The organism is Fibrobacter sp. UWH9 (assembly GCF_900129715.1).
Taxonomy (GTDB): Bacteria; Fibrobacterota; Fibrobacteria; order Fibrobacterales; family Fibrobacteraceae; genus Fibrobacter.
In genome coordinates, this window is sequence record NZ_FQWP01000003.1 from 57,672 (window position 1) to 173,014 (window position 115,343).

The 115,343-nt window shown below is 50.6% G+C and carries 100 protein-coding genes and 4 tRNA genes (2 of these 104 cut by a window edge); 81 read left to right on the plus strand and 23 right to left on the minus strand.

Features of this window, described 5'->3' with window-relative positions:
- Both BUB94_RS03555 and BUB94_RS03560 read left to right on the plus strand, forming a co-directional pair.
- Positions 1–698, plus strand: partial view of a beta-galactosidase, LacZ type gene (locus tag BUB94_RS03555; RefSeq protein WP_254793653.1) — the 3' end only. 3,202 nt of this gene lie to the left of the window's left edge; the window shows 698 of its 3,900 coding nt (coding positions 3,203–3,900); its start codon lies off the left edge, out of view; it ends in the stop codon at positions 696–698.
- Positions 699–871: 173 nt separating this feature from the next.
- Positions 872–3,871 carry a glycosyl hydrolase family 95 catalytic domain-containing protein gene (locus tag BUB94_RS03560; protein ID WP_073234325.1) on the plus strand — a complete coding sequence of 1,000 codons (3,000 nt, stop codon included), beginning with the start codon at positions 872–874 and terminating at the stop codon, positions 3,869–3,871.
- Between the two features lie 152 nt (positions 3,872–4,023).
- Here the strand turns inward: BUB94_RS03560 and BUB94_RS03565 are convergent, their stop codons facing one another.
- Positions 4,024–5,562 carry a PHB depolymerase family esterase gene (locus BUB94_RS03565; RefSeq protein ID WP_083538084.1) on the minus strand — a complete coding sequence of 513 codons (1,539 nt, stop codon included), beginning with the start codon at positions 5,560–5,562 and terminating at the stop codon, positions 4,024–4,026.
- A gap of 272 nt (positions 5,563–5,834) precedes the next feature.
- On the opposite strand from BUB94_RS03565, the gene BUB94_RS03570 reads away from it, so the two are divergent.
- The 11 genes from BUB94_RS03570 (at position 5,835) to BUB94_RS03620 (ending at position 17,292) form a co-directional block, all read left to right on the plus strand.
- Complete coding sequence (locus tag BUB94_RS03570) at positions 5,835–7,679, plus strand: cellulase family glycosylhydrolase (protein ID WP_073161112.1); 1,845 nt, start codon at positions 5,835–5,837, stop codon at positions 7,677–7,679.
- Between the two features lie 243 nt (positions 7,680–7,922).
- Complete coding sequence (locus tag BUB94_RS03575; RefSeq protein ID WP_073161111.1) at positions 7,923–9,851, plus strand: endo-1,4-beta-xylanase; 1,929 nt, start codon at positions 7,923–7,925, stop codon at positions 9,849–9,851.
- 336 nt (positions 9,852–10,187) lie between these two features.
- Positions 10,188–10,616, plus strand: coding sequence for a 50S ribosomal protein L13 (rplM, locus tag BUB94_RS03580; protein ID WP_073161110.1), 429 nt, complete (start codon positions 10,188–10,190; stop codon positions 10,614–10,616).
- A gap of 22 nt (positions 10,617–10,638) precedes the next feature.
- A complete protein-coding gene (gene rpsI / locus BUB94_RS03585; protein ID WP_073161109.1) occupies positions 10,639–11,043 on the plus strand; it encodes a 30S ribosomal protein S9 in 405 nt (134 codons plus the stop codon).
- 302 nt (positions 11,044–11,345) lie between these two features.
- Positions 11,346–12,080: a 30S ribosomal protein S2 gene (gene rpsB / locus BUB94_RS03590; protein ID WP_073161108.1), complete on the plus strand. Its 735-nt coding sequence runs from the start codon at positions 11,346–11,348 to the stop codon at positions 12,078–12,080.
- Between the two features lie 2 nt (positions 12,081–12,082).
- The gene (gene tsf, locus BUB94_RS03595) at positions 12,083–12,979 is read left to right on the plus strand and encodes a translation elongation factor Ts (RefSeq protein WP_073161107.1); all 897 of its coding nucleotides are present in this window, start codon (positions 12,083–12,085) and stop codon (positions 12,977–12,979) included.
- A gap of 131 nt (positions 12,980–13,110) precedes the next feature.
- Complete coding sequence (gene pyrH, locus BUB94_RS03600) at positions 13,111–13,818, plus strand: UMP kinase (protein ID WP_073161106.1); 708 nt, start codon at positions 13,111–13,113, stop codon at positions 13,816–13,818.
- A gap of 144 nt (positions 13,819–13,962) precedes the next feature.
- Positions 13,963–14,496, plus strand: coding sequence for a ribosome recycling factor (gene frr / locus BUB94_RS03605; protein ID WP_073161105.1), 534 nt, complete (start codon positions 13,963–13,965; stop codon positions 14,494–14,496).
- A gap of 21 nt (positions 14,497–14,517) precedes the next feature.
- Entirely contained in the window at positions 14,518–15,228 is a 711-nt protein-coding gene (locus tag BUB94_RS03610; protein ID WP_073161104.1) for an isoprenyl transferase, read from the plus strand.
- Positions 15,221–16,102, plus strand: a complete 882-nt coding sequence (locus BUB94_RS03615) for a phosphatidate cytidylyltransferase (RefSeq protein WP_073161103.1) — start codon at positions 15,221–15,223, stop codon at positions 16,100–16,102. Before BUB94_RS03610 ends, BUB94_RS03615 begins: the two co-directional genes overlap by 8 nt.
- 56 nt (positions 16,103–16,158) lie before the next feature.
- Complete coding sequence (locus BUB94_RS03620; RefSeq protein WP_139258445.1) at positions 16,159–17,292, plus strand: GGDEF domain-containing protein; 1,134 nt, start codon at positions 16,159–16,161, stop codon at positions 17,290–17,292.
- Positions 17,293–17,381: 89 nt separating this feature from the next.
- Here BUB94_RS03620 and BUB94_RS03625 read toward each other — a convergent pair whose 3' ends face one another.
- Positions 17,382–17,921 carry a nitroreductase gene (locus tag BUB94_RS03625; protein ID WP_073161144.1) on the minus strand — a complete coding sequence of 180 codons (540 nt, stop codon included), beginning with the start codon at positions 17,919–17,921 and terminating at the stop codon, positions 17,382–17,384.
- Positions 17,922–18,090: 169 nt separating this feature from the next.
- Between BUB94_RS03625 and BUB94_RS03630 the strand changes: the two genes are divergently transcribed.
- The 7 genes from BUB94_RS03630 to BUB94_RS03660 all read left to right on the plus strand — a co-directional run bounded on the left by BUB94_RS03630 (position 18,091) and on the right by BUB94_RS03660 (position 29,189).
- Positions 18,091–18,651: a flavodoxin gene (locus BUB94_RS03630; RefSeq protein ID WP_249505647.1), complete on the plus strand. Its 561-nt coding sequence runs from the start codon at positions 18,091–18,093 to the stop codon at positions 18,649–18,651.
- Positions 18,652–18,737: 86 nt separating this feature from the next.
- Positions 18,738–19,607, plus strand: coding sequence for a phosphatase PAP2 family protein (locus BUB94_RS03635; RefSeq protein ID WP_083538085.1), 870 nt, complete (start codon positions 18,738–18,740; stop codon positions 19,605–19,607).
- 74 nt (positions 19,608–19,681) lie between these two features.
- Positions 19,682–20,692, plus strand: a complete 1,011-nt coding sequence (gene galE, locus BUB94_RS03640) for a UDP-glucose 4-epimerase GalE (RefSeq protein WP_073234327.1) — start codon at positions 19,682–19,684, stop codon at positions 20,690–20,692.
- 144 nt (positions 20,693–20,836) lie between these two features.
- Positions 20,837–21,982, plus strand: a complete 1,146-nt coding sequence (locus BUB94_RS03645) for a 1-deoxy-D-xylulose-5-phosphate reductoisomerase (protein ID WP_073161099.1) — start codon at positions 20,837–20,839, stop codon at positions 21,980–21,982.
- A gap of 164 nt (positions 21,983–22,146) precedes the next feature.
- Positions 22,147–23,979: a glycoside hydrolase family 9 protein gene (locus tag BUB94_RS03650; protein ID WP_073161098.1), complete on the plus strand. Its 1,833-nt coding sequence runs from the start codon at positions 22,147–22,149 to the stop codon at positions 23,977–23,979.
- Positions 23,980–24,115: 136 nt separating this feature from the next.
- Complete coding sequence (gene rseP / locus BUB94_RS03655; RefSeq protein ID WP_073234330.1) at positions 24,116–25,495, plus strand: RIP metalloprotease RseP; 1,380 nt, start codon at positions 24,116–24,118, stop codon at positions 25,493–25,495.
- Between the two features lie 94 nt (positions 25,496–25,589).
- Entirely contained in the window at positions 25,590–29,189 is a 3,600-nt protein-coding gene (locus tag BUB94_RS03660; protein WP_073234331.1) for an InlB B-repeat-containing protein, read from the plus strand.
- A 74-nt stretch (positions 29,190–29,263) separates the two neighbouring features.
- On the opposite strand, the gene BUB94_RS16660 is transcribed toward BUB94_RS03660, so the two are convergent.
- Positions 29,264–29,437: a hypothetical protein gene (locus tag BUB94_RS16660; protein ID WP_175549676.1), complete on the minus strand. Its 174-nt coding sequence runs from the start codon at positions 29,435–29,437 to the stop codon at positions 29,264–29,266.
- Positions 29,438–29,863: 426 nt separating this feature from the next.
- Here BUB94_RS16660 and BUB94_RS03665 point away from each other — a divergent pair, with 426 nt between their 5' ends.
- The 6 genes from BUB94_RS03665 to BUB94_RS03690 all read left to right on the plus strand — a co-directional run bounded on the left by BUB94_RS03665 (position 29,864) and on the right by BUB94_RS03690 (position 34,879).
- Positions 29,864–30,814: a PD-(D/E)XK nuclease family transposase gene (locus tag BUB94_RS03665; RefSeq protein WP_083538086.1), complete on the plus strand. Its 951-nt coding sequence runs from the start codon at positions 29,864–29,866 to the stop codon at positions 30,812–30,814.
- Positions 30,815–30,949: 135 nt separating this feature from the next.
- Entirely contained in the window at positions 30,950–32,227 is a 1,278-nt protein-coding gene (purD, locus tag BUB94_RS03670) for a phosphoribosylamine--glycine ligase (RefSeq protein ID WP_073234334.1), read from the plus strand.
- On the plus strand, positions 32,221–32,691 hold the full coding sequence (purE, locus tag BUB94_RS03675) for a 5-(carboxyamino)imidazole ribonucleotide mutase (protein WP_073158501.1): 471 nt from the start codon (positions 32,221–32,223) through the stop codon (positions 32,689–32,691). The genes purD and purE overlap by 7 nt, the downstream gene beginning before the upstream one ends.
- A 69-nt stretch (positions 32,692–32,760) precedes the next feature.
- The gene (locus tag BUB94_RS03680; protein ID WP_249269425.1) at positions 32,761–33,534 is read left to right on the plus strand and encodes a DUF3108 domain-containing protein; all 774 of its coding nucleotides are present in this window, start codon (positions 32,761–32,763) and stop codon (positions 33,532–33,534) included.
- 135 nt (positions 33,535–33,669) lie between these two features.
- Positions 33,670–34,689 carry a hypothetical protein gene (locus BUB94_RS03685; protein WP_073234337.1) on the plus strand — a complete coding sequence of 340 codons (1,020 nt, stop codon included), beginning with the start codon at positions 33,670–33,672 and terminating at the stop codon, positions 34,687–34,689.
- A gap of 115 nt (positions 34,690–34,804) precedes the next feature.
- Positions 34,805–34,879: transfer RNA gene (locus BUB94_RS03690), tRNA-Arg, on the plus strand.
- A 252-nt stretch (positions 34,880–35,131) separates the two neighbouring features.
- Here BUB94_RS03690 and rimO read toward each other — a convergent pair.
- Positions 35,132–36,448, minus strand: coding sequence for a 30S ribosomal protein S12 methylthiotransferase RimO (gene rimO / locus BUB94_RS03695; RefSeq protein WP_254793655.1), 1,317 nt, complete (start codon positions 36,446–36,448; stop codon positions 35,132–35,134).
- 125 nt (positions 36,449–36,573) lie between these two features.
- On the opposite strand from rimO, the gene BUB94_RS03700 reads away from it, so the two are divergent.
- Positions 36,574–36,969, plus strand: a complete 396-nt coding sequence (locus BUB94_RS03700; protein ID WP_073234340.1) for a hypothetical protein — start codon at positions 36,574–36,576, stop codon at positions 36,967–36,969.
- A 77-nt stretch (positions 36,970–37,046) separates the two neighbouring features.
- On the opposite strand, the gene BUB94_RS03705 is transcribed toward BUB94_RS03700, so the two are convergent.
- Positions 37,047–37,781: an SPOR domain-containing protein gene (locus BUB94_RS03705; protein ID WP_254793656.1), complete on the minus strand. Its 735-nt coding sequence runs from the start codon at positions 37,779–37,781 to the stop codon at positions 37,047–37,049.
- Between the two features lie 198 nt (positions 37,782–37,979).
- On the opposite strand from BUB94_RS03705, the gene rpsU reads away from it, so the two are divergent.
- The 24 genes from rpsU to BUB94_RS03825 all read left to right on the plus strand — a co-directional run bounded on the left by rpsU (position 37,980) and on the right by BUB94_RS03825 (position 65,791).
- On the plus strand, positions 37,980–38,189 hold the full coding sequence (rpsU, locus tag BUB94_RS03710) for a 30S ribosomal protein S21 (RefSeq protein ID WP_014546541.1): 210 nt from the start codon (positions 37,980–37,982) through the stop codon (positions 38,187–38,189).
- A 159-nt stretch (positions 38,190–38,348) separates the two neighbouring features.
- Positions 38,349–38,819: a GatB/YqeY domain-containing protein gene (locus BUB94_RS03715; RefSeq protein WP_073158515.1), complete on the plus strand. Its 471-nt coding sequence runs from the start codon at positions 38,349–38,351 to the stop codon at positions 38,817–38,819.
- Positions 38,820–38,893: 74 nt separating this feature from the next.
- Complete coding sequence (locus BUB94_RS03720; RefSeq protein WP_073234346.1) at positions 38,894–40,426, plus strand: sigma-54 interaction domain-containing protein; 1,533 nt, start codon at positions 38,894–38,896, stop codon at positions 40,424–40,426.
- A gap of 112 nt (positions 40,427–40,538) precedes the next feature.
- Complete coding sequence (locus BUB94_RS16355; RefSeq protein WP_139260117.1) at positions 40,539–42,170, plus strand: AAA family ATPase; 1,632 nt, start codon at positions 40,539–40,541, stop codon at positions 42,168–42,170.
- A gap of 128 nt (positions 42,171–42,298) precedes the next feature.
- The gene (gene tyrS, locus BUB94_RS03730; RefSeq protein ID WP_073158523.1) at positions 42,299–43,516 is read left to right on the plus strand and encodes a tyrosine--tRNA ligase; all 1,218 of its coding nucleotides are present in this window, start codon (positions 42,299–42,301) and stop codon (positions 43,514–43,516) included.
- A 21-nt stretch (positions 43,517–43,537) separates the two neighbouring features.
- Positions 43,538–44,494, plus strand: a complete 957-nt coding sequence (locus BUB94_RS03735) for a 1-phosphofructokinase family hexose kinase (protein WP_073158526.1) — start codon at positions 43,538–43,540, stop codon at positions 44,492–44,494.
- 2 nt (positions 44,495–44,496) lie between these two features.
- Positions 44,497–45,180, plus strand: coding sequence for a phosphorylase family protein (locus tag BUB94_RS03740; RefSeq protein ID WP_073234349.1), 684 nt, complete (start codon positions 44,497–44,499; stop codon positions 45,178–45,180).
- Between the two features lie 108 nt (positions 45,181–45,288).
- The gene (locus BUB94_RS03745) at positions 45,289–46,083 is read left to right on the plus strand and encodes a 1,4-dihydroxy-6-naphthoate synthase (RefSeq protein ID WP_073234352.1); all 795 of its coding nucleotides are present in this window, start codon (positions 45,289–45,291) and stop codon (positions 46,081–46,083) included.
- Between the two features lie 124 nt (positions 46,084–46,207).
- Positions 46,208–46,408 (plus strand): hypothetical protein, encoded by a 201-nt coding sequence (locus tag BUB94_RS03750; protein ID WP_073158531.1) that lies wholly within the window; start codon positions 46,208–46,210, stop codon positions 46,406–46,408.
- 187 nt (positions 46,409–46,595) lie between these two features.
- Positions 46,596–48,113, plus strand: coding sequence for an OmpA family protein (locus BUB94_RS03755; protein WP_249269423.1), 1,518 nt, complete (start codon positions 46,596–46,598; stop codon positions 48,111–48,113).
- 11 nt (positions 48,114–48,124) lie between these two features.
- Positions 48,125–50,365, plus strand: coding sequence for a tetratricopeptide repeat protein (locus BUB94_RS03760; protein ID WP_249269422.1), 2,241 nt, complete (start codon positions 48,125–48,127; stop codon positions 50,363–50,365).
- Positions 50,366–50,415: 50 nt separating this feature from the next.
- Positions 50,416–54,237: a tetratricopeptide repeat protein gene (locus BUB94_RS03765; protein ID WP_249269421.1), complete on the plus strand. Its 3,822-nt coding sequence runs from the start codon at positions 50,416–50,418 to the stop codon at positions 54,235–54,237.
- A gap of 185 nt (positions 54,238–54,422) precedes the next feature.
- On the plus strand, positions 54,423–55,043 hold the full coding sequence (locus tag BUB94_RS03770) for a MotA/TolQ/ExbB proton channel family protein (protein ID WP_073158584.1): 621 nt from the start codon (positions 54,423–54,425) through the stop codon (positions 55,041–55,043).
- A 35-nt stretch (positions 55,044–55,078) separates the two neighbouring features.
- The gene (locus tag BUB94_RS03775; protein WP_073158587.1) at positions 55,079–55,975 is read left to right on the plus strand and encodes an ExbD/TolR family protein; all 897 of its coding nucleotides are present in this window, start codon (positions 55,079–55,081) and stop codon (positions 55,973–55,975) included.
- 2 nt (positions 55,976–55,977) lie between these two features.
- The gene (locus BUB94_RS03780) at positions 55,978–56,472 is read left to right on the plus strand and encodes an ExbD/TolR family protein (protein WP_073158597.1); all 495 of its coding nucleotides are present in this window, start codon (positions 55,978–55,980) and stop codon (positions 56,470–56,472) included.
- 3 nt (positions 56,473–56,475) lie between these two features.
- Positions 56,476–57,420 (plus strand): AgmX/PglI C-terminal domain-containing protein, encoded by a 945-nt coding sequence (locus BUB94_RS03785; RefSeq protein ID WP_073158600.1) that lies wholly within the window; start codon positions 56,476–56,478, stop codon positions 57,418–57,420.
- Positions 57,421–57,611: 191 nt separating this feature from the next.
- Positions 57,612–58,907, plus strand: a complete 1,296-nt coding sequence (locus BUB94_RS03790) for a S1 domain-containing protein (RefSeq protein ID WP_073234355.1) — start codon at positions 57,612–57,614, stop codon at positions 58,905–58,907.
- A gap of 158 nt (positions 58,908–59,065) precedes the next feature.
- Positions 59,066–59,440, plus strand: coding sequence for a hypothetical protein (locus BUB94_RS03795; protein WP_073234358.1), 375 nt, complete (start codon positions 59,066–59,068; stop codon positions 59,438–59,440).
- Between the two features lie 69 nt (positions 59,441–59,509).
- Complete coding sequence (locus tag BUB94_RS03800; RefSeq protein WP_073158607.1) at positions 59,510–60,532, plus strand: rod shape-determining protein; 1,023 nt, start codon at positions 59,510–59,512, stop codon at positions 60,530–60,532.
- A 17-nt stretch (positions 60,533–60,549) separates the two neighbouring features.
- The gene (gene mreC / locus BUB94_RS03805) at positions 60,550–61,383 is read left to right on the plus strand and encodes a rod shape-determining protein MreC (protein WP_073234361.1); all 834 of its coding nucleotides are present in this window, start codon (positions 60,550–60,552) and stop codon (positions 61,381–61,383) included.
- Positions 61,370–61,858 (plus strand): rod shape-determining protein MreD, encoded by a 489-nt coding sequence (mreD, locus tag BUB94_RS03810; protein WP_073158611.1) that lies wholly within the window; start codon positions 61,370–61,372, stop codon positions 61,856–61,858. Before mreC ends, mreD begins: the two co-directional genes overlap by 14 nt.
- Positions 61,851–63,719: a penicillin-binding protein 2 gene (gene mrdA / locus BUB94_RS03815; RefSeq protein ID WP_073158614.1), complete on the plus strand. Its 1,869-nt coding sequence runs from the start codon at positions 61,851–61,853 to the stop codon at positions 63,717–63,719. The genes mreD and mrdA overlap by 8 nt, the downstream gene beginning before the upstream one ends.
- On the plus strand, positions 63,716–64,969 hold the full coding sequence (gene rodA, locus BUB94_RS03820; protein WP_073234364.1) for a rod shape-determining protein RodA: 1,254 nt from the start codon (positions 63,716–63,718) through the stop codon (positions 64,967–64,969). The genes mrdA and rodA overlap by 4 nt, the downstream gene beginning before the upstream one ends.
- A gap of 105 nt (positions 64,970–65,074) precedes the next feature.
- A complete protein-coding gene (locus BUB94_RS03825) occupies positions 65,075–65,791 on the plus strand; it encodes a phosphoribosyltransferase family protein (protein WP_073158923.1) in 717 nt (238 codons plus the stop codon).
- 68 nt (positions 65,792–65,859) lie between these two features.
- Here BUB94_RS03825 and BUB94_RS03830 read toward each other — a convergent pair.
- Positions 65,860–65,940, minus strand: a tRNA-Ser gene (locus tag BUB94_RS03830).
- A gap of 87 nt (positions 65,941–66,027) precedes the next feature.
- On the opposite strand from BUB94_RS03830, the gene BUB94_RS03835 reads away from it, so the two are divergent.
- On the plus strand, positions 66,028–67,185 hold the full coding sequence (locus BUB94_RS03835; RefSeq protein ID WP_073234366.1) for an HD domain-containing phosphohydrolase: 1,158 nt from the start codon (positions 66,028–66,030) through the stop codon (positions 67,183–67,185).
- 133 nt (positions 67,186–67,318) lie between these two features.
- On the opposite strand, the gene BUB94_RS03840 is transcribed toward BUB94_RS03835, so the two are convergent.
- Positions 67,319–67,391 (minus strand) — tRNA-Phe (locus BUB94_RS03840).
- A gap of 178 nt (positions 67,392–67,569) precedes the next feature.
- On the opposite strand from BUB94_RS03840, the gene BUB94_RS03845 reads away from it, so the two are divergent.
- The 5 genes from BUB94_RS03845 (at position 67,570) to BUB94_RS03865 (ending at position 72,529) form a co-directional block, all read left to right on the plus strand.
- Positions 67,570–70,053: a CotH kinase family protein gene (locus tag BUB94_RS03845; RefSeq protein ID WP_175549677.1), complete on the plus strand. Its 2,484-nt coding sequence runs from the start codon at positions 67,570–67,572 to the stop codon at positions 70,051–70,053.
- Between the two features lie 90 nt (positions 70,054–70,143).
- Positions 70,144–70,869: a ubiquinone/menaquinone biosynthesis methyltransferase gene (locus BUB94_RS03850; RefSeq protein WP_073234372.1), complete on the plus strand. Its 726-nt coding sequence runs from the start codon at positions 70,144–70,146 to the stop codon at positions 70,867–70,869.
- The gene (locus BUB94_RS03855; RefSeq protein ID WP_073234374.1) at positions 70,866–71,426 is read left to right on the plus strand and encodes a UbiX family flavin prenyltransferase; all 561 of its coding nucleotides are present in this window, start codon (positions 70,866–70,868) and stop codon (positions 71,424–71,426) included. The genes BUB94_RS03850 and BUB94_RS03855 overlap by 4 nt, the downstream gene beginning before the upstream one ends.
- Positions 71,416–72,309, plus strand: a complete 894-nt coding sequence (locus tag BUB94_RS03860; RefSeq protein ID WP_073158631.1) for a UbiA-like polyprenyltransferase — start codon at positions 71,416–71,418, stop codon at positions 72,307–72,309. Before BUB94_RS03855 ends, BUB94_RS03860 begins: the two co-directional genes overlap by 11 nt.
- A complete protein-coding gene (locus BUB94_RS03865; protein WP_073234377.1) occupies positions 72,296–72,529 on the plus strand; it encodes a hypothetical protein in 234 nt (77 codons plus the stop codon). The genes BUB94_RS03860 and BUB94_RS03865 overlap by 14 nt, the downstream gene beginning before the upstream one ends.
- 1 nt (position 72,530) lies before the next feature.
- Here the strand turns inward: BUB94_RS03865 and BUB94_RS03870 are convergent, their stop codons facing one another.
- The 4 genes from BUB94_RS03870 to BUB94_RS03885 form a co-directional block, all read right to left on the minus strand.
- Complete coding sequence (locus BUB94_RS03870; RefSeq protein ID WP_073234380.1) at positions 72,531–73,409, minus strand: biotin--[acetyl-CoA-carboxylase] ligase; 879 nt, start codon at positions 73,407–73,409, stop codon at positions 72,531–72,533.
- Between the two features lie 2 nt (positions 73,410–73,411).
- Entirely contained in the window at positions 73,412–73,891 is a 480-nt protein-coding gene (locus tag BUB94_RS03875; protein ID WP_254793659.1) for a hypothetical protein, read from the minus strand.
- Positions 73,892–74,035: 144 nt separating this feature from the next.
- Positions 74,036–75,043 (minus strand): tRNA (adenosine(37)-N6)-threonylcarbamoyltransferase complex transferase subunit TsaD, encoded by a 1,008-nt coding sequence (tsaD, locus tag BUB94_RS03880; RefSeq protein ID WP_073158652.1) that lies wholly within the window; start codon positions 75,041–75,043, stop codon positions 74,036–74,038.
- Positions 75,040–76,056, minus strand: coding sequence for a CdaR family protein (locus BUB94_RS03885; protein ID WP_073158655.1), 1,017 nt, complete (start codon positions 76,054–76,056; stop codon positions 75,040–75,042). The genes tsaD and BUB94_RS03885 overlap by 4 nt, the downstream gene beginning before the upstream one ends.
- Before the next feature lie 124 nt (positions 76,057–76,180).
- Here BUB94_RS03885 and BUB94_RS03890 point away from each other — a divergent pair, with 124 nt between their 5' ends.
- The 5 genes from BUB94_RS03890 to BUB94_RS03910 are packed head-to-tail and all read left to right on the plus strand — an operon-like array spanning position 76,181 to position 81,849.
- Positions 76,181–76,990, plus strand: coding sequence for a cell division protein FtsX (locus tag BUB94_RS03890; protein ID WP_249269417.1), 810 nt, complete (start codon positions 76,181–76,183; stop codon positions 76,988–76,990).
- Between the two features lie 6 nt (positions 76,991–76,996).
- Entirely contained in the window at positions 76,997–78,370 is a 1,374-nt protein-coding gene (locus tag BUB94_RS03895; RefSeq protein WP_083538089.1) for a murein hydrolase activator EnvC family protein, read from the plus strand.
- A gap of 12 nt (positions 78,371–78,382) precedes the next feature.
- On the plus strand, positions 78,383–79,540 hold the full coding sequence (locus tag BUB94_RS03900) for a DNA polymerase III subunit (protein WP_073234383.1): 1,158 nt from the start codon (positions 78,383–78,385) through the stop codon (positions 79,538–79,540).
- On the plus strand, positions 79,537–81,291 hold the full coding sequence (recJ, locus tag BUB94_RS03905) for a single-stranded-DNA-specific exonuclease RecJ (protein WP_073234386.1): 1,755 nt from the start codon (positions 79,537–79,539) through the stop codon (positions 81,289–81,291). The genes BUB94_RS03900 and recJ overlap by 4 nt, the downstream gene beginning before the upstream one ends.
- Positions 81,292–81,300: 9 nt before the next feature.
- Positions 81,301–81,849 (plus strand): hypothetical protein, encoded by a 549-nt coding sequence (locus BUB94_RS03910; RefSeq protein ID WP_073158667.1) that lies wholly within the window; start codon positions 81,301–81,303, stop codon positions 81,847–81,849.
- A gap of 65 nt (positions 81,850–81,914) precedes the next feature.
- On the opposite strand, the gene BUB94_RS03915 is transcribed toward BUB94_RS03910, so the two are convergent.
- Positions 81,915–82,355: a hypothetical protein gene (locus BUB94_RS03915; RefSeq protein WP_073158670.1), complete on the minus strand. Its 441-nt coding sequence runs from the start codon at positions 82,353–82,355 to the stop codon at positions 81,915–81,917.
- A gap of 36 nt (positions 82,356–82,391) precedes the next feature.
- Positions 82,392–82,474: transfer RNA gene (locus tag BUB94_RS03920), tRNA-Leu, on the minus strand.
- 72 nt (positions 82,475–82,546) lie between these two features.
- Between BUB94_RS03920 and BUB94_RS03925 the strand changes: the two genes are divergently transcribed.
- Entirely contained in the window at positions 82,547–82,954 is a 408-nt protein-coding gene (locus tag BUB94_RS03925) for a hypothetical protein (RefSeq protein WP_139259164.1), read from the plus strand.
- Positions 82,955–83,076: 122 nt separating this feature from the next.
- On the opposite strand, the gene gpmI is transcribed toward BUB94_RS03925, so the two are convergent.
- From gpmI to BUB94_RS03960, 7 genes are all read right to left on the minus strand, one after another.
- Complete coding sequence (gene gpmI, locus BUB94_RS03930) at positions 83,077–84,711, minus strand: 2,3-bisphosphoglycerate-independent phosphoglycerate mutase (RefSeq protein WP_073158676.1); 1,635 nt, start codon at positions 84,709–84,711, stop codon at positions 83,077–83,079.
- Positions 84,712–84,840: 129 nt separating this feature from the next.
- Positions 84,841–85,884 carry a hypothetical protein gene (locus BUB94_RS03935; protein WP_073234392.1) on the minus strand — a complete coding sequence of 348 codons (1,044 nt, stop codon included), beginning with the start codon at positions 85,882–85,884 and terminating at the stop codon, positions 84,841–84,843.
- A 157-nt stretch (positions 85,885–86,041) separates the two neighbouring features.
- Complete coding sequence (uvrB, locus tag BUB94_RS03940) at positions 86,042–88,252, minus strand: excinuclease ABC subunit UvrB (protein WP_073234395.1); 2,211 nt, start codon at positions 88,250–88,252, stop codon at positions 86,042–86,044.
- Positions 88,253–88,325: 73 nt separating this feature from the next.
- Entirely contained in the window at positions 88,326–89,030 is a 705-nt protein-coding gene (locus BUB94_RS03945) for an FISUMP domain-containing protein (protein WP_073234398.1), read from the minus strand.
- A gap of 257 nt (positions 89,031–89,287) precedes the next feature.
- Positions 89,288–89,734, minus strand: coding sequence for an FISUMP domain-containing protein (locus BUB94_RS03950; RefSeq protein WP_073234401.1), 447 nt, complete (start codon positions 89,732–89,734; stop codon positions 89,288–89,290).
- A gap of 7 nt (positions 89,735–89,741) precedes the next feature.
- Entirely contained in the window at positions 89,742–90,425 is a 684-nt protein-coding gene (locus BUB94_RS03955) for an FISUMP domain-containing protein (protein WP_073234404.1), read from the minus strand.
- A gap of 7 nt (positions 90,426–90,432) precedes the next feature.
- Positions 90,433–91,116, minus strand: a complete 684-nt coding sequence (locus BUB94_RS03960; protein ID WP_073234407.1) for an FISUMP domain-containing protein — start codon at positions 91,114–91,116, stop codon at positions 90,433–90,435.
- Positions 91,117–91,294: 178 nt separating this feature from the next.
- Between BUB94_RS03960 and BUB94_RS03965 the strand changes: the two genes are divergently transcribed.
- Entirely contained in the window at positions 91,295–91,669 is a 375-nt protein-coding gene (locus tag BUB94_RS03965; RefSeq protein WP_073234410.1) for a hypothetical protein, read from the plus strand.
- 606 nt (positions 91,670–92,275) lie between these two features.
- Positions 92,276–92,908 carry a hypothetical protein gene (locus BUB94_RS03970; RefSeq protein WP_073158694.1) on the plus strand — a complete coding sequence of 211 codons (633 nt, stop codon included), beginning with the start codon at positions 92,276–92,278 and terminating at the stop codon, positions 92,906–92,908.
- 29 nt (positions 92,909–92,937) lie between these two features.
- On the opposite strand, the gene BUB94_RS03975 is transcribed toward BUB94_RS03970, so the two are convergent.
- Entirely contained in the window at positions 92,938–94,071 is a 1,134-nt protein-coding gene (locus BUB94_RS03975; protein WP_073234422.1) for an acyltransferase, read from the minus strand.
- A gap of 45 nt (positions 94,072–94,116) precedes the next feature.
- Between BUB94_RS03975 and BUB94_RS03980 the strand changes: the two genes are divergently transcribed.
- Positions 94,117–95,442, plus strand: a complete 1,326-nt coding sequence (locus BUB94_RS03980) for a GntR family transcriptional regulator (protein WP_073158700.1) — start codon at positions 94,117–94,119, stop codon at positions 95,440–95,442.
- Between the two features lie 197 nt (positions 95,443–95,639).
- On the opposite strand, the gene BUB94_RS03985 is transcribed toward BUB94_RS03980, so the two are convergent.
- Positions 95,640–96,305 (minus strand): MBL fold metallo-hydrolase, encoded by a 666-nt coding sequence (locus BUB94_RS03985; RefSeq protein ID WP_073234425.1) that lies wholly within the window; start codon positions 96,303–96,305, stop codon positions 95,640–95,642.
- Between the two features lie 66 nt (positions 96,306–96,371).
- On the opposite strand from BUB94_RS03985, the gene BUB94_RS03990 reads away from it, so the two are divergent.
- The 14 genes from BUB94_RS03990 to BUB94_RS04055 all read left to right on the plus strand — a co-directional run bounded on the left by BUB94_RS03990 (position 96,372) and on the right by BUB94_RS04055 (position 113,114).
- Positions 96,372–97,178, plus strand: a complete 807-nt coding sequence (locus tag BUB94_RS03990) for an alpha/beta fold hydrolase (RefSeq protein ID WP_073234428.1) — start codon at positions 96,372–96,374, stop codon at positions 97,176–97,178.
- Between the two features lie 98 nt (positions 97,179–97,276).
- Positions 97,277–98,608 carry a fibronectin type III domain-containing protein gene (locus BUB94_RS03995; protein ID WP_073158717.1) on the plus strand — a complete coding sequence of 444 codons (1,332 nt, stop codon included), beginning with the start codon at positions 97,277–97,279 and terminating at the stop codon, positions 98,606–98,608.
- 111 nt (positions 98,609–98,719) lie between these two features.
- Positions 98,720–99,823 (plus strand): vWA domain-containing protein, encoded by a 1,104-nt coding sequence (locus BUB94_RS04000; protein ID WP_073158720.1) that lies wholly within the window; start codon positions 98,720–98,722, stop codon positions 99,821–99,823.
- Positions 99,824–99,990: 167 nt separating this feature from the next.
- The gene (locus BUB94_RS04005) at positions 99,991–101,019 is read left to right on the plus strand and encodes a VWA domain-containing protein (RefSeq protein ID WP_073158723.1); all 1,029 of its coding nucleotides are present in this window, start codon (positions 99,991–99,993) and stop codon (positions 101,017–101,019) included.
- A gap of 178 nt (positions 101,020–101,197) precedes the next feature.
- A complete protein-coding gene (locus tag BUB94_RS04010; protein WP_073158725.1) occupies positions 101,198–101,881 on the plus strand; it encodes a DUF4956 domain-containing protein in 684 nt (227 codons plus the stop codon).
- Between the two features lie 10 nt (positions 101,882–101,891).
- Positions 101,892–102,956 carry an HlyD family secretion protein gene (locus tag BUB94_RS04015; protein WP_073158728.1) on the plus strand — a complete coding sequence of 355 codons (1,065 nt, stop codon included), beginning with the start codon at positions 101,892–101,894 and terminating at the stop codon, positions 102,954–102,956.
- Positions 102,957–102,998: 42 nt separating this feature from the next.
- Positions 102,999–104,378: a hypothetical protein gene (locus BUB94_RS04020; protein ID WP_073158730.1), complete on the plus strand. Its 1,380-nt coding sequence runs from the start codon at positions 102,999–103,001 to the stop codon at positions 104,376–104,378.
- A gap of 1 nt (position 104,379) precedes the next feature.
- Positions 104,380–105,210 carry a polyphosphate polymerase domain-containing protein gene (locus tag BUB94_RS04025; RefSeq protein ID WP_073158733.1) on the plus strand — a complete coding sequence of 277 codons (831 nt, stop codon included), beginning with the start codon at positions 104,380–104,382 and terminating at the stop codon, positions 105,208–105,210.
- A gap of 38 nt (positions 105,211–105,248) precedes the next feature.
- Positions 105,249–106,898: a lamin tail domain-containing protein gene (locus BUB94_RS04030; RefSeq protein ID WP_073234430.1), complete on the plus strand. Its 1,650-nt coding sequence runs from the start codon at positions 105,249–105,251 to the stop codon at positions 106,896–106,898.
- A gap of 174 nt (positions 106,899–107,072) precedes the next feature.
- Positions 107,073–108,896: a TolC family protein gene (locus tag BUB94_RS04035; protein ID WP_083538109.1), complete on the plus strand. Its 1,824-nt coding sequence runs from the start codon at positions 107,073–107,075 to the stop codon at positions 108,894–108,896.
- 37 nt (positions 108,897–108,933) lie between these two features.
- A complete protein-coding gene (locus BUB94_RS04040; protein WP_073234436.1) occupies positions 108,934–109,932 on the plus strand; it encodes an HlyD family secretion protein in 999 nt (332 codons plus the stop codon).
- Between the two features lie 18 nt (positions 109,933–109,950).
- On the plus strand, positions 109,951–111,129 hold the full coding sequence (locus tag BUB94_RS04045) for an ABC transporter permease (protein WP_139258299.1): 1,179 nt from the start codon (positions 109,951–109,953) through the stop codon (positions 111,127–111,129).
- Positions 111,130–112,320 carry an ABC transporter permease gene (locus BUB94_RS04050; RefSeq protein WP_254793661.1) on the plus strand — a complete coding sequence of 397 codons (1,191 nt, stop codon included), beginning with the start codon at positions 111,130–111,132 and terminating at the stop codon, positions 112,318–112,320.
- A 77-nt stretch (positions 112,321–112,397) separates the two neighbouring features.
- Positions 112,398–113,114 carry a zinc metallopeptidase gene (locus BUB94_RS04055; RefSeq protein ID WP_073234439.1) on the plus strand — a complete coding sequence of 239 codons (717 nt, stop codon included), beginning with the start codon at positions 112,398–112,400 and terminating at the stop codon, positions 113,112–113,114.
- A 320-nt stretch (positions 113,115–113,434) separates the two neighbouring features.
- Here BUB94_RS04055 and BUB94_RS04060 read toward each other — a convergent pair whose 3' ends face one another.
- Complete coding sequence (locus BUB94_RS04060) at positions 113,435–115,195, minus strand: segregation/condensation protein A (protein ID WP_073234443.1); 1,761 nt, start codon at positions 115,193–115,195, stop codon at positions 113,435–113,437.
- 90 nt (positions 115,196–115,285) lie between these two features.
- Here BUB94_RS04060 and BUB94_RS04065 point away from each other — a divergent pair, with 90 nt between their 5' ends.
- On the plus strand, positions 115,286–115,343 hold the 5' end (the start) of the coding sequence (locus BUB94_RS04065) for an FISUMP domain-containing protein (protein WP_083538092.1). 515 nt of this gene lie beyond the right edge of the window; the window shows 58 of its 573 coding nt (coding positions 1–58); the start codon lies at positions 115,286–115,288; its stop codon lies beyond the right edge, outside the window.

The window sequence follows — 115,343 nt, forward strand, 5'->3', positions numbered from 1 at the left end:
AGCAGGAAGCATTCGTTGAACATGTCTTCCCCTGCACCATCCAGATGGAAAATTACGACAAGGGTGGTGAAGACCTGAGCTTCCATGATGTGGATATGGAAAACGAAGGCGGCCTCTATCGCGAAGATGGAGTGGATATTGTTGGTGTCGGTTGCGATGCGAAGGGCTCGAACTGCACTGGTTATGCCGTGGGCTATACTCAGCCTGGCGAATGGCTGGAATTTACCGTAGACGTGAAGACTGCAGATGATTATCTGTTCCGTGCTAACGTGGCTAGCGGCCTTGAAGGAAGTGGCTTCAAGCTGTACGTTGACGGTAAGGCTGTAACGGATACGGTCAAGGTCCCCAAGGGCAATGACTGGGATACTTACGGAACTATCGATGGAAAGATTGGCAAGGTATCCGCAGGTAAGCATGTGATCAAGGTTGAAATTACTGGCGCCTACGCAAACATTGACTGGATCCGCTTTGATACGACTGAAGAAGGCCTGCCCATTCGCAACCCGCTGAAGTTGGACGTGGCAGAATCCCAGGACTTCTACGTGTTCAGTGCCAAGGGCCGAATGTTGACGAAGGTGAATGCGGCTGACTTGAACCAGGTCCGTGAGGAATTGCAGGTTCGCGGCATGCAACCCGGAGCCTACATTATTCGCAGTGCGGATGGTAACGTAAAGCAGTTGATCAAGATTATGAAATAAAATTAGCGGAATCTGTATACGCCACACCCATAGCACTTCGAGAGAAATTTCGAAGTGCTTTTTGTTGTTAATGGGCTTTGACAATCTATCCATGAGACTTTGTAAATGACGTGGGTAAAATGCGTCATACAGGAATATTTTTACAGAGAAAAATTAAAGGGAAAGAGGTCCATATGTTTTCTAAAAATTTGTTGTTTGGTTTGGGTTTGAGTCTTGCCGCTCTTTCCTCACCGATGTTCGTGGCATCTGCAAATGCTGCGCCCGAAACCTCTCACGTTCTTTGGTACAACCGTGATGCCGGCGATGTGTTCACCGATGCGCTCCCCATTGGTAACGGCTACATGGGCGGCATGGTCTATGGCGGAGCCGGCAAGGATATCATCGGACTGAATGAAGGTACCGTATGGAATAGCGGTCCCGGTAGCAACAATAAGAGTGGCTCTGCAAGCAAACTGGGTCAGATCCGTAACGCCCTTTTCTCTGGCGACTACAAGACTGCTGAAGATGTAACTGGCAGTTTTGCCACCTATGACATTGCTGCATTCCAGCCTGTTGGTGACTTGGTGATCAATACTGGCCACACCGCTTCTGACTATCGTCGTGAACTGGATCTTGAGACCGCAACGGCAAAGACTACCTATACGGCAGGCGGCGTAAAGTACACCCGTGAATATTTTGCCAGCTATCCCGACAATGTGATTGTGGTCCGCCTGACCGCAAGCGAAAAGGGTAGGGTTGGTTTTAGTGCAGGTCTAACTACGCCTCACAAAAATAATAGTGTGAAGAATGTGGGCTCCAACACCCTCACCATGGATGCGACCGTCAACTCCATCAAGTTCCAGACCCGCTTTGTGGTGCAGACTGATGGCGGTACCGTTTCTGCAGGCAATGGAACCGTCAACGTTTCCGGTGCAAATTCCGCAACCATCATTTTGAATACGGGTACGAATTTCGTTTCTTTCGATAATGTGACCGCAGACCCCGCTGCCCGCGCCGAGGCCACCATCAAGGCTGCTAGCGCCAAGACCTACGATCAGCTGCGTTCCGCTCATCTTAAGGACTATCAGGAATTGTACAATCGTGTGCGTCTGAACTTGGGCGCTGCCGCTTCTAACGCAGGTGATATTACTACCAGCCGCGTCAAGGCTTTCAACACTACCGATGACCCTTCCTTTGTGGAACTTTACTACCAGTTTGGTCGTTACCTCATGATTTCCAGCTCCCGTAAGGGCGGCCAGCCCGCAAACCTTCAGGGCATCTGGAACAAGGATACTTCTCCTATGTGGGGTTCTAAGTACACCACCAACATCAACCTTGAAATGAACTACTGGATGGTTGAATCCGCCAACCTTCAGGAATGCGGTATACCTCTGTTCGACAAAATCAAGGCTCTCGTCACTCAGGGCTCCAAGAGCGCCAAGGAAATCTGGGGAACGGACCGCGGCTGGGTTGTCCATCATAATACTGACCTCTGGAACCGTACCGGTCCCGTAGATGGCTCCTGGGGCGTATGGCCTTCTGGCGCAGGCTGGCTTAGCACCCACCTGTGGGAACATTACCTCTATACCGGTGATAAGCAGTTCCTGAAGGACGCCTACGAAACTATGAAGGGCGCCGCAGAATTCTACCTCACCACTATGGTTGAAGAACCGAAGAGTGGCCATAAGTATCTGGTAACCGCACCTAGCGATTCTCCCGAAAATACACACGGTGGTTACAATGTCTGCTTTGGCCCTACCATGGATATTCAGATCGCCCGCGATGCCTTCAACAATGCCATCGAAGCTTCCAAGATTTTGGGCGTTGACGCAGATCTTCGCGCCGATTTTGAAGCGGCCGTGAAGAAGCTTCCGCCTAATCAGATCGGTAAGTATGGCCAGCTTATGGAATGGTTTGAAGATTGGGATGATCCTAAGAGCGATCACCGCCATGTTTCTCACCTTTACGGCCTTTTCCCCAGTGCCCAGATTTCTGTAGACGGCACCAAGGAAGAAGCGGAAGCTGCAAAGACTACTTTGACCCAGCGCGGCGACAATGCCACCGGCTGGTCTCTGGCCTGGAAGATTAACTTGTGGGCTCGTTTGCAGGATGGCGATCATGCCTACAAGCTGGTCCGCAACCTCCTTACACCGGACCGTACCTACAATAACCTTTTTGACGCACATCCGCCTTTCCAGATTGATGGTAACTTCGGTGCCGTTTCCGGCATTAACGAAATGTTCATCCAGAGTCAGGGCGGCAAGATCCGCGTTCTGCCCGCACTTCCTTCCAAGTGGTCTAGCGGCAGCATCGCAGGTCTCAAGGCCCGCGGCGGAATCACTGTGGATTCCCTGGCCTGGAATAACGGCAAGTTGACTTATCTTGGCCTTAGCTCCACCAACAAGGATAATCTGACCATCGAATATAACGGCAATATCGCCAGCACCACCACCATGGCGGGCGGCAAGTACGAATTCGACGGTAACTTGAAACTGACCAACGAACCTTTCGAAGCCGTGGCCATTCCCGCGACCATCGAAGCGGAAGATTACGTGGCTATGGACGGTGTGGTTATTGAACCCGATGAATCCGGCGAACCCAATATCGGCTGGATCGAAGACGGCGACTGGTCCGAATACTTCGTCAAGGCCCCTGTTGCTGGAACCTACACTTTGAAGGTCCGCGTGGCTTCCGGTTCCGAAGACGAAAGCACCATTACGGTGACCGACGAGGCTGGCAAGAAGCTGGGTGTTATTACCGTTGATCCTGCAAAGACTAGCGGGTGGAATGATTGGTACGAAGAATCCACTTCTATCGAACTCCCTGCCGGCGAACAGACTTTGCGCTTTACCTACAACGGCGAAGGCTTCCTCATGAACGTGGATAAGTTCTCCCTGGAAGGCGATCCCACCGCTATCGGCACCGTTGCCTCCCAGCGCTTCAACTCCCTGGAAGTGTCCCGCGTGCCTATGTCCAACGCCTCTATTGCTCTCATGGTAAAGGCCCCTGCTGGCGAAAGCTACACCGTGCGCCTCCTGGATGTGGATGGCCGTCAGGTGGGAATCTCCCGCGGCATTGGCGGTTCCTCCAACCTGGTGGAATTCGGTGTGAGCGAGGCCCTGGCACAGGGAAATTATGTCGCCATTGTCCGCTGCGGGTCCCGCCAGAAAGTCCTTCGCCTTTCCGCCTTTTAAACGCCAATTCCGTAATCGGTTGGAAAAGCAGGAAAAATAATGTCGAAAAGAAAATTCCCAGGTCAAGGACCTGGGAATTTTTAAATGCACCTTTTATTGCGCTTCGCGCCGTACCTAAGGCCGACTAGGGCTGGTTACGGCCGATGCTCTAGTTACGGCATGGTGAATTGCTTCAGGAAGGCCCAGCCGATGCGGGCGCAGCCTGCTTCGTGACCGTTGCCAGTGCAGGTTCCTCCTAGCTTGTCTATACAGAGTCCCACCTTTACGCCACTGGCGCAGTTCTCGTACATCTGGCAGCCGTTTTCGGGAGTGGAGCCCTTTGGGGAACCGGTGCACTGGTTCATGGAGGCCCATTCCTTAAAGTTGTTTTCGGCGCCAAGGAAGGTGATGGGCTTGCCCGGTACTACGCTGGAGTAGCCGCCATTGTAGCTTACGACATTGTCTCTTGTTCCGCGGAAGTTCAGCACGGGAATGGGACGGCTAGGCTTGCAACCTCCGTTCATGCCGTTCTTGACGACTTCTTCGGAAAGGTCCATGGAGGCGGGGGCCACTGCGGCGTAAATATCGGCCATCTTGCAGGCTGCATAGTTGGACATGCCGCCGCCCATGGAGAAGCCCACGGCGTAAATGCGCTTGGAGTCGATATAGACTTCCTTCTTGGCTTCCTCAATAAACTTGCGGCTGAAGGTGACATCGTCTGCATCGTTGCAGCAGGGGCCGACGTTCCAGGCATGTCCCATGAATCCGCCGGCGCTTGCTTCACCGTCGGGGTAGATGATGATTACCTGGTCTGCCTGGGTTTCGCTTTCATAAGTCTTGCTTCCTGCCCACTGGTCAGCGTTTCCGCCAATGGGGTGGTAGTCCACAATCAAGGGAACCGGCTTGTCGCCCTTGTAAGTGCTGGGAACGTGAATAATGTATTTGCGTGAACCGATCGTCCTGTCGTAATTTCCCGGGGCGAGCACCTTGGAGGGCTTCACGTCTACAGCGGCGCTGCTTGACGATACGACCGGGGTAACATTGCTGGAGCTGGAAGCAGGCGGGACAACCCCGGCGCTGGAGGTGGGGATGGGGTCCGCCTTTTTCAGTACGATCTTCACGCCGGTTTCTTCATCCGATGTCATTTCGTGATAAGTCAGGCCGTATCCGTCCAAGGTAAAGGTAAGGGTAGGCAAGGTTTCGCCGTCCTTTTTCAGAACCTGCCTTGCGCCATCCTTGTTCAGCACATAATTGCTGCTGGTTCCATTGGAGGAAACCTTTAGGATCATCATTTTCTGGTTGGAGAACTTCTGCAGGTCTATTTGGGCGTTCGGGGCGTTAAATTCCTGCTGGAAGGCCATCTTTCCCAGGGCGTCCATTAGGGAAACCTTGAAATTTGTGCCACTTTTGTTTGAGATATTCAGTACAGAACCCTGATAACGCACGGCAAGCTTGGCCTCCTTGAGGCCGAAGTCCGCAATTCCCGTCTGCCCGTCGCTGGAAAGTCTGAATTCCCCTTCCGCGTTGGTGACTGCGGACACCCCTGCCACGTTAAAGGAGGATATTGATACCCCCGGCAGACGTGCTTCGCTTTCGTTGACGACGTAACCGTCAATGCTCCAGGCAAAGGCCATGCTTGCCAGAGAGCTAAAAAACAAACCCAGTGCGCCCTTTCGGGCTACACTGCCTAAATCCATCTTGTGGATATGCATAGCTACTCCTTGATAAGGGAGATCTCCCCAAAAAAAGGAACTTTCTCTCCCAGTATACAATAATACGATGTGGAATAGTAAAAAGCAACAACATTATGGGGGAATCGGGTGAATTCGTTGTATGTTTTAACAACAGGTTTTTGGTGTAAAAGTTCCCGAAATGTTTTTTTTCGCTTAAATGTGGACTATTCGTCCACGCTGCCTATTTTTTTTGAATGTGTTTTTACGTCAGAACTAGGTAGTTTAATAGAAAAAAGAAAAGGATTTGGTTTATGAAAAAGTACATCACTATTGCAATTGCTGGCCTTGCGGCAGCTACCATTTCCCATGCAGCCCTTGCCGATGGCGGTGCCAAGTTTCTTGGCAATATCACCACTAAAGGCGATATTCGCAGTGACATGGGTACCTACTGGAATCAGATTACGGCTGAAAACGGCTGTAAGTGGGGCTCTATCCATTCTCTTGACGCACAAGGGAAAAGTCAGTTTGCATGGGATAACTACGACAAGTGTGAAGGAGCCTATAATTGGGCCAAGGAAAAACCGGGTGAACGTTTCTTCAAGTTCCATGCCCTGGTTTGGGGTTCCCAGTATCCCAGCTTCCTTTGCAAGGCCAAGAACTCCAGCATCACCGTAGAAAAGACCAAGCAGTACATCACTGAATGGTTCGATGCTGTTGCTGCCAAGTTCCCGGACCTGGAATATATCGATGTGGTGAACGAAGCTATTTGGTCTGGTAACAATTATCATTCCGGCTATAAGCTCCCTGCTACGGGCGCCGAAGGCGTCAGCACCGACGATGCTGCTTGCGGTGGCTCCTATATTATCGAAGCTCTTGGTGGTGATGATGTTGTCAATGGCAAGCATCAGTATAACTTCATTACAACGGCCTTCAAGATGGCCCGTGAACGTTGGCCCAAGGCTGTTCTGATTTACAATGACTACAACACCTTGCATTGGCAGAAGGATGAAGGTATTGAACTGGTGCAGACCATTCTTAAGAATGGTGCTCCTGTAGATGCCTATGGTCAGCAGGCTCACGATGCCGGCGACTTCCCCGATGCAGAAAGCTTCAAGAATGTCCTGACCGAAGTTTACAATGGTGTTAAGATTCCTCTGTTCATCACCGAATATGACATCGGTGAGGCTGATGATAACAAACAGAAAAACATTATTGCAAACCAGATTCCTTTCCTGTGGGAAACCGAATGGATTGCCGGCATTACCATCTGGGGTTACATCAATGGTTCTACCTGGCGTCAGAATACTGGTATCATGAATTCCGACGGATCGGATCGTGCATCCATGAAGTGGCTCAAGGAATACTTTGCCGCAAATCTGGACAAGGGCCAGAACACCACCGGAATGGGTGGCGGAGTGCCTGTGGACCCCGTGGCCCAGCAGCCGTTCCATGAAGTTGCCATGACCGTGCCTGGCAAGGTGGAAGTGGAAGACTTCGACATTTCCGGCAAGGGCAAGGATCCGGAGACTGGCGCAAGCAACGCTTCCTACTCAGACAAGTCTTCCGAAAACGCAGGCAAGTCCACCTACCGTAGCAATGACGCCCCCTCTGTAGACCTTTACGACGAAGGTACCGGCGTTGTTCTTGGCATGACCCAGGCCGGTGAATACCTGGAATACACCCTGGACTTTGCTGAAGGCGACTATGAAGTGGTTGTAAACGCTTCTTCCGGTAACGCCACCTCCGCTTTCCAGCTCTACATCGACGACAAGAAAGTCGGTGATGAAGTGAAGATGGAACAGACCGGCGAGGGCGACTGGAGTAACTACGTTGACGTCGCTGTGAAAATCGGCAAGGTTTCTGCAGGCAAGCATGTGTTCAAGCTGGAAATTACCGGCGACTACGTGAACATCGACTACTTCAATTTCAAGGCGGATGGCGTCGATGCCGTGCTTGCTAGACCGGCGATGAAAAAGGTCCGTGCCGATTACGATGTATTCGACATGCAGGGCGTTTTCGTTGGCCGCCTCAGCGCCTACTCCATCGGTGAGGCCGTGTCTATCGTAAAGAACAGCAAGACTATCAAGGCGAACGGCATTTTCCACGTTCGTGCAGTAAAGTCTAACGTTTCCCGGACGGTTCGTATTACCAGGTAGCTGGTCCTACCCTCTGTTCACAATCCTATTAAGGCGACCCCTTGTTGACAAGGGGCCGTTTTTTTTGTTGGCTTTTTACACGCTTTAGCCCCCTTTTTACACGAAAAACGGCGTTTTTGAGCGAATTTCGCCATGGATAAAATGTCCATGGCATTTGATTTTCGGGGTGGAATGTTCCATCCTGGACGATATAGTTTTATGGACATCGGGGGGATTAACCTCTGACAATATAGGATGTGGATTATGAATAAAATTTTCTCTCTCGTTGCCGCCGGTCTTACCGCTGCATCGATCTCCTATGCAGGCCCGGGTATTGCCGATGGCGCTGCAAAGTTCGTGGGTAACATTACCCAGTCTAACACCGCTCCCGGTCCCAACGATGAATTTACCAAGCTCTGGAACCAGGCCACAGCCGAAAACGGCTGTAAGTGGGGTTCTATCGAAGGCCAACGTGGTAAGTATAACTGGGCTGGCTGCGACGCCGCCTACGATTGGGCAAAGAATAACGGTGGCCACTTCAAGTTCCACGCTCTTCTCTGGGGGTCCCAGTATCCCAGTTGGCTCGAATCCCTGAGTGTTGACGATACCAAGAAAGCTATTACCGCATGGTTCGATGCTGTCAAGGCTCATTACCCCGATATCGAAATGATCGATGTTGCCAACGAAGCTATCCGTACCGGTAACGGCCAGTACCATTCCAACTATACCAAGACCAAGATTATTCAGGCTCTGGGTGGCGACAACAACGGCGATTACCAGTTCTTGACTACCGCTTTCAAGATGGCTCGCGAACGCTGGCCCAAGGCAATCCTGATCTATAACGACTATAACACCATCCAGTGGAATGTGGACCAGGGCATTGACCTGATCAATACCATCCGTAAGAATGGCGCACCTGTTGACGCATACGGCCTTCAGGCTCATGACTTGATGAGCACTGGTGGTGGCTACAACGGCACCGGTGGTGGTGGCAACTGCCTCAACTACAACACCTTTAAGTCCACTATGGAAAAAATCCATAGCAAGACAAACAACTTCCCGATTCTCATTTCTGAATACGACGTTCCTTCTACCGATGACAACATCCAGGAACAGTGCTATAAGGAACAGTTTGCATACTGGATGGAAGATCCCAATGTCGCAGGCATCACCATCTGGGGTTACATCTATGGTCGTACATGGCTCGACTGTAACGGTCAGGCAAGCGGTTGTTCCGGCTTGATCAAGAACGGCCAGGATCGTAAGGCCATGACCTGGATGAGAAACTACTTGAAGTCCAACAAGGGCGTGAACACCACTGGCCTTGCAACAGGTCTTGTGGCAGAACCGGAACCGCAGACTCCGTTTGGCGGCAAGGCTGCAACCATTCCTGGCAAGATCGAAGCTGAAAACTTTGATGAACCGGGTATTGGCGCAGGCAATGATTCCTACTACGATACCGACAGCGGCAACAACGCCTGCGCAGAAAACAATCCTGCACTGGCTTCCGACTGCAAGTCGAATTATCGTAAGGATGCTTCCGTTGATATCAAGACTTCTGGCTCTGGCTACGTAATCGGTTGGGGCGCAACTGACGAATGGCTGGAATACACCGTGGACGTTGTCGAAGTTGGTACATATTCCCTGTTCGTTGCAGCTTCTTCTGGTAACGGCGGCAGCTACAAGCTTTCTGTCAAGAATTCCGATGGTACTTTCTCTGACCTTACCGAAACCATCAAGGTCGCTGCAGGTGCCAATGAAGATGACTACAATAGCTTTGCAAAGAATGCTGTCAATGTGAATTTCAAGAAGGCTGGCAAGCAGATCGTTCGCTTCACCATCGTTGAAGGCTACGTAGACTTTGACTATATGACCTTCGTTGCTGGCGCCGACGCAACTGACCCGGAACCGATTTCTTCCTCTGCTGTAGAAGCTCCTGCCTCTAGTGATTCTAAGACTCCTGAAGTTGGCGACAAGGAAAGCTTCGTGCAGAACCTCAAGATGGAATTTGAAACCCTCCAGAAGTTCGACGTATTCGATATGCAGGGTTCCTTCATGGGCCGTCTCAATGCCTACAGCTTTGACCAGGCAATCAATACCGTCAAGGAAAGCGATGTCAAGTTTGCAAAGGGTGTCTACTATATCCGCAACAAGGATACCAAGCAGATGACTTCCTTCACCATCGCTCAGTAAAGTTTGGGACTTCGGTCCTCAAGAATCCTAATCCAAAACACCAAACAAAGGGCCCCGTGGCGTATGTCATGGGGTTCCTTTTTTTAAGATCTCTGAGCTTGCAGAAGTGGATTCATCACTTTATACAAACAGATCGCTATAAAAATCATCAAATTTTATATATTAATTATAAGGATTGATATAATTGATAGAGCAAAAATCCTTTAAACTACGGACTTTTTTCAAAAAATGCAACTTTTTTACCTTGAAACAGTCTCGATTTTCTTCTAAATTTTGCCTCGCATTGTCCGGGACGGAGCTGTTTCGGAACATTAACGAAAAACACAAAGGATTTACATGAAGACCATTACGGTAAACCCGAAGAACGTCGAACGCAAGTGGAAGCTTGTGGACGCCGCCGAAAAGCCGATGGGCCGCGTAGCAAGCGAAGTTGCTCGCCTCCTCATGGGTAAGCATAAGGCCATCTTCTCCCCGAACGTCGACACTGGCGACTTCGTGGTTGTGATCAACGCTGAAAAGGTTGCAGTTACTGGCAACAAGAACCTGAAGAAGGAATACTTCCACCACACCGGTCACATCGCTGGTGAACGTTGGATCAACTTTGCCGATCTCCAGGCTAAGCACCCGACCGCTCCGCTGGAAGCTGCCATTTGGGGCATGCTGCCGCACAGCGCTCTCGGTCACAAGATGATCAAGAAACTCAAAATCTATGCTGGCGCCGAACATCCGCACGCTGCACAGAATCCCGAAGTCGTAGACTTGTAATTTTAGAACGGAGGATACCTCTATCGCTACCGCAAAGAATAAGAAGATCTACCGCGGCACTGGCCGTCGCAAGAACGCTATCGCCGCTGTGATTTTGAAGCCGGGTACCGGCAAGCGCACCATCAATGGTCGTGATTTTAAGGATTACTTCCATTCTGAAGTGCAGAACATGATTGCAAATCTTCCGTTCGCCATCCTCGGCAACGCTGAAGAATGGGACGTCGAAGTTACCGCTCGTGGCGGTGGCATCGCTGGCCAGATGGGCGCTGTCCGTCTCGGCATCTCCCGCGCACTGGTTGCTAACGACGCAGAATGCAAGCCTGCCCTCAAGAAGGAAGGCCTCATGACTCGCGACTCTCGTGCTGTTGAACGTAAGAAGTTCGGCCGCAAGAAGGCTCGTAAGCACTTCCAGTTCTCCAAGCGCTAATCGTTACGATTTTGCTTGGAAATTGCAAAGGCAATTTCAGGAAGCTCCCGCTCGGCGGGGGCTTTCTTTTTTTTCTCATGGGAAAATGAAAATCGCCCCTATTTTCTACCCTTTTAGCCTTTCCTCTTTAACCTCTAACCTTTAATCTTTCCCCTCTTTTTGCTATCTTTACGCCCACTCGGGCAATTACGCCTGGGGAAATAAACAATCACTGGTCTCGTAAGAGCCGCTTCGGTGGTACCAAGGTACTTTGCGGCTTAATTACCGACCGGGTAGAAATAACCGAAAAAAGGAATACTACTATGGCAAATCTGCCTTCTGTTGAAGACCTGCTCGCTGCAGGTTCCCACTTTGGCCACCAGACTCAGCGTTGGAATCCGAAGATGAAGCCCTACATCTTGGCTGAAAAGAACGGCATCTACGTTCTCAACCTGTCCAAGACCCGCGACCTCCTCGAAGCCGCTGCTGCAGCTGCTAAGAAGATTTCTGAATCTGGCAAGACCGTGCTCTTCGTTGGTACCAAGCCGACTGCTCGTCAGTGCGTGCTGGATGCTGCTGGTTCCTGCAACCAGTTCTCCGTTACCAACCGCTGGCTCGGTGGTATGCTGACCAACTTCCAGACCGTTCGTAAGTCCATCAAGAAGATCGACAAGATCGACACCATGGAACAGGATGGTACTTTCCAGGTTCTTTCCAAGAAGGAAGTTCTGGACAAGACCCGCGAACGCGCTAAGCTCCTGGACGTCTTCGGTGGCATCCGCGAAATGGTGAACCTTCCTGGCCTCATGGTCGTGACCGACCTCGCTCACGAAAAGATCGCCGTTGCAGAAGCTCGCCGTCTTCACATTCCTATCATCGGCATTTGCGATACCAACGTTGACCCGACTCTCGTCGACTTCCCGATTCCGGCAAACGACGACGCAGTGAAGTCCATCAAGCTCATCGTTGACTACATCGCTGCTAACGTTGCAAAGCGTTCTGTCGATAAGAAGGACAAGGAAGAAGCTAAGAAGTTTGACAACGGTGAGGACAAGTAATCATGGCAACTATTACCGCCTCTCTCGTTAACGAACTCCGCCAGAAGACTGGCGTGGGCATGATGCAGTGCAAGAAGGCCCTCACCGAAACTGACGGCGATCTGGACAAGGCTGTTGAACTCCTCCGTAAGCAGGGTGCTGCTGTTGCTGCAAAGCGCGCAGACAAGGCTGCCAAGGAAGGCCGCATCTACCTCATCGAAACTGCTGACAAGGCTGCTGCATTCGAACTGTCTTGCGAAACCGAACCGGTTTCTAACAACGACGACTTCGTTGCTCTCGCTAACCTCGCTGTCAAGGCTGTCGAAACTCAGGCTATCTCCTCTGTGGAAGACCTGAAGAACGCTGTCGTCGATGGCAAGAAGGTGAACGACATCCTCCAGGACGTTCTCGTTAAGATCCAGGAAAACATCGACTTCCGCAAGTTCGCAGAAATCAAGAAGTCTGCAAACTCCGTCTTCGGTGTTTACAGCCACATGAAGGGCAAGATCGGCGTTATTACCGAACTCGCTTATGAAGGCTCTGCCGACGAAGCCGCTCTCAAGGCTGCTGCTAAGGACATCGCTATGCAGGCCGCTGCTTTCGCTCCGGTTGCATTGAACGACGCTGCAGTTCCTGCTGAAACTATCGAAAAGGAACGCGAAATCGCTCGCGCCCAGATCGAAGCTCAGGCTCAGGCAACTGGTAAGGCTACCAAGCCGGAATTCGTTGAACGTCAGCTTGAAGGCCGCGTTGCTAAGGTCCTCAAGGAAATCGTTCTCGAAGACCAGGAATTCTTCATGTCTGAAAAGAACCCCAAGAAGCTCAATGTCAAGGACTACCTCCAGGAAGTCGTTGCAAAGCAGCTTGGCCTCTCTTCCCTGAAGGTCGTAAACTTCATCCGCTTCGAACGCGGTAACTAATTCGCTTTTTGTCATCCCGAGCGTAGTCGAGGGATCTTGCGAAATAGAAAATGGCCGTCCCTTTGGGGGCGGCTATTTTTTATACCCTTCTTTTTACTACATTAGCCATGATTAAGTAATTGGAGCTTATTATGGCAAAGTTTAAGCGAGTTTTGTTGAAGCTTAGTGGCGAAGCCCTCGCAGGCGAAAAGGGCCATGGCATCGACAACGGAATTTTGACAGAAATGGCAAGCGAAATTGCTTCTGTCGTTAAGCAGGGTGTTCAGGTCGCTCTCGTGATCGGTGGCGGCAATATGATCCGCGGCGTGTCCGCATCAGCCGGTGGCATGAACCGTGCCCAGGGCGATGCCATGGGCATGCTGGGTACCGTGATGAATGGACTGGCTATGCAGGACGCCCTTGATAAGCAGGGCATCGACAGTGTGGTCATGAGCGCCATCCGTATGGAACCCATCTGCGAATTTTTTGATCGCCGTAAGGCTATCAAACTTTTGAATGCTGGTTCCGTGGTGATCTTCTCCGCAGGAACCGGCAATCCCTTCTTCACTACCGACAGCTGCGCCGCTCTTCGCGCCATTGAAAGCGAATGCGACGTGATCATGAAGGTGACCAAGGTGGACGGCATCTACTCCGCCGACCCCATGAAGGATCCTACTGCAACCCGCTTCGATGACATTACCTACCAGGAAGTTATCGCCCGCGGTCTTAAGGTGATGGATACCGCCGCTGTGGCCCTGTGCATGGAACACAACATGCCCATTTTCGTGTTCAAGATGGAAAAGGGCTGCTTGACTCAGGCCGCCGTTGAAGGTAATTTAGGTACACTGGTTCATTGTTAATGGAGTAAGAAGTGGTTAGTGTTTAGTGGTTAGTTTTGAGGAAAGATGAAACCTCCTGAACCACTGTTTACTAACCACTGTTTACTAACCACTGTTTACTAACCACTAACTGCATTTCATATCTTTATTCTAAAAGGTTTTATTATGGCAGATTATCAAGTTAAGATGGACAAGGCTATTGAAGCTACTGAACGTGAATTCACCAAGATCCGCGCTGGACAGGCTTCTCCCGCTATCCTGAACGACATTCGTATCGACTATTATGGCACTCCCACTCCTATCTCCCAGGTGGCTAAGGTTTCCGTTCCGGAACCCCGTATGCTTCTGGTTGCTCCGTGGGAAAAGGCACTGGTGGACCTGATCGAAAAGGCTATCTACGCAGCAAACATCGGTCTGACTCCCATGAAGGATGGCAACTCCATTCGCGTTAGCCTCCCGATCCTCACTACCGAACGTCGTCAGGAACTGGCTAAGGTCGCTCGCAAGCACGCTGAAGATGGTCGCGTTGCTATCCGCAACATCCGCCGCGATGCAAACGATGCCATCAAGAAGGACAAGGAAATGCCCGAAGACGAAGCCAAGAAGCAGCAGGACGAAATCCAGAAGGCTACTGACAAGGCTATCGCAAAGATTGACGCTCTCCTTGCTGCCAAGGAAGCAGACATCCTCAAGGTGTAATTGTCCTTTGTAAGGTAACGCGTGGCAAATCAGCTTAGACATGTAGCCATCATTATGGACGGCAATGGCCGCTGGGCCAAGAGCCGCGGCATGGAACGTTTCTTCGGTCATCGCAAGGGGACCGAGTCTACTATCGATGCCGTTGAAATGGGTGTGAACCTCAAACTGGAACACATGACTTTGTATGTCTTCAGTTCCGAAAACTGGGGTCGCCCCTCCAAGGAAGTGGATTATCTGATGAACCTTCTCATTGAGATGGTCGTTAAAGAAATCCCCGACCTGATGGAAAAGAACGTGAAGCTTACGGTCATTGGAAACATGGACCGTATTCCTGAGAAGCCTCGCGCGAGCTTGCAATCTGCAATTGATATTACTGCAAACAATACCGGCATGCAGTTGAACCTGGCTATCTCCTATGGCGGTCGTCAGGAAATCGTCGGTGCCGTAAAGTCCATTGCCGCCCAGGTTGCCGCAGGCTCCCTGTCCGTGGATGATATCGACGAAACCCTGTTTGCAAAAAATCTGTATCTGAAAGGCGCTCCCGACCCGGATCTGATTATCCGTACCGGTGGCGAATTCAGACTTTCCAATTATCTCCTCTGGCAGGCCGCTTATAGCGAATTCTACGTTACCGATACGCTCTGGCCCGACTTCACCAAGGATGAATTTATGCAAGCGGTCGAGTTCTTCAATACTCGCGAACGCCGCTTTGGGAAGGTTCTTCATGAGTAATTTGGCTCAACGTCTGATTACCGCGGTGATTGCAATCCCGCTGGTATTTTTCCTTTTGTGGTTTAACGATTTTTCCCGTGTCGGCCTGATGTGCTTCCTGGCCGGTGTTGGCGCCTGGGAATGGGCTGGCATGGCCACCAAGATGTACAAGGGGCCTAACGTACGTTATCTCTCCTTTGCTTCTAGCCTTGCGTTGACTCTTGCCTGGGCCCTTTCCAAGGGTGGGTACTTTGGTCTTTCTGCCGTGCCCTATGTGGTGGGCATGACCGCCATGGTCATCTTTGCCGTCTACATCGGTGTGGCTTACGCCAAGGTTGAAATTGAAAACCTCTTCCCCTGGCTGGTAATGCAGCTGGCCGCACCTCTGTATGTGGGCCTCTGGGGTGGTATGAATGTCTTGATGATGGGCAATGGCCAGGGCTTTGAACATTGCTATGGATTTATCCTGGTCATGACCAGCGTGTGGCTCTGCGATACTGTCGCTTACTTCTTTGGAAAGTTTGCTGCAGGCAAGGGCCCCTTCGGTCGTCATCTCTTTGCTCCCAGCATCAGCCCCAAGAAAACCTGGGAAGGTTCCATTGCGGGTTCTGTTGCAACCATTGCATGGGTGGCCTACTGGGCAAACTGCAGTTCCGCCCTTGGCGCCTTCAATGTAAACATGGATTGGTGCAAGGCCATTATTCTTGGCGTCATGGTGACCGTGGCTGGTCAGGCTGGCGATCTTCTCATGAGTGCTCTCAAGCGCTGGAGCGGTACCAAGGATTCCGGCAACTTGTTTGTGGGGCATGGCGGAGTCCTGGATCGCTGCGATTCCTTCTTCCTGGCAGCGCCGATGCTCTGGCTGTTGCTTGATTTCATGAAGAATCTTGCTTAAAAAATTGGAGGTGCAAACCTCCTTTTTTTATTATTGTTAGGTATAAAGGAGGATTTGTGGATACACCTATTGACATCAGGATGGCACTAGGTACCGACGTTGTCGGTATGATTCTTGTCGTCGTGATGATTGTGGGTAATGTCTGGAGATTGCGTCTAAAAACCAAGGAAAGCAAGCTGCTCATTGCGATGCTGCTATTCTGCTTTTTCAGTTGCCTTTCTGACCTTTTTGCTTATGCCGCCGATGGTTGTTCCTGCGTCTATGCTAAGCAGTTAGTGTATATCACGAACTCGTGGGTCTATGCCTCCAACTTCCTCTGTGCATACAGCTGGATGTCCTTCCTAAAGGAACATTTCCGTATGGAGTTGAATGGCTTCCTGAAATGTATCCTGCGGATTTCCATGGTCGTCTTGCCCCTGATGCTGTTGACGAATCTTTTTGTGCCGTTACTCTTTAGCGTTAACGAACATAACCGCTACGTTCGCTGTTTCGGCTACTGGATTTATATCTTTTTCAACTACAGCATCGTGGTTACATCCCTTACGCTCTACTATAAGAATTACAGGCAGGATGGCCTAATCCGATTTTTCCCCATTTGGTTTTACGCGATTCCGACTGTTGTGGCCATCGTGCTGCAGAGTATCTTCTACGGTGTGTCGTTGATGGCGCCTAGTTTTGCCGTCGCTATTGCGGGCGCGTTCTGTAGCCTGCAGAACGAACGCGTTTTCAGGGATTATCTGACCGGTCTTTTCAATCGCCCCTTCCTTGACTATGTGCTGTACCTGTACAATAACAAAAAGCGTCAGTCCAGCGGGATCATGGTCAGCCTTTGCGATTTTTCAAAAATCAATGACGAGTTAGGCCATAAGGTCGGTGACCGTGCCTTGTGCAATGCGGCCGATATCCTCCGTGAGTCTACGGGGCAGTGGGGTTCAATCCTGCGCTACTCAGGTGACGAGTTCATTATCATGGTCGATACGCATCACGATAACAGTATTGCCAACTGCGTAGAAAAAATCAGGATGAATGTGGAAAAGTTCAATCGCAATAGCGGTGAACCGTATAAGTTGACTGTCGCTATTGGCGTCAAGAAATATGCGGGAAGTTCCGAAAGCGTGGATTACTTCCAGGACTGTCTGTTGGCGGATATGAAAAAAGACAAGCGGCGTATAAAGGGGCTTGCCTTGTAGATATTGGGTTTCGCGGACAGGAAACGCAAACTATTAAAGAGTAATTAGGCCGTGTCAGGGAATCCTTGACGCGGCCATTTAAGTTTTCGCTACTTGATGTAATAGATGTAGTTTTCTTTGCGGGCCAAAGCCTGGGGAACAGGTGTCTGACGGTAACCTAGGGCCACGTGGCCGATGCCTTCGTAGTTGCCCTTGATGCCCAGCTTTTCTAGAATAGACTTTCCGAATTCGCTTTCGAATTCCTGTTTGGCGCGGTGGATCCAGACGCTGCCGAGGCCAAGGCTTGCGGCGGCATTCATCAGGTTTCCCATGACAAGACTGCCGTCGTTGATATAGGTTCCGGAGCCGTTGTTGGCATCCTTGTCTGCAATGACAATCAGGATTACAGGTGCGCCGTAGAAGGGGTCGAAACCTTCGTCCCAACCGCCGATCTTGCGGTTCTCTTCGGCAATCTGGTCGCGGACTTCCTTGTTGGTTACGGCGATGATGATGGAAGACTGCTGATTTTTTCCGGAGGGGGCGAAGGTTCCTGCGCGAAGCACGGCTTCCAATTCCTCGTCGGTAATCATGTCGGGCTTGAACTTGCGGCAGCTGCGGCGAGTTTCCAGAGTTTTCAGGGTTTCGTTCATCATTGTCTTACCTATGGCGAAAAAGTTTTGCCGAGGGCCATTTGGCACCACGTTCATTATAAAAATAGCATTTTCAAATAACTGACTTTATAAAAAAAGAAATTTATTTAAACAAGGTCTTGACCTAGAGTCAACTCTAGATGATATATTATAACAAAAAGAGGTTTCAATGAAAAAGATCATCCTCATCCTTTTAACAATCCTTATGGGGGCTGCCATGGCTGCTGAATCCAAGAAACTGGTCATCTATTATTCCCGTGCCGACGAAAACTATAGCGTGGGCTATATCAAGAAGGGCAATACCGAAATCGTTGCCGAAATCATTGCCGCAAAAACAGGTGCAACGCTTTTGAAGGTGGAACCCGTCAAGGAATATCCGAAAGAATACGACGACTGTATCGCTGTGGCCAAGAAGGAATTGGCAAACGACGCCCGTCCCGAAATTAAACCGGTTAGTGTCAATCCGGAAGAATACGACGAAATCTATGTCGGATATCCCGTGTGGTGGGGCGAAATGCCTATGCCCATGGTAACCTTCTTCGAAAAGTACAATCTGAAGGGTAAAACTATTCATCCTTTTGTCACTCACGAAGGTAGCGGCCTCAGCGGTGTAGCCCGACTTAAGAAGTTGACCGGCGCCAATGTTACTATGGGTCTCGCCATTTATGGTCACGTTGCCCAGAACGAAAAGTCCAAGGCCGAAAAAGACGTGGAAAAGTGGATAAGGTAAAAGGACATTTTTCCTTGAAAAATGCAGCTGTGTCCGTTTTGTAATGGATATGGCTTTTTTATTTTATTCTAAATTTACTGTTAAAAATGAATCGAATTCTTTCCATAATTTTGATTTTTCTTTTTACTGTTCTTGCTCACGGGCAGGAACCGGTTTCGGATACAACGGTGGTTCGTCAGTCAACGGACCATAAAAGTAATTCAGCCTCCGTTACTTTGTCGCCTTTCGATCACCTGGGTCAAAACATGCTGTGGAGTGCCTTTGGCTGGCCTCTCGCTTTTCACCTAGTTGGCGGTGGCGCAACCTACCTGCTTTCTACCAATGATGTGGATTTGAAGGTGGCCCGGTTTGCCGCTCGTCAGAATGAGCTGGCCTTCGGTATCGCCTTTATGCCGGGAATGATGGCGGGAACGTTTTTCCCGTTTCTTGTTCCTGGCTATATGTACTTCTTTAGCGACAATAAAACCTTGAACAATACCGGTGCGGTGGCGGCCCAGGCTACGGCGGTGGCGTTTTTGTACAACAATATCCTGAAGGCAATTTCGGGGCGTGCCCACCCGGTGGCGGATAGCAATAGCGGAAGCCTTTCCCGGGATTTTAAGTGGGGCTTTTTTAAGCGAGGTGTTTTTTATGGCTGGCCTTCGGGGCACTCCATGACCAACGCAGCCCTTGCCATGAGCATCGCCAGCTATCATCGTGACAATCCCTTCGTGGTTGCGGGCTGTGGCCTCTTTGCGGGCTATGTGGCGACCAGCATGGTCCTTGGTGCCAAGGGGGAGGCGCACTGGTTTTCCGATGCGGTGGCCGGTGTTCTGATGGGAGCCTCTATCGGGTGGTACATCGGAAATGCGTTCTATCGTGAAAAAAACGGCGCACCCGAAAAAGGGATGCGGGTTACCGTTGCGCCCCTATTTTATGATGACCAGAAAGGGCTTGTGGCCTCCTTGTATTTCTAGTCTTTAGACATGGGCGGTTTACTCTCGGTGGTGTGAATTATCTACATTATTTGTGGAAAAACATAAGGTCTTAGATGAATATTCTTCTTACAGGTGGCGCAGGTTATATTGGCAGCCACACCATCATTGAACTTGATAAGGCTGGCCACTCCGTGGTTGTGGTCGATAATCTGGTGAACTCCAGCGAGGAATCCCTTCGCCGGGTGGCTCAGATTATTGGAAAGCCGGTTCCCTTTGTAAAGGCTGACGCCCGTGATGCAGCCGCCATGAACGAAGTTTTTGAAAAGTATTCCTTTGATGCCTGCATTCATTTTGCGGGTCTCAAGGCGGTGGGCGAATCTGTTGCCAAGCCTCTGGAGTATTACGAGAACAACATGAACGCCACCTTCGTTCTGTTGGACGTCATGCGCAAGCATAACTGCAAGAACTTTATTTTTTCTTCTTCTGCAACGGTGTATGGCGATCCGGCCATCATCCCCATTACTGAAGAATGCCCCAAGGGTCAGTGCACCAATCCCTATGGCAAGACCAAGTCCATGCTTGAAGAAGTACTGATGGATTTGCAGAAGGCCGACCCTGAGTGGAACGTAGTGCTCCTCCGTTATTTCAATCCCATTGGCGCTCACCAGAGCGGTCTCATTGGCGAGAACCCCAACGGAATTCCCAACAATTTGATGCCTTATATTACGCAGACCGCCGTGGGCTTACGTCAGGAACTGGGCGTGTTCGGCAACGATTACGATACCCCCGACGGAACTGGTGTCCGCGACTATATTCACGTTTGCGATTTGGCTGCGGGCCATGTGTGCGCCTTGCAGGCCATTGAACGTAAGTGTGGCCTTGCCATCTACAACCTGGGTACAGGTCATGGCTATTCTGTATTGGATGTGGTTCACGCATTCGAAAAAGCAAACGGATTGAAGGTCCCGTATAGTATCAAGCCTCGCCGTGCCGGCGACATCGCTACCTGTTACTGCAACCCTGCAAAGGCCAAGGCTGAATTGGGTTGGGAAGCGAAGTACGGTATCGAGGATATGTGCCGCGATTCCTGGAACTTCCAGAAGAATAATCCCAAGGGATATTAAGAAGTGGTTAGTAAACAGTGGCTAGTAAACAGGGATCACTAACCACTAACCACCAACCACTAACCACTAACCACCAACCACTAACCACTAACCACCAACCACTAATCACTAACCACTAACCACTAACCACTAATCACTATCATTATGAAAAATGTCGTTCTTCTCGGTGCTACCGGTTCTATCGGAACTTCTACTGTAGATGTTTGCCTTCAGCATTCCGACCTGTTCAAGGTCTATGCCGTGGCTGCAAATTCCAGCGTTGAAAAAGTTGCTGAAATTGTTCGCAAGTTCAAGGTGGAACGTGTTTGCATGTTCAAGCCCGAAGCCGCCAAGGAACTGAGTGCCATGCTCAATATGCCGGTGCTCTCCGGTATGGAAGGCCTCTGCGAACTGGCTGCCGACCCCAAGGCCGACATCATCATTAACGCCCTGATGGGTGCCGTTGGCTGCCTTCCCACCATTACCGCCATCGAACACGGCAAGCATGTGGCTCTCGCCAACAAGGAAACCATGGTCATGGCCGGCCCCGTCATCTGGGACAAGCTTGCTGAAAATCCCAAGGCGTTCATCACTCCCATCGATTCTGAACACAGCGCTATTTTCCAGTGCCTGGCCGACCGCCCCAACAAGGAAGTGGAATGCCTGGAAATCACCGCTTCCGGTGGCCCTTTCCGTACCTGGGATATCGAACGTTTTGAAAACATCACTGTTGCCGATGCTTTGAATCATCCGGTGTGGAGCATGGGCCGCAAGATCACCATCGACTCCGCTTCCATGATGAACAAGGGCCTTGAAGTTCTGGAAGCCCACTTCCTATTCCACATTCCTTATGAACAGATCAAGGTTGTGGTTCACCCCCAGTCTATGGTGCATTCCCTGGTGCAGTTCCGCGACGGTTCCCTGATGGCTCAGCTGGGTGCTCCCGACATGCGCATTCCTATTCAGGTGGCCCTCACTTGGCCGGAACGCCTGCCCCTGGAAACCAAGCGCCTCGACCTGCCGACCTTGGGTCAGCTCACCTTCTTCGAACCGGACTTCAACAAGTTCCGCTGCCTGGCTCTCGCCTTCGAAGCTGGCCGCCGCGGCGGTGTAGTTCCCGCCATGATGAACGCCGCCAACGAAGTTCTGGTGGATCGCTTCCTGGATGGCAAGCTGAAGTTCACCGATATTCCTCGCCATGTGGAAACTATCATCAACGGCGCTCCCAACCTTACCGGTCATCTGACTCTGGAACAGGTTCTGGAAGCCGACGCAGAAGCTCGCCGCCTGACTCTTGACTTGATTAAGTAAATTCTGGCAGATTGTTGAAAAAGGGTTCGCTTTGCGGGCCCTTTTTTGATGTGGAACACATTTTGGAAACAGCTGTTACACTTGTAAACAGAATTAATGATGTTTTTTAGCTTTGTTCTAAAAAAACTCCTATATTGATTTTGAATAAGTGTAAGGAGATGTGTATGTTTTCAAAATTCGGTCTCAAACAGTTTGCGCCGTTGGCCATTTCTGCATTGACTCTGGCTTCTACAGCTTTTGGTGCCAATGCCTACATCAACCAGATTGGTTATCGTTCAAATGATGCCAAGGAATTCACCGTTCAGGATGTTAGCGGCCCTGTCGAAATCGTGGATGCTGCGGGCAGTATCGTCATGACAGCCACCCCGTCTGCCTCCGCCCTGTGGGTTCCCAGCAACCAGAATGTGTCTCTGGTGGATTTCTCCGATTTGAAGACTCCTGGTGTTTACTCTATCCGAGTGGGCGGCCAGGTTCTCCGCAATGATCTTAAGATTGCCGACAATACATTTGAAGATGTAACTAAGGCCGCCTTGAAGTGGTTCTACTATCAGCGTGCCTCCATGGCGTTGGAACAGACCTATGCTGGTCAGTGGGCTCGTGCCGCTGGCCATAACGCAGGCACTTACCAGCTTCACAATTCCGCAGGTTCGGGCTCCATTTCTTCCGGTAAGGGCTGGTACGATGCTGGCGACTATGGTCGTTATATCGTGAACTCCGGCATCACTACTTATACACTCCTTTCTCTGTTTGAACACTATCCGGATTACTTCAGGACCCTCAAGTGGAACATTCCTGCCGAAGGTACTCTGCCTGATCTGTTGGCAGAAATCAAGTACAATCTGGATTGGATGCTCACCATGCAGGATACCGATGGTGGCGTATTCCATAAGTTGACCTCCCTTGGTTTCCCTGGCGATGACATGCCCGCTGCAGACAAACTTACTCTTTATGTTATCGGTAAGGGTACTGCTGCCACCTTTGATTTTGCAGGCGTCATGGCAACCGCTTCCCGAGTCTACAAGGCCTACGATGCAACTTTTGCTGCCCAGTGTCTTGAAGCCGCCAAGAAGGCTTACGCATGGGGTGCCCAGAATCCCAATGTAACCTATTCCAATCCCCAGGGCGTTTCTACTGGGGAATATGGTGACCAGTGGCTCGACGATGAAAAGCTGTTCGCAGGTACCGAACTGTTCATTGCCACAGGGGATGCTTCCTACAAGCAGAATGTTTCTAAAGCCAATGTTCCCAACTGGGGCGATGTCTCTGGTCTTGCCGCCTATGGTGCTGCCACATACGGTACCGATGATGGTAGCAAGAACATTTTGATCAAGACCGCCGATGAATTTGTGAAACGTTCCGAAACAGGCTTTGGTGTTGTTATGGCCAAAGATGATTTTGTCTGGGGATCCAACGCAGTGGCCGCTAATCAGGGTATCTGGCTGTTGCATGCCTATTACCTGACTGGTGAAGATAAGTACTACAAGGCTGCCCGCAAGGTCCTGGATTATCTGTTGGGCAAGAATCCTCTGGACATGTCCTTTATGACAGGTTTTGGAACCAAGTCCCCGAAGAAGCCTCATCATCGTCCCAGTACCGCTGACAAGGTGACTGACCCTGTGCCCGGTATGTTGGTGGGTGGTCCTCAGCCCGGCGGTGAAGACATCGGTTCTGAAAGTTGGGAATGTAAGGACTACCGCACTGGCGTTCCTGCAACTTCCTATATCGACCACAACTGCAGCTACGCTTCTAACGAAGTGGCCATTAACTGGAATGCTCCGCTGGCTTATTTGGCTGGTGCAATCGAAGCCCTTAATGCTGGCCATGCTCCTAGCTTTGCTGTGGGTGGTGTGGCCAAGGGCGAAGCTACATCAATTAAACCCTCTGTGACAAGGCACTCCTCTTCAGAAGGCGCTCTCCGTATGCGATTTGTGGATCAGCAGGTCTTCATTGAACGCAATGGAAAACGTTTTGATTTGAAGGGTATGCAGATAAAGTAGTTCTAACCTTTTGAAAACCGGCCCTTGGCCGGTAAATAAAAAACTGCGGATGGGCGAGCCTTGCGGCTCGCCTTTCTGCTATAAAGCCCATAGTGTTACTCGTCGTTGCTCTCGCCTTTTGCTATATTGAAAAACGATGGAAAATGTCCTTGATAATGTTTTGATGTTTGTTTTGGGCCTGATTGGCCTGAGTTTTTTGGTGACTATCCATGAGCTGGGTCATTTCCTGGTGGCAAAGTGGAATAACGTCAAGGTGAACACCTTTAGTGTTGGCTTTGGCAAGAAACTTCTGAAGTACAAGGTTGGCGAAACCGAATACTGTATTTCCGCCATTCCCTTTGGTGGCTATGTGGCCATGGCCGGTGAAAATCCCGACAAGATCCAGGAAGGCGAAGCTCTGGATGAACGTGATTTTATGGCTAAGTCCGTTGGCGCCCGCGCAGCCATCGCCTTTGCCGGACCTTTCATCAACATTGTGTTTGCATTTGTCCTTTTGATGATTCTTTACATGGTGGGCGTTCAGGAACCCGCTAACAAGGAATTGATTATTGGCTTTGTAGGTAAGAATTCTCCCGCCGAAGTTTCAGGCATTATTCCCGGCGACACCATCACCGCCATTAACGGTAAGCCCACTCAGGGCTGGGATGATTTCCGCGAACAGATCGGCGTAAGCCTTGGCGCCAATGTGGAATTGGAAGTCCATCGCGAGGGTTCTGTGCAGACCATTGTTGTGGTGCCCGAAGAACTGGTAATTCCCGCACAGGACTCCACCGATTCCGAAACCAAGATGGGTATCGGCGATATTGGCATTTACCCTCAGAATCGCGTGATTGTCCGTTTGCCGCCGGTGGCAGGTTCCGCTGCAGAAAAGGCTGGAATTCTTCAGAACGATACCGTTCTTGAAATTAACGGCAAGCATATTGGCCGCTACGAAGATGTGGTCCGTCAGATTGATGGTTCCAAGGGCGAAGAAGTCCGCGTAACCGTTACACGCAATGGCGACACTCTTACTCTCCCCATGACTCCGGTCTATAACGAAGAATACAAGCGCTATATGGTGGGTGTGCAGATGGGCTATGTCCTCTTCCGCGAAACAAAGTTTGTTCGTCGCGGTCCCATCGAGGCTCTTGAAAAGACTTGCGCTACCAGCTGGAAAATGACCACCAGCATCTTCCGTTATTTTGGCCGCCTCTTCAAGGGTCAAGTCAAGATGGACGCATTCTCCGGCCCCGTTTCCATCGTGGCGGTCATGGGTAACGTATGGATGAGCGGCTTCCAGGAATTCCTTATGCTCCTGGCACTCATCAGCATCAACCTTGGCGTTATGAACTTGCTTCCGCTGGCCATTACCGATGGCGGCCTCCTCATGTTCCTCGGCATCGAAAAGCTCCGCGGAAAGCCCCTTTCCACAAAGACTCAGACTATTATTCAGAACGTGGCCGCTGCCTTCTTCATTTCATTCTTTGTGTTCATCACAATCCTTGACTTTGGAAAGCTGAGCCTGTTCTTGAAGTGACGCATGGCATCATCCTGAGTCCCGTATCAGATTTAGCTGAGTCAATTCACTGCGATGGTGGAAGAAATCAGTTTAGCCATAGGATGGTTTACGTATGAAATTCGTATCTCTCGTTGGATTATGCCTCCTTTTAAGTGAATCAGTTCTTGCTGCATACTCAGGAACCCCGCAGGTTCCTATGAAAATTGACAATTGCTACCAAATTTCTTCTGCAGAAGAATTGTATGGTTTCGCAAAAATCATGAATGAGATGGATGCTGGGGGGCAATCGAAGGAGTCGGTTTGCGCGAAGCTTGTTGCGGATATTGTAGTCAACAACAATGTTTTAGAAGGTGACTCCCTGAATGGGGATGGAAGTGATTTTATTCCCTGGACTCCTATTGCCAATTTTACGGGAGTTTTTGACGGGCAAAATCATACGATATCAGGACTTTACTACAAAAATACGGAAACCTTTGCTTCTGCGGGATTTATCCTGACTGTTACGGGAACGTCCGAAAAAGATTACTCGATTGTGAGGAATGTCGGAATTGTTGATTCTTATTTCTATGGAGATCTGTATGTAGGAGGAATTGTTGCTCTTGCGAGAAATCTCACTTTGGAAAATGTTTTTCACAAGGGTACTGTGGTTGGCTCTACGGGGGTAGGTGGACTTGTTGGACTTTCCAGCATGAATGGAACGTTCCTTAATTCGTACAACGAGGGCGTTGTTAAAGGATATGAACGACCCAATAGTATTTATCCGGCTATGTACATTGGTGGTGTTGCCGGCTATATTCATACGGGTAAGAACCTGGTGAGAAATTGTTACAACATCGCGCAAATTGATCCATCGGGAAGTTATGTTGGGGGAATTGTCGGAATTGTTGGTAAAGAAACTGATCTCACGATTGAAAATTCTTTTAATACAGTAAAACTGTATAACGCACTGTTGTCAGGTTTGGTTGGATATGTAGATGCTACCGCAAACTTGACAACGAATAATTCGTTCAATAAAGGGACGAATTCGGGTGAATTTGAGAGAACGGATGCGTCCTTCTCTAATGGCGAATTAGCAGTTATGCTTCACTATGGCTTTAAAGGTGAGGTTTGGGGTCAAAACGTTGGTACAGATCCGTATCCGATTCTGAGTGGGTTTGTAAAAGGGTATTCGGGAGAAGTAACTCTTTATGATGTCAAACTGCATACCTTTGATGGCGACACTGCTGAATATGTCCAACAGTATTTGAAAGGTGTTGGCACTACATTACAGGTCCCTTTACGGCAGAATTATCTTTTTGGAGGATGGTATTCCGATAGTGACTTTTCGGGGAATGCTGTAACGAAAATTTTGGCGAGTGATGCTGGCTCAAAAGAGTTCTTTGCGAAGTGGTTAAAGACACTTGAAAAGAAAGACGGTTGTTATGAAATTTCGTCAGGTGAAGATCTTTATGTTTTTGCTGCAATTGTCAATGGAAATGATGGATTTACTCAGGAACGAACTGCTTGTGGCAGGCTGACTGCAAATATTGTTGTCAATAAAAATGTTCTTGATGAAAAAGGAAATTTGAATAGTGCAGGTTCATCAACTTTTAAAACCTGGACTCCGATAGGCCCGTTTAGCGGTACATTCGATGGCCAAGGACATTATATATCTGGACTTTATTACAATGATTCCAAGAAGGATCAGATTGGTCTTTTTGGTTATGTATCTGGCTCAAGCGAAAATCCTGGCATTATAGAAAATGTTGGCCTTGTAGATTCCTATATCAATTCGCACGATGATGCGGGGACTTTGATAGGCAAGGCGACAGGCTATGTTTATGTCAAAAATTCTTACAGTACAAGTACAATAAAAGGAGGGACGTTTACGGGAGGCCTTGTTGGCTACGAAAATGGACATGCCCTTACTATTAGCAATTCGTACTTCGCAGGAAACGTTGCTGGCTATCAATGTGTAGGAGGTATGCTAGGTGGTTCGTATGGAAACGAACAGGTCAAGTTCATAAATTCCTTCAATACGAAACAAGGCTTTGTTGGGTACGTTAAGAATAAAAAGGATAGTAGTGTTATTGTTGTTCACTCTTATGCTCCTAGTTCGTCTGGCTATGGAGAAACCTCGGTCAAGTTAGAACAGTTCAAGGATGGCTCTGTGGCTTCGGCCTTGCATAACTATTCAAGTACGGATGTCGATGGATCCGTATGGGGACAAAATGTAGGCGTAGATTTATATCCTGTTTTAAACGTTAATTTCGATGCTGAATTATTTAAAGTTTCAAAAGCAGCGTTTCACTATAATGACGATAGTATTACAGACGAAGTCATGAATTACGTTGAAGGTGTTCCTGAATATATCAAGAACCCATCCGTACAAAATAAGATATTCGTTGGATGGTATAATAATAAATCATTTGATGGTTCTGTAGTCCATCCTATAAATGCTGAAACTAAGGGTGATATGGAATTTTATGCAAAGTGGATTTCAATCAGGGAGCCGGAAACAGAGGATGAATGTTATGTCATAAAAACAGTCGATGACCTGTACAGTTTTGCTGCTATTGTTAATGGCGCAAATGGAATGAGTAAACAGGAAAGAGCCTGCGCCAAACAAGTAGCTGATATCACTGTTAATAAGGACTTTCTTAAACCAGATGGAACGTTGAAGTTTAGTGATGATGATTTGGTTGTATGGACTCCAATTCAAAACTTTAGAGGAACCTTTGACGGTCAGGGACATACAATAAACGGACTCTTTTATGCGTCAAGTTATGTTGTAGGGGTAGGACTGTTTGCAAATTTGAAAGGAGATGTCGAGGGTGATGGAGCTGTTGTCAAGAACGTTGGCATTGTACAATCATATCTAAAAAGCTCTGGTCAGGCTGGTGCGATTGCAGGAACTGTTGAAGGAAACGTTTTGCTGGAAGGTGTATTCAACAGCTCTATTATTTCAGCTGGGCTGGCCGGTGGCTTAGTCGGTCTTGTAAAACAGAATGGTCACTTGCTTGTGCGGAATGTCTTTAATATCGGTTCCGTAAGAAGTGGGGATGATGTAAGTGTTGGAGGCTTGGTTGGAAAAATTAATTCGGGGAGCTTCGTTCGTATTGTCAATTCTTTTAACGGGATGGTTTTAAGTAATGGTAATTCTAACCTAATAAATTGCAATAGCGATTCCTTGTGCAAAGTTGAACATTCTTATTATTTGTCTCTTGATAGTGTAGAATCAGTTGGCTCAGCTGCGACTCAGCTAGAGTTCGCTGATGGTTCAATTGCGAAAGCCTTGCGTGAATATGACAGTGATGAAATTGATGGATCGATGTGGGGACAAAACATTGGCGTAGATTCCTATCCGAATTTGACCGGTGAAATAAATATTTCTGGAGCTCCAGTTATTCCCTCATATCCAGGTGATGCTCCTGAATCCAGCTCAAGCGAAAATCCTGAATCGAGTCCGAGTGACGAAGTTGATCCCGATTCCAGTTCAGCTACAGATGGGCTTGATTTCCAATTGAAAAAGATTCCCGTTGTGTCTATATACACTTTTAAAAATGAAATCTTTGTGGACGAATTTGATGGTTTTGTTACTGTATTTGATGTGAATGGAAAATTGCTTTCGAAGTCTTATTCAAATGGAACTGCTCGGATAAAAGTGAATCGCCCTGGAACGTATATCGTTATGGCTGGGAAACGTATGTGGAAAGTCCTATTGAAAAGATAAGTGCTAGCATTTTTTTGTTGTAAAAAAGGCTTCTGTCAAGTAGACAGAAGCCTTTCCCTTTAAACCCGTACAAATTATTTCTTGAGCGCTTCGATCTGCTCCCTGGAAAGACTTGTGTAGGCGATAATCTTTTCCATGGGCTCATTTTCGGCAAGCATCCTGCGGACGGTTTCTTCGGCCTGGCGCTTTTCTCCGTCTTCAAAAATGGCGTCGCCGACAGTCTTGTAGTTTGGACGAACGAAATCCATTCTGAATGCCTCCTTGAAATTCTCTATAAGCCAATGACCCTAAATTAATCGCAAGCCGAGAGTCGCAGCCAAGATTGCTTGGATATGACCGAGGCGCAGATTAATGCGCAATTTAATTGCGCAAATATACATCCATCTGGTGCAATAAGTCAAGGGCCACGTTTTCGTGTCAACAGTTGTTTATAGAACAACCTTGACCTCGGTCATCCCCGTCAAGCGAGGACAGGTGCCCAATGGCAAGTAAACTTGCCATGGTCACGACACTCGTGTCAACAGTTGTTTGCAAAATGCGTCAGTGGAAACCTGGTCCCTTGTTTTTCTCGTAGCCTCTTTCTAAATTCTATCACGTAACATAGTTTGTTAGATCGCTTTACTGCCTAGGGCTTGCGCCCGGACGCAGCGGCGGTCTTTTTTTATGGAGTGAAAATGAATCGCAAGGAATTTATCGCCATGGCGAAGGATATCAAAAAGAATCCCGACCGTCTGGCCCATTATCGCAAGATCTTCAAGAATGTCTATCCGTTCAGTGATGGAATGATCAAGATTTTATTGGCGAACGAAGCCAAACCGCTGCGAACCGTAATGTTCCTCAACGCAATGCTTGGCTTGGAGGGTGACAAGGCCATTTCGAAGTTTTCCCTAGGCGTGCAAGAAAACCCTGGCGTACTGAACGAGAAGACTGCAATCTTTGACATCTATGGTACTACCCAGGCGGGGGAACCTGTACTCATTGAAGTTCAGCAAAACTATAACCAGTTGTTTGTTGATCGTCTCATCTACTACACATCCCGTGTAATCAGTAGAACCGTGAAGAAATCCAAGTCCTACGACCTGCCGCACATCTACATTCTGAGTATCCTAACCGAGGATCAGTTCGTCCTGGACCGAGACCATTACTACCACACTTTGGAATTGGTTCGCAACAAAAAGTTTTACTATGATAAACTAGATGTTAACCTGGTGGAATTGGAAAAGTTCTTTGCTATTGAGGACCGTACTCCGCTGGAACAGCGTGAACGGAGCCGCCGAGCCGACATGCTTCGTCTCTTCCGTGAAATTCTGGAGGATAAGGAAATCACGGAGGAAAAAGCTGAAGGTCTCCTTGACAGGGAGTTTGCAAATGATGTATCTTTTTCCTCGTACACTAATGATGTTTTTCTTCTGGAGGCCGACGGCATGACTGATCTCGCATACGAAAAAGAAGGCTCGTACCTGCAGGGTAAAGCCGACGGCGAAGATATTGGCCGCAAGGAAGAACGCCAAAAGGCTTTGTCTGAGAAGTTGCAGGCTGCTCGCGAGATGCTTCGTGACAATATTCCTTTGGAAAAGGTCATTAAGTACCAGAATCTCACCGAGGAACAGGTAAAAGCATTGTAGCCTTTGCGAGTCCCCTTCCACATTTCCTGACAGCTTTTTTCTACTTTTGTTTCCGTAAATTATTCCACGGACTAGTGACGTTTTCGGGAACATCTCTCGTCTTTCGTCTCTCGTCTCACGCCTTAAGAGGTCATTATGAACATTCTCGTAGTCGGTAGCGGCGGTCGTGAACACGCCATCGCCCTCGCTGTTAAGAAGTCACCCATGTGCGACACTCTCATCTGCGCACCGGGCAACCCTGGCATGGCAAATCTCGGCAAGTGCATCCCCGTAGATGTGGCCGACCCCAAGGCTATTGCAGACCTGGCTGTGGCAAACAATATTGATCTCGCCATCATCGGACCGGAAATTCCTCTGGTCGCCGGTGTGGTTGACGAATTCCGCGCTCGCGGTCTCCGTGCATTCGGCCCCACCGCCGGTGCTGCTGCTCTGGAAGGCTCCAAGGCTTTCTCCAAGGACATCATGAAGAAGTACAATGTCCCCACCGCAGCATTCGAAACTTTCACTGACCTGGCTTCCGCAAAGAAGTTCCTGGCAGAACATCCCGCTCCCATCGTGGTGAAGGCTTCCGGCCTTGCTGCTGGTAAGGGCGCCATCGTCTGCATGACCGACAAGGAAGCTGACGATGCTGTTGAAGAAATGCTTGGCGAAAAGGCCGTGTTCGGCGAATCCGGCAAGACTGTCGTGATCGAAGAATTCATGGACGGCGAAGAAGCCTCCATCTTCGTAGTCTGTGATGGCAAGGACTACGTGATTCTCTCTTCCGCCCAGGACCACAAGCGTGTCTTCGACGACGACAAGGGCCCCAACACTGGTGGAATGGGTGCTTACTCTCCGGCTCCGGTCGTTACCGACGCCCTGCTGGACGAAGTGAAGAAGACTATTATCGAACCCACCCTCAAGGGTATGGCTGCCGAAGGCAAGCCTTACACTGGCGTGCTCTATGTGGGTATCATGGTGACCTCCAAGGGCCCCAAGGTTGTGGAATACAACTGCCGTCTGGGTGACCCGGAATGCCAGATTGTTCTGCCGCTTTACGATGGCGACGTGCTGGCTCTCTTTGACGCTGCCGAAAAGGGCGAACTGGCCAAGCTTGGCGCTCCCAAGGCTCCCAAGGGTTCCGCTGCAATCGTGGTTCTCGCAAGCGCTGGCTATCCTGGTTCCTACGAAAAGGGCAAGGTGGTTACCGGTATCGAAGAAGCCGAAAAGAACGGCGCACAGGTTCTCCACGCCGGTACCAAGATGGCCGACGGCAAGCTGGTCACCAACGGTGGTCGCGTGTTCGGCGTCGTAGGTCACGGTGCAACTCTTCGCGAAGCTCTGGACGTTGCATACGCCGCTTGCGAAAAGGTTGAATTCGAAGGTAAGTTCTATCGTAAGGACATTGGTAAGAAGGGTTTGGCAAGATGCTAGTAGAAAACGCTAAGGTTGGTATCGTCGCTGGTAGCAAGAGCGACCAGGAAGTTGTAGACAAGATCACCGCTGTGCTGGACAGCTTCGGCATCAAGTGGGAATTCAACATTTACTCTGCACACCGCACTCCCAACGCTACTGCAAAGTACGCCAAGGAAGCTGAAGGCCGTGGCCTCCAGGTCATCATCGGTGTTGCCGGTCTCGCCGCAGCTCTTCCGGGCGTGTTGGCCGCTCACACCATCCTTCCGGTGATCGGTCTGCCCTGCGCTGGTGGTCCCCTGAACGGTGTGGACGCTCTCCATTCCATCGTCCAGATGCCCGGTGGCATTCCTGTTGCAACTGTTGGTATCGGTAACGGCAAGAACGCCGGCTACCTGGCCGCCCACATCGTCGCTCTCACTGACCCTGCCGTCAAGGCAAAGCTTGTGGAATACCGCAAGGGTCTGGGCGACATCGAAGGCTAGTAGGTAGTAGGAAGTAGACGGTAGGAAGTGGTTAGGATCGTGGAAAAAATCAAGTGCAAATTTGGCTTTGTGTCTAAGTTGTTTTTTGCATTTGCGTTTCTAGGCCTGCTTTCTACTTCATCCTTTGCCGGTGAGCCGAACCTTCCCGAGGTCAAGGCTCCCTGGATGAAGGGTGAACGTCTGACTTTTAGTCTGGGCTGGGGTATCATTACTGCAGGCAAGGCCGTGCTGGAGGTCAAACCTTCCAAGGACGGCAAGACTGAATTCTACACCTTGGCTCATGACGAGGGGTCCCTCAAGAAAATCTATCCGGTGTCTGACACCATCTACACCCGCGTTCGTAACAAGGGTCTCATGACGGAAGTTTTCCGCAAGACCTTGAACGAGGGTAGCTACCATAACAAGTCCGTAATCCGGTTCGACCGCAAGGGCGAAAAGGCATGGCTTTCCGACACGGTCTTTACCGACGGAAAGGTTCGCAAGGTCAAGCGCTCCGCCGATACCGTCGTGGCCATCCAGGGTATCGAGCACAGCATCATGTCTGCCTTTTACCTGGTCCGAACTCTGCCGTTGACGGTAGGGGATACTTCTCGCTTTTCGGCAGTGAGCGGCAAGAAACGCTACGAACTGAAGGTCCTTGTCCATGGACGCGAAACCCTAAAGACCAAAATTGGCACGGTAAACACTATAAAAGTGGAACCCGTGTTGGATGGAGACGGCATTTTTGTGTCGAAGGGTCGCATTTTTATATGGCTGACCGATGATGAACGTCGTATTCCGGTCCTTATGGAGTGCGAAATTGCCCTCGGCTCCATAAAAGCCAAGTTGTTAAAAGTGGAATAGCGGGACCTTGGGTCGCACAAACCCGCTGTTTTTATAAAAATCGGCATTTTTAATCAACTTTTACATAAAGGCTTTTGCATTTGGCGGATTTAATAAGTTATATTCCAAAGGCGATTATATAATCAGAGGCTTTTGATGTTAAAAAAACTTTTGTTGACTACCTGTTTGACTCTCGGTTTGTCCGCTTTTGCGTCTGTATCTTGGGCTCAGGATGATGATGACGACGATTACGTCTCCGCTCCGTCTGTTGCTTCTGACGATGACGAAGACGATGATGGCTTTGTCTCTGCTCCGCCGAAGGCATCTAAGGGCAAGGCTGCCCGTGCTGCTGCCATGGACGACGATGACGAAGAAGGGGAAGATGAAGAATTTGCCAGCGGCGATCTGACTGTCGCTCAGCGCAAGGAACAGCTGGAACGCAAGAAGTTCGAAGAAGAACAGCGTCAGGATGAATACGCAAACTCCGAACGTCGTCGTGACTGGCTCCGTAACCGTCTCATTCTGCAGATGGGTATGGGTTCTCGCTATGCCTTCATGGGTGAAACCGGTATGGGTATGAGCTTCGGTATCGGTGCGGAATACGTCCTGCCGTTCCATCTGGCCGTATTCGGTTCTTTCGGTTTCCTGCCTAAGGGTACCGACACCGACTTCGAAGAATTTGAATTGGAAGGTGGCTCTGGTTGGAAGGCCGGTATTAACTACTACCTCTTCCCGAAGAATCCTCTCCATCTGGGTATTTCTGCTTCTTATGGTACTGTTTACTTCGACCATGACATCAAACCGGATAATAACGTTCGTGCCTTGATTTCTGTGGAAGGTTACCAGTTTGACGTTCTTATTGCCTATATGACCAATGAATGGTACTACCTGCAGTTCTCTATCGGTATGTACTATGCTCCCAAGCTGGCAAAGAAGCCTGCCCAGTGGGATGAATCCACCGACAACCCCAGCTGGGGCAAGCGTGAAGTGCTTGGCATGTGGCAGAATGGTCAGTGGGATTCCAAGGTGGTTAACCAGGACGGTATGAACAAGACTGGTATTGTCTTCGGTATCGCCATCGGTTATGCCCTGCCGGAACTCTTCCCGGATGACACCGAAAAGCGTCGTCGTGAACGTGAAAAGGCTCGTGCCCGTTCTAGCGCTGCTGGTCGATAACAGCTAACTTTTGGAACAAGTTTTAAAGAATGCCGCCCCAATCAAGATGGGCGGTTTTCTTTTTTACTATATTGCGAATTGCCTTGAAGAACGTTCAACGGTTCTAGAGGCTTTCGCTTTCGTAGCTCAGTTGGATTAGAGTGTCTCCCTCCGAAGGAGAAGGTCACGCGTTCGAGTCGCGTCGAGAGCATAAAAACGCCAAAGACCCATTGGGTCTTTGGTGTTTTATTTTACTAGGCGACGAGAACTAGTTCGACTCCTGCATAAGGCGAGTGCAGCGAACGAACTTGTTCGTTCATTGCCGAGCCGCGCAGGAGCTATCAAAACGAAGTTTTGATGAATCGCGTTGAGAGCATAAAACGCAAAAGACCCCCAGCGGGGGCCTTTTTTTATGTTCTTTTTATTGTTTGCGCTTGGGGTCGGCGGACCACCCCAAAATAATCTAGTCTAGCAACTTTACGATCAGTTCGTGGGGTTCCGCATCGACAACCAATGCCTGGCGGAACGTTCCAACTTCACCGTCGCCTTCCAGGACCTTCACGATGTCGTCGGTGTCCAGGGAGTTGCCTTCGGTGCGGCCGTAGAAGTGGTATTCGCTTTCTTCGGCTTCTTCGTCCAGGATGACGGTCACGGTCTTGCCGATCATTTCTTCGGCGCGCTGTGCTGCCAGTTCTTCCTGGAAGTCGGTGATGGCGTCCAGGCGGGCGCGGGCGTCGCTTTCGTCCACGGGGGCGAGTTTCTTCATGGTCATGACCGGAGTGCCTTCTTCGGGGCTGAACACGAATCCGCCCAAGTGCTCGAACTTGATTTCCTGGAGCAGGTCCATCAGGTCTTCGAAGTCTTCGTGGGTTTCGCCGGGGAAGCCTACCAGCACGGTGGTTCGCAAGGTGACGTCGGGGAGCTTGGTGCGGATCTTGCGGAGGATGTCACGGAGTTCCTGACGGGTGTACTTGCGCAGCATGTTCTTCAGAACGGGGTCGCTGCTATGCTGGATAGGCATGTCGATGTACTTGACCAGGCGGGGTTCCTTGGCCATCAGGTCCAGCAGTTCATCGTCGATGAAGGCGGGGTACCAGTACAGCATACGGATCCAGGGAATGTTCGTCTCGGCGAGCAGCGCCTTCAACAGGTCCGTGAGGGTTTCGCCTTCCTTCTTCTTTTCGCGACCGAAGAAGGTAGTGTCCTGGGCGATAAGGGTCAGTTCCTTGATGCCCTGGGCTTCCAGTTCCTTGGCTTCCTTCACCAGTTCCGCAACGGAGGTGGATTTCTGCAGCCCGCGGATATTGGGAATGGCGCAGTAGGCGCAGCGGCGGTTGCAGCCTTCCGCAATCTTCAGGTAGGCGTGGTGGGGGAGTCCGCCCAGGTTCAGGCGGGGAAGCTTGGCAGGATTGCAGCCTGCCGGCTGGTCGATGCCCATCTTTGCCAGAAGTTCGCCGGGCTGATAGGTGCCTGCCCAGAAATCGACTTCGGGGATTTCCTTTTCCAGCTCTTCGCCGTAGCGCTTGCTGAGACATCCCGTCACGATCAGCTTTTGCTTCGCTTTCTTGCCCTTTACCTGGGCGAGGATGGCGTTGATGGATTCTTCCTTGGCGGCTTCGATAAATCCGCAGGTGTTTACCAGGATGTAATCGGCCTTGGAGGCTGTTTCCGTGGTTTCAAAACCGACGTTCAGCATTTCTCCAACGAGGCGTTCTGCGTCCACCTGGTTTTTGGAACAACCGAGATGAACGACGAAAATCTTAGGCTTTCTTGTAGGCATGGACCAAATATAGATTTTGGGGATGGCGGATATTAAATAGGAATTGAAAAACGTATATTTGAAAACGCTCATATTTAATTTGGAGGACATATGAATTTAAAGGCTCAAGCTCTTGCCTTGTTGGCATGTTCCGCTTTTTCCTGACCGCTTGCGGAGACAGTGGTTCTAGCGCAGGCAATGGAACATATTGCAGGGTGTCTTCGACATCCACAACCGTTAAGGTTGATGCGGCCTATATGGGTGAGTCCTATACATCTGTTGCCACGCAGGTAAGTGACGATGTGGTTACATACCACTCTGTTTATGGATACGCCACACAGGCTGAGGCGGACAAAGCATGCGCCAATTTTAAGGAAGAAGCATCCTACTGGTCGGATGGAAGCTACAAGGTGGCTTGCTCTGGCACGCAGGTGACCGTGGATGAACACAGCGAATACATGGGCTTAGCTTCGGAAGGATTGGTGGAAGCTGAAGCTGATTTCAACGAAATGTGCGGTATGTTGCAAAATATGGCTGACTAAGGCTGTTGCTTGTCTACATAAAAGAAAGGTCCCGTTCAGAAGAACGGGGCCTTTCTTGTAAAGCTGACTTTTTTGAATTAGTCCCAGTCGTCGAAACCGTCTGCGGCCGGTGCTTCGGGAGCGGGAGCCGGAGCGGGAGCCGGAGCAGGAGCCGGTGCGGGCTTGGGTGCCGGAGCCGGAGTTTCTTCCTCTTCTTCTTCGTCGTCTTCTTCCATATCACTGGAGTAATCGCCTGCGGGATTGCCGACTTCGTCGTTCTTACGTTTGTCGACCCACCATGCAAAATTCAATGCCTTCAGGACTTGCTTACCGTATTCCTGGGCGTCGTTGCTGGTTTCAAAGAAACCGACGCGGATGCGGTAGTATGTGCCTTCCAGCTCGCCCGGATTTTCGACTTCGGCGATGTAGGCCTTGATATTCTGTTCTGCCAGTTTCTTTACGATACCGTCAGCGGCCTTCTTGGAAGACTGGATGCTGACCTGAATTACGAAGTCGCCCTTGCTGCCGGGCTGGTTGCTGCCTTCGGGGGCGGCAACTGCTGCGGGAGCATCATCCTTGTTGTCGTTGGAAAGGGACTGGATGGGAACCAGGACCGGTTCGTCTGCGCTCTTAGCTTCTTCGACGGGGGCGGGCTTGGGAGCCGGGGCAGGAGTTGCTGCTTTGGGAGCGGGTGCTGCCTGGGCGGCGGGCTTGGCGGGTTCCATCTGGGGAACGAGGTCTTCCTCTTCGTTGCAGGCAACGAACATCGAACATGCCGCGGCAAGAGAAATTATCGTTGCGATTTTCGCAGAAAAAACGGAAAGGGATTTCATCAAAATCTCCGAATTTTATTGAATGTATCAAAAAAATAAGCTATATGATTTTCGGTTAAAATATACATAAGTCTTTGATATTCCGCAAGTTATAAAAAAATAAAAAGGGTCTTTTTTTTATTACCCTTGACGGAACTATTGGGAATAAATATATTTGGCTATCCAATTTTGAATTTTAAACTTAACCAAAGGATTATCGTGATCGGCGTTATTGTTAAGTCCAACGAACCTTTCGAACGCGCTCTCAAGCGTTTCACCAAGTCTTGCGAAAAGAACGGCATCATTTCCGATGTCAAGAAGCGTCAGCGCTTCGAAAAGCCTTCTGAAGAAAAGAAGCGCATCGAAACTGCTGCTCGTCGCAAGCGCCTGAAGGAAATCGCTGACCAGAACCGCAAGCGTCTCTACTAGTCTGGTCGCCCTGTCTAGGGTACAGTCCAGATAGTGTCACGCCGGAGAATGTCTAGCTTACGCGTAGCCGGGCGTTCCTAAAAAGCGAAACTTTCTACTTTGTGAGTCGCTAACCTGTGGTTGGTGGCTCATTAGGTGTTTATAGTCAAAGGGAAAAATATGGCAAGTGAATTGTTGACTCGCATTCTTGATGATATCAAGGCCTCTATGAAGGCTCATGATTCCGAAACTCTCAGCGTTCTTCGCACTCTTCATTCTGATATCAAGAATGAAGCCATGAAGGCCGGCGCTACTCCCGCCCAGATTACCGAAAGCATTACCGACGAAATGTGCGTCGATGCCCTGGCAAAGAGCGTGAAGCAGAAGCAGGAAGCCATTGAAATCCTCAAGAAGGGTGGCTTCATGGATAAGATTCCCGCTGAAGAAGCCGTCATCGCTATCTACAAGAAGTATATGCCTGCTGAACTGTCCGAAGAAGAAGTGAAGGCTCTCATCGCCGAAATCAAGGCTGCAACTGGTGCTTCCTCTCCCAAGGATATGGGCAAGATCATGAAGGAACTTCAGCCCAAGGTGAAGGGCCGTTTCGATGGCAAGCGCGTTAGCGCCCTGGTCCAGGAAGCCCTGAAGTAAGTAGACAGTGGTTAGTAGGAAGTAGACAGTGATGTCATCCTGAGCGAAGCGAAGGATCCAGCGAAAACTACTAGATGGAAAAACTACAACAAAGTAAGATTCAAGAACTGGAGCTGCTCTACAAGATCAGCTCCATTTTGAACCAGAGTCTGGACTTCGAGAATGTGGCTCATCCCATTCTTGAAGTGTTGGAGTCTACCATGGGTGTGCAGCATGCCACCCTTACTTTGTATAATCGCCATACCGGCGAAATCTCCATTGAAATTGCAGAAGGCCTTTCCAGCCGCCAGGCCCGCAAGGGCCGCTACAAGGTGGGTGAAGGCGTTACAGGCCGAGTCGTGGAGACGGGTAAGCCTGTGATTATTCCTTCCGTGGGCAAAGACCCGAACTTTTTGGACCGTACCGGCCGCGGTAAAGACGAAAACCGAGCCTTCCTTTGCGTTCCCGTGATTATGGAACATGAAGTCATCGGCGCCTTGAGTGCCGACGTCCAGAATCCTGTGGAAAACCAGCTTCCCGAAAAACTTCGTTTGTTGGAAATCATCGCCCAGATGCTTGCTGGCGCCGTGAAGTTGCGCCGTCAGGCCCGCGAAGAAAACGAAATTTTGAAGGCGGAAAATGAACGTTTGACCATGGAGCTAAAGGATCGCTTCCAGCCCGACAACATCATCGGCCGTTCCAGCGAAATGCAACGTGTTTACGCCCAGATCGACCAGGTTTCCAAGAACCCTCTTCCGGTTTTGATCGTGGGGGAGGTGGGTACCGGCAAGGGTCTCGTTGCAGAAGCCATCCATTACCGTTCCGACCGCAATTCCCATCCTTACATCCGCGTCCATTGTGCCTCCATGCCAGAATCTGTGCTGGACCGCGAACTCTTCGGAAGTGAACGTGGCGCCTTGGTGGGCGTCCTTACGGAAACTCCGGGCCGTGTGGAGCAGGCCGACGGTGGTACGCTGTTCTTGGATGAAGTGGCGGAACTATCTCCCAACCTTCAGGTGAAACTCTTGCGCCTGTTGCAGGATGGCGAAATGGAACGTGTGGGCGCCCGTTTCTCCAAGAAGGTGAATGTCCGTATTATTGCCGCCACCACCAAGAACTTGCAGCAGATGGTGGCCGAAGGTACCTTCCGCGAAGACCTTTACTACCAGCTCCACATTTCGCCCATCTACGTTCCTGCATTGCATAACCGCAAGACGGACATCGTTCTTCTGGCGGATCACTTTGTGGAACATTATTGCCGTATCGTGGGCAAGAACGTGCGCCGTCTGGCTCGCACTACCATCAACATGCTCATGAGCTACCCTTGGCCCGGCAATGTCCGTGAACTGGAAAATGCCATTGAACGCGCCGTCCTCGTGACTGATGAAGACGTTATCTACCCCCATCACTTTCCCACCACATTGCAGACTGCAGAAACTTCCGGCACCCAGGTGTCCGGCAACTTGAAATTGATGGTGGAAGCCTACGAACGAGACATCATCTGCGATGCCCTCAAGAGCTCCAAGGGCAAGATGGCCGCAGCCGCCCGCAGCCTCTCCACAACGCCTCGCATTCTTACATACAAAATAAAACAGCTGAATATCGACCTGAACGCCTTTACTCGATAGAATAAACGCTTTTGGAACATTGAATATTCTTCGTAATCAATGGCTAATACCTCAATAAACGATTGACTTTGGTACTGGTTCATTGTATTTTAAAAGAAAAAATGGAGTTGATATGTCTTTTAAGGAAAAATCTAAAGAAACAGCAAGTGCGGTCTTATTCGTAATATATGCTTTCCCTGCTCTAATTTTTTTAATCGTGTCTCTATCTCTCATCTTTTCAGCGGAGTCTGCGGGTTCTATAGCTGCAGGTATTTTCACTCTTTTGATAACTGCTTTGCTTATAAATGGTGCAGTTCGATCCTTCAAGAAGATGAATTTGAAAGTTTTTGAAAATGGCCAAAAAATTGTCCCGAGCCAATTCAATTTGAATAAGCTTGATCTCGTTGACGCGGCTCATAGACTTTATTCTGTTCTAGAGCGTTTAGCCTTAAATAAAAAGTTTCGTGAGCAGATTCATGTCAACATAAATACTGAAGATACGAAATCCATTGAAGAAAAACTTATGGTGTTTACGCTTACGGAAATGCTCCATATACAAAAATCACTTGGTCACGAATTTGACTACGACAAAAAGGAAAGTCTTGGAATTTTCTGCATTTATATTGCCCATGCAATTCCTTCTTTTGGCTGGAGTAAGTCTGAAATTAAGACCTATCTTCAAAATCCAACTATAAAGAAAAGCGTTATTGATGCTTTCATAAATCTGAATTCAGCTGTAGAACAATTCAAGGAAAAGAATGTTCCCTCAGCAATCATGCTGCTTGTTGAGGATGATTCCCTAGCAAAGGATTATAAATCGGCCCTCCTTGATTATGCCAAGGCCATTGCAAATACGGATAAAGAAGTTTCTGAAGTTGAATCAAATTTCATTAAACAGCTTGAAGAATTTGAAGGCTTAAAATCTTTAGAAAATGTTTCTTCAAATGTTAATTCCAGTCAAAGTTCTTCGTCCAGTGTAGAAAACCTGAGTAAATTGATTGGACTTGATTCTGTAAAAAAGGAAATATCCACGTTCTATAATTACTTGAATGTTCAAGAACGTCGCAAGGCTCAAGGAATGCCGGTACCTCCGACATCGTATCACTGTGTTTTTACTGGAAATCCTGGAACTGGTAAGACGACGGTTGCAAGAATTATGGCTGGAATTTATAAAGAAATGGGTATTCTCAAGAAGGGACATCTCGTTGAAGTAGATCGATCAAAACTTGTGGCGGAGTATGTTGGACAGACTGCGGTAAAGACAAATAAGGTTGTAGATGAAGCTCTTGATGGAGTACTGTTTATTGACGAAGCTTACACACTTGCAGGAAATTCTTCTCAGGACTTTGGCAAAGAAGCTATTGATACCTTGTTGAAAAGAATGGAAGATGACCGTGAAAGGCTTGTTGTCATTGTCGCAGGGTACACAGATGAAATGAAAACATTTATTTCGTCCAATCCAGGTTTGGAATCTAGATTCAATCATTTTATCAATTTTGAGGATTATTCCCTTTCAGAAATGATCGAAATCTTCAAGAAGCGTGCGGATGAATTTAAGTATAGTTTGTCTGATGACTTTTTGGAAAAACTACAAACTTATTTAAATTGGACTATTCAAAACAAGGAAAGAAGTTTCGGAAACGCTAGATTTGTTAGAAACCTTTTTGAAAAGAGCATAGAGTGTCAGGCTAATCGCGTCGCCTGTTCAAATGAATCAGGCTTAAATACTCTAACAGCTGAGGATTTCCCCTATTCAAATCCCTAGTTCTCTCGTCTAATTGCTATCTTTACCTCCGAAAAATGAAAATACACTCCTTTTCCATGGGCTTTAGTTGATTGATTGGCTAGCATTTCCTAACCACCAATCACTAACCACTAACCACTGAGAAAATTATGCAATTCCGTCCTGTTAAAGAACAGCTTGATATTTTGATGCGCGGCGTTATCGATATCGTCCCGCAGGATGAACTCGAAAAGAAACTCCAGAAGTCTTACGAGACTGGCGTTCCTCTCCGCATTAAGATGGGCGTGGACCCCACCGCACCGGACGTTCATTTCGGCCATACCGTCGTGATGCGCAAGCTCCGTCAATTCCAGGACCTGGGCCATACCGTTGTTCTTATCGTCGGTGACTACACCGCACAGATTGGTGACCCCAGCGGCCGTAACAAGGCCCGTCCTCGTTTGACTCACGAACAGGTTCTGGAAAACGCAAAGGAATACCAGGAACAGTTCTTCAAGGTTGTCCGTCGCGACCAGGTGGAAATCCACTACAATGGCGAATGGTTTTCCAAGCTGGACTTCAGCAAGGTGACCGAACTCATGGGCCAGTTCACTGTGGCTCAGATGCTTGAACGCGAAGACTTCCACAACCGCTATACCGCCAACACTCCCATTAGCCTCCACGAATTCATGTACCCCATGATGCAGGGCTACGATTCCGTGGCTATCAAGTCCGACGTGGAACTTGGCGGTACCGACCAGAAGTTCAACGTACTTCGCGGTCGCGACCTTCAGATTTTCGAAGGCATGGAACCCCAGATCGGTCTCTTCATGCCCATCCTCCTGGGTACCGACGGCAAGGTCAAGATGTCCAAGTCCATCGGTAACTACGTGGGCCTCAACGAAGCCCCGGACGTGATGTACCACAAGATCTACAGCCTGGCTGACAGCATCGTTGAAAACTGGTTCGAACTCTTGACCGAAATCCCCATGGAAGAAATCAAGCAGATGATGGCAGACGTTGCTTCCGGCAAGATGAACCCCAACGAAGCTAAGCATCGCCTGGCTATTGACATCGTCACCCAGTACTACGGCGCCGAAGCCGCGGTCGCTGCCGCCGCCAAGGAAAAGGAAGTTCATAGCGGTAACGCCATTCCTAGCGACGCTGCAGAATGCTCTGTAGCAGCCGGTTCCTACGGCGCTCTCGACCTCCTCGTTGAAGTCAAGGCCTTTGCCTCCAAGGGTGAAGCCCGCCGCATGGTCCAGAACGGTGGCGTCAAGATTGGCGGTGAAAAACTTGCTGACCCCCAGGCCCAGATTGAAATCAAGGGCGGTGACCAGATGGTGATCCAGGTGGGTAAGCGTAAGTTCTACAAGGTGAACTTCTAAGGGTGTTTTAAGGGTTTGGGTATGGCTCAAGAAATTCTCATCCTCGGTTTGAATCCCGCCTGGCAGCGCTTGTTCTTCCTGGACAAGTTTACGCCTGGCGAGGTACATCGTATTTCCAAGGTAGAGGAATACGCCTCGGGCAAGGGCATCAACTGTGGTCGCGTCCTGCAGCTGCTGGGCGGTTCGGCTCTTCTGATGCATTTCCTTGGCGACCAGAACGGTTCGCACATCTTTGATGAACTTTCCGCTTGCGGTGTTCAGCAGGCCCCGGTGTGGATCAAGGAACCGACCCGAATCTGTACCACCATCGTCAGTGCTGGTGAATCTACGGAGCTGATTGAACCCTCTCCCGTTCTGACCGAATCCGAGAATGATGATTTCCTGCAGAACCTGAACGACTACTGGGACTCCACCCAGCGTGTGGCCCTTTGTGGAACGTTCCCCAAGGGCTTTGATGTCAATAAGATCAATTCCCTGGATTTTACCGGCAAAAAAATTTTTGTGGATGCCGTAGAAGACATCGATGCCTGGCTTGCCAAGGGCGTGGAACTGCTGAAGATCAACATGCAGGAATACTGCAAGTTGTGCGAACGAATGGGAATTCCCCTGGTCATGTCCAGCCCCCAGTTCTGGAAGATGTCCGCCACGGCGGTTTTGGAACGTCTGCCGATCAAGAACCTTGTGGTTACGGATGAGGAATCTCCGGTACGAGCCTTCAGACTTTTAGAAGGAAAGTTCCAGGGAGTCCAGATCCAGCCGCCTACAATTCAGGTCAAGAACAGCGTTGGTGCAGGTGATTCCTTCTTTGCCGGTTGGCTGTACGCAGATACCCAGGGCATGTCTTTCGAAGACAGTCTGGTTCTTGCCACCGCAGTCGCCGCAGCCCGTTGCGAAACGGATCGTCCCTGGAATCTTAAACTGGAACGTGTGTCGGAACTTCAGGCGTCCCTGGCCGAAGCCGTAGAAAAACTGGAGTGATTATGGAAAAGCCCGCCTTTGAAAATGTACCCTTGTTTGCCTTTGCGACAGCTATGGAATTTTCGGCGGTCTTCCCCAAGGCGTCCGCAGAATATCCCGACGCTGTCAATAAGCTGATCCCTATCGATGAATTTCCCGGCGGTGCCTACGCCTGCGTACTTGACGTCGGTGCCCTGGATTTTTCTGTTGGTCTGACAAGTATCCTCCTTGAGTGTAGACAAACTAATATTGCCGTTTCTGCAGTAGTCAACGTCGGTATTTGTGGCGCATATCCGAACCGTTGTCTGAACCTTCTTGACGTGGTCCGTGTCGACGAAGACTTGCAGGGCGATTACGGCTGCGAGGAACAGGACGGTTCCTTTAGTTCCTGGGCGAAAGCTCGTCACGCCGCTTCTCCCAAACAGGCTCCGGAATCCATCCGCAACATTGTTTCCAACCTGAAATCTGTCAGAGGCGCAACCGTAAATTGCTGCACCGGTACGGAATGTACCTCCATTTTGCGTTCCCAGAAACTGGATTGCGACGTAGAGTCCATGGAAGGCATCGCCTGTTTCGCGGTCTGCGAAAAATTCCAGATTCCCGCTTTCCAGATCCGCGCCGTTAGCAACTTTGCCACATCCCGTGACAAGAGCCAGTGGAAATCCAGGGAAGCCCTAGAAAAACTGCGCGCAACCATTTTAGCGTAAAGCGAAAAGGTTGAAGCGAAACGGCTAAAGGGGGTTCGCAGGATGGAAACGCTAGCTGTTTAATTAGTAATTCATATCTTGTATCTCGTCTCTCACCCCTCATCTCTTATGCGACTTTCTCTCGGAATTTCTTCCTGCCCCAATGACACCTACATTTACGAAGCCCTGGTAAAGGGTCTTGAAGGTTCCCCTTTTGACTGGGACGTCCATTTTGCCGATGTCCAGACCCTGAACGAAATGGTCCGCCGTGGCGAACTGGACGTGGCCAAGGTGAGCGCCCAGGTTTACCCCAAGGTGGAAAAGGATTATGTCTGCCTGGGCTGTGGCGGCGCTATCGGCTATGGATGCGGACCTCTGCTCCTTTCCGCAGTGGGGGAGTCCTTTGACGATTCCCTGCCGGTAACCTTGCCCGGTTGCGACACTACGGCCGCCTTGCTGTTCCGTTTCTGGCGTTCCCGAACCCGGAAAATCCCCGCAGACCTGCGATACGCCCTATTCGACCAAGTCTATCGTTCCTTGCGCTCCAAGGAGGCTCCTCAGGGCGTTGTCATCCACGAACATCGTTTTACCTGGAAAAGGGACGGTCTGTTCCTGTTGCAGGATCTTGGTGCCTTCTGGGAACAGGAAACTGGAACCCCGATCCCCCTGGGAATTGCGCTGGCGCGAAGGGAACTCGGACCCGAGACCGTTAAACTGGTTGAAAGTGAAATCCGGAAGAGTCTGCAAATGGCCCGCTCCCGTGATACGCTCATCACCGATTTTATCAGCGAAAAGGCTCAGATCGAGGACGATTCTGTCATGGAAGCCCACATCAGGATGTTTGTCAATGACTTCTCCGAAAACGTCGGGGAACGCGGCCAGGCCGCCCTGGATCATTTGTGGACGTTGGTACGTGGTTTATAAGTTGTTGAAGGGTTTCGTTTTATTGTAATATTATGTTAATGTGAACTTAATTTTACAAAATGGCGAATTTTTAGAAAAAACTTTAATTATTTTCCCTACAGCATCTTTTTTTTGGAGTTTGCTTATGAGTTTAGTGAACGATCTTGAACAGGAAGTCGAGAACTTTAAGCGCGAGTACGAGAAGTTCCAGCGCGGCAATAAGTCCGCTGGTACAAGAGCTCGTAAAGTGTTGCAGGACATAAAGAAAACCTGCCAAGAGATTCGCGTCTCCATCCAGGGGGCGAAGAAGGACGGCGAAAAGGACGAACCGGAAGCCGACGATTGACCTGGGAAAACTTCAAATGCGACCACTATCACAATATTTTTACGATAATTTTGCCCATTTTTGCGAAAATCGTTTGACTAATGGCGTTTTTGAAGGTATATTCCCATTTGAATTTTATACTTGCCCCATTGGGGGTAGTATAGATGCATGAATTTTATGTGTTCTATGATTGGAGAAACGTAGCAGTATGACCCTAAAGAAACTGGTCTTGATCACGGCCGGGGCTATGCTCTTGACTGGAACCGCCATGGCAAAGAATATCAACGTGCCTGGCGACTACCAGAAGATTGCAGACGCACTCGGTAATGCAGATGCCGGGGATACCATCCTCGTCAAACGCGGTACTTACAACGAAAACATCACCTTGGTGATGGGCGTTGTGCTTAAGGGCGAGGACCCGCTCACTACCATCATCGATGGTGGCCGTCGCGGTCCGACCGTCATGGGTACTTCTGGCGCCGAAATGTCTCACTTCACTGTGAAGAACGGCCTCGAAGGTATTCTGTGCGAAAACGCAGCCCCCTACATTCATCACTGCTACGTGATGGATAACAAGGCAACCGGTATCGGTGCTTTCATTTCCCTCCCGCATCTTCGTAATAACGTGGTGTACGGCAACCGCTGGTCCGGCATTCTGGCCTGGGGTGCTAAGTCCCTCGACGCTTATATCGAACAGAACGTTGTGCTCCGTAACGGCTACTCCGGTCTCGCTCTCAAGGGCCCGACCAACGTGATTGCCCGCAACAACATCTTCATGGAAAACCACTACTACGGTGTGTTCGCCGACCCCGCTGCCGGCCAGACCAAGGTGGAATACAACAACATCTACAAGAACTACTATCCGTTCAACCAGTTCATCAAGGTGAACCGCACTAACGTTTCCTTGGATCCGAAGTTCATGAATCCTTCGCTCTCCAAGCCGAACTTCTACTGCCAGTCCACCTCTCCGATGCTGAAGCGCGGTAAGGGCAAGCTGGACATCGGTCTGACTGCTGCCGAACTGGTGAAGGAAGAAGAAGCCGTTGAAGAAACTCGTAATCCGGATACCGATGGCGATGGCCTCTGCGATCCGTGGGTTTCCGAAGAAGGCTTCTCCGACAAGTATGCTTCTGTCTGCACCGGCCTCGACAACTGCCCCGAAGAAGCTGAAGACTTCGACGGCTTCCAGGACGACGATGGCTGCCCGGATGCAGATAACGACCGCGACGGTCTCTGCGACCCGTGGGTAGAAGCTAAGGGTATGCTGGCCAACTTCGCTCACGTCTGTAAGGGCGTTGACCTCTGCCCCGAACAGGCTGAAACTCTCAACAGCTACAAGGACGAAGATGGTTGCCCGGATGAAGTTCCCCAGCCGCCTAAGAAGGTGTTCGTCCTTGAAGGTGTTAACTTCGAATCTGGTAAGGCTACGATTACTCCGGATTCCTACATCTCTCTGATGAAGGTTGTCGACATTATGGAAACCTTCACCGAAGCAACGTTTGAAATCGTCGGTCATACAGATAACGTTGGTAACAAAGACAAGAACAAGCAGCTTTCCGCAGATCGCGCTGCCGCCGTTAAGAACTTCCTTGTAGAAAAGGGTATTAACGAAAGCCGTATGGTCACCGACGGTATGGGTGACACCAAGCCTGTCGCATCCAACAAGACACCGGAAGGTCGTGCTCAGAACCGTCGTATCGAGTTCATCCGCACGGATATTAAGTAAAGGAGTAAGTGATGCGTTCTAGTTTTATTAAAACCGCAGTCCTCGGACTCACAGTAGCCAGCACTTCTCTGTTTGCAGAAGCCACTTATTCTCCGCATAAGTATCAGCAGAATGACTGGTTTGCAGAATTCGGTGGCAATACCGCCATGTACGTCAACCCGGCAGGAATTGCAGAAACTGAACAGCTGGAATTCAGCGCAGCTTTCTTCAGCTCCATCAGTGGTGAAGCTTCTCAGGAATACGTCAGCTTGACCTTCCCCATGGATTACAAGCACACTTTGGGCCTGTCTTTCTTCGAAAACGGTGCTTCCATTGATGGCGGTAAGTCCTATGGTGAATACTCCTGGTTGCTCGGCTATGCTTACAACCTGATGCAGTGTGTTGCTCTGGGTATCGATGTTTCCGTTCTTTACATCAACCAGTTCGACGATGTCAAGCACTTGACCGTCGGTGCTGACGTGGGTGTTAGCTGGAATCCCCTTGCTTCTTCTAAGTATGGCTACCTCTTGGTAGGTGTGGCCCTGCAGAACCTGGCTCAGCCGGGCATCAGCATGGAAGAAGATGGTGGCAGCTTCGTCGCTCCGGGTTTCTTCGGTGGCGATCGCGATGATGCCTACAACATCCCCAGCAACCTGAACCTTTCCTTCTTCTACCGCGGTCTCAACCGCTCTCTCGAAGCAAAGGCTGAAATTTCCCTCATCGACGTGTTCCACTCCGATACCGAAGGTGGTGACGGTGTGAACCCGGAAATGAGCTTCACCTTGACTTATTACCTGTCTTCTCATCTCGGTGTCCGCCTCCGCTTTACTAAGGAAGGCTACCCGGTTGCAGGAGCCACCGTTAACGTTAAGGATGTTAGCATCTTCCGTTACCTGGCTTTGGATCTGGAAATGTCTCACGATGACCTCTATGCCAAGAAGAATCGTGGTTTCATCTGGGCCGTGAAGATTACTTCTCGCTTCGGTGACACCCGCGAAGAAAAGATTGGTGAAGAACGTTATCGCCGTTTGAAGATCGAACCTGAAAACGACTACCGTGCAGCAATGCGTCTCTACTTGAACCGTCAGTTCCTCGAAGCTGCTTATGCTTTCGGTAAGGTTCAGACCAAGTACCCCGCATTCCACCTTGTTGACCAGGCTGCTTTCTACAAGGCAAAGTCCTTTGAAAACCTCCGTATGCACAAGGCTGCAAAGTCTGTGTACGAAGACGCTATCAAGCGCTATCCGCAGAGTGACCAACGCGCCAAGTACCACTTCCAGTTGATGAACATCGACTATAAGGAAGGCAAGTACACTGACGCTATGGCTAAGTATCAGGCAATTGCTCAGAAGTTCGGTGAAAGCGACGTTAAGGCTGACGCTGACTACGTTGCAGGCCAGATCAAGTTCGAACAGGGTCTCTATCAGGAATCTGTCGACCTGCTCGCTGCAATTCTTCCGGGTAACGCCAACTACTTCTATGCTCGCTATACCATGGGTATCGCATACAGCCGTCTCGGCAAGTTCGACGAAGCTGAAAACTGCTTCCGCGACATTACCGAACAGCCGGTTTCCAACCAGTCTGAACGCGACCTGCAGGATGCTGCTCGTGTGAAGCTCGGCCACTTGTTCTTCTCTGGCGAAAAGGCTGACATCGGTGCTGCTGCTCAGATGTATGGTCAGGTCCAGCCCGGTTCTCCGGTGTACGACGAAGCTATGCTCGGCATTGCATGGTCCTTCCTCAAGGTTAACAAGCCGAATGAAGCTATGAAGCCCGCTCAGTGGATCGTCAGCAACCTCCCGGAATCCTTCCTGGTTTCTGAAGCCTACCTCGTGATTGGTTACTGCCACTTCATGAAGAAGGACTACAACGGTGCTGTCAAGGCTCTCGAACAGGCTGAAAAGCGCACTGAACAGCCGGTTGTTTCTGTGGCTGCCCGTGATAGCGCTCGCCAGGCATACGAAGCTATGCAGGATGATTTCGACTCTGTGCAGGTTAAGGCTCTTGACCTCGCTCGCCAGCTGCCCACTCCCCGTGTGGAAAGCAAGCGTGAAGCTCTCAAGCCCAGCTTTGATAAGGCTAATGCAGCTATCGAAGACTACGCTGCATTCAACCAGAGAGCAATCCAGAGTGACCGCTTCGAATCCAACCGTAAGCGTATTCTTGATGATGCTGGCTTTACTTTGGCAACCGTTAAGACCAAGATGGGTCAGGGTGCTGGTGTATCTCAGGAAGCTCAGCAGGAACTTGATGAACTGGAGGACCTGGAGTAATCCGGGTTCTTCCCTTTTCTATGATGATATCATAGGTGGATAAGAGAACGATGAAAAAACTTTTGCTTGTTTCAGCAATTATTTGCTCCCTTGCTGGAAATTCCATTGCAGCATCTGATCCTTGTAAGGAAAAGACCGCCGAAGCAAAAAAGATGATGGCCAAGTGTAAGTCCATTGGTAAGGGCAACTCTGGCTACGAACAGTGTGCAAGTTCCTATAAGGTTATTAAGAACCAGGCAGCTCAGGCTTGCCGTTCTGGTGGCCTTGATGAAGACGGTATGCGTCAGGCTATCGCTCAGTGGGAAAAACAGGTTAATAACTGTAAGGGTAAGCAGAATGCCCGTTGCGCTTCTGCTCTCCAGCAGTTGGGTCATTACCAGTTCCAGTTGGAAGAAAAGCTCTTCCTGGACAAAAATGCCCAGTATGAAGAAGATGTTGCATGGTGCGCAGACCGCGATAACAAGCCGGCTAAGTGCGCTAACATCGATCAGCTCCCCAAGGCCGACCACCAGAAGTCCTTGGGTTACTTCCTGGAATACATCGACAAGTATCCCAACGAAAGCAAGACCCCGACCGTGATTTACCAGGCTGCTGCAGTGCAGGAAGCTTCTGGCGAAGACGACAAGGCTTACAAGCTTCGTATGCGTCTTGTTGAAAAGTTCCCGGATAACGGTCTCGTTCCGAAGGCTTGGCTCCGTATTGCGGAATACCACTTCATGAACCGTAAGTTCCGTGACGCTATCAATGCTTATAAGAAGGTGACTGGCTTCGACAACCTGACCGGTAAGGAAGCCGCACTTGCCATGTACCACTTGGCAGAATCTTACTATAACACTGCAGAATACGAAACTGCAGCTATCAAGTACTTTGAATACATCATTGGCGCTGACAAGGGTAAATACCCTGCTGACTTGCGCGCAGAAGCTATGGACTTCATGGCAGCTTCCTTCTCTGACTTGGAAGGTGGTGGTGTCCAGGAAGCTGAAGCTTTCTTGAAGGACAAGAAGGTTCCGTTCAAGGATTCCGTCTACTACCGTATCGGTATGAAGAATAAGGACCATGACCGTAACGAAGAAGCTGTCCAGTCCTTCAAGCGCTTGATGAGCATCAACCCCGACTATATCGACGCTCCTCTGGCTGACATCGCTATGATCGAAATCTTGATCATCCAGCAGAAGTTTGAAGAAGCTCAGAAGCATCGTTACACTGTCGTGAAGCGTTATGACCGTAACTCTTCCTGGTACAAGAAGAACCAGAAGTATCCGGAATCTGTGAAGAACGCTGAAACTGCAATCCGTGGCGCTATGCTCGACATTCCGCAGTACCACCACGCTCGCGCTGCTAAGCTCACCAAGGAAGGTGACTTGGAAGCCGGTAAGAAGCAGTATGCAGAAGCTATCAAGGCTTACGAAGCATTCTTGGCTCGCTACAAGAAGGAACCGACCTGGGATGAATACAAGGTCCACATCAACTTGGCCCTCGTTTACCAGGAAATGGCTCAGTATGCTAACGCTGCTAAGATGTTCAACTGGATCGTTGACACTGATACTACCCGTTATGGCCGTCGTCCCATGGGTTCTGAAGCTCTCCTGAAGAAGGAAGAAGCAGCCTATAACGCCGTGCTCATGATGGATCAGTCTCGCGAAACTGCCAAGAAGAACAAGTATGGCGATGACGCTGTCAAGGCTTACAAGTCCGAAGAAACCAAGGCTTACTTCGCTCAGGTGGATAAGTACATGGCTAAGTTCGGTCAGTACAAGGAAGCCGCAGAACTCGCTTACAACGCATCTATCGTTCATTATGATGCAAAGCAGTTCAAGACTGCAGTTGTGGTGCTCCGCGATCTGAAGCAGAAGTTCCCCAACCATCAGTACATCTTGCTCATCAGCCGTATGTTGGCTCAGTCCCTCCTGGAATCCAGCCAGCTGGATGACGCTCTGAAGGAATTCGAATGGCTCTTTGTTCAGTACACCAAGGTCAAGGAAACCAGAAATGACTCCATGGCCAAGGAAATCGAAAAGGCTATCGCTTACGTTCTCTTCCAGATGGCTGAACAGAGTGTAAAGCAGGGTCAGTTCGAAAAGGGTGCTCAGGCTTACCTGGCTCTCGTGAAGCGCTACCCGCTCATCGACATTGCTGATAAGGCTGTGTTCGAAGCTGCAGTTGCATATGAATCCGCAAAGCAGTTCACCAAGGCTTCTGAAACCTTCATGATGCTGCCCAAGCAGTATGCTTCTTCTCCGCTCACCATTAAGGGCATTGTCCGTGCTGGTGACGCTTACAAGAAGGAAGCTGCAACTAAGAAGAACGACAAGAAGTACTACGATCAGATGTACCGTAATGCCGCTCAGACCTATTTGTTCATCACCAACAACTTCCCGCAGGATTCCATGGCATTCATGGCTATCGGTTCTGCTGCTCAGGTCTATGACTCCATCGCTGATAAGAAGTCCGCTGCTGTCACCTACGAAATCGCCTACAAGCGTTATCCGAAGGATGAACGTACTCCGGGTTACCTCTATAGCGCATGCTTGAGCTATGACGAAGCCAAGATGGTTGATGAAGCTATCCGTTGTAACAAGGACCTGGTCCGTGATTACCCGAAGAGCTCCTACGCTCTGGATGCTGCATTCTCTATCCCCATGGCTTATGCTAACGCAAAGAAGTGGGATCTGGCTGCTAAGGAATACCACACCTTCATCAAGCTGTACACCGAAGACAAGGAAAAGCTGATTGCTGCTTACATCGGTGCCGCTCGTGCTTACATGGAACTGAAGGAAGAAGACAAGGCCATTGCTGACTACGATGCAACTTTGAAGAACTACGATAAGTTCGGTCTTCAGATCAAGAACGCTGATCCGGGTGTTCCTGCTGAAGCTGCCTACTACCTCGGTGAACATGAATACAAGAAGATGGAACCCATCGTCCTGAAGGGTAAGGATAAGGAAAAGGCTAAGATCATCAAGCAGCTGGTGGACATCCTCCAGAAGGCTATGGGTCACTACTCCAAGTCTGCAACCTACGCATCTGAACGCTGGACCTTCCGTGCTACCAACCGTATGGGTATGCTCTTCGTCACCATGGCTGCTAAGATCCGTGAACAGGAACTGAACGGCAAGAAGGAAGACGAACGCTTTGCAGAACGTATCGGTATTGTTCAGCAGCTGCCCAGCTACTACGAACAGGCACGTCCCATCTTCCAGAAGAACATCGACCTCGCTCGCGACCAGGGCTTCTACAACCAGGACGTGATCGAAGCTGAAGAAGGCTATATCGAAATGTACTACCAGGGTTGCGCAGTCTTCGTTGAAGTTGCCGATGCCTTTGCTAACTCTCCGCTCCCGGACTCCGCCTCCATCGTGAAGGAATACGTGGAATACGAAGGTATGGCTAAGGAAGACGCTGTTGAAGCTGTGCATGAAGACCTCGAAGCATACCGTGAAGAACTGAATACCCGTTCTGAAGGTGCTAAGGATCTTGCTAAGCCCCAGTGCGCTACCGGTATTAAGGCCTCTGCCCACTATGGTATCGACAACCAGTGGACTGCCAAGCTGTTCGAATTGCTCAAGAGCCTCGACGAAAACGACGAAGCTCTCAACACCAAGATCGAAAAGTTTGACCCGTCTACTCTGTTCTCTGATCCTGCCTACTTCAAGACCAAGGCTCGTATCGAACAGATTTCCAAGTCCGAAGTCATGACTCCGGAAGAACAGATTGCTACTTACCGCGATATCATCAAGGAAGCTAAGGCTGAAAGAGAAAAGCTGATGGCTGAACTTGCTGAATTGAAGAAGAAGCTTTCTCCGGTTCCGACGACTACCGGTGCTGGTGCTGCTGCAGGTGCTGCTGACGCTGACGAAGCCGGCTACTAGCGGTAAAAACAAATTTACGGGGGACCTTGTTCATAGGGTTCCCCCTATTTTATTTGAGAAAAATGGCGTTTTTTGCTCAGTAAACTAAGTTTTACCCAATTATTGTCCCATATTTCTCAAAAAAAATTAAATATGAACAAAGATTTTTCAAAATAAACCAAAACACTCAATAAAGGAGTACTCTAATGTCTAAAATGCTTCAATCCTTCAGCCCTGAATCCGATGGTTGGCAGTTCATGTGGATCATCTTGGTCGTCTTCCTGATCGGCCTTGGTTTCTCCATCGAACGTTTTGTCTACGTCTTGCTCAAGAGCTCTAAGGGTCGTGCAAAGTTCCTCGCTGATTTCGGTAAGCTGATCTCTTCTCAGCAGTATGATCAGGCTCTGAGCCTCGCCAATGCTACCAAGCTCCCCATCGCTCGCGTTATGGCTGCAATCGTTTCTACCCGTAACGGTGGCCGCGAAACCATGACTGCTGCTTGCGATGCAGTGTTCCTGACCGAAGCTCCCCGTCTGACTCGCTACGTTTCCATCATCTCCGTTATGGCTTCCATCTCTACCTTGCTCGGACTTATGGGTACCATTTACGGTCTGATCTTCACCTTCGACGCTGTTGCTAACAAGCCGGCTTCTGAACGTGCTAAGGCTCTTTCTGACGGTATTGCTATCGCTATGGGTACCACTCTCCTGGGCCTTCTCTCTGCAGTGCCTCTTCTGGTCATCGTTGGCCTCCTGAACATGAACTCCGAACGCCTTATCCAGGAAATGGAAGAAAAGGGCCTCAAGATTATCAACTCCCTCGCTTAATCGCCTAGGATTAATAATTAACTGGAGTTTAAAATATGTCAAGACAACTTAAGAAACCAGCAAAGCCTGAAGAACCGGATCTGTTGCCGGCCATGGGCTTGTTCACGATTCTGATTCCTATGCTGTTGTCTATGGCTGCCTTCTCCAAGCTGGCTATCGTTGAAGTCAATCTGCCGGAACGTTCCATGATGCAGATGGACAACGATACACCTCCGGAACCGGACCAGCAGGCTTTGAACTTGTCTCTGGCTATTACCGACAAGTACCTCGTTATTGGTGCTCGCGGTGGTTTCCAGCCGAATGTCTACTTCAAGGAAATGTGGACGTTCCGTTGCAAGTCCGATGCTAAGCTGATTACCCATTCTCCGGATGATGTTAAGGCAGCTGTCGAAAGCGGTCATGGTCCTAAGTGTAAGGATGGATCCGAGATGAACGTAGAGAAGTATCTCTATGAAATCGAGAGCATCGAACTTTGGGCTATCAATAAGGAATCTGAAGAAGATCCCGGTAAGGTTATGTGGGCTGTTTACACCAACGGCGGTACCGCTGAAGAAGCCGTTGCTGACAGTGCATACGTAGATGGTAACAACAATTTCCTCATGGCTCCGGGTGAAGGCGCTCTTGGTCTGAATCCGCCGTCTACTCTGAGGAAGCCGGGCGCAGGTGCTGATCTTGCTACCCTCACTCCGAACTCTGCTCGTAAGCTGAAACCGGATGTGGCTGCAAAGAACATGATCTACCCGCTGTCTGCATATGATCTGATTGCTAAGGACCTTATCCAGATTCATACTCAGTTCATCGACCTTGATGACGTGGACAATATTATTATCGTTGCTAACGATGATACTCAGTTTGACAAGATCATTCAACTTATGGACCGTGCTAAAGAAGCCGGTTTCAGCAAGATCAATCTTGCTAAGTTGGGAGGTTAATCATGGCTAGAAAAAGTCGTAAATACGGTGAAGAAGTCCCGTTCTCAATTACGTCCATGATGGACATGATGACCATTATTCTGGTGTTCATGATTAAGAACATGGACGCAGAAGGTCAGCTCTTGACTCAGGCAGAAAACTTGATTCTTCCGGTTTCCACCTCTCGTGTGCAGCCGAAGGAAGTTTCTCTGACTGTCGTGGTTGACGCAAACTATGTGATCGTTGATAACGCTAAGATTATCCCGACCGACGACGTCTTGAAGCAGGAAGACCTCCTGGTTGCTCAGGTGGACTCTGTGCTGAAGGAACGCCGCGCTGTTGAACAGGAACATGCCCTCAAGCAGGGTCTGCCTGCCGACGAAGCCGGTCACATTGTTGTGCAGATTGACAAGAACATCCCTTACGATGCAATGTATAAGGTTATGGCTACTTGTGGCTTTGCCGGTTACACCAATATTGCATTCGCCGTGATGGAAAAGAACGGCGGGGAGGAATAACATATGGCAAAGACTAAAAAGGCAGCTCCTGCTATTGATCCGTTAGTAGCGTCCCTGATGCCGGAATCCGATAAGAAGATGGGTGCCATCGCAGGTATCTCTCTGGTTGTCGCTTTGGCAATATGCCTTTGGGCTTCCATGTACGAACAGGTTGTGGATGAAGTCGTGTTCGATGACTCCGCAGCTGCTGATCTTACTGCTTCTATGACCATCGAAGAAAAGAAGGAAGAGAAGAAGGAAGAGAAGAAGAAGGAAGAACCCAAGAAGCCTCGTAAGAAGGCTGGTGGCGGTGGTAAGCCCCGTGGTAAGGGTCAGCCCAACGCTCCCCAGACTCGTGGCGTGCTCAAGCTCCTCACTGCTCAGACCAAGAATGCAAGTGCTGGTGCCTACGACCTTATGAAGAACCAGAAGTTCTCTAAGGACATCGATAAGGTGCTGAAGGACGTTGCAGGTCTCCAGACTACTGGTAAGACTGTTCTCGGTGGCCGTCGCGGTAAGGCTGATGGTGGCTTTAACGAAGGTTACGCTGAAGGCGGTTCCGGTGGTATCGGTGACGGTCTTGCAGGCCTCCTTGGCGGTGGTGGCGGTGGTATCGCTACTAAGTCTAAGGGCTCTATCAAGACTCCGTCTGAACGTGATATCGATATGGGCGCTGGTGGTGGTTCCCGTTCTGCTGCAGACATCATGAAGGTTGTCCGTCAGCGTACTCCGGGTCTCCGTCACATCTATAACAAGTTCCTGAAGAAGAAACCGGGATTCCAGGGTAAGGTTACCTTGAAGTTCACGATCGCTCCGGGCGGCGAAGTTATCAGCATCTCCATTGCTTCTTCTACCACTGGTTTCGGCGAATTTGATGGTGAAATCAAGACCGCTGTTAGCCGTTGGAAGTTCAGCAAGGTTAAGTCCGGTAACACCACTGTGACGATTCCGTTCACCTTCTCTGAATAATTCTTTTTCTGAAGATATTTCAGTAGAGATTGAAAAAGGTCCAGACTGCAAGGTCTGGGCCTTTTTTCCTTTATGCTATTGGGCGAAAAAGACTTAAAGGGGGCAAAAAAAACGCAATTGTTTAAATTTTTATTGCGTTTTACGTTTAATAAAACTAACTTTATTGCAGAAATTTCAAGAGGAGTTTTATAATGAACTTAAGAACTGCTGCTGTTGTTGGCGCCGCTGTTGGTGTCTTTGGCGTAGGTTCCGCCTTTGCAACTTATGCTCGTGTAGAATCCATGGGTAAGAATACCACTTACATTATGGATGATGTGAGCATTTTTGATAATGCTGCTAATGCAAATCTTTATTCCAACTATTTGATCGGTGGCTTCGGTGCCTATACCGACATGAACGTTACCGCAGGTGGCAATCATGATCCTCAGCACCCGACCTTCGGTGGCATCTTCGCGGTTTCTTTCGGCGATGACAACAATCCGGATCCGAAGTTCACGATCGGTGGTCTTTTTGGCCGTATCAACACTGACTTGGCTATGTACCTGCCTGCTTATGTGCAGGAAGGCGACAATGCTTTCTACAAGGTTCCTGAAACCGTGACCAACTTTGACGGTTTCCTTGGCGGCACCTTCTCTAGCGGTGATGCATGGGGCTTGCACATTTACATCGCTCACCAGGATGGTGGCGATCTGGATGAAAGCGGTACTTATCAGCCGGATACTGAAGCTCATGCTTCTATCGTTCAGGCTGACGGTGGCTTGAATATCCAGACTTCCGGTGGTACTTCTTACGAAGCTTCTTTCGGTTTGGCTCGTGTTCAGTATGGCCCGGGTCACTATGACTTCTTCGAAAATGGTGACTTTACCTTCTTGGCTAAGGCTCGTGCATTCTTCACTCTCGAAGCAATTGACGGCGAACTGGTTCCTGCAGTCTCTATGAAACTTGCTCAGGCTCCGGGTATCGATGACAAGCGCGCTCAGGGCGGTCTCGGTATTAACGTCGCTATGGACCGCGGTTTCTTCTGGATGGGTGTTGACTTCATCTGGAATCAGCTGAAGGCTCATGACTACTATTACAGCAACGACAAGAAGGCTTGGGTCTATGACTCTCGCTACGAAGACGATCCTGAATGGGACAAGCGTTCTGATATCGGCGGCAAGATCAGCTTCGGTATTGAACGTAACATCTGGTGGGATTGGTTCGTGATCCGCGTTGGCGGTCAGAAGTCTATCCTGTACACCGAATGCGAAGTTGCTGAAAAGGGCAAGCACAAGGGTAACGGCGTTTGCAAGGACGATGGTTCCTTCTTCACCACCAATCCTCTTGCTGATGGCTCCAATGACGACCATGTTGGCTTCGGCTTCGGTATCAACATCGAAGAAAAGCTGAAGATCGACGTTACTGTCGCAGAAGACCTGCTGTTCCGCAACCCGTTCCAGGGTGAAGGTCGCATCTTCTCTCGTCTGGACGCTACCTACTCCTTCTGATGAGATGCAAAGGGAGGGCCAGCCCTCCCTCTGGACTCCCACCCGTCCTCGGGTACAAAGGACCTGCCTTGCGGCGGTCCTTTTTTGTTTGTTTGATGTTTCTTTTTTTGAGGGGCTTTTCTATTTTAGGGGTGTAACTTCTTACGTTTTTTAATTTTATGAAAAAGTTAGCGATTTTCTTTTTGACGTCCCTCCTATTCCTGGTGCTGGGTTGCTCCGAGCCTACAGACCGTATTGAAAATAAATTAACTCCGTACTTGCAGGAGGACCTGAAGTTCATGGTGGCCGAAACGATCCGGTCGTCGGGTGATAAGTCGGCCTTGATGGAAGAGCCGTACTATCGCGTCAAGGATTTTCGTTTGTTCGAAGGGGCCGAGTCCCGCATTTATGCGGCTTATGCCGAAGTGGATTTTTTCATCTACAAGGATATTGCCATGCATGAAAAGCGCAAATACAGGTATGATGTACATACCCGCAAGTGGGATCGCTATCTGAAAGTGCTGAAATTCGGTAGGGATACGATTCCCGATTGACACGCACTGTTTTTCTCTTAATTATATTTGCTGCGTTAAGTTTCATTTTTTTATAAGAAGGGCACAACTTTGTTCGGTCTTTTTTCTTGCGATATCGGTATTGACCTGGGTACAGCAAATACATTGGTCCATGTAGCTGGCCAGGGCATCGTCATTAATGAACCTACGGTTATTGCGGTGGACAGCAAGAATAACCGTGTTTCCGCCATCGGTTCCGAAGCAAAGAAGATGCTTGGTAGAACTCCGGGCGAAAGCCGCGCCGTACGCCCCATGCGCGATGGCGTGATTGCAGACTTTGAACTGGTGGAAAGCCTTCTCCAGACTTTCATCAAGCGTGTTCAGAAGTATCCGCTGTGGATGGTTAAGCCCCGCGTTGTGGTTGGTGTTCCTTCCGGCATTACCGAAGTGGAAAAGCGTGCCGTGATCGACGCTGCCAAGCAGGCTGGTGCCAAGGAAGTGCATCTGGTTCACGAACCTATGGCTGCCGCCGTGGGTATGGGTATTCCTGTTGAAGATCCCGTGGGTAACATGATCGTGGATATTGGCGGTGGTACTTCCGATATCGCTGTTATCGCCTTGAATGGTACTGTCTGTAACGCTTCTGTTCGCGTTGGCGGCGATGAAATGGACGAAGCCATTGTCCGTTACCTGCGCACCATGTACAACCTTTGCGTTGGCGAAAGCACTGCCGAACAGATCAAGATGCAGATCGGCTCTGCAAGCCCCCTGGAAGAAGAATTGACCATGGAAGTGAAGGGTCACGACTTTATCGCCGGTATGCCTCGCACCATGACCATCAACAGTGCTGAAATCCGCGAAGCCCTGAACGAACCTGTGACTGCTATCGTTGAAGCGGTCAAGCAGGCTCTGAGCATTACTCCGCCGGAACTTTCTGCTGATATCTACGACAAGGGCATTATCATGACTGGTGGCGGTTCTCAGCTTCGCGGCTTTGACGAACGCATCCGTCAGGAAACTGGCCTTTCTGTGAATGTGATCGACGAAGCTCTCATTTGCGTTTGCAAGGGTGCCGCCCGCATTCTGGAAGACCTGGACAAGTATCGTCCGGTCCTGATTGCCTCTTCTACCTAATAACAGAATCTTGATCGATGCTTAGGGCTTTTCGCTTTATTATCGACTTGTTCACTCAAAGGCATGGCGTTGTCGCCTTTGCCTTTTTTCTCGCTTTGGGGCTGCTGATGAGGCAGGCTCCCAATTCGGTGCGTCAGAGTGTCGTTTCGTCTGCTTTAGGTTCTGTATTCTATCCGGCTCAGCTGGCTGTGTCTTCTGTGAACGCCTATCGTTCCCTGGCAGACGAAAATGCCCAGCTGAAATCGGAAAATGCAAGGCTCCGTCAGGAGACCTACCATGCCCGCGAAGGCCTGCAGGAGTTGGCCCGACTGCATACGCTGGTTCGGTTTGACGACAAGTGGGACTTCCCGATCGTGACATCCCGCGTGGTGGGGCATAATCCGGGGCGTTTCCTTACGACTCTGGTGGTGAACCGTGGAAGCAAGCATGGCGTAAAGGAGAACATGCCTGTGTTCTCTATGAATGGACTTGTGGGTAAGATAACCAAGGCTTCGATTACGCATTCAAGAGTTCAGTTGCTTGTAGATCCGAACCTTAAGTTGTCTGTAATGGAGCGCCGCACCCGCGTCGTGGGCTTCCTGGAATCCATGGATGGCCATGTGCTTACGGCCATGGTGCCTGCCCATGCTGGCGTCAGTGTTGGCGATACTTTGGTCACATCGGGCCTTGGCGGTATCTTTCCTAAGGGGATTCCCGTGGGGACGGTTAAGCAGGTTAGAAAGTCTGACCTGGATGTAATGCGTCAGATGGATGTGGAACCGTTCCAGGAGTTCTCTACTCTGGAAGAAGTTTTTGTGATGGAAAAAGATCCGGACTGGGAAATAAAGGAGTTGCTCGATGAAGAACCTTAGGTGGTTTAGTCTCCTGATCCTTTTCGTGGTTACGTTCGCTTTCCAGATTACGGTGGCGGACTGGCTTTCCATTTTTGACGTGGGTCCGGATTTTGTCATCATCTTTATTGTGGCTGTGGCTATTAAGTGCGGTCCCGCTGCAGGTTGTTTCTGGGGATTCCTTGCCGGTTTCACTCAGGATGTGTACGCTCCCATTGAATGGCTTGGTGCTCATACCATTTCAATGACGGTTATCGGCTTTGTTGTTGGACAGCTGGAAGAACGATTCCTGTCTTTGAACATGCCTGCAAAGATTGGCGTGCTTGGACTTTCGTGCTTGATTTGTGACGGTATTTATTTTGCCATTACCGGACTCTCGAAGGAAATCGTTACGAATTTGTTCTTGACGTTCTCCTTGCCGGGTTGCGCTTATACCATGCTGATTGGTAGCATTTTGTTCTACCTGGATGTAGGCAAGAAGAAAAAGCATGCTTAATGGTGCTTCGGAAAATGAGGTTGTGCAGAACAGGAACCTCCATGTATTGATTTACATGGCTGGTGTGGTATTGCTGTTCTCGGTTTTGCTTTTCCGACTGTTTTCGTTGCAGTATACCCACTACGATGAAAATTTGCAGCGTTCCGATAACAACCGTATCCGTAAGGTGGAACTGGTTGCGGAACGCGGTTACATTTACGACCGCAACGGTGAAGTTCTTGTTAGAAATCGTCCGTCGTATCAGATTTCGTTGCAGGCGGTGCAGATGCCCCGCAAGAAGGATCAGCGCGATTCTGTCTTGAATCGTCTGCTGAGAATTCGAGACAAGTCAGGCGAACGTCTTTTCGACTCCCTTTCGCTGGATACGGCGTTTATGAGGTCCCGCTGGATTAAGACCCGCCCCATCCGTTTGCTGGAAGACGCCTCGCCGGAACAGGTTTCTGTGATTGAGGAGCATGCGTCGGAATTGCCTGGCGTGGTGACCTTGATTGAATCCCGCCGTGAATACCCCTATGGAACGCTGGCTTCCCATGTGCTGGGGTATACCAACGAAATTTCTGAAGATCAGCTGAAGTTGCCTGAATACGCCGATTATTCCCAGGGTGACCGTATTGGTCAGAAAGGGCTTGAACAGGGGTATGATAAGGAATTCCGTGGAAAGAACGGTGTAAAGCTTGTTGAGGTGAACGCTTCTGGTCGAGAGGTGGGCGTTGTGTCTAGTGGTGGTGAGCTGGCTCCCGTACCTGGACTGCACCTGGTTTCTACCATTGACTTGCGTTTGCAGAAGGTGGCTGAAGCCGCCATTCCCGATAGCGCCAAGGGGGCCCTGGTGGCCCTTGATCCCAGAACTGGCGAAATTCTTGCCATGGTCAGTTCTCCGCGACTGGACCCGAACATTTTCTCGTTGAAGCGTCGCGAACGTAACAAGGGCTGGGCTCATGTGGCTCTGGACTCTATGCGACCCTTGACTAATCGTGCCATTTCTGGTACGTATCCGCCGGCTTCTGTCTTTAAGCTGGTGACGGCTGGGGCGGGGCTTGAACATGGTGTTTTGACAGAGAACAAGTATTACCCGAAATCCTGTACGGGTGGGTATCAGTATGGCGTCCGCTATCAGAAGTGCTGGGGAACTCATGGTGGCCTGAATGTGGTTCATGCCATCCGTCTTTCCTGTGACGTATTCTTCTACCAGGCTGGTTTGGAAATCGACATGGAGCGTATTAACGAATTTGGCCGACGTTTTGGTTATGGTGAAAAGCTGCTGGGTATTGATATTCCCGGAGAACGTGCTGGCTGGCTTCCGGATTCGGCTTCCTTCAACGTTCGTAACAAGAGGGCTGGCTGGCGTTGGGCTCGCGGCTTGATTTTGAACTTGTCTATCGGTCAGGGCCAGATTGTGACTCCGCTTCAGCAGGCTGTTTTTGTGGGCTCCCTGGCTACGGGAAAGGGCGTCTATAGGCCTCACTTTATGAAGGAACTGCGGGATGACAAGGGTAACGTGGTGCGCCGTTATGAGCCTGAGGTTGTTCGCCCGGGCAACATGAAGCCTTACACTCATCGCATTTTGATGAACGCCATGGATTCTGTGGTGAACCATCCCGGTGGAACGGGTAAGCGAGGCGCTCTTCCTAATGTTCGCGTGGGTGCGAAGACTGGCTCTGGCGAATGGAAGAAGGGCGAGAAGACTCATGCCTGGTATGCGGCGGTTGCCCCTCTGGATGCCCCGGAAATTGCTGTGGCTGTCATTATGGAAGCTGCAGGCGGCGGTGGTTCCGTTTCTGGACCTATAGCCAAGAAGGTCTTGGAAGCTTACTTTGAAAACAAGAAGCTCGATGAAGGAATTGTGGAGGAGGAACCATGATTTCAAAGCGTTTTGTAGATCATTCCCTTAAGTTTGACTGGCTTTTCATCGTGCTGGTGCTGGCCCTGATGGGTTGCGGCATTACTTTGGTGTATTCTGCGACAGTGTTTGAAGAAGTCCCCCTGAAGGATGCTTTCTGGTTTAAGCAGATTGTTTATTTCTTCTGCGGAATTATTATGGCGGGAGCGTTGGTCTTTGTCCGTATTGACTGGCTGAAGCGTGCGGCGGTTCCGTTGTATGTTGTTTCGCTGATCCTCCTGGCGGTGGTTCTCTTTTTTGCTGGCGATGTGGTGAAGGGTGCGGGTCGCTGGATTGACCTTGGTGTCTTTAAGCTTCAGCCTTCCGAGTTTGCGAAGATTGCCTACCTTCTGACAATTTCCTATTGGCTTTCTAGACATCCCGTCAGCTTGCACAAGGTGAAGACTTTTGCGGTCCCCTTTGCCTTGTTCATTGTGCCTTTTGGCCTTGTGTTGAAGCAGCCGGACTTGAGTACCGCCCTCGTTTTTATTGCGGTGACTATGGTCGGTTTCTTTTTTGCCGGGCTTTCCTTTGCCGATGTTTTCTTGATTGTGAGTCCGCTGCTGTCGGTGTTGTTTTCCCATTCCCAGTCTATACAGTTTGAGGTTCTGTGGGGGCTTCTGATTTGTGCGGTCGTGTTTACCTTGGTTCGTCGGAAATTGCCCAAGATTTTGACGGGGTTGTTCCTTTTTGCAAATATTCTGGCTGGGTATGCAAGTACCATGGCGTGGAATATGCTGGAGCCTCATCAGCAGAAGCGTGTGAATACCTTCCTGGATCCAATGAGTGATCCCCTGGGGGATGGTTATCAGGTGCTGCAGTCCTTGACCGCCATCGGTTCCGGAGGCGTATCCGGTAAGGGTTTTGGTAACGGAACTCAAACCAATTTGGCGTTCCTGCCCGAAGAACATACCGATTTTATTTTTAGTGTTCTTGGGGAACAATTTGGTTTCGTGGGTTGCGCCTTTGTCCTGGTTCTTTATTGTTTGTTCCTGTGGCGTGCCACGTCTATTTGTAAGCGTTCGGCGGATCCGTTCGTGACTTTGATGGTGATGGGAGCTTCTACGATTTTCCTGTTCCATATTCTTGTGAACATCGCCATGACCATAGGCCTTATGCCTGTGACCGGGCTTCCCCTGCCGTTCCTTTCTTATGGTGGGTCTTTTGCCTTGACTTGCATGGTGCTGGTGGGATTTTTGCTTTGCCTGCGTTACCAGGGAAGCCGCCGATAGTTTGACTGAAATTTTTTGTAAATAAAGTTTTTCGTCATCTCGACTTGTTTCAAACGTGTTAATAAGAGAGGCCTCGTGTGGGTCTCTCTTTTTTTAGAGGTTGATATGAGTATTGCAAGTCAGGTGAGCGGTTTTATTTTCGGTTCGGAATGTCTGGGGTGCGGCAAGGCGTCGGGGGGTCTAGACCCCTGGCTTTGTCCGGAGTGTGTGGATGAACTGGCTAGGGAGATGAAATCCTATTCCAGCCCGAAGGAGGGGGTGTACTGTCTTTTCCCGATGCGGTCGTTGACCCGTAATTTGGTGCATGCCCTGAAGTACAAGAGCATTCATGGGATGGCGGCCTATCTTGTGCGGCGCTCGGCGGCGGTGCGGGACGGCGCTGTGGGACAGGAGTTTGCGCTCTTGCCCCATCCGCTGTATTTTGTGCCGGTGCCTCTTCACAGGGCTCGTATGCGGGAACGCGGGTATAACCAGGCGGAGCAGATTGCCGCGGCTCTTGCCTTGGTGACCGGAGGCCAGGTGTGCCGCTGGCTGAAGAGGCGGACCTTCGTGATGTCGCAGACGAAACTTTCTAGGGAGGCTCGCGAACGTAACGTGATGGGGGCTTTTGTGGCCCGTTTGCCAGAACGGCTGCCTGAGGGTGGAACCGTTATTATTGTGGATGATGTCTACACGACCGGGTCGACGACTTCGGCCTGTGTGGATGCGCTGGGAGTGGATTTCCCGCTGCCCCTTAAGGTGTGCACGCTGCTGTACGATGAACCGATCACGGCCGTGGCTGATTTCGTGGCGGATAATCGAATGGACTGGAATTACCGATAGGGGCGGTCAGCCGGCTTCGGGGTCAAAAAAAAGACCGTCGAGGTCTTCTCGAACGGTCTTCTTTGGAGCGGAGGAAGAGGGACTCGAACCCCCAAGCCTTACGGCGGCGGTTTTCAAGACCGCTGACTTACCAATTAGCCTATTCCTCCAGGGGTGGGCAAAGGATAGAAAAATTTGGGTGTTTCCGTCAACAATTCCTGCGATTATTTGAAAATCTTTAGCTATTTTTACATCGTATGACGGAGTTTGATTCAAAACAGGCGATAGAATCTCAGAGAATTCTGGACTTGCTGTTCTCTTACATGCCGAAGATCGCGGCTGAACGTAAGATGGACAATTTGCTTGTATTGATGGCCGATCTTGGCCGTTCCATTGTTTCGGCTGACCGTTGCTCCCTTTGGCTTGTGGATGATGAAAGAGGCGAACTTTGGACGAAGGTGGCCCATGGTGTCAGCGAACTCCGGATTCCCAAGACTGCTGGCTTTGTAGGCTGTTCCGTAACTACCGGCGAAGCTCTGCTCATTAAGGACGCCTACCTGGACTCCAGGTTTGATAGTCGTACTGACCAGAAAACTCACTACCATACCAAGTCAGTGATGACTGTACCCCTGAAGGATTCTACGGGGCAGGTGATGGGAGTGTTCCAGGCGATTAACAAGCAGGGCGGGACTGTGGATGAATTTTCTGAACAGGACCTGGAACGTCTGAGGTTGACTGCTGTATATTCCGCGAAGACTGTGGAGTCTGCCATGCTGACTGCGGAACTGGAAGCGACCCAGCGTGAAATTATTCATACCTTGGGTGAGGCTTCTGAATACCGTAGCCAGGAAACGGGTGACCACATTTTGCGTGTGGCTGAGATTTCCCGTAAGTTGGCCGAGTATCTCGGACTGCCGCCGGATGAGGTTGAACGAATCCGTCTGACGGCTCCCCTCCATGACTTGGGTAAGATTGCCGTGCCTGACGCTGTGCTGAATAAGCCTGGCCGCCTTACGGATGAAGAATACGCCGTCATGAAGACTCATGTGGATCTCGGCTACAGGATGCTCTGTAATTCTAAGAGAAAGCTGCTGCGCTATGCGGCCGATGTGGCTCGCTCCCATCATGAACGTTGGGACGGACAGGGCTATCCTCTTGGTTTGAAGGGGGAGAGTATTCCTCTGGCTGCTCGTATTTGTGCCGTGGCGGATGTGCTGGATGCCTTGTCATGCTACCGCTGCTATAAGGCCCCGTGGCCTGAAGAAAAGGTGAAGACCGAATTTGCGAAGATGAAGGGTTCCCAGTTCCAGCCGGAAATTGTTGATGCTCTGCTTGAACATTGGGACGATATCTATTCTTGTTACCGTTCCCAGAATGCAACTATTGACGTCGACGCCATTGACTATCGCAGATAATCGGGCTGGGCGTTAACGGATTCTTTGAATAAATTATTTTTGAATGGGCGGACCTCTGGCAGGTCCGTCTAATTTTTTTTTAGTATATGGGGAAAATGAAAAAGACCTCAGCTTTCGCTAAGGTCTTTTTTCGTGGCACCGGTCAGAGTTGAACTGACGACACGCGGATTTTCAGTCCGCTGCTCTACCAACTGAGCTACAGCGCCGTTTTGATGTGCCCAAATATAACTCAATCTGTGAGTCTTGTCAAGGGTAAATAAGATATTACCGACATTTTTTCCTTTTTTTTTAAGAAACTTCTAAATTTAATGCCAGGTGTTGAATGTAGGGGCCGAATTTTTGGGATTATTTCGGCTTTTTGTTAAAGAATTAAAAGGTAGCGATGTGTTTCTGGGAAAATCGTTAAAAGGTTTTGCAGCATTTTGCTGTTTTGGTCTGGTATTGAATGGAGTTATCGCTTGCTCCGACAATAGTGCTTCTGCAGAAGATGATAAGAAAGGTAATACTACCGTAATCGTAACCCCTGATGGTGATACTACGACTGTTGTTATTGGCCCCAGCGGCGATACCAGCGTGGTGGGGATTGATTCTATCCGTGTAGTTACTCCCGAAGGCGATACGATCATTAAGCTAGACACGGCTTACTATCCGGCTGACACGACTCTTCGCTGGGTTGGCAATTCTGCCCTGGTGATTACGGAAATTGCTCCGGTGAACTTGGACTGGCTTGACGAAGAAGGTGGCGACCCGGGTTGGGTTGAAATCTATAACGCTGGCGGAACCGAAGCAAACCTGAAGGGTTATACCCTTGTAGAAAACAGGAAGAATGCCCGTAAGTGGTTCTTTGGTAACGTAGTGTTGAAGCCCAAGCAGTTTACCACCGTATTCTGCGACAAGAAAAACCTGAATGAAGTGGCTGGAACTGATACCCTCGACAGGCATTATCGTGTCCATACCAACTGGAAGTTGGAAAAGGATGGCGGTACCGTATACCTGATTGACCCTTACTATGGAATTCGTGACTCGGTAACTTATCCGGCATTGATGGGTAACGTAAGCTGGGGTATTGTGGACGGTGGCGCCTGGAAGATGTTTGATGTTCCCACTCCGGAACAGCCCAACAACCAGTCTACTGCCTACGATGGCTATGCACCTACATTCTCTTTTGATGGCGCTCAGGGTGGTTTCTATAACGATCCTGTGACATTGAATCCGCCCTCTGTTAGCGGTGGACTTTCTGTGCGCTGCACCCAGGATGGTTCTATTCCCACGAAGAGTTCCCAGGAATTTAATAGCCCCATCGTAATTGACAAGAATACAGTCTTGCGTTGTGCCGCCTTTAAGGATGGTTTGTTGACCAGACAGGTTGTTACCAATACTTACTTTATTGGTGAACAGGTGAAGATGCCTGTGGTGTCTGTGTCCGTAGCCCCGGAATTCTTTACGAAGTACTATAAGAAGACTAACGGTGGCGAACCTGACATGAAGCATGATCAGATGTATGCACCTAATGAATCTTATCCCCATGATTCTGGTGAACTTCCTGTTCATGTGGAATTCTACGCCGAAGGAAGCAAGTCTAGCAAGAAGGCCTGGGAAATTGATGGTGGTATTTCTCTGATGGGTGGCTGGAGCCGCATGGAACGAAAGAAGTCTGTGGCCATTGTCATGCGTGAAGAATATGAAGCTGGCTGGCTTGAATATCCTTTGTTTGAAACCCGTAAGGATAAGAATAGCAAGTTCAAGGGCTTTAACCTCCGTAACAACGGTAACCGCTTTGTGGCTGACTATTTTGCCGATGCTGCTGGCGGTGCCATCCTTGAAGGCAGTGGCGTTGATTACCAGCGCAGCCGCCAGGTGGTGGTGTTCTACAATGGTACATACTATGGCATTCACGATATGCGTGAACGCTACAACAAGAACTATGTAGAAACAAACTATGGCATCGATGCCGGCTCCGTGAACTTTATTAAGCACCTGAATAAGACTGTAACTGCAAGCAACGGCACCGAAACTGATTACCTGGCCATGCTGGCCTTTATCGGTGGAAACGACATGACCGTTCCTGAAAATTATGAAGCGGCCAAGACTCTCATCGATATTGGAAACTTTGCCGATTATATGATTGCAGAAATGTACATTCATAATGGTGACTGGCCCGACAATAACGTTCGCGCCTGGAAGTCTCCGGAACAGCCCTGGAAGTTTATGGTCTATGACCTTGACCATGGTTTTGAATGGGATTGGTCTGTTTCTGGTTTCAGCCAGTCTACAAATATGTTCTCCTGGGTAAAGAAGGGTGGCAAGAATGGTTGCGCGGCTGCAGATAGTTGCTTCGCCTCTCTGTACAACAGCCTGATCAAGAATGCTGACTTTAAGCGTCTGTTCGTTAACCATGCCTCTGTGATGTTCGGTACCTACCTGAATGGAAGCAATGTGACGGAAAAGGCTAAGTTCCTGGCCAACATGCTTGATGCATCTGACGTTGAAAGGGATATGTCTGTTGAAGCCTATAAGGAAAGAAGAAACAGCTATGCTCACTCCTTCGACCCCTATGGCGAAAAGCTTGGCCCCTGGGCTTCTGAACGTGACGCTACTGTAAGGAGCGAATATACAAGTGAATTTGGTCTTTCTGGAGACATTTCCCTGACTATTTCTGCAAATGGTAGCGGTACTGTGTTGATGGAAGGCATGAAGCTTCCGGGCAACGGTTCCTATAAGGGCAAGTTCTTTGGTGGTATGAATATGGAATTGACAGCCGTCGCAACGGGAGGCGCTGTGTTCAGCGGCTGGAGCGACGGTTCTACCGACAATCCCCATATCATTACACCTACCGATGGCATGACCATTACGGCTAACTTCAAGTAATTGCCGGCGGGCGATCCCGTGGCTTACATTTGAAAGGAGTGCGGCTCACGTTTGTGAATCGCACTCTTTTTTAATTTCTAAATTTGAAGTATGAGAAATCCTGAAGACAAGAGCTACGTTCGCAAGATGTTTGACGAAATTTCGGGGCGTTATGATTTTTTGAATCATACCCTCAGCTGTTTTCAGGATATCCGTTGGCGCAGGGCCTGCTGTAAGGAACTGAGAAAGGTAAAGCCGGGAAAGCGCCTGCTGGACTTGTGCGGCGGTACTGGCGATTTTGCCGTGACCTACGAAAAGTTTAATGGCGTGCAGGACGTGGCGATTCTCGGGGACTTTTCTTACGGAATGCTCCGTGGTGCAGAAGGCAAGAATACGACCGCGGTTCCTGTCCAGCTGGATGCCATGAAGATGCCCTTTGGCGATGCTTCCTTCGATGTGGTGCTGAATGGCTTTGGTATGCGAAACTTGCCTAATGCCGATGCCGGCTTGAAGGAATCTGCCCGCGTGCTGAGCCACGGAGGCTACCTGCAGGTGCTTGAGTTTTTCGCTCCGCGGAATGCGTTCAACAAGTTCTTCTATAAAGTTTTGGCGCCTATGTTCATTCCTGTAATGGGGGCGCTGTTCAGCAAGCATGATGCCTATGAATATCTGGTGAATTCCGTGCTGCACTTTTTGCCGGTAGACGAATTTGTGAAGCTGGCCGAAAAGAACGGGTTTGAACTGGTCCATGTGAAGCCCTGCTTTTGGGGCGTTGCCTATCGCGTTCTTCTGAAGAAAGTTTCTGCGGATGGATCTGCGGCGGGGGCGGTCAAGTGAGCCGTTATATTCTGGGCGTGACGGGTGCTAGCGGCGCTATCTATGCGACCCGCACTGCAATGCATCTCAAGAAACTGGGGCATCATGTGACGGCCCTGGTGACTTCCCCGGGTCGCGAAGTGGTGGCCTACGAGGGGCAGGAATCTCTGTACGATTACTGCGATGAACTTCCTGACGTGAATGATTTTTTTGCGGAATGTGCCAGCGGTAGCGCCGATTATGCAGGCATGGTAGTGGTGCCCTGTTCCATGGGAACTTTGGGGAGAATGGCGGCAGGTACATCTGACAATTTGTTGGTCCGTTCGGCGGATGTATGCCTGAAGGAACGCCGCCCTCTGATTGTGGTTCCGCGGGAGATGCCCTATAATTTAATCCACCTGGAAAATATGGAACGTCTGACTCGCGCGGGAGCGGTTGTGATTGCCGCGAGCCCCCAGTTCTACAGCAAGCCTACGACGATGGAGGAACTGGTGGATACGGTGGTGGCGAAAATTTTGAAACACCTGGGAGAAGAAACGAAAATTGTAGAACCATGGAAGAAAGTTGATGTTAAATAAGATTCTTGAATTTGGTCATTTGGTTCGTTTGAGTCATTCGCTGTTCGCCATGCCTTTTGCGCTGGGATCCATGTGGGTGGCTGCAAATGGTTTCCGTGATATGAGTTGGCAGGAGACTGCCCGCATCGTGGTGCTTATTGTGCTTTGCATGGTAACGGCCCGTAACAGCGCCATGAGTTTTAACCGCATTGCCGATGCAGATATCGATGCCAAGAATCCTCGCACGGCCAAGCGCCACCTGCCCGATGGACGCTTGAGCAAGAAATCGGTGATTGCCTTTTTGGCGGTAAACGGCGTTCTGTTCGTTCTGTTTGCGGCGCTGTTGCAGCCTCTGGCCGGTTTGTTGGCCTTGCCTGTGTGGCTATTGCTGTTGTCCTATTCCTACTGGAAACGCTTTAGCTGGCTTTGCCATTGGTTCCTGGGATTTGCCATCGGCATGAGCCCCCTGGGTGCCTGGATTGCTATCCGAGGCGAATTCGCGCTGTTCCCCATTTTCTTGCTGATGATTCTGATGCTCTGGATGGGTGGCTTCGACATTATCTACGCCACACAGGATGAAGAGATTGACCGCCAGATGGGATTGCATTCCGTGCCGGCAAGATTTGGCCGTAAGCGTTCCTTGCAGATTGCCTTCTGGAGTCATATGGCCATGCTTGCCCTTTGTGTGGCTTTCGGCTTTATTTGGCAGATGGGTGTAGCCTGGTGGGCTGTAACGGCCCTGATGGCTGCCGCGGTATTTTATATTCACTTGTTTAGAAAGTCTGACGATCTGGATGCGATGAACCGTGATTTCTTCTTGGCCAATGTCACCATCAGTGTGTTGGTCATGGTGGGTCTCTTCGTCTGGATTTTAATGGGAGGCGATGTCAATGTCCTTTATTAGTGGTAACGGTCCGAAGAAGTTTGATAACGAAGACAAGATCAAGATGTTTGAACGTCTGGGTTCCCTGGGAGCCGTCCTTGCACTGATTATCATCCTGATGATCGAGAGTGGAAAGTTCGGGGCTTACCAGAATTTGCTGGACATGGGGCTCACTGCCATGATCGTGGTGCTGGCAGTGGCGCTGGTCGGTAGCGTATTCTTTAAGACAAAGAGAAAATAAGTCAAATTTCAAGGTCGGCGGAGTAGACCGTTTCTACGGTGCCGTCGTCGGTTTCGAATAGTAGACTTCCGTCGGGTTGCATGTCGAGAATGCGGCCCGATTTTTTGATGGAGCCTGCGCCGCTGTCGCGGTTTTCGTCGGTGCAGTTGTTGTTGACCACGATGGTGCCCCGGGCGCCGATGAACTGGTCCATCTTGCGCCAGGCTTCAATCCAGGGAGAAAGTCCGAAGGCGCGGAACTGGCCTATGGCACGCTCCAGGTTACCTACGAGGGCCTGCAGTAATTTTTCGCGGTTGATCTGGCGGCCGCCTGCGATTTCTTTTAGGGTGGTGACGGGGCGGTTTAGAAAGGCGTAGTTTGCGGGATCGCTGTTGACGTTGATGCCTACGCCCATGTTGACGGCGGGTCTGGGCGGTTGGCGCTTGCCGTCTACGGTTTCGCCGGGTACAAAGACGATTTCTGCCAGGATGCCGCAGAACTTGCTCTTGCCGCAGAGGATGTCGTTGGGCCACTTGACGGTGACGCGTCCCAGCTGCGGTGCGGTGCCGGATTCGTCCTGGATGTCGCGGAAAGTTTCTGCGAAGGTGAGGGCGGCGACCTGAGTGATTTGCGGTGCCTTGGAGAGGGCGATTCCCTCTAGCGGAATCAGGATGTTGAAATAGAGGTTCTCGTTGGCGGGGGAGGCCCATGTGCGTTCGTGGCGGCCTCGGCCTGCGGTTTGCTGGTTGGCGACAACGAGGGCGCCAGGCTGTATTTTGCCCGTGGCTGCCTGCTGTTTCATAAGAGAGTGTGTACTCTCGACTGTCTCCAAAAGGTATGCGTTCTGGCCGGCGAAGCCGGTCAGTTTCCAGCGGTCAAAATTTGGTTCCGTAGAAAACATTCTTACTGAGCCTTGGGCTCGTCTTTCTTGGAATCGAGTTCTGCCTCGACCAGGTCATCCTTTTTCTGGTCTTCCAGCATCTTCAGGGCCTCTTCGGGGAAGATGGCGAAGTATTCACGCTTCTTGTCTTCGAAGAGCTGCAGCAGTCGTTCCTGTTCGAATTGTTCGCGGTCGATGTTCTGCATAAAGAATTCGTCGCGGGCGAAATCGCGGGTGGTCATCATCTTCTTGATGTCTTCGGAAAGGTCCACCTCATCCCACAGGATGTAGTAGGAGCCTACCATGCCATCGGCAAAGATGTCCACGTTCAGCGTCACGGCGTTGTTCTTGGTGGAGTCGACCAATTGCACCTGGGTTTCGCGCTTTTCGGGGCGGAACACATCTACGTCGTTTACAGGTTTAGAAAGATCCTGGGCCCAGAGGAGGCTTGCCAGGGTCACTGTAAACAGAGAAATTTTGAAAGCAGGGCAATTCATGTTCATAATATACTTACAAACGCAATCGAAAAGAGGGGTGTGCAAAAGTTTGTGCGAAAAAATACACGAAGACGTTGCCAGGATACGAAAAATCCTCCGGATTGGAACAGGAGGATCCGATTTTTTTGGTAAAACCGCAGGTATCTAGGGCTACTGGGCTAGAGGCATCCAGGGCTTGACTACGTCAATGGAGGTCAGCATATTCTGGCGGACTCGGCGGATGGCTGCAGCGGCGATCATGGCGCCGTTGTCGGTACTGAGGCTGCGGTCGGGAACTAGGAACTTGATGCCGTGTTTGCCGCAATAGTCTTGCAGTCGGGTGCGGAGCCAGGCGTTGGCACTGACACCACCGCCCATGACCAAAGTCTTCATCTTGGTCTTCTTGAGGGCGTTGATGGTCTTGGTCACCAGGCTATCCACGATGGCGTCTTCCAGGGAGGCGCAGATGTCGCCCAGGTTCTGCTGGATGTATTCCGGATCGTGAGTTTCGGTATAGCGCAGCACGGCGGTCTTCAGGCCGCTAAAGGAAAATTCGCAGTTGTCGTGGGAGCGGAGGGCTCGGGGAAATTCGACGAACTTGCGGTTGCCATTGGCACCCAGCTTGCTGATGGTGGCGCCTGCAGGGTACTTGAGACCCAGAAGCTTTCCGCACTTGTCGAAGGCTTCGCCGGCAGCGTCGTCGCGGGTGCGTCCGATGCTTGTGTACTTGAATCCCGGTTCTTCCAACACCAGTTCCGTGTGGCCGCCGGATACCGTAAGTGTCAGGAAGGGCGGCTCGATTTCGGGATGGCTCAACCAGGCGGCAGCCAGGTGGCCTTCCAGGTGGTTGATGCCGTAGGCGGGAATCTGCAAGTCGCGGGCAAGACCCTTGGCGAAGCTTGCGCCCACAAGGAGAGGTCCCATAAGGCCCGGGCCTGTGGTGTAGGCGATGGCGTCGATGTCTTCCATCTTGATGCCTGCTTCCTTGACGGCGGCTTCGGCGACGGGAACAATTTTCTGCAGGTGGGCGCGGGCTGCGATTTCGGGAACCACGCCGCCATAGAGGGCGTGTTCGTCGATCTGGCTGTACAGCGGGTTGGAAAGCACTTTCAGCGGGTCATCCTGCAAGATGGCGCAGGCTGTTTCGTCGCAGCTGGATTCAATTCCAAGCCAAATCATGGTGTGGCCTCCTGGACTGTTTCTTCGGGATTCTCGGTGACGGCCGGCTTGACTTCTACCTTGTTCAGGCGAACCTTTTCGGGCTTGATCTGGATAGCCTTGATGGACATTTCGCGGTTTACGCTGGGGGGCAGCGTAAGCTTGACGGTGGGGGCCAGGCTGTCGGCGTCTTCAATTGCAAATCGGTTGAATTCCAGTATCAGTTCGATGTCCTTTGACGAGATGGAATCCAGTACCTGTTCGCCGCCGGTAATTTCTACGGATACGGTGTCGGGGTTCAGGGAGTAGATCTTCTTGTCGAAGAAACCAATCAGGCTGACGGGAATATTCTGGAAAGTCTTGCTGTCCATCTTCTGGATGTTCACGGCGATAGTCACTGTGGAATCGCTGGGCTTTACGAAGGATGGAAGAGATGCGAAATTCAGGGGGACTTTGAACTTGCCGCTCTTACGGAGGGTATCGTAGTTGACAGAGTCTGTGGGAATGTCGATAATGCGGGTGAGGGCATTACGGGCGCCGGAAACCTTAAGCTCTTCGGGGAGGATGGCGGGATCGTCGGCCAGCAGGTAACCCTGGGCGGCGTTGAAATTTACGTTAGACTTGATGGGAACGTTACGGACGATGCGGGTGTCGATTTCCAGGTCGATAAAGATAAGCTGGTTGTCGGGTTCCACAAAGCGGATGTCGGGGAATCCGGGGGCCACGAAGTTGTGGGCGTCCAGGTGGATTCGGGTTCCGCCTAGTTCGGCGTTCTGCAGGTCTACCACCATGGCTACGGAATTCTGTTTGTCCTTGTTCATCTGGTGGCGCAGACGGATCAAATCCCAGGACTTGCCTTCTACGGTAATGTGCAAGGTGTGGGGCGGTTTAGAGGCGATGGCCATGTTCTCGTGAAGCTTCACGAAGTGCAGGGGAACTTCCATGGAAAGCTGGAAGTCCTTCTGTGAAATGACAAGAAACCAGAGGGCTATGCCAAAGACTAGTGCTGTTATCTTTATTACGATATTTCCCATTGTCGCCCCGTAAAGAACTCTTGAAAATTTAGTTATTATTCAACCCGTGCTTGGACAACTCGGCTACTTAATATCAGAATCTTTTAGAGGAATGAGGCAACACCGTACGGTGATCTTGCCTTCGTTGGTCACAATCTTTCTCTGTTCCCTATTGCTTTCGGCTTCCATCACCGTTTTGGGTGGTGTTGTGCGTCTGATGTCTACGGAGCGGAACCTGTATGCAATCGAGGCATTCCTGCCCGAATCCCTTTCGATGGATTCCATAAAAGTTATACAGACCCGCCTGCAGCATACCAAGCATATCGATTCCGTTTCCTTTATCAGTGCCGATTCCGCCCTGGCGGATTTCCGCAACCATTTCTCGGGTGAGATGCTGGACCTTGTGGAAGGGAACCCCATTCCTCCGTTTTTCAGGGTGACCCTGGATGAGGCTAGCCAGAATCCTGCCGACCTGGTGACTTTGCGGAATGCCCTGGCCCAGGAAGAATTTTTCGAGGAAGTCCAGGCGCCTGTGGAATGGGTTGAAAAATTTGCGGCCTGGAAATTCAAACTGGTTTTCTGGCCCGTCTGTATTAGCGTGTTGCTGCTGGTGACGCTGTCGCTGATCATCTGTAATTCCGTTCGCCTTTCGCTGTTCTCTCGTCAGCTGCTGGTAGAGAACATGAAGTACGCCGGCGGAAGCTATTTCTTTATCGAGTTCCCCTTTGTGCTGCAGGGCGTGATTCAGGGCCTTGTGGGTAGCGGTCTTGCGGTGATCCTCTTGATGACACTGGTCAATTCCGTGACGCAGGCTTTCCCGATTGTCTGGACTTACCTGGATGGGCTGGGTCTTGTCTTGGCGCTGGTGGTCTTGCTGGTGACGGCCCTGTCGGGTTATTTCAGCTTTAGGACTGTTCGCCGGTTCCTGATGGTCAAGCGTAACGAACAGGAATAGGGCTTCATGCGTTTTTGGGTCTTGCTGTTGTGCTTTCTGGTGGGTGTAGGCTTTGCCGCTCCCAATGGAAAGGCTGCGCCTGCAAAACCTGCTGCGAAATCTGCGCCTGCAAAACCTGCGGCTTCAAAACCTTCGGCCGGTAAGCCGGCCGCCTCAAAGTCTGCGGCTCCTAAGGCGGTCACCAAAAAAACAGACGCCCAGATCAGCGAACAGAAAAACGCACTTAAGAAACTGGAGTCCGACCTGGCCAAGAAACGTCAGGAACTGGCTCTCCTTGAAACCGAAGAGAAGGGCGTGCTGAACACGATTTCTCTTCTGGACCAGAACTTGAACCAGACTCGAACTTACATCAGCGAACTTTCCAAGAGCGAGAATATGCTGGAAAGCGCCATTGTTCAGCTGGAGGCCGATATCGATTCCCTTGACCAGAAGATCGAGGAACGAAAGGAGGCCATGAAAAAGAGAATTAGAACTTTGTATGTAAATGGACGCGCTAACGAGGCGAAGGTCCTTTATAATCTTCTGACTCAGGAAGGCAACCCTGATCGACAGGTGTACTGGGTACATCGAATTTTGAATCAGGACCAGCAGGAAGTGGAAACCTTGCAGCAGCTGGTTTATGAACGTGATGAAAAGAAACAGCAGTCCACCGACCATCTGGCTGACTTGAAGAAAATGCGCGACAAGAAAGCTGCCGAAGAAAAGGGTCTCGTGAGCCAGATGTCTGGTCAGGAACGGATGTTGAAGTCCCTGAAGCAGGACCAGAATATGCAGCGCCGCGCCCTCAAGGAATTTGAGCAGAACCAGAAGACCATGCTGGCCTTGATCAAGAAGCTGGAAGAGCGCCGCAAGAAGGAAATCGAGGCGGCCAAGAAGGCCGAAGCCGAACGCAAGGCAAAGGAAAAGGCGGGCAAGTCTAAGGGCAAGAAGCCCGAGAAGAAGGATACGAAGACGGTGTCCAAGCCCAAGGTTGTGGTGGCCGAATCGGTAAAGGGACCTAAGTGCAGACCTTTGAAGGGTGACGTCATCAGTAATTATGGTCTCCAGGAACATCCGGTGCTTCATATCATGACTCGCAATTTGGGTGTAGAAATCCGTGGCAAGCGTGGCGAAATGGTGAAGGCTGCTTCTGCCGGTACCGTGGTCATGGTCTCCGAAATTGACGGTCGCGGCCCCTCCGTGATTATCGAACACCAGGGCGGAACCTATTCCGTGTATGGTCATATGAAGTCTATTCGCGTGCAAGAAGGCAAGGAAGTCCGAAATTGCGAAGAAATTGGCGAGGTGGGCGACGTTGCTTCCTTAAATGGAATTAAATTGTACTTTCAAGTTAGCGAAGGGACTCAGACCGTGGATCCCCTTCAGTGGTTAAAGCAGTAAATAAAGCAGTAGATGATTGAATATATTCTAAATGGCCCCGCCTCCCAGGAACGTGCAAGGATCCGACTGATGTCGGCTCTCCGTGAGAATCGTTTCCCGCAGTCAATCCTGATTGACGGTCCTGCCGGTATCGGCAAGAAGGCTCTGGCCATGAAGCTTTCTCAGGCTCTGCAGTGCTCTAACCCTGACGAACGCCCTTGCGGCCACTGCTTTGGCTGCCGTATGGCGATGGACAGCGGCGATACCAATAGCTGGGTTATTCCCCTGGATACCAAGGAAGCCCACTCCAAGAGCGGTGCCGACGTTTCCGCCGGCAGTACCGCCAAGACTGTAGAAGATATTAAGAAGGGCTACATCGAGGAAATCCAGAAGAACCCTTACCGCGTAGACCTTTTTGGCCCTGCCTCCTTTATTTCGGTGGACCTGATCCGTTCCATGACCGGTGGATTCGCCATGAAGGGTGACCGAGTCCGTGTGGTGATCATTGCCGAGGCGGACCGCATGAACGAGGCGGCCAGCAACGCCTTCCTGAAGACTTTGGAAGACGTTCCCCCCGATACCTATTTCATCTTGACCACGTCTTCCCGCGATAAGATGCTGCAGACCATCCGTTCCCGTTGCCTGGCCCTGCACCTGCTGCCCCTGACCGATGCCGAGGTCCGCAGCGAATGTGCCCGGGTTTCTGCCGGCGAGGTTTCCGAAGAGGAACAGGATGAGGATAGCTTTAGCGAAGGTGTTGAAATTCCCGACGATGTGGTGGGCCTGGCTGTAGGCTCTCCGGGCAAGGCTCTCTACTATGCCAAGCGGAGCAAGACTTGGTGCAAGCTTGCCGCCGAATTCGTCCGCAAGTCCCTGTTGCAGGACTACACCGACCTTTTTATGACTTTGAAGGATGCCGAACTGGATGAGGCCTACGAGGCCAACCGATTCCTCGAAGTTCTTTCCTTCCTGATTGCGGACCTGATCCGCCTGGTGGCTGGTGCGCCTTTGCGCTTGCCCGAGACCACGGCTAACGTGGGTATCGAGAACTTCCCGCGGGTAGATGCCACCGCCCTTGAACTTTCACTGGTTGCAGTCCAGGAGACCATGTCCCGCATCGAGTCCCGCCGCGTGACCGCCTCCATGTGTCTGCAGAATCTGGCCCTTAAACTTTTCGAGGGCTATAAATGACTTTTGGCGTAACAGAAGAACGCCTGGCGACGTCTATCTCGCACAGCCTCAGGATCCCCCATGTGGTGGCCCGATTCCTGGTGGCCCGCGGAATTACTTCTGCGGCCGATGCCCACCGCATGCTCTGCGGTAGCAAGGATGATGTGCTGGACCCCTTTGGAATCATGGGGATGGAAGACGCAGTCAACTGGCTTCTGGATGTGCGCGAAAAAGGTGGCAAGGTTTTCGTCTTTGGTGACTACGACCTGGACGGTATGACTGCCGTGACCTTGATGACTCGTGCCCTGGCTGAAATCGGCATGGAGTCTGACTGGCGCCTGCCTAACCGCTTCGGTGATGGCTACGGCCTTTCTATGTCGGCGGTAGACGAGATGTACGAAGCTGGCGCCCGCTATGTGGTGACTGTCGATACGGGTATTACCGCCAACGCCGAAATTGCTCACGCCAAGGAACTGGGAATGGCGGTCATGGTGATCGACCATCATCAGCCTTCTGGCGATGGCCTCCCGGTTTGCGATGTTCTTCTGGATCCCCATCAGGAAGGCGATACCTACCAGAACCCTGAACTTTGCGGCGTGGGTGTTTCCTATAAGTTTGTCTGTGCTCTGTACTCCAGGCTCGGACGTCCCGTTCCCGAAAAATTCCTGGACCTGGTGGCTCTTGGAACTCTGGCCGACCTGGTTCAGATGACTCCCGAGAATAGATGCTTTACCAAGGCTGGCCTCAAGAATCTTGAGAGCAGTAGCTGGCCCGGCCTTCAGGAAATGTATGGCAACTTGATGAAGCCCCACAGCGCCGTGGGCGGCATCGACGTGATGTACAAGTTTGCCCCCATCCTCAATGCCCCCGGTCGAATGGAACGTCCGGATCCGGCACTTAAGCTTTTGCTGAGCCCCAACAGAGCCAGCGCCAATGCCCTGCTGGCGGAACTTCGCGACTGGAACGCCCGCCGCAAGCAGAAGGAAGCGGAAATCACCGAGATGGCCATGGAACAGGTTCGCGCTGTCTATGGCGAACGTATTCCCACCGTGATTGTGGTGGCCGGTGAAAAGTGGCATGTGGGTGTGATCGGTATCGTGGCTGCCAAGCTGGCCCAGGAATTCCACAGACCCTCCGCCGTCATGTCGGTTTGTGATGGTATGGCCCACGCCAGTGCCCGCGCTGTTCCCGGCTTTAACTGGCACAAGGCCCTTTTCGAATCCAAGGATTTGTTTGACCGTTGGGGTGGCCACGCCAACGCCGCCGGCTTCTCTCTCCCTGCCGACAAGGTGGATGAACTCCGCGCCCGTCTGGAACGCTCTGCCGAAGTTCAGGGCTACACCGGCGAAGAGGAATTGCAGGAAGAAGCCTACCCCTACGATATTGAAGTTTCTCTCCACGAACTTGAAGTGGAAGCTGGACAGTACATGCCCACCAAGGGAATCCCCTTCGCCCAGAACCAGATGCTGCGTCCTATGATCACGGTGCTGGACTTCTTCGATATGATGGAACCCTTCGGCGGTAACTTCCCGTCTCCGACCTTCCGTGCCGCCGGCGTCCGCGTACACAGGATGCGTGAACTGAAGGGCGGACACCTGCAGATGGATATCTCCCAGGCGGGTAGCCGCGTGTTCCCGGCCATCGCCTTCGGCCTCCGCAAGAACAAGAACTTGCTGACTCGCGGTGAACTGGTCTCCGTGTTTTTCGAACCCACCTGGAACTACTTCAACGGCAAGAAGACCCTGCAACTTTGCATCAAGGCCATCGAGTAGCACTGGATCATGCGTAACCTTCCCCTGATTTTTCTGGCATTTGTCATTGCCGTAATGGTGGTTGCCCTCCTGCGCATCCAGCAGGCTCCTGCTCCCATCGTGACCATCATTCCCGCCGAGCCCGCTCCCGTTAGCCCCATGGCCGGTTACACGGGCCGCATGGTCATGCCTTCCATCAACGACATCTACGTTCTCGAGAATACGGCCAACCGCGACCTGAACCAGATCGCCCAGTATATCCAGGGCCGTGCCGCGGGCCTCCACTGGCTGGCTGCCGAACACTTCAAGGCCAAGAAGAAATCCCGCAAGAAACCCAGCCGTCTGCAGCCCCTGTCCTCCGAGGGCGACATCCTCATGGGCATCAAACTTTCCCTAGATTCTCTGGGTCAATTCGAATCCCAGATCCTCTTCAGCAACGTCAACGACGAAGCTTTGAACGCCCTGGTGCAGCAGCATATCAGCCAGTTCTGGCGCTACAGGAAGAGCGCTGGCGGTCGCTTTGAAATGTGGGCCCCCTTCGTCTGGAAACAGGACTGGAGCCCCTTCGTGGCTAAGTGAATCAAAAAGGCTGAGCATTCCGCCCAGCCTTTTCAAATACGTCAAACTTTAAATAAACGTTGGAATTACTTTGCCTTCAGAATAGAAAGCAACTGGTCGGCCTTCTTTTCGATCAGGATGAAGGCTTCGAACATGCGGGCTTCACGCCACTTGATCAGGTACTTGGCACGCCAATCGTCAGCCACCATTTCGGTGTCTTCGTGACCGCCGTCCTTTTCCTTTTCGTTCTGATACCATTCTTCCTTCTTGATTTCGCGGATCATGTCGCCCAGTTCGGCGGCGGGCTGCAGGGAGCCCTTGCACAGCAGCAGGGCGCGCAGGTTGTCCAGAAGGATTTCGTCGGTAGGTTCGTCGGCGTCGTCACGGGCGCAGTCCCAGATTTCGCCACGGTGGCGTTCCGTCCAGCCAATCAGGTGCTTCTCGGTGCGCTGAAGTTCGCCCTTGGCAAGCTTCTCTTCCACCGCTTCGCGCGGGTAGTAAATGCTGTTCGGATAAAAGTCGATCATGTTGACCTCGCTACCTTTTAAAAGTTAGCTCATTAATGCCCGGGGCGGGACTTGAACCCGCACGAGGTTGCCCCCAAGGGATTTTAAGTCCCCAGTGTCTACCATTCCACCACCTGGGCTGGTGTGAGCGTAGCGCAAATATATAAAAAAGCGGGGCAATGCAGGCTGTTTTTTTAGCTACATTGGGTTTTATGAAGAAGTTAATCCGTAATACCCTTGTTTTTCTGGCCCTGAGCCTGTTTGGATGCCTTTCCGCCTTCGCCTATGATGGCGACATGGACGAATACCACGAGTTCAAGGAAGACCTGGCCCTGGTCCGCGACAGCTATGTCCAATGCGTCAATATGGTGGCCGACGAGAATCCCGAAAAAATCGGCGGCAGCTGGCAGACCCTGGAATTCGAGGCTCCCCAAACCGCCTACGTAAAAATCGATGAAGTGGCTGGCGGCTTCAAGATCAAGGGCACCCATGGCGCCTACAAACTGGACGTAGAAGTCCGGGTGAAACTGAACCAGGAAGGCGACATCAAGTACGAAATCAAGCACGGCAAGGGCAGCAACGCCCCCGGCAAGGAAATCGCCAGCGAAGTATTCCGCTAGTTTTTATTTTGTTCGCAGAATAGAACTGCATACTATAAAAAGAACATAAAAAAGAAAAGGTCGAGCTGAATGCCCGACCTTTTTTAACACCGACCTTGGTCGGTGTAGATGACTCATAATTCCTACTTAACAATAAGCATCGAATCATCCCAGGCTTCGTGCTTTTCGAAGCCCATGAGGTTAGCAGTGGTAGCTGCCAGGTTGGACAGACCCCAGTTGCCTTCCTTGAGAGAGAGCTTGCCGCCGGTAACGTTATCGTACAGGATGCAGGGAACCTTGTTCAAGGTGTGGCTGGTCTTAGCCTTGAAGGAACCATCCTTGTTCACCTTGGGCATGCCGGTCTTCTTGTCGATTTCGTACATTTCGTCGGCGTTACCGTGGTCAGCGGTAATGAGGGCAACACCGCCGGCTGCGTCGATCACCGGGAGGAGACGGGCGAGGCCGATATCCACAGCTTCGATAGCCATGGTAGCAGCACGGAAGGAACCAGTGTGGCCCACCATGTCGCCGTTGGGGTAGTTGCAGCGGAGCGTCTGGTACTTGCCGCTCTTGATAGCTTCGATCATGGCGTCGGTCACTTCTGCAGCCTTCATCCAGGGGCGCTGTTCGAAGGGGACAACGTCGGATTCGATTTCCAGGTAGGTTTCACCGTCGAACTTGCTGGAACGGTTACCGTTCCAGAAGTAAGTCACGTGGCCGTACTTCTGGGTTTCAGAGCAAGCGAACTGCTTAACGCCAGTTTCTGCGAACCATTCGCCAGAGGTTTCCTTGATTGCCGGAGGAGGTACCAGGAAGCGGTTGGGGAGCTTCAGGTCGCCATCGTACTGGAGCATGCCGGCGTAGCAAACCTTGGGGAAGCGGACGCGGTCAAATTCATTGAAGGATTCTTCTTCGAAGGCGCGGGTGATTTCGATAGCGCGGTCGCCACGGAAGTTGAAGAACACCACGGAGTCGCCATCGTTGATGGTGCCCACGGGCTGGCCGTTGGCAGCGATTACGAACGGAGGAAGATCCTGGTCGATAGCCTTGGTTTCGCCACGGAGAGTTTCGATAGCCTGCTTTGCAGATTCGAACATGCGGCCTTCACCCAGAACGTGGGTCTTCCAGCCGAGTTCAACCATCTTCCAGTTGGCATTGTAACGGTCCATGGTGATCTGCATACGGCCACCACCGGAAGCGATGCAAACGTCGAATTCAGAAGAACGGAGTTCAGAGAGGAACTGTTCGAAGGGTTCAACGTAGTCCAGAGCGGAAGTTTCAGGAACGTCACGACCATCCAGGAGGATGTGGATACGAACCTTCTTCACGGCTTCCTTCTTAGCCTGGGCCACCATGGCCTTCAGGTGAGAAATGTTGGAGTGAACGTTACCGTCGGAGAAGAGGCCGATGAAGTGGAGCACGGAGTTCTTTTCGCGAACGTTGGCGGAAATTTCCTTCCAGGCGTCGCGGCCGAAGATATCGCCAGAAACGATTGCGTCCTGAACGAGAGCTGCACCCTGGTTGTACACCTGGCCAGCACCGATAGCGTTATGACCGACTTCGGAGTTACCCATGTCTTCGTTGGTGGGCATACCCACGGCGCGACCGTGAGCGTTCAGAAGAACGTTGGGGTACTTGGCGAACAAGGCGTCCAGAGTGGGCTTACGAGCAGCGGCAATAGCGTTGCCCTGTTCGTTGGGGTTGAAACCATAACCGTCCATCACGATAGTGACAACGGGACCCTTGATACCAGGGAAGTTGGAAAGCTTCTTAAGCATAGTTTACTCCAGTTATGCCCGGACCTTCCGGGCGCGTTAAATTACGGTTAAAAAATAGAAAAATGTGGGGTACAATAAAAGGCTCCCCGCCTAAACGGGAAGCCCTTAAAAGGAGAAATTCGCTAGGAATTACTGTGCAGGCATGTAGAGCTTGATAGAGAAGGAGTAGTCGTTGTTGGTCAGCTTCTCGTAAGATTTTTCGGTTGCGAAGCCCAGTGCGTAGAAGCCGCCGGCAGCGGTCTGGATGACATAGATCTGTTCTGCACTTTCGATCATGTTTGCAAAGCTTGCGTTTGCAATTGCACGATACGGGAAGTCGCTCTTGTAAGCCAAGGTGCGGTTGTTTGCAGTTTCGGGCCAGTAGCCTACGGAGTAGTCTGCATCCAGCTTGCCGAACATAGCGCCGTTGCCGCTAGACATGGTGATGTCGCCATTTGCTGCGGTGAAGATGACGTCGGCGGTTGCTGCAGAAGCAGCGTCCACTGCAGTGCAGGTTGCCAGGTCGAGACCCGGAGCCATGTTGGTAGAAAGTTCAACCTGGCAGTTGGTCATGGGAACTTCTTCGACTACGTCTTCAGAAGAAGAAGATTCCGGTTCGCTGGTTTTGCAGAAAGATTCAGGACGGTCGAAGGTGATGAACTGGTTGGAAACCTTGTCGTTGCCTTCGGTATCGACAGCGGAAACCTTGACGACCAAGGTGTAAGTGCCGCAGCCGACCGGGTCAAGAGCGGGATTTGCAAGAGAAATGGAAACGCCGGCGGAGTTGGCGGAGCCCAAGTCGATCATCTTGGTGGGGAATCTGACTTCCTGGTGGGCGGTCAGGTCGCCCAGAGATCTGTAGCTTTCGCCCGGAACCACGGTACCGTAGGCCACGTCATAGGAAATGGCGGTGAAGCTGATATCGGTGGCTTCGCCGGTCTGCTGTGCGCTCAGGTCGATGTCGAAGTTGCCGCTAAAAATTACTTCGGCGTTGATACCGATGCCTCTAGTTCTGGAACCCAGGTTGGTTGCGCTGATAGAAATATCCTGGGTGGCGTCGGCGCTGGCGGAGCTGCCCGGCTGTTCATCTGCAGGTGCGCTGCTACCGGAATCATCACCGCAAGCGATGAGGCCGAAAGCGCCCATGGTAATCACGGAACCCATCATAAGGGTCTTTGCGAAATTAAAAGTCATATAGATTCCTCTCTCTAAATGTTTTTTGCCCATTGAAAATACACAAAAATATTCCAAAACGGACTAGGGGACCTATTAAATAGGTGTAAAAAAACGTGAAAATGTTGTGAATTCAGGCTAAAAAAGCATACTAAAAAGGGTTCCGCAGGGGGTAAAATCACTTTCCCAGGTCGCGGATCAGGTCGCGGAGACGGGCTGCCTCCTCGAAATCCAGCTTGGCCGCGGCGGCCTTCATCTGCTTTTCCAGCTCCTCGATTGACAGGTCGCTTCGCTTTGAGGTGTGAGGTGGCATTGCTTTCAGGTTCGAGGATTTTTTGGGTTTGCCCATGGGGGCGCCCTTGAACAGGGGGACATCCCCATCTTCGTCGTTGTCGGCGAAACCGTAATCTGCGTCGAAATCCGGGTCCTCGGCTGCCTTGGGAGTCTTGTCGCCGCGCCACAGGTCCATCAGCGGATCGTTGATGACCAGGTCCCCTTCCAGCTTGCGGGAAACGGACTTTGGCGTAATGCCGTGTTCCTTGTTGAATTCCTCCTGCAGGGTGCGGCGGCGGATGGTTTCGTCGACGGCCTTCTGCAAACTGTCGGTCATGTTGTCGGCGAACAGCAATACGGTTCCGTTTACGTTACGGCTGGCGCGGCCCATGGTCTGGATCAGGCTGCGGTAATTTCTCAGGAAGCCTTCCTTGTCGGCGTCCAATATAGCCACCATACTGACTTCCGGAAGGTCCAGACCTTCACGCAGAAGGTTGATTCCCACCAGCACGTCGAACTCACCGGTTCGCAGCCCCTTGATCAAGTCGTGACGTTCCAGGGTCTTGATGTCGCTGTGTAAATATTTGGCCCTGATGCCCGCTTCCACAAAATAGTCCGTAAGGTCCTGGGCCATCTTCTTGGTCAGCGTTGTAACCAGTACGCGGTCTCCCTTCTTCACCACTTCGTCAATACGGTAAAGCAGAACGTCCATCTGTCCCTGGATGGGGAACATCTCGATCTTCGGATCCAATAGGCCGGTGGGGCGGTTAATCTGCTCGGCCACTACGCCACCAGTCTTTTCAAGTTCGTATTCCCCCGGGGTGGCGCTGACGAACAGCACCTGCTTGGGGTACATATATTCGAACTCCTTGAAGTTCATGGGGCGGTTATCAAGAGCGCAGGGGAGGCGGAAACCGTAATTTACCAGAGTGGTCTTTCGGCTCTTGTCGCCTTCGGCCATGCCGCCTACCTGGGGGATGCTCACGTGGGATTCGTCTACCATCAAAAGCCAGTCATCGCCGAAGTAGTCGATGAGGGTAAAGGGGCGGGTGCCGGGGCCGCGGTTTTCGATAAGGGCGGAATAGTTCTCAATGCCGGAGCACATGCCGGTCTCGCGGATCATTTCCATGTCGTAGCGGGTTCTGCTACTCAGTCGGGCGGATTCCAGGACCTTACCTTCCTTGTCCAGTTCCGCAAGGCGGTCCGTCAATTGCAACTGCATGCGCTGCAGGATCCCGGCTCGGCCTTCTTCCTTCGTGACGAAGTGCTTTGCCGGGGCGATGGTCATTTCTTCCAGCTCCTGGATGACCTCGCCGGTAATGATGTTGAAGCGCACCAGACGATCCACCTCGTCGCCGAACAGCTCGATGCGCATGCCGTCTTCGTCGTAGCTGGGGTGGATTTCGATGACGTCGCCATGGCAGCGGAAGGTGCCGCGTTCCAGGCTGAAGTCGTTACGGGTGTACTGGATGCGGACCAGTTCATGAAGCAAGTCGTCGCGATCCTTGATGTCGCCTTTTTTCACGCGGACCATCAGGTCGAAGTATTCCGCGGGGCTTCCCAAACCGTAAATGCAGCTGACGGAAGCGATGATGATGACATCGCGACGGGTCAGCAGGTTAGCCGTTGCACGCAGACGCAGCTTGTCGATTTCGTCGTTGATGCTGGCGTCTTTTTCGATAAAGGTATCGGTGTGGGGAATGTAGGCTTCGGGCTGGAAATAGTCGTAATAGCTGACAAAATATTCCACCGCATTCTTGGGGAAGAAAGCCTTGAATTCCTGGTAGAGTTGGGCGGCCAAGGTCTTGTTGTGGGTCAGGATCAGGGTAGGCTTGCCTACATTCTTGATGACGTTGGCCATGGTAAACGTCTTACCGGAACCGGTTACGCCAAGGAGCGTCTGGAACTGGTCCCCTTGCTTGAACCCTTCGGTAATCTGCTCGATGGCCTTGGGCTGGTCGCCGGCGGCGCCATACTGGCTTACCAGTTCGAAGTTGGCGCGGGTGGGCGCCTGGAACTGACGCAATCTGCCCGGAAGGCTCTGCTCGGGGGAGAGAACCTTTGCTATCGGTTTTGCATACGGATCCGGGGTAATTGTCTTGCGCGCTCTAGCCATGAGGAAGTGATTAGTAGTTAGTGGTTAGTAAGCAGAGGGGGTGATGGAATGATTTGAATTGGTATGTTGGATTCTAGTCTTTTACGCAGCGGATGGACAGATAATCATTTTTGTAATATCTAATTATTGCTGCGGAGTTTTTTTGTGTTTCAAATAATACACCGTATGTAGATGGTGATCCGAGTGTTGAATCTAAGGGATTCCCGGTCCACACTAATGCTATATAGCCGTCATTTACTTTCTCTATAATGCTTTTAATGTGATTGCTATAGGTCCCGGTTGCAGGGATTGGGTAAAGGCTGAAGCCGCAATCGTCCGTCCCATTTGAGGCTTGCCCCGGGTTCAAGGGTGTCCACCCCTCGGTTGCCTTTAGGCGGGCTGCTGCGATATCTATTCCACCAACATTATCAAAAAGTAGGTTCCACTCTATTTCTGTAGGCAAATGCCAGCCATTCGGGCATGCGTTTTGCGCGTCCATCGGGGTGTATTCTCGACCTTTTTCTGAACAGGATTCCTTGGCGCAGGGAGAACCATTGTCAAAATTAAGGTTTTCGGCCATCCACACTTGGTTGCCGATGGTGGTGTACTTGTACACCTGGCCATCACGTTCGTCGGTGAATGAACCTCGGTTCGGCTCTCCGTATGCGTTCGTCCCTTCGGCTGGGCAGACGACGCTCGCGTCGAATACGTACTTTGGCTCCGAAGGGCTATCTTCGGAACAAGCCCAAAGCAAGGCTGCAAATGTTACTGAAATTGCTAATGTAATTGGGTTGTTCATAAGAAAAAAGTAGTTGTTAATCCTTTAGACACCTAATAGTCATCTTTGGACTATTTATATTAAAGGAGAAATAATCTGTTGAATTAAAAGTACACATGAAAGTAGTTTCAAAATCTTTTGCTGTTGATGTCCAATAAGAAGAAAAATGGCCAAATACGGATCCGTCTAACAACCATTCCCCCGCAGGTTTAGAACTAAACCCACAATCGTCGGTTCCTGGAACATATCGTTCCCAAAAGTCAAAGGAACTCATCAGTCTACGCCCAACATTTTCTTCCCCCCCCCATGTTCTCTACCAACATTTTCCATTCATCAAGAGAAGGCACATGCCACCCGGCAGGGCAAATGGTGTCCGCCAAAACTTGATCAATGAGGGCATAATATTCGCCATTTACGTACAGAGTGTAGAACCTGCCGAACGTTTCGCAAAAATTTTCTTCTCTGGCATAGCATAGACTGTACGGTGCGTCAAATTTCAAGTTCTCCGCCATCCACACTTGGTTGCCGATGGTGGTGTACTTGTACACCTGTCCATCACGTTCATCAGTGAATGAACCTCGGTTCGGCTCGCCGTATGCGTTCGTCCCTTCGGCTGGGCAGACGACGTTTGCGTCAAAAGTGTCCTTAGGCTCCGAAGGGCTATCTTCGGAACACGCGCAAAGCAAGGAAACAAAAGCGGTAAAAAGAATGAACTTTGTTTTCATGAGAATGTTAATTCTTTAGACACCTAATAGTCATTCTGGGGCGATTTATTTCTATTGACTGACTTCCAAGATTATAGGCATACATTGTATCATAACTTCTTCTTGTAGAAGTCCAATAAATAGCATAAATTCTATTTCCAGAAAGCTCTCCGTTTAACATCCAGGATCCTGCAGGCAGGGCGTTAAAACTACAATCATCAGAACCAGAGTTATAATATTCTCCAAAATCATTGGATGACTTTAATCTGGCACTTCCCTTTTTACCTTCCCCAACATTATTCGCCAATTCATTCCATTCATCCACCGAAGGCACATGCCACCCAGCAGGGCAAATGGTGTCCGCCAAAACTTGATCAATGAGGGCAAAATAATCGCCATTTACGTACAGAGTGTAGAACCTGCCGAACGTTTCGCAAAAATTTTCTTCTCTGGCATAGCACAGGCTGTACGGTGCGTCAAATTTCAAGTTCTCGGCCATCCACACTTGGTTGCCGATGGTGGTGTACTTGTACACCTGGCCGTCACGTTCATCAGTGAATGTACCTCGGTTCGGCTCGCCGTATGCGTTCATCCCGTCGGCTGGGCAGACGACGCTTGCGTCAAAAGTATCCTTTGGCTCCGAAGGGCTATCTTCGGAACACGCGCAAAGCAAGGAAACAAAAGCGGTAAAAAGAATAAACTTTGTTTTCATGAGAATGTTAATTCTTTAGACACCTAATAGTCATTCTGGGGCGATTTATTTCTATTGACTGACTTCCAAGATTATAGGCATACATTGTATCATAACTTCTTCTTGTAGAAGTCCAATAAATAGCATAAATTCTATTTCCCAAAAGTTCTCCGTTTAACATCCAGGATCCTGCAGGCAGGGCGTTAAAACTACAATCATCAGAACCAGAGTTATAATATTCTCCAAAATCATTGGATGACATTAATCTGGCACTTCCCTTTTCACCTTCCCCAACATTATTCGCCAATTCATTCCATTCATCCACCGAAGGCACATGCCACCCAGCAGGGCAAATGGTGTCCGCCAAAACTTGATCAATGAGGGCAAAATATTCGCCATTTACGTACAGAGTGTAGAACCTGCCGAACGTTTCGCAAAAATTTTCTTCTCTGGCATAGCATAGGCTGTACGGTGCGTCAAATTTCAAGTTCTCAGCCATCCACACTTGGTTGCCTATTGTGGTGTACTTGTACACCTGTCCATCACGTTCGTCAGTGAATGAACCTCGGTTCGGCTCGCCGTATGCGTTCATCCCGTCGGCGGGGCAGACAACGCTCGCGTCAAAAGTATCCTTAGGCTCCGAAGGGCTATCTTCGGAACAAGCCCAAAGCAAGGAAACAAACACCGTAAAAAGAATGAACTTTGATTTCATGTGAACAAATATAGGTAATGTAGAATAGAATTTTTGCAGATAAAGTGAAAAAACGGGTGCTTTCGGAATCATTCGTGAAAATGTCCCGAAAAAAACACAAAAACGCAAGATTTGCAAGTTCTAAATTTTAGCGGTTGTTTTTCTCGGAGAAAAAACGAACAAAGCAATATCCCTCCTGTTGTTCTTTACGGCTTTTTATTGCCATTCTTATGATGGTTCCTTGGACCCTTCCGAAGCGGTAGATGTGCTTTTTAAGAGGGCAAATTCTGTTTTTAGTAAGGCCCTGAATCAGTGGTCCCAGAATAGGAAAAATTCAACTTCTAAGAAAGTTCCCAATAAATTTGTAATCATTGCCGAAGGTGTTGCGGGTCTTGCTGCACGCGAGTATATCCAAAGTAAGGAATATCAAGGAGAAATCGATAACGTATTGTTCTTCAATACTCCACATGAGGGGTCCGGGTTTGCGGACCAAGCTTTATTGAATGGCTCTAGTGTCTTGAATAAGGCAAAGTCTGTATCCGATTATATAAAGAAAAATAAGCGTTTTTATTAAAAGTCTAACTAAAAAATATTTGTTTATTATACACTCTGAATAGTATAGGGCTCCGAGCCATGAACACATGGGAAGGCATGTGTGCAGTAGTTGCCCTGACCCATGAACACATGGGAATGTATGTGTGCAATAGTGGCCTTGAGCCATGAACACATGGGAATGCATAATACGAAATGTGAGTCCGCAGAACTTTTACATGGGAAGGCATGTGTGCAGTAGTAGCCTTGAGCCATGAACACATGGGAATGCATAATACGAAATGTGAGTCCGTAGAACTTTTACATGGGAATGTATGTGTGCAGTAGTAGCCTTGAGCCATGAACACATGGGAATGCATAATACGAAATGTGAGTCCGTAGAACTTTTACATGGGAATGTATGTGTGCAATAGTGGCCTTGAGCCATGAACACATGGGAATGCATAATACGAAATGTGAGTCCGCAGAACTTTTACATGGGAATGTGTCGGTGTAATAGTAAATTAGCGGAACTTTTTGTGCGCTTGTATACAAATGGTGGATTTTGGTAAATATAAAGTATGATTAATTTATGCAAATGTTGAGCATAAGCTTTTTCTATATTTTGAGTAAATGAAGGTTATGGAGCATGAATCATAAAAAGATTAATTACTTTAGTGACATGGGGATGATTTCTTTTTTGAAGCAACATCTTGAAATTAGTGAGGGCGCAAAGATGATTACCAATCCCTTGCTTACCCATGCTGTTCAAAACTATGTAGCGCAAGTTTCTGCGTTGTCCAAAGTTATCCTGGTTCCCAAGAATTTGAATCTTGCTCAATGCCGTTGGAATATTGTAAATGCATATAAAATATGTCGACTGGGCGTAAAATCGCTTGCCCGCTATAATAGCTCCAAACACAAGGAACTGGTGTCTACTCTTGTAGAAGCCTTTGATGATGCCGTGTGGGGGTATCGTGTCGTAGAAGTGAAAGCGACCATTGTAAATGCGGTGCGGATCGCGTCTGCCATTCCCATGGAAAAGCTGAAGGAAGTGGCCATGGATGAACGGGTGGCTACCTTGCTGCGGGAATATAATCAATATGTTCAGTGCCGTAAGGCCCTGGATAACAACACCTCAAAAAAGAATAGCACCGAGTACGCCGTGTCTCGCAAGAACTGCCTTGTCGCTTACAGATGCTTATTTGAACAAGTAGAAAACCTAAGTAAAATCGGTGACCCCGACAGCAAAAAATTCATGGCCTGGCTAAGAGCACTGTAGATTAGATATGAGTTACGAGATATGAATTCTCACTTAATGCTCAGGCTTTCCTTGACGGTTGTCTTTTCCTTGCCGATGACTTTGTAGAGTTTGCAGCGGAACAGGGGAATGGCTCCGATTGAGAATGCGGTTACGATCAGGATCGAGAGGTAGGCGATAATAGGTTTGTCCAGCTGAGGCTTGAATACGATTCGCAACACCAGCAGCGCCCACCAGTGAACCGCCAGGATGATCAGGGCGTTCCGGGAGATGTTCCGCAGGATTCCCTTGACGATACGCAGGACGTTTACATCCGGCAGTTTTGAAAAAAGTTGGAAGGCCCCGATCAGCGTCAAAATACCAAAAATGGAACTCAATATGAACTGGGGCAAATCTTTTCCCAGGTCGTTGTTCATGATGCTGAACCAGGGATCTGGCTTTTCAAAATAGATGTAGAGGGCTAGTGCCGCAATCGTTAAAAAGAAAGTCAATAGGGAATGCTTGCTTAACTTCTGGATGGGTTCCTTACAGAGGTTGCCCAGGGCGAAGAAGGCAAGGCAGGTCAGGTCACGTTCGATTCCCAGGGGCAGGCGGATGTGGTTTTTGAAAAGCAACCAACCAGCGATTAAACTGCTTGCGGCAACGGCGGCTACAATTATTTTCTGAAGGACTGGATTCTTCGCGTTGCTCAGAATGACGCTGGTTTTTTGCACTCCAAAGAACATCAGGCTGATGGAATACAAAGTAAATACAAACCAGATGGGTCCCGACCCGACGCTGGATTTCCCCGCCACGAATATCTTGGCCAGGTTCCATCCTACATAATCCTTGAGGGTGTGGATTTCGGGCCGGATTGTCAATACTTGCATCTTGGGGGCTCGGGGGAACCAGTCAAAGTTCCATACCACAGGATCTAGGGCCAGGAACAGCAGCGAAAGCCAGATGTAGGGGAGGAGCAGCACTTCGGTCTTGTGGAGGGCGTAGCTCTTGAAATCCTTGAATCGGCGGGTACTGAACAGCACCCCGGAAATAAAGAAGAAGGCGGACATGCGCATGGCGCTCAGGTGCAACATCCCGAAGTCGATATTCTTGAAGGACTGTTCCACATGGAATAGGCTCACCAGTAACAGGACGAATCCCTTGAACTCGTCAATCCACAAAATTCTTCCCTTGCTCTGCTGCATGCTCGTATAAATTTATTATAGTTTAGGGTGAAAGAGGGAATAGACATGCTAATTGAAGACGTAAAGAAGTCCATTGCCGCTGCCGGTTTTAACGATGGCGACAAGATGCCGTCGGTTCGTAAGATGGCTGCCCAGTTGGGGCTTTCTACCGCCACCGTCCACAAGGCCTATAGGGAACTTTCGGACGAGGGCTTTATCAAGTCTTATCAGGGCAAGGGCTGTTTCTGGGGCGATCTGCCCGTGGCCATGTCGGTTCCCAAGAGCGATACCAATTCCGTAGTGGAAGCCCAGTTCGCCAGAGACCTGGAAGCGGGATTCCTGAATGCCTTCGAACGTTTGCCTTCTATTAAGGAACTGTCGATCCGCTACAAGGTTTCGCCCTACAGCGTCAAGAATTTTTTAAGCGCCCAGGTGGCCCGCGGCGTGCTGCGCCAGGTGGGGGCCAAGTATTATTTTAACGAAGAACGTCCGGTCGGATTTTCCAACTACATTATTTTCGTCCATCGTTCCGATGAACATGGCCATTTTAGGATCGATGCGGAACGTGAATCCGAAGTATTCCGCATGATGTCCCAGTTTGCAGCGGAACAGAAAATCGCGGTGCATTTCGTAGGCTATCACGAATCCAGCGATACCCTGTTTGCTTCGGATGGACGCCCCTTTGTTCCCAGGGATGACGTTCACTGTCTGGGTGCATTCCTGTCGACCTGGCTGGTGTTCAATCCCTCGAACCTGTTCAATCATTTTGCAAAGTTCACGGGCCCCATTTCGGTGTGGTGGGAGTATTCCCCCAATGATGTTCCCAAGACGACACAGAACCGAAAAAAGTGGGCGTTCTACAATGTGGCCTTTGGTAAGGAAGCGGGCGTTATCGTGGCGCAACACCTGAAGTCCAAGGGCTTGCAGAGGGTGCATTTTATTTCGCCCTTCCATAACAGCTTCTGGTCTAAGGCCCGAATGGAAGGTTTGGAAATTTCTGGATTGGAAGTTTTGCCTTTGGTAGATGACCGCTTTGCCAGTCCCTTTGATATTCCCGATGTGGCCGCCGAAGAGGGCGTCACTCCCCAGGCGTATTTGCGTGCCATGGTGGAACGGCTATTGGATGGGGCGACCCTCAATTCGTTTGTGTGTTCTAACGATTGGGTGGCCTTGACCTTGTTGGACATCTATAGCGACAAGGGCTACCCCCGTCCTTATGTCATCGGCTTCGACGATACCATCGAAAGCTACAAGTACGTTTTCGATTCCCTGGCCTTTAACGTAGAGACCATGGTGAAGGAATCGCTGTACCACATCACCTCTCCCAGCATCTACGCCAACTTCCGCCGACAAATGCAGACCCCCCTGGGGAAAGTGGTTGAGAAGAAGTAAGCAGTGAATAGTGAAGAGATCTTTTGACGTGTCATTCTGAACTTGTTTCAGAATCCCATGAATGCACGAGACCCTGAACGCCTGAAGCCTATCGCCTAGAGAGAATTATCATTTACGAGATATGAGTTAACAACTTAGGCACCGTTGGCGCGATTATCTAGCTCGTCGCTCACGGCTCATCGTTCCCCGCTCTTCGCTCAGAATTGCGATTTTCTTTCTTCTTCGATGGTTGTGCTTGGACCATGGCCGGGGAGTACGATGGTTTCCGGGGGCAGTGTCAACAGTTTGTTCTTGATCCCCGTTACCAGGGCGTGATCGTCGCCTCCGAAAAGGTCGGAGCGTCCGCGGCTTCCGGCGAAGAGGATGTCTCCCGAGAACAGTAGCGGAACCTCGATGCTTTTTGATGGAGCTAACTGCAGTGAAGCCTTTTCGCAGTAGAATGCGACGCCGCCGGGGGAGTGGCCTGCCACGTGAAGGACATGGAGTTTTACTCCGGGGACTTCCACTGTATCGCCCTCGGCGATATAGTCCCCCAGGGCGGGGGCGGGATCCTCAAACGGTAACCCATAAAGTTCGCTTTGTTCTTCCTGCAGATCCAAAAGAAATTCATCTTCCTGGTGGGCTTCTGCCTTTACGCCGTAGGTGCGTTCCACGAAGGCGTTGCCTAGCACATGGTCCAGGTGCAGGTGGGTATTCAGCATCCTTCGCACCGTCAGGTTATTCTCCTTGATGTACTTGTCCAATGTCTGCTGTTCCATTGTGTTTGAAACGCTGGGATCGATAAGGATGGCATCGCCCTGTTCGTTGCTCAATACGAAGCAGTTCACGCCGAACGGATTGAATGTAAAATGCTGAAATTTCATGATGGACCGAAAATAAAAATTTGACGTTCTGAATTTACTATATTTGTGCTCCTTACGGAGGTCGTTATGGCAGAAATCCTATCGGTAAAAACCGAAAAGTTTGAAATGGAATATGCTAAGTTTGGTGATGGTCCCAAGACGTTCATCATTATTCCTGGTCTTAGCCTCAAGAATGTGTTGAACTCGGCTTCGTCGGTTGAAGTTGGCTATAAGATTTTTAAGCAGGACTATACCTGCTACCTTTTTGATCGAATCAAGAACCCTCCGGAAGTGTACCCCATTTCGCAAATGGCCGAAGACCTGGCCGAAACCCTCAAGGTTCTCGGAATCAAGGACGCTGACGTTTTTGGTTCGTCACAGGGCGGCATGGTGGCCCAGTACATGGCCATCAACCATCCGGAACTGATCCGTAAGCTGGTACTTGGTTCTTCCTCTTCCCGTGCGGAACCCCGCCAGCTGGAATGTATCGGCGGCTGGACCGACATGGCTATTGAAGGCCGTGCCGAGGAACTGGTGAATTCCTTCATCGACAACTGCTTCAGCAAGGAATTCGTGGATCGCTGGCGCAAGGTGCTGCTGAAAATGAATTCCGGTGTGACTCCCGAAGAAATGCATCGTTTTTCCATTATGTCTGCCGCCTGTGCCGGAGTGGATACTTACGATGACTTGGGCAAGATCAAGTGTCCGGTCTATGTGATCGCTGCCGGTAATGACTCCGTAGTCACGACTGTTGCTTCCGAAAAGATTTTTGCCAAGCTCCAGGCCGAAAACGTCCCCAGCGAATTTTTCATGTATGAGGGGCTGGGCCATGCCGCCTATGACGAAAATCACGAGTATAAGCAAAAAATTCTGGATTTTTTCAATAAGGCTTAAATCAGGTTTGTGGAATTGACGAAAAGGCAATAAAAATCTTACGCAATATGCTATATTGTATGCGAGTCCAATAGGGGATTTAACCTAAAGAGGAAAATATGAAAAAGATTCTCGTTCCCGCAGCTGCTATTGCTATGCTCGCAGCCTGCTCCGACAACACTGTCGTCAATTCTTTTGAAGAAGCCAAGTGCAAGGGCAAGATTACCCTGTCCGTGATGGATGGCGATGCCAACACTCCGGTCGCTGGTGCTTCTGTCCGCTCTCAGTACAGTGCCGCAACCGAAAAGACTGATTCCAGCGGTTATGTCGTTTTTGACAATAACGATATCGGTGGCTACATCTTCGAAGTTTCCAAGAGCGGTTACGCAACTGTCCGTTCCTATGTCAGCGTCGAAGAAACCGGTGCAAACGACGTGTCCCGCGTTCCTGACGTGGTGCAGACCATTCCCATGTACAAGGCTGGCGTCACCGTTTCCGGTAACGTCTACTACCGCGATGCCGAAACTGGCAACCTGAACCCGGCCAAGAACGTGACCGTGATCCTTTCTTACCCCGAAGCTTCCATCTTCCCGTCTGAAATCGAAATGAAGACTGGCAAGGATGGCTCCTACAAGTTCGAAGACGTGGCCGAAAAGGTTGAGTTTAGCATCGAAACTGTTCAATCTACCATCGACGAAAAGATCTACATTCCCGAAAATTCCGTTTCCGCTGTGGGTGTCCGTACCGGTTCTTCCAAGGATATGGACATGCTGGTCCTGAAGCGTGACTCCAAGGCTCCTCACTTCCTGAGCAGCAATCTCAGCAAGATGGATACCGACAAGAACATCGAACTGACCTTCTCTACCGCTCTGGATGCAGACTCCCTGCTGAACAACTGGACTGTCAAGCGTAACGGTTATGCTGTTCTTACCACCCAGTCTCTGTCTAAGGACAAGAAGACTGTGGTTATCGAACCGGTTTCCGGTAGCTGGAGCGATGACGCTTCCTACACCGTTAACGGTGTTGCCTACAGCAAGGAAGGTGGCAAGGTTGTCTACTCTGACGTATTCACCATCGGTTCCGTTGCCCTGCCCGGTCAGGTCTCCAACTTGAAGGTCTTTGTGGATACCACCGGCTATGATCCTGAATACGAAGAAGACTATGGCTATAGCGATTCTGAACTCCTGGCCATGATGAACCTGAACCTGACCTGGAAGGCTCCCACTGGTGATGTAGATACCTACGAAATCTACTACAAGACCGACGAATCCAACGATTTCGTCCAGTTCACCTACACGTCTTCCACCAGCTACTCTGAAACTCTGACTAACCTGCCTTCTTCTATCACTTCTGCTGAAAAGGTTTCCTTCTACGTGCTGCCCAAGAACAAGACTGGCATGGCAAACCCCGAAGAAGCAAAGCCCGTAAGCTGGACTGTGGTTAAATTCTAAGCTTTTTTAAGAGCTGATTTTTAAGATAAGGTCTCTCTACGTAAGTAGGGGGGCCTTTTTTTGTATATTATGAACCGCTAAACGAATATTTGATGTCATTTGGAGTTTTTTATGGATATCGGTACCTTGCATTTTCAGAATCCCGAGGCCTTCTGGCTTCTGCTTCTGGTTCCTATTCTTATTGCCTCTTATATCTACCGCAATAGACGCCGCAAGAGTACCATCAAGTTCCCTGCCCTGTCCATCGCCAAGAAGGCGGTCCCCAGCCGTCGTGTCAAGTTCCGCCACATTGTGCCGGCCCTGCGACTGGCAGCCCTCTGCTGTTTTGTTTTTGCCCTGGCCCGCCCCCAGAATGCCATGGAAGTGGAATACACCTCTACCGATGGCGTCGATATCATGCTGACCTTGGACGTTTCGGGCTCCATGGGTACCTTGGATATGTTGACCCGCGCCGAACAGGCAAAACTTGGGGTCATGAATGCCGAACGAATTTTGAAGACCGGAGCCTACTGGAAGTATAGCCGTATGGGGTACGCTCAGGAGGTCATCGCAGACTTTATAAAGAAGCGCCATAGCGACCGTATCGGCCTGTCGGCCTTTGGTTCCCGCGCCATGACCCAGTGCCCCCTGACTCTGGATTACGGGAGCCTTCTTGAAATCCTGGGCGCCAGCGATGAACTGGCCAAGGATTCCGTTATTGCCGGCCGTACCGCTATCGGTGATGGATTGATGAACGCCCTGGCACGACTCGAAAAGTCCGAGGCCAAGTCCAAGGTGGTGGTCCTCTTGACCGACGGTAAGGATAACGCCAGCGTGATTCCACCGGTTCGTGCCGCCGAGGTGGCCAAGTCCCTGGGCGTAAAGGTTTATACCATTGGCGTGGGTAAGCGCAATGGCAAGATTCTGGCCTTCCAGCAGAACCCCTGGACAGGGGATATTAGCTGGGGCGAACGTGATATTACCCCCGAAGAAGGTATCGATGAAGATGTTCTGAAGGCTGTTGCCCAGAAGACCGGCGGCCGTTTCTACCGCGCCGAGAACAAGGACGAACTTGAAAAGATCTATTCCGAAATCGATGAACTGGAAAAGACAGAAATCGAGACGGTGGCCTATGCCCGCTATGCAGAAAAGTTTTACCCCTGGTTGTTAGTTGGCGCCCTGTTGATCTTGCTGGAACTGCTCCTCGCCAACACAAGATTCGTGAGGATCCCGTGAGGCAGGATTCAGATACAAGATCCTATAATCACGCCGGAGGCGCCTGGCGTCACCCTGAGGGCGCTCAGGGTCTCGTGCATTCATGGGATTTTGAAACAAGTTCAGAATGACACGTCAAAAGACCTCTTCACTATTCACTGTTCACTATTCACTCTTAACTATTTGCCATGCGTTTTGCTGAACCGATGTTTTTGTGGGGCTTGCTGACCCTCCCGCTGTTTGCCTTGCTCTTTGTGTACGCCTATCACCGTCGCAAGAAGCTGGCTGCCCGCTTTGTCTCTCTTTCCATGCTGCCGAAGCTTTCCACCTCGGTGTCCCCCTGGCGTAGACTTGCCAAGGTGCTGTTGCTGCTGTTGGCCATCGCCTTCTTGTTTGTGGCTCTGGCTCGACCCCAGTGGGGCCGTAAGATGGAACATATTGAACGTCGCGGTCTGGATCTGGTGCTGCTTCAGGATATTTCCCTTTCCATGTTGGCAGAAGACATCAAGCCGAACCGTCTGACCCGCAGCCGTCACGAGATTTCCGCCTTCCTGGAAAGCCTTTCCGGCGACCGCGTCGGTCTGGTGGCCTTCTCCGGCGAAGCCCAGGTCATGGTTCCCCTGACTCTGGATTACGGTACCGTGCAGATGATGCTCCGTGAACTGAATCCCGGCTGGCTCATGCCCGGCACCAATCTGGAAAACGCTATCCGCAAGGGTATGTCGCTGTACAGGAATGCCGGCACTGGTGGCCAGTATTCCGTCATGATCCTTATGAGCGATGGTGAAGAACTGGAAGCTGCCGCCGTGAATGCCGCCAAGGAAGCCGCAGAAATGGGGATCCGCATCTATACCATCGGTATCGGTTCCCGCGAAGGCGTGCCTATTCCCGTGCCCAGCCGCAATGGGGAAGTGGCCTACAAGAAGGACGTCCAGGGTAACATTGTGACTACCCGCCTTGAAGACGGAACCCTCCAGGAAATCGCCAGCGTCACCGGCGGCCTGTATTTCTATGCCAGTCCCGGTGAGTTCCAGCTCCAGAAGGTGCTGACCGAAATCGCATCCCTCGAAAAGAAGGAACAGGCCAGCGACCGTATGGAAAACTACCAGGACCGTTACCAGATTTTCCTGGGTCTTGCCGCCCTCCTCTTCTTGATCGAGGCTCTCGTATCCGAACGAGGCGGACGTAAAAAAATGCAAATAGGGCGTTTTAACTGATTTTTTAGATTATATTTCGGTCGGTGTTTGAAAAATTGAGGTGATTTATTCCCGAAAATGGCCTCAAAGGTGCTGTTTGGTTTGCTTTGTTCAGCCGAATTTACACAAAAACCCTTAAATTTAGGGCTTAAAAAGGTAAATTATGGGGGCAAAAATACAGTAAACCAACGGAGTCTTTATGTTAGACCTTTTAGCTGTCCAGTCCGGCACAGCCAACGCTTCTCTGATTACTCTGGCCTACACTCTTATTCTGGCCTTTATTCTTTCTTCCGTTATTGCCTGGACTTACGAAAAGACCTTCCTTGGCCTGTCCTATTCCCGTAATTTTGTTCAGGGTATCGTCCTGAGTTCTGTGGTGGCCGCCATGGTGATGTCTGCCATCGGTGATAACGTAGGACGTGGTCTTGGTATGATGGGTGCCCTTTCCGTGGTTCGCTTCCGTACCAGCTTTAAGGACCCCCGCGACATCATGTTCATTTTCGCTTCCCTGGGCGCCGGTATCGGTTGCGGTGTGTACGCCTGGGGTGCTGCAGCCGGCGGTACCTTGGCCTTCTGCGCTGTAGCTTTCCTCCTTTCCCGTACCGGTCTGGGTACCAAGCACTTCTTTGACGGCATGCTCCGCTTTGCCATGCCCAATGAATCCGCTCCCCGTCAGGCTATCGAAGATATCATGCGCAAGAACATCAAGACCTACGTGCTCATTACCATGCGCGAGGTTGATGGCGGTGCCCGTGTGGATTGCGCCTACCAGGTCCGTCTCCGTGCCAACCGTCCTGCTGCAGAGATCCTGAAGGAACTTTCTGCTGTAGAAGGCATTTCTGACATTAGTTTCATGATGCAAGACGCCACCACGGAAATGTAAGGGGTAAAAGATGTCTAAGATTGAAGAAATTCTCGATAACTTCTGGAACACCCACAAAACCAATCCCGGTGTGGCCCACGTCTACAAGTACAAGCTGCTCTACGCCTGGTGCCTGAGCATTCTGGTGGTGATTGTCCTGGGTATGGTTTACCAGGGCAAGGCTACCATGTTCCAGGGTATTGCCGAAGCTGACGAAACTACCATCAGTGTTCCTAGCGCTACTGAAATTGTGAAGGTCCATGTGGTTCCTGGCCAGGCCATCAATGCCGGCGACACCATCGTCCAGCTGAACCGCCCCGACCTGACTTTGCGCATTAACGAAGTGACCCGCGAGCTTGACGCCCTGGAAGGCCGCAGCAATCTTTCTACTGCAGAAATCGACCAGAAGGTGGCCGAAGTCAAGGCAACTCTCGCTACCCGCAGCTTGACCCTGAAGGCCGAAATCCGTAACCTTGAAACTGAATACAAGAAGAACAAGGAAATCGCCTCTAAGCTGAAGAGCCTCAAGAATTCTAACGGCGACAGCGATGGCAACGACGCCATGGCCATGCAGATCAAGAGCCTGAAGAACGAACTGGCAGTGGCCCAGGCCAACGCCAACGAACAGATCAAGTTGCTCAAGAGCAGCGGCCGCCTCCAGAAGACTACCGGTAAGAATGAAGCCGAAAACCTCCGCAAGGAACTGGCTGAACTCCAGAAGGAACAGGAAGAACTGATCCAGGTCGCCAAGGAAAGCTGGGTTGTAGGTTCCGTGAATGTTCGCGACGGCGAAAAGGTTTCCAGCTTTACTCCCATCGTGACCTTGACTCATAAGTCTCCCACCCTGGTCCGCGGCTACATCCACGAAAAGATGTACCAGCGTATGGACCTGGGCGAAAAGGTAAAGATCCGTACCTTGGGCGGTTCCGGCAAGGCTATCGAAGGTAAGGTTGTGGGTCTTTCCAGCCGTATCGTTCCGTTCCCCACCCGTATGTGGAAACTGCCCGAAATGCCGATTTACGGTCGCGAAGTGACCATCTCCATTCCGGCAGACAATCACTTCCTCCTTGGTGAAATGGTAACGATTTCTGAATAGTACGTTTTTGAAATAGAACGTTTTGGATAACAGGTTTTTGATATGAAAAAGTTTGGGTTAATTTCTCTGGCTCTTGCCGCATCCGTTTTTGCAGGTCCTCTTACTTGGGAACAGCTGATCAAGTCCGCTGACAATGACCCTCGTTACCAGGCTGCCCAGAAGCGCGCCCAGATGACCGGTGGTGAAAGGAATACCAAGCTTTGGGACAAGCTGGAACTGCGCTACAAGCTTGATGGTTTCAGCTTTGCCCAGCACGACTTTGAACTTCGCATTACCCCCAAGGCTTTTGGCGAAGGTGCCGCTGACCGTGCCCACTGGGACGCCCAGGTCCAGTATCAGAATGCCCGTCTGGCCGAAGACCGTGGCGTGCTGATGTATGACCGTTATGAACGCGCCATCCATTACCTGATGCGCCTCCGCCTGAACAAGCTGACCAAGGAACAGTACCAGGTGAATGCCGACCGTATCGAGGTGATGCACCTGAAGTCCGGTTCTGCAAGCTTTAATCCCCAGGACCTGATGACCGCCCTCGAAAAGGAAGCTTCCCTCAGGGCTGAACTCATTAGCGACAGTACTTCCCTGATTAACGCCGAGGCAAAGCTCCGCCTGTGGGTGCCCGACTTTGATGGCGTGGAACTGGATTCCTCCTGGCTTCCCACCATGGAAGAAGTGGAAAAGGAAATTCAGGAAGGCATTACCGTAGACGAAAGCTTCCCGCAGATTGCCAAGGCTCTGGGCAAGAAGAATTCTGAAACTTCCAAGGCCAGGCAGGATGTGGCTTCGGGCCGCGACTATATTTCCCATGTAGGTATCGGCTACTCCATGAAGGTGGAATCCCTGATGGAGAAGTATAAGGATCTGGATGCCTATGATGTATTCTCGACAGGTTCCTATGCAGATTACAGGGACGAATTTACAAGCCAGACAGGCTGTACCTCTCAGTTGAACTGTACTTCTACGGCTAGCGTTCTTGTTCCCGATTATGACAACCGCAAGACTGCAGACAAGTTCTTCTTGAATGTGGGTGTCCGTCTGCCGTTCTTCGACAGCAACAAGGATAGCGAGCTTCGCTACCAGGTGGCTGAACTGGATGCCGAAGGGGACTACATGGATGTGGTCCGTTCCGTGAACCAGAAGGTGACCAAGATTGTAGAAGAAATTAACGCTCTCATTGCCCAGTGGAAGGTCCAGAAGGAATTTGTGGAACAGGTGAATGCCGGCTCTATCTTTGAACAGTTTGCAAAGAATGCCGGTTCCGACCCGCTGCTGTTGCTGCGTGCCCGTGAAAGCGGTATCGAAAGCGATATGCGCGCCATCAAGCTTGAAACCGAAGTGCTGAACCGTTATCTTGAATTGCTGATGTATGCCGGTGTGCTTTCCCAGGAAGGAACCATGAACCATCTGCAGAAGGGCCTGAAGTAATATGGCAGAAGCCCGCGGTTTTAGCCTTCTCGAACGCTTCGAGCTGAAGTACCACATTCCTGTGGAATGGGCCGACAAGATCGGCGCCTTCATTGCTCCCTATTGCGAAGAAGACTATTACTCCAAGATTACGCCCGGTGGATTTTACTGGATTACCAACCTGTACCTGGATTCTCCCACGTGGACTTTCCTGGGTTGGAAGAAGAAACAGTTGCTGGACCGCTTCAACATGCGTATTCGCACTTATGGTGAACACCCTGCTCAGGATGGGACGTTCCACTTTGAGGTAAAGCGCAAAATCAAGAGTATCTGCTATAAGAGTCGCGCCACCATCAAGGGAATCAATCCAGGCGAAGTTTGGCATATGAAGCCTGAGGAATGGCCCTGCAAGACCGACAAGGATCGTAAGTATCTGAAGGACTTTCTGTATAAGACAGAACTGCATGGCGCTCACCCCCGTCTGTTGACCCAGTACAAGCGTCGCGCCTGGTTCGGCCTTCGCGAGGAATATTCCCGCGTGACCATCGATACCGGCATGCGTTTCCGCGAAGAGAACGGTTTTGACTATACGGTGGACCCCCATTATATGCAGACCACGGGAATTCCCAGGTTCTTCTTGCCGGGCTGTGATGCGGTTCTGGAACTGAAGTGCCCTTGTTCCCAGGTTCCTTATTGGATGATCGATTTGATTCGGTTCCTGAACCTTAAACAGGGTGGATTCTCCAAGTTTGGAAATGCTGCGGCTGAATGGCAGAGACTTTATGAAAATCCCCGCCGTTTCAAGACCCCTTATTGGACCAAGCTGGGCCAGACCCTAGAAGAAAATTTGTAATATAAACCTTAAGGCTTTATAAAAAGAGGATGTCTCCTATGGATATCAAGAAACTTATTTTGACCGGTTCCTGCGTGGCTGCCATGGGCATGTTCAGCGCCTGTTCCGATGATAGTGCTTCCGCTGAACCGGAATCCAGTTCCAGCGTTCAGATGATCACTTCCGTAGACGATAACGGAAACGAAGTCCTGGTGCCTGCATCTTCCGCAAGTGCTCCTACTTCAGCTGGTTCCGATGTCCTGGTGTCTAGCTCCGCATTGAGCGACAAGGATGAACCTCAAATGGCCTGCTCCGAAATCATGTACAACGCTCCGGATGGCTCCAACCTGGAATGGGTGGAAGTCTATATCGCTGGCGGTATGGACATGGACAACATGCAGGACTTCTTGCTGCACCTGAGCGGCGACGTGTCTTTCGACTTCCCTGCTGAACCCTTGAAGAAGGGTGAGTATGTGGTGGTGACCAACGATATTGACAAGTTCAAGGAAACTTACCCCACCTTTACGGGTCGTGTCTTTGGTAACATGACCGGCAAGATGGTTAACGAAGGTGGCGTGGTGAATGTGAAGGTCCGTGGTGAAGGTGACGTTACCTGCGCCTTCAGCAGCGAACCTCCTTGGCCCAGCCTGGCCGATGGTAAGGGCCGTTCCCTGGTCTATACCGGTGGCATTGCCGCCCAGTCTGTTTCCTGGTGCGCCAGCGCTGTTGACTATGGCGTTCCTGGTGTAGGCAACGATGCCTGTGTCGATGCCGTGAATACGGTTCGCATTAACGAAGTCAAGCCTTATGACAGCGATGCTGATCATTCCTGGATGGAACTTTACAATTCTGGTTCTGAACCTGTAGATGTGACTGGATGGAGGGTTCGTGTAAAACGTCGCAACGATACCTTGACCATTAAATCTGGCGTGGTGCCTGCTGGCGGTTATCTTGTTCTGGATGGTGTTGACGATTTTGATAAGGAACTTGTGGTTGCAAAGACTGGTGGTGAAATTTATTTAGACGGTACTGTTACCGGTCAGGAATCCAGCATCTGGATTCCCGCAAGTGAAGGTGTCAGCGGTACGATCGATGTTGCTGACGGTTCCATTGCCCAGGGTCCCCTGGCTAGCGCCACTCCGGGTGAAAAGAATGCCGCTCTGAAGCTGGGTTCCGTCTATATTGATGAAATCCATTACCATCCCGATGATAAGGGAGCTTTGCCCTTTGAATATATGGAACTGGTAAATGCTACTGACGCTGACATTTCTCTTTTCAGCACTACGGTGAATAAGGGCTGGAAGATTGAAGGTATCGGTTTCGAATTCACTTCCAGTAGTGTCATTCCTGCCCATGGCAGGATCCTGTTGATTCCTGAAAATCTGGAAGATATCTCTATCGATAACTGGGGTCCGGAACTTGTTCGTACCAGCTATGGAGTTCCTGCAGACGTTCAGATTTTCACCTATACCGGTAAGCTTTCTAACCGCGGTGAAACAATCGCTGTCAAGGAACCCTTCTCCAAGGAAGGTGTTGGTGTCGATGCGAAGTTCTTCTACACTTGGCATGACGCAACCCTCTATTCCGATGCATGGGCTGGTCTTACCAGTGCTGACGGCATGGGTTATAGCTTGCAGCGTAAGGATTTGACCACCATGGGTTATGGCCCCTCTGCTTGGACTGCAGCGGAACCGACCCTGGGTAAGTAACGTTCTCCATCTAACTTTTCATTAAAAGTTTGCGGAAACCTAGTGCGGTAAACACTGGGTTTCTTTTTTATTTATTACATAGGCTGTAAGTTTTGTGTAGTAAAAACGTAAATATCGTAAGTTTTGCTTACCTATGTGGTTTACCATAGTCCAGTTTATTATTTTTTACGTGGTATGAATAAGAGCTTGTTTATTGCATTGTCGTCTTGCGCCGTTGCCTTTGCAACGCCTATTTCTCTTGCTGATGCCATTGCCATGGCAAAATCCAGTAACTCCCAGATCAAGGCCGAAAAGGCCAAGGTGGAAATGGCCGAAAGTGGTCAGACCGAGGCTCGTTCCCGCTTCTTGCCCCAGTTGACTTTGACCGCCAGCGTTACCAAGATTAACGATCCCATTACCATTGACTTGAGTTCCTTGCAGGGCCCCTTGGCCGATATCGCAGGGACTGCCGCTTATTCCAAGGCTTATATTTCTACATACAGTGCCGCCTACGAAAAGAAATATGGGGAACTGTATGATGGGGCTGTCAAACAGATGATGGCTGCCGGTTTGACGGAGACTCAGGCCAAGGCTCAAGCTAAGACCATTATTGATGAAAAGGCTGGAGATATTTGGAGTGGCGTGGTTTCTAGCAGGGATGCTCACAACGCCGCCGTTCAGCAGGCCGAAACTTACCAGAAGGCCACTTCCGACCAGATCAAGGAATCCAGGGATTTCGAGATGAAGGTTCAGGACGACGTTTTCTTTAACGCTCGTCTGACTGCCATTTGGCCCTTGTTTACCGGTTTCAAGCGCACCGCCGCCTACGACGCCGCCAAGGAAAATGTGACCGCCAAGAAGGCTGCCTTCGACATGGCTCAGAATACGGTCCTGATGGACGTGGCTACGAAGTATTTCACCTTGCGTCTGGCCGAAGAATTGACCATCATGCGAGAGGATACAAAGAAGAATCTGGAAGAACATCTGGAGCGGTCAAAAAAATTGGAAGAGGGCGGCCAGATTAGCAAGGCAGAACGCCTCCGTGCCGAAGTGGCTTTGGCCGAAGCCCAGAATGCTGTTGAAGATTCCTACCGCGATCAGACTCTGGCCCGCATGGCTCTTGCAAGCCTTTTGCATACCGATACCAGCCTGACTGCAACAACTCCGGTTCTTGCTCCCGAGAATATCCATTCCATGGAAGAGTTCAAGGCTTTGGCTTTGGATAAGCATCCCGGTCTCCGTCAGCTGCGTACCGAACGTAAGCGCTCACAGGATGCGGTTAGCGCTGCCCAGGGTGATTATTACCCTATGATCGCCTTGTTCGCCTACAAGGAACTTTATACCAAGGATTTGACCATTCTGGAGCCGGAATGGGCTGTAGGCGCCAAGCTCCAGTGGGATTTGTTCAAGGGTGGCGAAACCCGTTCCAAGGTGGCAAACGCCAAGGCTCTGGATCGCTCCCTGGCCAGCATGGAAGAACAGACCATGGATAATATCAAGCTGCTGGTAGAAAAGCGCTGGCGTGAAATGGAACATGCCAAGAGCCGCCTGGAAAGCTTGAAGAAGACCCGCGAACTTGCAGAAGAAGCTCATCGTAGCCAGACCTTGGCTTACGAGGCTGGCCTTGCTACGGGCCTCGATGTGGTGGATGCTGAACTTTCACTTTCCCGTTTGCAGGTGGCCGATTTGAAGGCTCATTACGATGCCGTGATTGCATGGCTTGGCTTGCTGGAAGCCAGTGGTGAAGTGGGTAACGCCGGAGAGATGATGGCTAACGTTCAGGCTCCTGTTGAACCGGCCAAGGTTTCTGAACCTGTGGCAGCCCCGGCTCAGCCTGTATTGCCTGTAGTTCAGCCCGCCGCTCAGACTGCGGCTCCGGTTGCTGAGCCCTCTGTTCCGGCTGCAGAACCTGCTGCAGAAACCGCTGCACCTGTAGCCCCGGCTGCAGAACCTGCTGCAGAAACCGCTGCACCTGTACCCCCGTCTGCTGAACCTGCTGCAGAATCCTCTGCACAGTAAGTTTTACCACGAAGATTTTAGAAATGGAGAATGACAAATGAAGGCTATCAAGTTCTTAGGAAAGGTTTTTGTTGTTGCCGCCCTCATCGCTCTGATTGTCCTGGGCGTAACGACTTTGCAGAAGTTCGCTACCGAACCTCGCGATGCCTATTTGCAGGGCCAGATGGAAGCCCGTCGCGTTCTGGTGGCCGGTAAGGTTCCTGGCCGTGTGGAACGTCTGTTCTTCCGCGAAGGGGATATGGTCGAAAAGAATGCCATTGTGGCCATTATCGGCAGCCCTGAAATCGAGGCCAAGAAGATGCAGGCCCAGGGAGCTCTCGGTGCTGCCCGCGCCCAGGCTTCCAAGGCCAAGAATGGTGCCCGCTCCGAAGATATTACCGCCTTGAAGGCCATGGCCGATCGCGCTCAGGATGCCGCCAACTTGGCAAAGAGCACTTACGACCGCGTTCAGAAACTTTATAACGAAGGCGTTCTCCCGCTGCAGAAACGTGACGAGGCCGAAACTCAGATGAAGGCTTCCCAGTCTGCCGCCGATGCCGCCAAGGCTCAGTATGACCAGGCTCTTGCCGGTGCCCGCTCCGAAGATAAGGCTGCCGCCAACGCCCTGGTGCTTCAGGCTAAGGGCGCCAATGCCGAAGTGGATGCCTACCTGGAAGAAACCAAGATCCGCGCTCCCATTGCAGGTGAAGTTTCTGTGAAGCTGGTGGAAGAAGGCGAAGTGGTTGGCTCCGGTATGCCGGTGGTGGCCGTAACCGACCTGGAAGATTCCTGGGCAGTATTCCACCTTCGCGAAGACATGTTGAAGAATGTCTCCAAGGGAAAGGTCTTCATGATGTATATTCCTGCACTGGCGGCTCATATCGATATGGAAGTCAGCTATATCGCTTCTGTGGGTGACTATGCCACCTGGCGCAGCTCCAAGGAAAGTGGCGGTTTCGACTTGAAGTCTTTCGAAGTCCGCATGCGCCCCACCAAGAAGATTGAAAATCTCCGCCCGGGCATGAGTGTCCTTTTCCCCGTGGATCAGATTCAGTAATTCGGCTGGACGGTTCTAGTGTTTCGGAATTTCTTTAGAGCGGTTCGCAAAGTTTACTTCGGCCACAATCTGGTGTTGTGGCTGGTGCTTCTGATTTTGCCTGTAGGAACCTCTGTCTTTATGGTGGATGTGTTCTCGGCGGAAATCCTGCAGCACATTCCCATTGGAATTATCAAGCAGGACCGTAGTCAGCTGGCCGATAAGATCGAGGCCGGATTCAAGGCCAACCCGGTGTTGGATGTGGCCTTGGAATGCCATGACTTTAGCGAATGTGAACACGCCATTGTAAAGGGTGACCTTCAGGCTTTCGTGGTGCTGCCCTATGACATGGAACGTCGTGCGCTGCGCCTGGAAACACCGGTGGTTCCCGTTTATTCCAGCGGCCAGAATTACCTGACCAATTCCTTTGCCACCAAGGAAATCCGTACGGTGGTTTCTTCTGTGGGGGCAGGCGTCTTTACCAAGTCCATGGACGACCCGGTTAAGGTGCAGTTACAGTCCGTAGGAAATACCAGCGGAAACTATCAGGGCTTTCTGGGAATGGGGCTTGTGACGGCCATTTTCCATTTGGCAGGTATTCTTGCAGCCGTGTACTTGTTCAGCTTGACTTTCCGTGACCATCGCGTACGTGAATATTTGGCTGCTGCCGGTAATTCCCGCACCATCTTGTGGCTTGCAACAATGCTTCCGCTGGGTGTTGTCCAGTCTTTGGCCATGATCGGTGTCTATGCCTATACCCACCGCTTTATGGCGCCTATGACCTTGGACGAGTTCATTATGACTGCCGGTGGCCAGGTGGCCATGGTGTTTGCCTGTAATGGTGTCGGTGCGGCGTTTGTTGGCCTTACCGGAAACATGCGCATGTCTACCAGTGCGGCTGGCGTGATTGCGGGCCCTGCCTTTGCCTTTGCAGGCCAGACTTTCCCCATTATGGCTATGCCCTTTGCCGTTCGCTGCTTTGCCTTCTGCCTGCCTCTGACTCACATTCTGAAGGTGCAGTCCTGTATGTTGCTTGGGGCTGCAGGAAAGGCTCATGCCTGGAATTCCATCGAGATTCTTTTGGGGATGGCTCTCTTCTGGCATCTGCTTGCAGTTTTCATGCTGTCTACTCGCTGGAAAAAGAGGGCTGAACGTGAACGGGAACTTAACCTGCGCTCCGTAAGCATTATGGGCGACGAGATGGAGGAGGCTAAATAAATGTTTGAATTGTTTGCCCGACTCATCAAGGTAGCCTTTGCTGAATGGAAACTTTTCTACACGGATGCTGCCGCTGTCTTGCTGTTGGTGGTGGCCGGTATCCTGTATGCTTTTTATTATCCCACGCCTTACATGAACCAGACGGTGTCTAAGGTGCCTGTGGCCGTGGTGGATATGGACCATACGGTTATGTCTCGCCAGCTGACACAGATGTCGGCATCGGCCCAGCAGATCGACGTGCGCTATATCTTCTCTGATATGCGTGAGGCGGAAGAGGCCTTGGCCAACGAGAAGATTTATGGCTTCATGGTTATTCCCAAGGACATGGAAAAGACCTTGCGCAACGGCGGCAGTGTGAACGTGAATGTGTTCACCCATGGCGCCTACGTGATGCTCCACGGAAATATCGGAACCGCCTTTACCACTTGTGCCTTGACTGTTGGCGCTACCACCAAGGTGAAACGTATTGCCTTGGGCAAGAAGGTGCCTGCCGCCAAGGCCATGGCCATGCGCGACCCTACGCCCCTGAGCATCCAGACGTTGTATAACAACACGGGTAGCTATTCCAATTATGTGGTTCCCAGTGTATTGGTGTTGATCTTGCAGCAGACTCTGGTGATCGGTATCTGTGTTCTGGGTGGTGCCCGCGCCCACCGCAAGTTCCGCAAGAAATATCGCGTAGCCGCCGTAGAAAATGAGAAGTTGCCCTACCGCTATTTTGGTCGTTCCCTGGCGTACTTCTTGCACTATTGTAGCTTTATCCTGTTCTACCATTTCGTGGTCTATAATCTGTTTGACTTCCCCCGTCGCGGTCAACTCCTACCTATGATTGCCTTTGCCGTGGTGTTTCTGTTTAGCACCATCAATTTCGGCATGGTGCTTTCCCAGGTGTTCCTCCGTCGTGAAACCAGTATGCAGATTTTCCTCTACATGAGTATTCCCATTCTGTTCCTGGCGAATTTCAGCTGGCCCAGTTACCTTGTTCCCAGTTGGATGGTGGGGCTGTCGGCCTTGCTGCCTTCCACTTTTGCGGTACCGGCCTGGCTTAGCATTCAACAGCGTGGTGCCGACATTTACGAGGCTTCGGCCTTGCTGTACCCCCTGGCGCTGCAGGCAGTGTTCTATATGCTGCTGGGGCTGGTGCTTACCCGCATTCGCGACAAGACTCCGCTGAAGACTGGCGACATGTAGCCACTTACGAAAAAATAATGACGCGGGCCGTGTTTATGGGGTCCGCGTTTTGTACATTTAGGGTAGAGGTATAAAATATGATGTTTGATCCCCTATATATGTCCATCCTGGTGGTAACCCTTGCCCTTTCCGGCATTGTTTCGTGGATGGTGAAGTCCCGCTTTAACGCAGGGCAGAAAGTGAATATTTCCAGCGGCCTGACCGGTGCCGATGTGGCCAAGGCGATCCTTATGGATGCTGGCATTACCGATGTGACTGTACATGTGCATCAAGGTTTTCTTTCGGATCATTATAATCCGCTGAACAAGACCCTCAACCTTTCAAAGGAAGTTTTTTACGGCAGGAATGCAAGCGCTGCTGGCGTAGCCGCCCACGAAGTGGGCCATGCTATTCAGCATGCACAGGGGTATTTCCCCCTGTGGCTCCGCAGCTTCATCGTGCCCGCCGCCAACATCGGTTCCAATCTGGGACCGTGGCTTGTGATTATCGGTATCATCCTGATGGGTGCCGGTCGCGCCCTAGGGTACTCCCTGGCTATCGTTGGCGTTCTGCTGTTTGCCATCGCCACCCTCTTTACGCTGGTGACTGTTCCGGTTGAATTTGACGCCTCTGCCCGCGCCAAGAAGGCTCTTGCCCGCATGGACATCGTGGCCCAGGGTCGCGAATACAATACGGTAAGCGGAGTGCTCTTTGCCGCAGGCCTTACCTATGTGGCGGCCGCTGTCGGTTCCATTATGCAGTTGCTGTACTGGGCTTACCGCGCCGGGCTGCTGGGCGGCCGTAGCGACGATTAGCTCGGCATACTGCCGCGACGATTGTTGGCTGCATTCAGTCAAAAATGCTGAAAAATGCGATTCTTACGAACCAAATGGCATATATATCGCTGTTTGGTTCGTATTGTTTTGTATAAAGTAATTGGAATTGGGCGGAAGAATGTCGAAAAATCGCATTTGGGAATGAAAAAGGATTGTGAAATTCTCTAATTCTCAAATTTAAAATGAAATTTTGTCCCAAAATACGGAATTTTATTGTGTATAAACTAAATAATTACTTACCGATGCCGGAGAATTTGTTCGCTTGGTTCGTAGTTTTTCAAATTTCGTGAATTTGAGGATTATTTCTTGCCGAAGTTCTTGGCACTGCGGGTAAGGTAGGCGATATATTCAGCATCGGTCATTTCGTTGCCAGCGAAGATGGGGCCCTCGTCCTCATCTTCTTTTTCGTCTGCAGGTGCCGGGGCCGGTGCGACAGGTGCTGCGGGCGTCTCAGAAACCGGGCGCTCCTCGACAGGCTTGACGGCGGGTTCGGCAGGGGCCTGGGTAGGCTTTGGCATGGGCATTGCCGGGGCTTCGCCCTGACCGCCGTTGTTGTAGAATTCCTGGGCCTTGCGCATGAACTCGGCGAATTCCTCGTCGGACATCTGGGACGGATCGCTGCTTGCGGCAGGCTGTTCTGTCATTGCGATGGTTGCGTCGGGTTGTTCCGCTGCACCGGCGACAACAGGCTCTTCTGCAGGCTCTTCTTCGTCATCGTCGGCGGAAGTGACTACGACGACGGGGGCGTCATCCTCTTCATCTTCTGCGGTTTCGAATTCATCGCCGTCTTCAAAATCATCTTCAAACTCGCCATCTTCAAACTCGTCGCCAAGGTCTTCGCTTGCGGCAGTTTCGGTGGGCTCGTCGTCTGCGAATTCTGCGAGACGTTCAACGACCGGTTCTTCGATGGACTCGTTGGCGGCTTGTGCCGGTTCGGCGGGCTCGCTAACCATTTCCGCGGCCTGTGCATTTTCTGCGGCTTCTGCAGCCGGTGCTGTACCTTCCTGCGGCATGCCGTTCATGGCCTGTTCGGCGGCTTCGTCTGCCTTCATCATTTCGGCGAAGGGATTTTCCTGCACGTCGGACATATCCACCTTGCCTTCCAGCATGGCGGTCAAGTCTTCGTCAGAAACGCTGCGACCGTTGTTGGTCCACTGCACCGCTTCGCGCATGACAGCGGCCAAGTCTCCCACAGACTGTTCCTGGGAGCGGGCCAATGCCTGGTTACGGATGGCTTCCACAAGGCCGGGCTTGACGTCGGGATCCTTGCTGAAGAACACGGTCTCGCGAGCCATTTCGTCGGCATAATCAGCATTGTTCTTCTTGCGGTAAATCCAGATCGGTCCAAAAAGTTCGCTCTGTCTAAAGACGATTTCGTCGGTCTTGATCATCTCCAGCATAGCCATGAAGGTAACGGCTGCCACGATGGGGTGGGAGTCGTTGTCCAGCAGGTCTTCGAACAGGGCGCGACCATTGACGCTCAGGTAATTGTTGATTGCCTGCTGACGGTCCTGAATGGTGACGTAATCCAGTTCGATGTGGTGGATAGTCTCGGAAATCTTGGTCTTCAGACTCTTCTGATAGGCGCGGAAAAGCTGCCAGATGTTGGCGTCGGCCAGGGTGTCTTCGTCGGACTGGGTCTTTTCGAGACGGCCGCGGGAATAAGTACCGAAGTTGTTGCCTTCCATTTCCTGGAGGCCGCTGGCCACCTGCTTGAATCGCTGGTATTCCAGCATTTCCTTCATGAGGGCTTCGCGGTCTTCGTTGTATTCCGCTTCCATTTCGGGGTCGCGTTCTTCGGCAGGCAAAAGTTCCTGCACCTTCAGCGCCATCAGTCGGCTGGCCATCGACAAAAAGTCGCCTGCCTTGGAAAGGTCCATGCTGGTGGATTCGCTATAGACGTTCACCCATTTCAAGAACTGGTCGGCAATTTCCGCAATGGAAATCTGTTCCAGGGGAACTTCCTTCTTCTGGACAAGGTACACCAGAAGGTCCATGGGGCCGTTGAAGGCTCCAATGCGGACTTCGTAATCTTCCTGTTCCAAAAATTCCTGTTCCATGGAGCGAAAAATGTAGAAAAATCAGAATGGAACGTCTTGCTTTATGGGGTGGATGGAATCTAGATTTATTCAAAGAAAAGGAGCTGCTCCATGACCTGGAAACCATCTCGGATTTTGAAGTCTCTGCCCCGCGTCATGGCCGGGGTTT

What these genes read in the sequence shown, in the direction of transcription:
- BUB94_RS03630 (WP_249505647.1), top strand. Translation starts at nt 18,091, where the DNA reads ATGAAAAAGATCATCCTCATCCTTTTAACAATCCTTATGGGGGCTGCC.
- BUB94_RS03750 (WP_073158531.1), top strand. Translation starts at nt 46,208, where the DNA reads ATGAGTTTAGTGAACGATCTTGAACAGGAAGTCGAGAACTTTAAGCGC.
- BUB94_RS03850 (WP_073234372.1), top strand. Translation starts at nt 70,144, where the DNA reads ATGAGAAATCCTGAAGACAAGAGCTACGTTCGCAAGATGTTTGACGAA.
- BUB94_RS03945 (WP_073234398.1), bottom strand. Translation starts at nt 89,030, where the DNA reads ATGAACAACCCAATTACATTAGCAATTTCAGTAACATTTGCAGCCTTG.
- rodA (WP_073234364.1), top strand. Translation starts at nt 63,716, where the DNA reads ATGATTTCAAAGCGTTTTGTAGATCATTCCCTTAAGTTTGACTGGCTT.
- mrdA (WP_073158614.1), top strand. Translation starts at nt 61,851, where the DNA reads ATGCTTAATGGTGCTTCGGAAAATGAGGTTGTGCAGAACAGGAACCTC.
- BUB94_RS03615 (WP_073161103.1), top strand. Translation starts at nt 15,221, where the DNA reads ATGAGTAATTTGGCTCAACGTCTGATTACCGCGGTGATTGCAATCCCG.
- BUB94_RS04010 (WP_073158725.1), top strand. Translation starts at nt 101,198, where the DNA reads ATGTTAGACCTTTTAGCTGTCCAGTCCGGCACAGCCAACGCTTCTCTG.
- BUB94_RS03755 (WP_249269423.1), top strand. Translation starts at nt 46,596, where the DNA reads ATGACCCTAAAGAAACTGGTCTTGATCACGGCCGGGGCTATGCTCTTG.
- BUB94_RS03935 (WP_073234392.1), bottom strand. Translation starts at nt 85,884, where the DNA reads ATGACTTTTAATTTCGCAAAGACCCTTATGATGGGTTCCGTGATTACC.
- BUB94_RS03985 (WP_073234425.1), bottom strand. Translation starts at nt 96,305, where the DNA reads ATGAAATTTCAGCATTTTACATTCAATCCGTTCGGCGTGAACTGCTTC.
- BUB94_RS16660 (WP_175549676.1), bottom strand. Translation starts at nt 29,437, where the DNA reads ATGGATTTCGTTCGTCCAAACTACAAGACTGTCGGCGACGCCATTTTT.
- BUB94_RS04060 (WP_073234443.1), bottom strand. Translation starts at nt 115,195, where the DNA reads ATGGAACAGGAATTTTTGGAACAGGAAGATTACGAAGTCCGCATTGGA.
- gpmI (WP_073158676.1), bottom strand. Translation starts at nt 84,711, where the DNA reads ATGCTTAAGAAGCTTTCCAACTTCCCTGGTATCAAGGGTCCCGTTGTC.
- BUB94_RS03705 (WP_254793656.1), bottom strand. Translation starts at nt 37,781, where the DNA reads ATGAAATCCCTTTCCGTTTTTTCTGCGAAAATCGCAACGATAATTTCT.
- BUB94_RS04000 (WP_073158720.1), top strand. Translation starts at nt 98,720, where the DNA reads ATGGATATCGGTACCTTGCATTTTCAGAATCCCGAGGCCTTCTGGCTT.
- rimO (WP_254793655.1), bottom strand. Translation starts at nt 36,448, where the DNA reads ATGCCTACAAGAAAGCCTAAGATTTTCGTCGTTCATCTCGGTTGTTCC.
- BUB94_RS03780 (WP_073158597.1), top strand. Translation starts at nt 55,978, where the DNA reads ATGGCTAGAAAAAGTCGTAAATACGGTGAAGAAGTCCCGTTCTCAATT.
- mreD (WP_073158611.1), top strand. Translation starts at nt 61,370, where the DNA reads ATGAAGAACCTTAGGTGGTTTAGTCTCCTGATCCTTTTCGTGGTTACG.
- BUB94_RS03650 (WP_073161098.1), top strand. Translation starts at nt 22,147, where the DNA reads ATGTTTTCAAAATTCGGTCTCAAACAGTTTGCGCCGTTGGCCATTTCT.
- BUB94_RS04005 (WP_073158723.1), top strand. Translation starts at nt 99,991, where the DNA reads ATGCGTTTTGCTGAACCGATGTTTTTGTGGGGCTTGCTGACCCTCCCG.
- BUB94_RS03870 (WP_073234380.1), bottom strand. Translation starts at nt 73,409, where the DNA reads ATGTTTTCTACGGAACCAAATTTTGACCGCTGGAAACTGACCGGCTTC.
- BUB94_RS04015 (WP_073158728.1), top strand. Translation starts at nt 101,892, where the DNA reads ATGTCTAAGATTGAAGAAATTCTCGATAACTTCTGGAACACCCACAAA.
- BUB94_RS03740 (WP_073234349.1), top strand. Translation starts at nt 44,497, where the DNA reads ATGGAAAAGCCCGCCTTTGAAAATGTACCCTTGTTTGCCTTTGCGACA.
- BUB94_RS04055 (WP_073234439.1), top strand. Translation starts at nt 112,398, where the DNA reads ATGATGTTTGATCCCCTATATATGTCCATCCTGGTGGTAACCCTTGCC.
- BUB94_RS03885 (WP_073158655.1), bottom strand. Translation starts at nt 76,056, where the DNA reads ATGGGAAATATCGTAATAAAGATAACAGCACTAGTCTTTGGCATAGCC.
- BUB94_RS03990 (WP_073234428.1), top strand. Translation starts at nt 96,372, where the DNA reads ATGGCAGAAATCCTATCGGTAAAAACCGAAAAGTTTGAAATGGAATAT.
- BUB94_RS03745 (WP_073234352.1), top strand. Translation starts at nt 45,289, where the DNA reads ATGCGACTTTCTCTCGGAATTTCTTCCTGCCCCAATGACACCTACATT.
- BUB94_RS03860 (WP_073158631.1), top strand. Translation starts at nt 71,416, where the DNA reads ATGTTAAATAAGATTCTTGAATTTGGTCATTTGGTTCGTTTGAGTCAT.
- BUB94_RS03625 (WP_073161144.1), bottom strand. Translation starts at nt 17,921, where the DNA reads ATGAACGAAACCCTGAAAACTCTGGAAACTCGCCGCAGCTGCCGCAAG.
- uvrB (WP_073234395.1), bottom strand. Translation starts at nt 88,252, where the DNA reads ATGGCTAGAGCGCGCAAGACAATTACCCCGGATCCGTATGCAAAACCG.
- BUB94_RS03565 (WP_083538084.1), bottom strand. Translation starts at nt 5,562, where the DNA reads ATGCATATCCACAAGATGGATTTAGGCAGTGTAGCCCGAAAGGGCGCA.
- BUB94_RS03995 (WP_073158717.1), top strand. Translation starts at nt 97,277, where the DNA reads ATGAAAAAGATTCTCGTTCCCGCAGCTGCTATTGCTATGCTCGCAGCC.
- BUB94_RS03760 (WP_249269422.1), top strand. Translation starts at nt 48,125, where the DNA reads ATGCGTTCTAGTTTTATTAAAACCGCAGTCCTCGGACTCACAGTAGCC.
- BUB94_RS03735 (WP_073158526.1), top strand. Translation starts at nt 43,538, where the DNA reads ATGGCTCAAGAAATTCTCATCCTCGGTTTGAATCCCGCCTGGCAGCGC.
- BUB94_RS03835 (WP_073234366.1), top strand. Translation starts at nt 66,028, where the DNA reads ATGACGGAGTTTGATTCAAAACAGGCGATAGAATCTCAGAGAATTCTG.
- BUB94_RS03700 (WP_073234340.1), top strand. Translation starts at nt 36,574, where the DNA reads ATGTTCCGCTTTTTCCTGACCGCTTGCGGAGACAGTGGTTCTAGCGCA.
- BUB94_RS03960 (WP_073234407.1), bottom strand. Translation starts at nt 91,116, where the DNA reads ATGAAATCAAAGTTCATTCTTTTTACGGTGTTTGTTTCCTTGCTTTGG.
- mreC (WP_073234361.1), top strand. Translation starts at nt 60,550, where the DNA reads ATGCTTAGGGCTTTTCGCTTTATTATCGACTTGTTCACTCAAAGGCAT.
- BUB94_RS03715 (WP_073158515.1), top strand. Translation starts at nt 38,349, where the DNA reads ATGGCAAGTGAATTGTTGACTCGCATTCTTGATGATATCAAGGCCTCT.
- BUB94_RS03575 (WP_073161111.1), top strand. Translation starts at nt 7,923, where the DNA reads ATGAATAAAATTTTCTCTCTCGTTGCCGCCGGTCTTACCGCTGCATCG.
- BUB94_RS04040 (WP_073234436.1), top strand. Translation starts at nt 108,934, where the DNA reads ATGAAGGCTATCAAGTTCTTAGGAAAGGTTTTTGTTGTTGCCGCCCTC.
- frr (WP_073161105.1), top strand. Translation starts at nt 13,963, where the DNA reads ATGGCAGATTATCAAGTTAAGATGGACAAGGCTATTGAAGCTACTGAA.
- BUB94_RS03970 (WP_073158694.1), top strand. Translation starts at nt 92,276, where the DNA reads ATGAATCATAAAAAGATTAATTACTTTAGTGACATGGGGATGATTTCT.
- BUB94_RS03660 (WP_073234331.1), top strand. Translation starts at nt 25,590, where the DNA reads ATGAAATTCGTATCTCTCGTTGGATTATGCCTCCTTTTAAGTGAATCA.
- BUB94_RS04050 (WP_254793661.1), top strand. Translation starts at nt 111,130, where the DNA reads ATGTTTGAATTGTTTGCCCGACTCATCAAGGTAGCCTTTGCTGAATGG.
- tsaD (WP_073158652.1), bottom strand. Translation starts at nt 75,043, where the DNA reads ATGATTTGGCTTGGAATTGAATCCAGCTGCGACGAAACAGCCTGCGCC.
- BUB94_RS03900 (WP_073234383.1), top strand. Translation starts at nt 78,383, where the DNA reads ATGATTGAATATATTCTAAATGGCCCCGCCTCCCAGGAACGTGCAAGG.
- BUB94_RS03570 (WP_073161112.1), top strand. Translation starts at nt 5,835, where the DNA reads ATGAAAAAGTACATCACTATTGCAATTGCTGGCCTTGCGGCAGCTACC.
- BUB94_RS03910 (WP_073158667.1), top strand. Translation starts at nt 81,301, where the DNA reads ATGCGTAACCTTCCCCTGATTTTTCTGGCATTTGTCATTGCCGTAATG.
- BUB94_RS04025 (WP_073158733.1), top strand. Translation starts at nt 104,380, where the DNA reads ATGGCAGAAGCCCGCGGTTTTAGCCTTCTCGAACGCTTCGAGCTGAAG.
- BUB94_RS03720 (WP_073234346.1), top strand. Translation starts at nt 38,894, where the DNA reads ATGGAAAAACTACAACAAAGTAAGATTCAAGAACTGGAGCTGCTCTAC.
- BUB94_RS04035 (WP_083538109.1), top strand. Translation starts at nt 107,073, where the DNA reads ATGAATAAGAGCTTGTTTATTGCATTGTCGTCTTGCGCCGTTGCCTTT.
- BUB94_RS03875 (WP_254793659.1), bottom strand. Translation starts at nt 73,891, where the DNA reads ATGAACATGAATTGCCCTGCTTTCAAAATTTCTCTGTTTACAGTGACC.
- BUB94_RS03925 (WP_139259164.1), top strand. Translation starts at nt 82,547, where the DNA reads ATGAAGAAGTTAATCCGTAATACCCTTGTTTTTCTGGCCCTGAGCCTG.
- purE (WP_073158501.1), top strand. Translation starts at nt 32,221, where the DNA reads ATGCTAGTAGAAAACGCTAAGGTTGGTATCGTCGCTGGTAGCAAGAGC.
- BUB94_RS03560 (WP_073234325.1), top strand. Translation starts at nt 872, where the DNA reads ATGTTTTCTAAAAATTTGTTGTTTGGTTTGGGTTTGAGTCTTGCCGCT.
- rpsB (WP_073161108.1), top strand. Translation starts at nt 11,346, where the DNA reads ATGGCAAATCTGCCTTCTGTTGAAGACCTGCTCGCTGCAGGTTCCCAC.
- BUB94_RS03825 (WP_073158923.1), top strand. Translation starts at nt 65,075, where the DNA reads ATGAGTATTGCAAGTCAGGTGAGCGGTTTTATTTTCGGTTCGGAATGT.
- BUB94_RS16355 (WP_139260117.1), top strand. Translation starts at nt 40,539, where the DNA reads ATGTCTTTTAAGGAAAAATCTAAAGAAACAGCAAGTGCGGTCTTATTC.
- recJ (WP_073234386.1), top strand. Translation starts at nt 79,537, where the DNA reads ATGACTTTTGGCGTAACAGAAGAACGCCTGGCGACGTCTATCTCGCAC.
- BUB94_RS03765 (WP_249269421.1), top strand. Translation starts at nt 50,416, where the DNA reads ATGAAAAAACTTTTGCTTGTTTCAGCAATTATTTGCTCCCTTGCTGGA.
- BUB94_RS03955 (WP_073234404.1), bottom strand. Translation starts at nt 90,425, where the DNA reads ATGAAAACAAAGTTTATTCTTTTTACCGCTTTTGTTTCCTTGCTTTGC.
- tyrS (WP_073158523.1), top strand. Translation starts at nt 42,299, where the DNA reads ATGCAATTCCGTCCTGTTAAAGAACAGCTTGATATTTTGATGCGCGGC.
- tsf (WP_073161107.1), top strand. Translation starts at nt 12,083, where the DNA reads ATGGCAACTATTACCGCCTCTCTCGTTAACGAACTCCGCCAGAAGACT.
- BUB94_RS03685 (WP_073234337.1), top strand. Translation starts at nt 33,670, where the DNA reads ATGTTAAAAAAACTTTTGTTGACTACCTGTTTGACTCTCGGTTTGTCC.
- BUB94_RS03915 (WP_073158670.1), bottom strand. Translation starts at nt 82,355, where the DNA reads ATGATCGACTTTTATCCGAACAGCATTTACTACCCGCGCGAAGCGGTG.
- BUB94_RS03980 (WP_073158700.1), top strand. Translation starts at nt 94,117, where the DNA reads ATGCTAATTGAAGACGTAAAGAAGTCCATTGCCGCTGCCGGTTTTAAC.
- pyrH (WP_073161106.1), top strand. Translation starts at nt 13,111, where the DNA reads ATGGCAAAGTTTAAGCGAGTTTTGTTGAAGCTTAGTGGCGAAGCCCTC.
- BUB94_RS03635 (WP_083538085.1), top strand. Translation starts at nt 18,738, where the DNA reads ATGAATCGAATTCTTTCCATAATTTTGATTTTTCTTTTTACTGTTCTT.
- BUB94_RS03775 (WP_073158587.1), top strand. Translation starts at nt 55,079, where the DNA reads ATGTCAAGACAACTTAAGAAACCAGCAAAGCCTGAAGAACCGGATCTG.
- galE (WP_073234327.1), top strand. Translation starts at nt 19,682, where the DNA reads ATGAATATTCTTCTTACAGGTGGCGCAGGTTATATTGGCAGCCACACC.
- BUB94_RS03865 (WP_073234377.1), top strand. Translation starts at nt 72,296, where the DNA reads ATGTCCTTTATTAGTGGTAACGGTCCGAAGAAGTTTGATAACGAAGAC.
- BUB94_RS03895 (WP_083538089.1), top strand. Translation starts at nt 76,997, where the DNA reads ATGCGTTTTTGGGTCTTGCTGTTGTGCTTTCTGGTGGGTGTAGGCTTT.
- BUB94_RS03795 (WP_073234358.1), top strand. Translation starts at nt 59,066, where the DNA reads ATGAAAAAGTTAGCGATTTTCTTTTTGACGTCCCTCCTATTCCTGGTG.
- BUB94_RS03665 (WP_083538086.1), top strand. Translation starts at nt 29,864, where the DNA reads ATGAATCGCAAGGAATTTATCGCCATGGCGAAGGATATCAAAAAGAAT.
- BUB94_RS03645 (WP_073161099.1), top strand. Translation starts at nt 20,837, where the DNA reads ATGAAAAATGTCGTTCTTCTCGGTGCTACCGGTTCTATCGGAACTTCT.
- BUB94_RS04020 (WP_073158730.1), top strand. Translation starts at nt 102,999, where the DNA reads ATGAAAAAGTTTGGGTTAATTTCTCTGGCTCTTGCCGCATCCGTTTTT.
- BUB94_RS03790 (WP_073234355.1), top strand. Translation starts at nt 57,612, where the DNA reads ATGAACTTAAGAACTGCTGCTGTTGTTGGCGCCGCTGTTGGTGTCTTT.
- BUB94_RS04030 (WP_073234430.1), top strand. Translation starts at nt 105,249, where the DNA reads ATGGATATCAAGAAACTTATTTTGACCGGTTCCTGCGTGGCTGCCATG.
- BUB94_RS03950 (WP_073234401.1), bottom strand. Translation starts at nt 89,734, where the DNA reads ATGAAAACAAAGTTCATTCTTTTTACCGCTTTTGTTTCCTTGCTTTGC.
- rplM (WP_073161110.1), top strand. Translation starts at nt 10,188, where the DNA reads ATGAAGACCATTACGGTAAACCCGAAGAACGTCGAACGCAAGTGGAAG.
- BUB94_RS03785 (WP_073158600.1), top strand. Translation starts at nt 56,476, where the DNA reads ATGGCAAAGACTAAAAAGGCAGCTCCTGCTATTGATCCGTTAGTAGCG.
- rseP (WP_073234330.1), top strand. Translation starts at nt 24,116, where the DNA reads ATGGAAAATGTCCTTGATAATGTTTTGATGTTTGTTTTGGGCCTGATT.
- BUB94_RS03770 (WP_073158584.1), top strand. Translation starts at nt 54,423, where the DNA reads ATGTCTAAAATGCTTCAATCCTTCAGCCCTGAATCCGATGGTTGGCAG.
- purD (WP_073234334.1), top strand. Translation starts at nt 30,950, where the DNA reads ATGAACATTCTCGTAGTCGGTAGCGGCGGTCGTGAACACGCCATCGCC.
- BUB94_RS03975 (WP_073234422.1), bottom strand. Translation starts at nt 94,071, where the DNA reads ATGCAGCAGAGCAAGGGAAGAATTTTGTGGATTGACGAGTTCAAGGGA.